This window comes from Desulfoluna sp. CYM3A, assembly GCF_056829965.1.
The window spans coordinates 2739712-2853246 of record NZ_CP186556.1 but is presented as its reverse complement, the minus strand read 5'-3'; the positions used below and the strand labels follow the sequence as shown (position 1 = coordinate 2853246).

Below are 113535 nucleotides of genomic sequence, written 5' to 3'. Positions count from 1 at the left end.
GGGGCGTGCCAGAGCACGACAGCAGAAAACTTTTTGCCATGCTTTTGCTTGAAGGGTTTCAGGCCGGGCTCTCATGGATCACGGTGCTCAAAAAGCGGGCGCATTACATGGAGGTGATGGACGGACTTGCCCCTGAGAAGATCGCTCTCTACGACGAGGCCAAGATCGAAGCGCTCCTGGCCGATCCCGGGATCATTCGGAACAAGCTGAAGGTAAGGGGCGCGGTGAAAAACGCCAAAGCCTTCCTCGCCCTGGAAGAGTCCCCGACTGTTCCGAGCTTCTCTGGGGATTCACCGGCGGCAAGACCCTGGATAACGGCTTTCGAATCATGGCCGATGTGCCTGCCAGCACCCCGGAGTCCGATGCCATGAGCAAAACCCTTAAAAAGCTGGGGTTCACCTTTGTGGGATCCACCATCTGTTACGCCTTTATGCAGGCCGTGGGCATGGTCAACGACCACCTGGTGACCTGCCCCCGATACCGCGAGCTGGGCGGCAAGGTGGGGGCACCTTGAAATCCCATGGCCAATGCATGAATGCAGCCATCATGCGACTGGTTTTACTTTTCGTTCCCAGGCTCCGCCTGGGAATGCTTTTCGGAGGCTCTGCCTCCATGTTGGGTAATGCCAATGCCTGTGCGTGAACCATGTACGGCCTTTGATATCGGCAAGGCGGAGCCTTGCTATGAACACTCCCAGGCAGAGCCTGGGAGCGAAGCAAATAAGTAGGGTATGTGAATGCCCCACATCGTTGATTTCGGGCGCAGCCCGTCAGCACATGCGACGTCCCTGAGGAACGAAGGGAATAGCCTGTTAGCGGGGTGAGTTTCGTTCCCAGGCTCCGCCTGGGAGATGCTTTCGGAGGTGCTCCCCTCCATCCCGCATAAGCCGTCAGTTTTATATCGGGCGAGGTCCGAGCCGAAGGCCAATATGCTTTCGAGGTGTTTTCGCTATTGTGGCCTCGCCACCCTCGCCGCCGAAGGCTTTTTTTCCTCTTTTGTTAACCAACTCCTCCACCCGTTTTACATACCCTTCAATATTGCATTTCCGTTTCAGGCCGGATGCCTTCATGGAGCGCACTTTGCCGAAGCCCGGCTGCTGTGGCCAGGCGCGGTCGTGGAGGCCGAAGGTCCAGCCCACTCCGGCATAGGAGTTGGGGTCTCGTCCGTCCAGAAAGTAGCGGTTGTTGAGGTAGAGGGCTGTTTCAAAGGCTTCTTTGGCATCGTGTGACCATTCCAGTATTTTTTTCCCCCAGTACATTCGCATGTAGTTGTGCATGAACCCGGTGTGGACCATTTCGGCCATGGCTGCGTTCCAGTAGGGGTCGTTGGTCTTGCAGGCCGTGAGTTCCTCTTTTGTATAGAGGTCCTTTTGCATACCCCGGGCGGCAAGGGTTTCCTGCGCCCAGGAAGGGGCTGCGGCCTCGAAGGTGTCGTAGTCGGGTTCGAACCAGGCGTAGTTGATGGCCAGCTCCCGGCGGACGATGAGTTCTTCCAGAAAAACGGCCACGTCCTCGGGACAGGAGGTTCCCCCGTGGCTTGCGGCAAGGGCTGCATCCAGGGGGGAGAGCTGGCCGAAGTGGAGGTAGGGGGAGATCTCGGAGATGGCGTTTTCTTCGGGTTTGTTTCGCAGGGACGCGTAGCGGGGAAGGATCTCCGACACAAAGTGGGCCAGTTTTTTTTGGGCTTCGTCTTCCCCGCCTTTGAATCGGCTGACAGGCGCCACGCTTCGGTCCACGTTGAAATGGTCCGGTACCCCCTTGCTTGGATCGATAGCGCCCTTGGGAAGGAGGGCAGGGGGAAAGGGGACCTTTACAGGCGTGGGGGCGAGCCCCACCAGGTAGCGGTCCAGGAGTCTTTCGATTTTGGGCCGGATGGTGCGGGCGGCGTATTCCCTGTTTGGCGGATGCGCATTCAACCGGCACCACGGCGTCGGACTCCACCTCTACCACCGGGCACGGTGACATGGCGGAAATTTTGATTCTCCAGCTGCGCTGATGCCTGAGGTAGCCACGGTCGCAGACGATGAGGGCTGCGTCACCCGAGAGCCCAAGAGCAACATCGGCCGGAACCCCGGGGAGGATGCAGAACCCGATGTCTCGTGCTTTCAGGTTTTTTTGGGCATCGCAGAGCCCTTCCATCATGAAGTGGTAGTGGCGCCAGGTGGCCTCGGGGTAGCCCTCCATGAGGCCTGTGACCGTGAGCAGGGGAAGGCTCTCGTCGTTGGCCCGTTGCACAGCGTACTCCAGGGCGTGGTTGAACCGGGTTCGCTGGCTCTGCTGCATGAGGTAGAGAACGTAGCGGCCCCTGGTCGGGCGTCGGTTGTTGAGGTGGTGGATACGCGTTGCATCAATAAACGGGTTGGCGGTGATAACCATGGGAACTCCGGTGCGGTGGGGTTGACGGGACAGTCTGTGGCTGAAACATGTGGCCTTCATTTTCTCACAGGCGGCGTCCCGGGACAAGGAGGATGGGGGTGACGTAACCGCCGGAGCAGGGCTCCTGACGTGATGAGTTGCCTTGAAATAAGGGTTTCAAGGCGGTTCACTGTGCGTTAGGTTGGTTTTTGTCCGGGCTTCCGGAAAGGAAAAGATGTGTTTAACAGTGACGATGGATCAGGTGACATGTGATGAAAAAGTTTAAGGCGTGGTGTCGGAATTATTTTGAAGTTGCCATTGTCCTGCTGCTCCCCGGTTTGGGGTATGTGGCGGGACTTTTTCTTTATATCTGGGAGTATGTGATCGAAGGGAGAAAGCCCCACCGGGTGCCGGGCCTTGAAAGGAGGTCCCTGCGATGAGTGATTCACAGCCTTCGTTGCGCATCTGTCTGGTGAGTTACCGGAGCAACCCGTATTGCGGTGGCCAGGGGGTGTACATTCGCCATCTGGCAAGGGCCCTTGCCGATCTGGGACATCGGGTCCACGTTCTTTCCGGGGAGCCTGCTCCCATCCTTGACGAGGACATCGGCCTTACCGTGTTGCCGGGCCTGGATCTCTACAGCCCCGAGACCATGGAGAATGGGGCAGGCTACAGCCAGTTGAAGGATCCCCTCAAGCTTACCGAATGGTGGCTCAACTCCACCCTTGGCTACCCCGAGCCCTTCTCTTTCGGGGTGCGCGCCCGGCGGTTTTTTGAGTCCGAGGGCCACCGGTTCGACATTATCCACGACAACCAGTCCCTCTCCTGGGGGCTTCTTTCGGTGAGCCGGAAGATCCCCACGGTCGCCACCATTCACCATCCCATGACACGGGACCGGGACATCGCCGTGATGAGCACCCGGAATCTGTGGAAGCGGGCACGGGCCATGCGCTGGTACTCGTTTATCGGCATGCAGAAACGGGTGGCGCGAAAGCTCCCTGCCGTCATCACCGTATCCCAGGTATCGAAAACGGATATCGCGGCAGATTTTGGCGTCTCTCCGAGCAAGCTGCACGTCATCCCCATAGGCATCGACACAGCCCGTTTTTATCCTTTGCCGGAGATTCCCAAAGACCCCCGCAGGATCATCGTGACCAACAGCGCGGACAGCCCCTTGAAGGGCCTCTACTATCTGATGCACGCGGTGGCCGCCATGAAGGACGAGGGCGATGTGAAGCTCACGGTTATCGGCAAGCCCAAGGAGGGCGGCATTGTGGAGCGTCTGGTGTCGTCCCTGGGACTTTCCGGGGTGGTGGAGTTCACCGGCCGGGTCTCGGATCAACGGCTGGTGGAAGAGTATGCCCGGGCGTCTGTGGCGGCGGTTCCCTCCCTCTACGAGGGCTTCGGCCTTCCCGTTGGCGAGGCCATGGCCTGCGGCGTGCCCGTGGTCTGCACGGACGGAGGGGCCTTGCCCGAGGTGGCGGGGGATGCGGCGCGCATTGTCCCGGCCGGTGATGTAACGGCCCTGAAGGATGGCTTGAAGGAGCTTTTGGCTGATGGGGATGCGGCCGCAGCCCTTGCTCGCAAAGGGGAGGACAGGGTCCACAGCCGGTTTGTCTGGAGGCGGACGGCCGAAGAGACCGTCGACGTGTATCGCCGGGTGATGAATTCCCACCGCTCCGCCTGACCCGTGAATTGTGCCATGTAAATGGCCTGTTATGCCTTCAGGGGAGCCGGTGATCTCCTGGGGAACTAAGGTGTTCCCTGTTGGCTTATGTAAACCTCAGCATATTTGTATAGTGAAAGCGAACAGTGTTGACACGCTGTGACTATGTTTGTAGGCTATGTCTATTCTGGCGTACGGCTTTGTATCAAGCCCGTGTGTGGGGTTCCCACCGCAGCGCATTCCGTTGTGGTCCCGGACCCGGCAGCACGCAGAGGGCGCTTGCGGATCTTGGATCCCCCGATGCGGGGCCGTGGGAATAGTGTGGCAAAGGTGGTAGACCGTTTTCTTCTTGATGGCGGCTTATTGCGGTCAAACAATGAATACCGGTTCAGTGCCTTGCTGCATACGGCTTGTGAGGGAGAGCGGGAGTGCGTTTGCTCGACGCATCCGTTTGGATATAAATCAGGTTGATCTGCAGGGAGGTATTGTTGTGATTGAGCATAATGGACCGACGTATTACGCACAGATGTCACCAAGGTTGTCGACCATGTCGTTGCGGAGACTCGTTTTTTGATCGAGATAGCCTTCGGCATGCCCATTGCCTTAGGCAAATCCTATCAGATTGCCAACGAAATCTACCGCAGGGCCAAAAGCGATCCGACCATCGAGTTGACGATCATCACGGCCCTTTCCCTTGAGAAGCCCACCTGGTCCAATGATCTGGAGAGGCGCATGCTGCAGCCCCTCCGGGATCGTGTCTGGAAAGATATCCCCGATTTTGATTACATGCTGGACCTCCGAAAAGGGGCTCTGCCCCCCAACGTGAAGATGAAGGAGTTCTACTACAAGGCCGGATCCGTCAAGAACGATCCCATGGCTCAGCAGAATCACTACAGCTCCAACTATACCCACGTGGGTCGCGATATCATGAACGAGGACTGCAACGTTCTCTACTGCCATGCCGTGGCCAAAAAAGAGATCGACGGCAAGGTGTGCTACAGCGACAGCTGCAACGCAGACCTTTCCCTTGATATCAAAAAGTTTATCCCGGAAGCCAAGGCCGCCGGGAAGAAGTTCCTCCACGTGGGGCACGTCAACAACTCGCTGCCCTTCATGTACGGCGACGCCGTGGTGGGAGGAGTGACCCGGCGACCATCATCCTGGATAACCCCGAGTACGAAACCCCGCTTTTCTCCGTGCCCAAGGCGCCGGTGAACACGGCCGACCACATGATCGGCCTCCACGTCAGCTCCCTGGTCAAGGACGGCGGGTCCCTGCAGATCGGCATCGGGTCCCTGGGCGACGCCATTGCCTCGGCCCTGATCATGCGAAACACGGCCAACGCGGATTACAAGAAGGTGCTGGAAGACTTGGGCATCAACGCCAGGTACGGCACCCTCGTGGACCACATCGGGGGGCGGGAGCCTTTTGAAGAGGGCTTGTACGGCACCACGGAAATGCTGGTGGACGCCTTTATCGAGCTGTACAAGGGCGGGGTTATCAAGCGGCGGGTTTACGGGAATCTGGAGATCCAGCGCCTTATCAACGAAGGGGCCCTCTCTGAGACCCTGACCCGGGACTCTGTAAAGGCCCTGCTCTCCCAGGATGCCTTCCAGCCCATCATGAAACAGGCCGACTTTGAGAGCCTCCAGCACTTCGGGGTGTTCAAGCCGGGCCTGACCTGGGACGATTACGCCATTGTCAACGGCGAAGCCCGTTACTCCACGGACTTCCGGGACGGGGCCAACCTGGACGCCATCTTGGACAACTGCATCGGAGAGAGCCTTCTCAACGGCGTCATCGCCCATGGGGGCTTTTTCATCGGGCCCAATCAGTTCTACGACACCTTGCGGAACATGAGCGATGACGAGCGCAAGCTCTTTGAGATGACCGGAGTGGCCGTTCTCAACCAGCTCTACGGTGACGAAAAGCTCCGAACCCTCCAGAGAAAGGACGCACGTTTCGTAAACGCCGGGATGATTGTCTCCGTTGTGGGCAACATCGCCTCCGATGCCCTTGAAAACGGCACCGTCATCAGCGGGGTGGGCGGGCAGTACAACTTTGTCTCCATGGCCCACGCCATTGACGATGCCCGGCTGATCATGATGATCCGCGCGGTGAAGGAGACGGCAAACGGTCCGAAGTCCAACGTGGTCTTCAACTACGGGTACACCACCGTACCCAGGCACCTCAAGGACATCGTGGTGACCGAGTACGGCATCGCCGACCTGCGCGGCAAGGTGGACCACGAGGTGGTGGCGGCCCTCATCAACGTGGCGGACTCCCGGTTCCAGGGCGAGCTGCTTGAAAAAGCGAAAAAGGCCAAAAAACTGCCCCCCGACTACGAGATCCCGGCCGAGTACCGCAACAACTACCCCGAGGTCATCGCCAAGAAACTGCAACCCTTCCGGGCCATGGGCAAGAAGTACTTCGACACCTTCCCCTTCGGGTGCGAGTTCACCAAGGAGGAGCTGGTCCTCGGCCGCTCCCTGAGGGAATTCAAGGCCAAGATGGACAAGCAGAAGATCAAGACCATCATGGGGCTTGCCAAGCAGATGATCTCTTCTGTTCCCGACGAAGCCAAGCCGTACCTTAAGCGGATGCAGCTTGATCGTCCCGGGGACTTCAAAGAGAAGATGACCCAGAAGCTGGTTACCTTTGCCCTGAAGGAGTCCGGTCAGATCTGATCAACCCCTTAGCAAACACGAAATGCAAAACGGCCGTGGACGCGCATGGGCCGTTTATATTTGGGGGTGCCCCTCCTTTTAGTCCAGGGACCGGATAAAGCATCCGCCGCCACCGCCCCCTCCGGATGACGAGGGCGTTGCCTGGGTGGTGAAACCCCAGGTGACCGGTGAATCCAGGGCATTGCCGGCGGCATCCCGCACGTCCGTGGTGAGGGTGAAGGTGTAGGAGGTCTGGTAGGCAAGGGGGGACGCCGGGGTAAAGGAGGCGGTGCGACTGGCCGCATCATAGGTGACGGTCCCAGCAAGGCCCTGGGCGCTGGTAAAGGTTGCCGTGGTGATACTGGCCGGGTCCATGGGCTCGTCAAAGAGGACGGAGACTGTGCTGTTGACGCCGATCCCTGACGTGCCGGACGAGGGATAGGTCTGGGAGACTGTGGGCGGCACCACATCGAAGATGATGTCTATGACCTGGGTGGCTGTGTTGCCGGCGTCGGCGTTATCCGTTGCCTTCACCGTGACGGTGTTGGTGCCCGGGGAGAGGGTGAGGTCAGACGACCAGGACGCGGTTGCGCTGCCCAGGGCGGAACCGCCGACGGCAGGCACCCCGTTAACCGTCACCTGCTGGACGCCGGAGTCGCCCCGTCCGGCGTCCGAAGCGGTGCCGGTGAGGGTGATGGTGTCGGTCCTGACAAAGTCACCTGTGGTGTGGCTGGTGACGGTAAGTAGCGGGGCCACCAGGTCGCCGATGGCTTCGGGCATGGTGAGGGTGAAGGTCGATGTCCCGTCCGCCACGGTGTGGGAGACGGTGTGGCTGAAGGCAGCAATGGATGCTCGCAGTTGAATGGAGCGGCGGGTGGGGTGGATGGCGTTGGTGAGCCCTGAGGCATCGGTGGTGTCAAAGGGTGTCTGGTTCAAATAACTGTCACTTCGGACTTTATCCCCGGCAAGGACCGCGTTGTTGGTGACGTCCCCGTACACCCGCCCCCCCTGGAGGCTGTCTTGTCCGTCCACGGGAGCGGCTGCATCCAGAAGGTCCACCGTGACACCCACAATGGGCTGGCCGATGCTGTTTTCCACCCTCACGGTCAGGGTGCTCCTGGGATACCCGTGGACCATGGCGGCAATATCGTCGAGTTCCAGGCTGCCTTTGTCCCTGAAACCAATGGCCCCTGCCGAGTAGTTCCAGTACATGGTCGCCTCTTCAAAGTTGGCACCGCATCCTTCGGATCCGGCGCTCTGGCATTGGGCTCCGGCGTGGCTGAGCCCAGCGCTGTGACCGCTTTCATGGGCCACCACCGCAGCGGTGTCAATGGTGCCGCCGCTGCCGTCTCCCCAGGTGTACTCCTCCCCATTGAAGGCAATGTCCGATTCAATGGCCCTGTAGGAGCCGCCCACTCCCAGGGTCCAGGTGGTACTGATGGCAAGGATCCCTTCACCGACCCGGCCGTTGCGGGTGGCAAACTGGGGGTCGATGCTGATGAGGTTTGTGCCGTCCCTGGACACGGTCGTGAGGGTTGAGGAGCCCTGGTATACGAAGGCGAAGGTGCTCATCTCAATGGCATTCCACGTGTTGACGCCGGCTTGCAGAGAGGGAATGAGGCCTCCCGGTGTGGTGTTGGAGATGGCATAGCTCATGGTGCCGCCGGACCATCTGCGCAGGTTGCCGTCGCAGCATCTTTCGACGTAGAGCAGTGCCCCGCACCCCTGATTGGTGCTGCCCGTATCCCGAATCCAGCACCAGGCAAAGAGAGGCCCGGGCAAAAGGAGAAGCAACAGGCCGGATAAAAAAAGTTTCGACAGGGTTGATTTCATGCAAAAAAGCCTATGGTTGTCGCGTTTCATCGGCGGGCGGAAGAAGGTCCCGGACACGTTGGAAAAACAGGTCCAGGGCCTCGCCGTTGGGGGGCAGGGGGTTGAGGCTGAGGGCCTTGGTCTCCGCGCTTTGCGTGGTCCTGGCCCGGAATACGGGGCCGGTGACGCTCTGGGAGGCGTCGTCCGGGTCGGTTTCAATGCGGCAGAGGCCGTAGTAGAGCCCGTAGATGGTGTAATCCTCTTCGTGTTGCCGGAGAAAGAGGACCACCTCTTCATCGACATGGAGGTCCGGCACGCCGTGGACCTCCATGCGCATGTCGTCTATCTGGCCGCCCATGGTGCGCACCACAATAGTCTCGGGGCGCTGGGCTGTGGGGTGTTTGAGAAACTCCATGGTCTCAAGGGTCACATCCGTGTAGATGCGGCCCTCGTCCCAGTACGCATGGGTATCCCGAACGACACCCGCCACGATGGTGTCGACCTTTTGCGTCAGTTGGGTCAGGCTGACGGGAATGACTGTTGTTGCGGAAGGGGAGGGGACGGAAAAGAAAAACAACAGGATGGACAAAAACGCTGCATAACGCACAGGAGCCATACAAGCCTCGACAGTGTATCTTACGTTACCATAAACGGTGTGATTGACATCATGTTAATGTACCATATCAGCTCACGCGGGAGAACGGTTCAGTCGCGTTTATCTCAATTTAGGTGTGCCTTGTCAGGGAGCAGGGGGGCTCAAGTCCGGCTCTTATCGACCACACCCAGCTCCCTGAGGAGGTTGAAGAGGGTTACCGTAGCCCGGATGCCGGTTTGTTTGTCGAAGGTTTCATTTTTCCCATGGGTAAGGCGCTGGGGCGACACCCGGCGCTGGGACCGGGTTCCCGGGCCTGCAACCACGGGGAAAAAGCGGTCCCTGAGGGACGGGGCCATGGTGTTGACGATGGTGGAGGCATCCGAGATCCCGGTGTTGTGGTCCAGGGTGATCTCAAGGGGCTGGGGCCCCATGGCCTCCACGGCTCGCTGGAATGTGGATCCCGGCCACCGGTTCCGCATGTCCATGCCCGGGGAGATGGAAAAGTCCTTGAGCTCCCGGTAAGGGATTCCCGTGAGTTGCCTTCGGACGGTGTCCAGACTGTCAAAGGTGCGGTTGCTCAGGACCAGGGTGTGAGACGTGGGTACCGGGGCGTGCCCTCGCTTGATCTCCGTGGGGATGACCCCGAAACTGTCCGGGGCTCCGGCGCAGAGCAGGTCCGAATCCTTGGCGTTAAAGATGATCTCGGTGAGCATGTTCTGGTCCCGGGGTACGGAGCAGACGTGGCCCCCTTTTTGTGTGAGGACCTCGGCCCAGGCGTCCGGGGAGGCTTCGGGATAGATGCAGACAGGGTTCCAGGCAGACGGCACCCAGGATAGGATGCGCCTCAGTTCGGCAAGGGGCCCGGTGACGTCGATGACAAAGTTGCTCCGTTCTGCCGTGTAGAGGCCCAGGCTGGGTGAGACGCCTGCGGTCACCGTGTTTTCAAGGACCAGGAGCAGGGTCTCGTCTTGGCTGACGGGAAGGTTTTTTCCCAGGGCCCTGCCCATGTGGACGGCACTTTTGTGCCCTGCGCCTTCTTCTTTAAAGGTGATGGTGAAGATGAGGTTCTCAAGGCAAAGATGCCCTTTTCCTGCCAGTTCTGCCAGGAAGAGCTGTAAGGCCACCCCGGCCTTACAGTCCGAGACCCCGCGGCCCACGATCTCGTGGTCGTCTTCATAGGGCACAAAGGGAGAGAAGGGGGCGTCCCATTCGGTGTGATCTGCGTCCACGGTGTCCACATGGGCGCTTAGGTACACAAGTTTTTTTTTGAGGTCGATGCTGCCGGGCAGGGCAATGAGATTTTGTCCCTCGTCTTCTATGACGGTGTAATCCGGGAGGGCCGACACAAGGACTTTTTTGCAGTACCCCATGGCTTTTTCCACGTCCCGGGGCCGGGTAAAGACCGACGGAAGGGCCGCCAGGTTGCGAAGATGGGCGAGATAACGGCTCGCATGGGTTGAGACAAAGGCTTCCATGGTGGGCACTCCTTCCGTTGTAACCCGCAATGCGTGGGATTCATGACCCTTTTTGCGGGAAGGTGTTGTGGGCTCGGGATCCTTCCAATATCACAGCGGGGGTTGACTTGGGAAGGCAAGGTTTTTATTCTTGTAGACACGAACCAGGAGAAAGGGGCGCTTCTTGTCCCTTCATCTCCGGCCCTCACCGGGCCCACGGGTTCATGCCTCACCGACCCGACCTTTGTTGTTGATTTACCCGCAGACCGTACGAAAGCGCGAGAGCATCACGGTTGATGATGTTTCCTTGACCATGCCTTGCCCCATGCCCTTGCGCGTGTGCTTTTTTCCACAACCCCTAATAAAAAGGTGCAGACCCATGACACAGACTTCACGGGAAGAGAAGAAGGCAAAGGTGATTGAGGTGTTGAACAAGGCCAGGGCCATGGAACTTCATGCCATCGGCCAATACATGAATCAGCACTATGCCCTGGACGACATGGATTTCGGGGAGCTGGCAGCCCAGATGAAGCTCATCGCCATTGACGAGATGCGCCACGCCGAGATGTTTGCCGAGCGCGTCAAGGAGCTGGGGGGGGAACCCATCACCGAACCTGCCGATGCCGTGGAACGGGGGCAGGAGGTGTCCGTCATCTTTGGGTTTGATACGGAACTGGAAGATGGCACCCTGGCCGATTACAATGAATTCCTTGCGTTGTGCCTGGCCTGTGGAGACAGCCTGAGCGCCAAGATTTTCGATGATATCATCGACGAGGAGCAGGCCCACTACAACTACTTCGACAGCGTGGCCGGTCATATCAAGACCCTGGGGGCCGCCTACCTGGCCCAGAAGGCGGGGACCTCGTCCGCCACCGGGCTCAATACCCAGGGCTTTGTGGCCCGCAAATCCACACCACCTCCCGCCTGATTCGAGGTTTTTTTATTCCCCGGCTTCAGGTTTGCCGAGATCCGGCGATATATGAGACAGGTACCCGGCTGCCGCAGAAAAGGCAGCCCGGTGCCGAGGCCTTTTTCAGGGCCATGGAAGACCCCGGACGCACGGATGCGCCGGGCCGGATTGCGGTGCGAAAGCACCGGGTACACCGTTGAATGACCAGGGAAGGTTATGGGACGAATGGTGATGTCAAAGATACGAGGCGCCGTGTGCGCGCTGATCGTGTTGGGGTTCGCGTGTACGGCGGCCGGGGCCGACGGCGTCAACGGCTACGGTCCCGACGGGCTGAAACCCGATGCCGAGGCCATCGCTGTGGTGGCCAAGGCCGTTGAAGAGGTCTCTTCACGTCTCCTCGACGCCAAGGAGCGCCTTGTGGTGCTTGCCGTGGAAGGCCGGGACACCCGCAGGGTCCACCGGGAGATTGCCCACCTGGAGGAGGTCCTCCTCAACCACAAGCGTGAGTTTTCCGATATGGTCAAGGTGATGGCCGAAGCCGGGGGCGGTGAGATACCGGTCTGGCTCAAGGGCACCATGGCCGTGGTTCTGGAAGAAGAAGGGCTGATTTCCGACCCCGATTTCTCCGTGAAGAAAAAGCGGCGCGCCCTCCACGCCGACCTTGCCTCCCAAATCAAAAAAAGCGATGTGGCCTCTTGGCTCTCTCTGGACAAGACCACCTCCGAACTGGTGGTCCACCTGGATCTGCCCGTGTTTTTTTCCGCCAACGGGAGCCGGGTTTCCGGCGAGTACAGGGACACCCTTCAGCGCGTAGCCACAGTGCTGAAACCCTATCGGCCCGTGGTGGTGGTGACGGGGTTCACAGATGCCGAAGGGGCCAACGCCCGGTTTGCCCTGAGCGCCGAGCGGGCCGCCAATGTGGCCCGGGAGTTCCTGGACGCAGGCATGGCCTCGGATGCCCTTTCCATCCGCACCCGCGAAGAAGAGGCAGGCATGGATCGGGTGGAGGTCTCCTTCAGGATCTCGGACCCGGAAGAGGTGATTCCGGGGTAATTCTCTGGTTGTGCCGATTTCCGTCAAATGGCTTGAAACACGTTGCCGCACATTTTTGTGCGGCTTTTTTTGTACCTGTTCACCATACCTTTGCCTTGGGCGATCCTGTTGGAGCAACGTTTTTGCAGAGCCTTTTTACAACGACGTGACCGGTCGGAGGCGTGTGACCAGATCCACAATGGACAAGTGGCGACAACGTATCCCGTTAGGTCGACGCTTGTGAGCCAGTTCGTACAAACCATGAGTGTTTGTGAAGGGCGAAGCCCGAGGCAAAGGCAATCAGCTTTCGAGGTGTCTCACCTCGCCGCCGGAGGCCTGCTTTATCCACCCACTTAAACCACAGAAGGCACAACGGAATGGTTGCGTTTTTTTGCTGGTCCCGTCGTTGCATTTCCTATCGAGGTTCTCTCTCAAATCCCCTTGACAACCAAAAAAGCCGCGTGGTATTTCTTACCAGACTGAGCGATCGTTCAGGCCCTTAAACTTCGTTTCTTCTTGCGATATTCCTCCTGCGTCCTGTGCGTTTGCCCGAGAGCGCGATTCAACCGGAGACAATTCATACGTAGCCTTTCCTAACCCGGATATTTCACGAGGCGAGTGCACCCATATTTAAGGCATCAGAGCTGCAGATGTAGTGGTTTACCTCAATGCTCTGATAACCACCGGCAATGACCTTTCATTGAATTGATACAGTCGTTTTCTCATGAAATATTCGGGCTAATGCGTCTTTATCATGCAGAGAGGAGACCTCCATGAAGGTGCTTCACGTGGATCACATCGGTGTGGCGGTGCACGGTATCGACGCCGGGCGACGCTTCTGGGAAGAGGTTCTTGGGCTGTCTTTCGACGGCACGGAGACCGTGTCCGAGCAGAAGGTGACCACCGCTTTTTTTCCGGTTGGGGAGAGCGAAGTAGAGCTCCTGGAAGCCATGGAACCGGACAGCCCTGTGGGACGATACCTTGCGAAAAAAGGTGAAGGGGTGCACCACATTGCCTTTCGGGTTGCAGACATCGACGAGGCCCTGGCTGAGCTTAAGGCAAAGGGGATTCGTCTCATTGACGAGACGCCCCGTCTGGGTGCCGGGGGGGCGCGCATTGCCTTTATCCATCCGAAAGAGACCCAAGGGGTGCTGGTGGAGTTGTGTGAAAGATGAAGTAGGAAGGTCAGGTAATAGGAAAAACAGGGGATAGGAAAGGGTACAGGGAATAGGGAATAGGGAATAGGGAATAGGGTCTACTTTGTTTGTGTAGCGTGCAGGTTGATCCGATTGTGGTTTTCTTCGGTGGTTTATCATCCATAAGGAGACTCGTCATGGGCAGTGGCAAAGGGCTTGAGATGTGGCGGACGCTTGCAGAAAAGGAACTTCGGGGCAGGGCCCTTGAGGAGCTGACCCGGGCCATGCCGAAGCCTACCTCCATCAAGCCCCTTTACACGGAAGAAGACCTGAAGGGCCTGGAGTGGGCCGGTGCCATGCCGGGGCTGTCTCCCTATGTACGGGGGCCCAAGGCCACCATGTACGCCGGGCGCCCCTGGACCATTCGCCAGTACGCGGGCTTTTCTACAGCCAAAGAGTCCAACGCTTTTTACCGGCGCAATCTGGCGGCAGGGCAGAAGGGGCTTTCCGTTGCCTTTGACCTTGCCACCCACCGGGGCTACGACTCCGATCATCCCAGGGTGTCCGGGGACGTGGGCAAGGCAGGCGTGGCCGTGGATTCCGTGGAGGACATGAAGGTCCTTTTCGACGGGATTCCCCTGGACGCCATGAGTGTTTCCATGACCATGAACGGCGCGGTACATCGTGGCCGCGGAAGAGCAGGGCGTGCCCCACGACAAACTCACCGGCACCATCCAGAACGACATCTTAAAAGAGTACCTCACCCGCAACACCTACATCTATCCCCCGACCCCATCCATGCGCATCGTTTCGGACATCATCGGGTTTTGCTCCAGGGAGATGCCCCGGTACAACACGGTGAGCATCAGCGGGTATCACATGATGGAGGCAGGGGCTGACTCGGTGCTTCAGTGTGCCTTTACCCTTGCCGACGGACTGGAGTACGTCAAGGCTGCCCTTGACGCGGGCCTGGATGTGGATGCCTTTGCCCCGCGCCTCTCCTTTTTCTTCGGCATCGGCATGAACTTTTTCATGGAGATCGCCATGCTCCGGGCGGCCCGGTTTCTGTGGGCGGAGATCATGGCCCGGTTCAACCCCAAGGATCCCCGGTCTTCCATGCTGCGCACCCACTGCCAGACCTCCGGTTGGAGCCTCACGCGTCAGGATCCCTACACCAATATCATCCGCACCACCCTGGAGTGCATGTCCGCCGTGCTGGGTGGTACTCAGTCCCTTCACACCAACGCCTTTGACGAAGCCGTGGGGCTTCCCACGGAGCTCTCCGCACGGGTGGCGAGGAATACGCAGATCGTGGTGCAGGAGGAGAGCGGGGTGTGTGGCGTGGTGGATCCCCTGGGAGGCTCGTACTACGTGGAGTCCCTGACCCGTGAGATTGTTGACAAGGTGCGTGGGGTCCTGGCCGAGGTGGAGGCCCTGGGCGGCATGGCCCGTGCCATTGAATCGGGCATGCCCAAGATGCGCATTGAGGAGGCCGCTGCCCGGCGTCAGGCGCGCATCGACCAGGGGCTGGATGTCATCGTCGGAGTCAACCGGTATCAGGTGGAGGAGGAAGAGGAGATGGAGGTGCTGGACGTGCCCGCTGCCATCCGGGAGGACCTCGCCGACGAAGCCGGGATGCGGCCGAGGTGGACCGGTGCCTTGCGGCCATCACCCGCTGCGCTGAAGGGGATGGCAACCTTTTGGAGATGGTGATCCCTGCCATGCGCGCCAGGGCCACCGTGGGGGAGGTCTCCGAAGCCATGGAGAAGGTTTTTGGACGCTTTTCCGCCACCACCCGGTGCATCTCCGGTGTCTATGCCGGTGAGATGGGCGACAACGGGACCATGGCGACCCTGCGGAACCGGACAGATGCCTTTGCCGAGCGCAACGGGCGCCGCCCGCGGATCCTTCTCACCAAAATGGGCCAGGACGGCCACGACCGGGGCATCAAAGTCATCGCCACTGCGTATGCCGATTTCGGCTTTGACGTGGACCTCTCCCCCATGTTCCAGACCCCGGAGGAGGCAGCGAAAATGGCCGTGGAAAACGATGTCCACGCCATCGGCGTCTCTTCCCTGGCTGCCGGGCACAACATCCTTGTCCCGGAGCTGATCCGCCACCTTGCCGATCATGACGCCGACGATATCGTCATTTTCGTGGGCGGCATCATCCCTCCGTCGGATTACGATTTTTTATCCACAATGGGCGTCAAAGACGTCTTCGGCCCCGGTACCCGCGTCACCGAATCCGCCAACCGGATTCTCAATGTGCTGATGGAAGAGTCACCAATGTAAAAAAACTGCATGATGCCAAGGGCGCTATGAATGTCCTTGACACACCATATATCAACTGTGAATCTTAGCCCTTAGCCCAGCCTGCCGCCCCAGCCCAGCCCTAGCCTTAGCCTGGGCCTCAGCCCCAGCCCTAGCCTGGGCCTGCCTCCCCTGGCCTCCCCCAGCCCTAGCCCTTAGCCCTTAGCCCTTAGCCCTTAGCCCTTAGCCCTTAGCCCTTAGCCCTTAGCCCTTAGCCCTTAGCCCTTAGCCCTTAGCCCCATTAACCCCTTACTATTCATTATCCCATGTCTTCTTTCTCCCACCCTCCAGATTATCTTATCCAGGGCGTCCTTGCCGGAAAGCGCCGTGTCCTTGCCCGCACCATCACCCTGTTTGAAAGCCGAAATCCTGACCATCTCCGGTTGGCTGCCCAGGTTCTGCAAGGGCTGGCTCCCCATGGGGGCAACGCCCTGCGCCTGGGGATCACCGGCGTGCCGGGTGTGGGGAAATCCACCCTTATCGAGGGGCTCGGACTTCATCTTGTTGAGCGGGGGCACCGGGTGGCCGTGCTGGCCGTGGATCCTTCCAGCCGCGTGAGCCGGGGGAGCATCATGGGGGACAAGACCCGCATGGAGGAGCTGTCGCGACGGACAGACGCCTTTGTGCGCCCCTCTCCTTCGGGCGGGACCCTGGGCGGTGTGGCCGCACGGACCCGGGAGGCCATGGTTGCCTGTGAGGCGGCCGGATTTGACGTCATCCTCGTGGAGACGGTGGGGGTGGGGCAGTCCGAAACAGCCGTCAAAGGCATGGTGGACTTTTTTCTCCTTCTCATGCTGGCAGGGGCCGGTGACGAGCTCCAGGGAATCAAGCGGGGCATCATGGAGCTGGCCGATGTCGTGGCCATCACCAAAGCCGACGGCGAGAACCGGGAACCCGCGGAAAGGGCCCGCAAAGCGTATGAAAACGCCCTGGCCCTGTTCCGTTTTGATCGAGAAGTGCCCGTGCTCACCACCAGCGCCCTGAACGGGGACGGGTTGGCGCCTCTGTTGGACAGTCTTTTTCGATTGTATGACGCAGACAAGGCCACCGGGGCTCTTTTTAACAGGAGAAAAGCGCAGCAGGTGGACTGGTTTTGGGGGCTGGTGGAAGAAGGCCTTTTGGATCGGTTCAGGCATGCCCCAAAGGTGGCTTCCCCTATGGACGAGGCCGTAGCAGGAGTCGAAAAAGGGGAGATTTTTCCCGGCCATGCAGCCCGGAAACTTTTGGATCTATTTGCCGGGGAAAAAAGGTAAGGCAGCTGTGGGGCTATTGGTGGGAGACAGATTTTGGTAAGGGTGGGGGACACCGTTTTTGTGGCATCAACCCCTCCCTGGACTGCGCTGGCAACTGTTATTGTATAAGTGTGTCCCCTTCATCATGACGATGTGGCTCTTCAATTCAATCGTCCCGGATCATGACCGTGAACTCACAAACATCATCACCGTTTCCAATGGATTGTTTGATGAGGACGTCAGCTTTTTTATGTGTAGCGTGTGAGAAAACCCTTTCAATCATGCCCTTGGAGCACAAACACTGAACAGGAGTAAGCTGAATAAATCCCGACCGAACCAATGGACAGCCGCACTCATGGAATGTCCCCGTGATGCAATCACCATGTATGGCCCACTTTCCCCGGAGTTTTTTTGATTCCCTGACAGTGTTCCAGCCAGTGACGAGGTCCTCAAGAGAACCCACAGGGTGATTCAATACGCTTTCACACAAAGCCAGAATGTCAGAGGAACATCCCACACCCGCCTCACGCATAACCATTAAACGGTCTTGTTCGCTGAGTTGATTTATGGCCGTCTGTAAGCTTCCAACCCAACGTCTATTCTTTTCAATCATTTTAAAATTATCCTTCATAATACTGACGTATAAACAACCGGCATCACAACTCAGTATAGCGAGAAACGATCGGACTCTTTCGTGATGCCTGAGAGCGTTTTGGTGCGTACGCCCGGTGTGGAGTGACTTTGTGCGGCGATCCCTATGCTTAATGATGGGATAGCCTCTGGACAAGAAGAATCCAGGCGATCATCGAACGGCTTAACATACGAGCTTTTGCAGTGCAAGGATGGGGCCATTGGCACCCACCGGCAAGGGCTTTGACGTCGTTTGCCGAACGGTTTGGGCGGGCATTCCCTATGGCACTGTAGCTGCTGTGCTTTATGGTGGGTAGTAAGATGCTGAGGCCGTCATTACGTCAGAATAAACAGAGCAGGCATCGACTACGCCGCAACGGTGTGTTGCTCCTTCCTTATTAATACTGTGGTGACCGTCGGGCCGGGAAGGGAGAATACGTGCCAGGACTTTTTGACGGAGCATCTGCCTTGGCGTTTTTGGTTCTTGGCTAATCGAATGTGGTGCATGAAATGTGGGCTGCAAGGGAATATTTGTCGTGTTTCTATGCGTAGGAATGAGATAAATTATTTTGATGGAACTGTCCAATTTTTTTGGGCAAACGGCCGGGACTTTTCTTTCCCCTTTCGTGGATTTGGCGGCGCTTGGTGTCGTTGTTGACGGAAAACAACATTAAAATCCGGACATGAAACGTTGTTTTTATTTGGGCGCGTTTTTTGGAGCTTCCCGAAATCAGGAGGTTTTGTCGTATTTGCCCTTCAAGGCCCGGGAAAAAAGGTTCAGGAAGGGGCTTGCTTTTTTGGAAGATTCTTGAGAGTTCCAATAAGTCACGAGCCTCAGCACCTGCTATTTCAGGTGTTGCTGACAGTGATGGTAACTCTGCACTGTGCTCGTTCCCGGAGCAGTATGACTCGACGTGTTACAGGTTCAGGAAATAGATTTTCAAGACGCATGGACTGTCTTTTGCAAATAATAAAGGCGCTCCATGTTCTTTTTGAAGCCGAGGATTGTCATGGTCCAATGAGAATCCTTCGGTCCTTTGGCGTGTTTAAGGTTTGTTTCCTCTTTTGAAATATTTTCGCAGTCTGTCGTGGAGTAAATGTTATGGAGAAAAGAAAGCTTTTAAGTATCGTTTTGTTTTCGCTTGGAATTGTGGCCATGGCCTCGCTGGTTTACGCTAGTGGGGGAGGGCATGGGGCATCAAGCGGCGAGGTTTTTCCAAGGGCCCTTGACTCTTACGGGGACGCTCATGCCTCTGGAATCTTAGAGATTCTAAAGGACCGAGTGGCCCAGGAACCCTTTAATCTGGTGGCGACTCTCATCTTCCTCTTTGCCATCATTCACACCTTTGTTGCCAACAAGTTTCTCGCCATAGCCCACAAGTGGGAACACGACAGGACAAAAGATTGAGCGCGGCGTCGCGGATAAATATTCCGTGAGCCATGGTGCCGAGCTGTTTCACTTCCTGGGTGAAGTGGAGGCTATTTTCGGCATCTGGGCCATTGCCCTGGCTGTGGCCATTCTCGGGTTCTACGATTGGCACACCCTCCTGAACTACCTCGGTCACAAGGTCAACTTCACGGAGCCCATGTTCGTCGTGGTCATCATGACCCTGGCCTCCACGAGACCTATCCTGAAGTTGGCCGAAGGAGTCATGTGGAAGATCGCCAACCTTGCCGGTGGAACCCTCATCGCCTGGTGGTTCACCATCCTCACCTTCGGTCCCCTGGGTCTTTCATTACCGAGCCTGCCGCTGATGACCATCTCGGCGTTCTGTTGTAAATCTACGATCTGAACCCCAGCGAGAAGTTCAAGTATGCCACCATCGGCCTGCTGTTCGTGAACATCTCCGTGGGCGGCACCCTGACCCATTTTGCGGCGCCTCCTGTCCTCATGGTTGCCAGTCCCTGGGATTGGGGCATGATGCACATGCTGACCCATTTCGGATGGAAAGCCCTGACCGGTATCCTGATTTCCAACGTGGTCTACTTCCTGCTCTTCAAAAAAGAGTTCAACAAGCTGCAGGAAAAATTTGAGCTTACGAGCCTCAAGGAGGAGATCGGTAAAAGATACTTTACCCGTGAAAACCTTGAGCAGGAGTTCAGCGACCTGGAACACATCATCAGCAACAAGCTCGGGTTCACCGATTCCTTCAACGAGGCGTGCAGCCGGATCAAGGAAAGGACCCGAACCCGGCTCCGTGAAGAGCTTGCAGAGCGCATTGAGCGCAGGGGCACCGATCCCGAACTGGTGAGGGAAGCCTTTAACGAGCGCTTTGAAGAGATCAAACGCCGCGAGATGCGAAAGACCATTCCCGGCCTCATGCCCCACAACGAGCGTGCGAACTTCTACGACCCCGAATGGGACAAGCGTGATGATCCCGTCCCCCGTTGGGTGGTTGTTGTCCACGTCCTCTTTATGGTCTGGACCATTCTCAACGCCCATTACCCGGCCCTGTTTATCTGCGCACGCTCTTCTGGGCTTTGAGGTGACCTCGCCCTTCCAGAACCGCATCGACCTGAAGCCCGCGCTTCTTGTTGGTTTCTTCCTCGGCGGCCTGGTTATCCACGGCGGCGTCCAGGGATGGTGGATCGCACCTGTCCTCGGCAACCTGGGTGAACTCACCCTGATGCTTTGCGCCACCGTCCTGACGGCGTTTAACGACAACGCGGCCATTACCTTCCTGAGTACGCTGGTACCCAACTTCACCGACCCGCTTAAGTACGCGGTGGTGGCAGGTGCTGTTGCCGGTGGTGGTATGACCGTTATCGCCAACGCCCCGAACCCCGCGGGCCAGGCCATTTTGAGCATTGAAAATGGCGCTAACCCCGGCAAGCTCGCCATGGCGGCCTTCTTCCCCACGGTTGTGGTGGTCCTCGCCTTCCTGCTTCTGTAGAAGCGGGGGCAAAGGCTTAAAAAGCCGTTCGCATGAAAGACGGGCCCTTTTCGAAGGGCTCGTACATAAAGATATGGAATTAAAAAAAGCGCTTTTCATCTTCGCGGATGAAGCGCTTTTTTTGTTCTTCTGTGAAGTGCAACCTTCTCGGTGCCCAGTAGAGGCGATGTGGCAGCGGCATTTATCGAAATCAGGTGCCGCGCAAGGCACAATGAACAACAAGTGGAATCCAAGGCAAGGGCTGGCTTCCATTGGAAACGAGTGGGTGAGAATTCATTGCCAGGCTACGGTGCGGTTATTTTGGTATAAGCCGCCCGGTACGGGACGCAAGGACGTGGCCGCTTTATTCTGATGCAGGTGCTGTGGGGCCGGGGGGTCCGGCTATGTCGCTATAATATCTGTCTATCGCAAAGCTTTTTAAGGTTTTCATGGATTTTGAAAAGTACAATCATCAGTTCACACCAAATTCGTGCACTCAGTGCTCCAAAGATAATTATACAAATTCCTATCAGCATCATTCCGAAGGTTCCTTGATCATAGGCAGCACTTATTACGGCAATTCCTGCAATAGCAGCAAAGAATAATATTAACCAATAAACAAAGGTGATAATCTTAGGGGTTAGCATTGAATCGAAAAAGAATATATTTCTCATGTGATGACCTCCGTATTCCATTTGGTATAACTCCAAATGTTGTACTGATAAGTCTTTCGGCAGTGCTCTTTTTTCCATTAATATGGGCATTATCTCAGGGAATGGTTTGAGAGTATAACAGGAACTGTTCGCAATTCCTGCTGAGCCTGCAAGTGCTGACAGGAAGGTACTAACAAGAGGCAAGATTTGCGTCTTTTTTTTGTCTGAAATGGATAAAGTGAAGGAGAATAACGAGTTTTAGTCTGGATGGTTCACGAGTCTCATTCTCTCATGTTCAGAGTATCAGAGCTGCAGATGTAGCGGTTTGACTCAATGGGCCGATGACGCCGGAGATGGGGCTCTGCAGTAAATCTTCAAGCTGAGTGGAAGGTAAAACCACAGACGTTTCAATAGATATTGGCATCTTTGCCGTATTTTTCCGATGGGACAACGGGAAACGGTAGGGTGCGCGGACCGCACCGGCTTTTTGGTCCTGATATGGCTGCTTTAAGGCTCCTCTTTATTGCTTGGGAACCATAAGTTCAACATTTCAAAGGGTTGAGTTTGACTTTTCGCGTGGTGCTCTTTGCTATGAGGCCATTTCATTGTCGTCGGGGTCTTTGGGGTAGAAGGTGTATCCACGTCCAGGACTTCGCCTCAAATACTCAAACATTCCAACAGGGACAATTTCTTCTACGTAAATCATTGGAGGGTCATCCCTTTGGTTCAACGTTCTTTGTGTTAGATCAGGGCATTTTTTGATGAGGCCAATGGCACGTGTTTCAGCCTCATTTGCGTTAGTTGCTTTGACCCATCTTGTCGTGTAATAAAGTCGTAATTTCTCCGGTGTCGTTTCCTCAAAGTTGAAAAGGAAATTCGTTCCATTTAAAGAAATTCTGTATCTTTTCATTGTTCTTCCCGTGAGAAGTGCATGTAATTTTGGGACATTTTTTTGAAGGGTTCGGCTCCTGAGGGTCATAAATGGAATATCGATGGGCCGCCTCCAATGACAGAACCACTTACTCGTCATCTCCTTTGCCCTGGGTACTTAACTTTTAAGTCATACGACCAAAGCCTCCAACTTTCAATTCAAAAAACCCGTCTTCCCTCGATAGCAACGTGTCCAACATATGGCCCTCTTTGGCATATTGAAAGCGTGGGGATGGTCATAACGGGGACTGGTTTCGATGGGCTCACGTCAAATACGTCCATGAACCTTTGCAATCAGTTGGCTTCTGATACTGGGAATTCTGCGGGAAGGCTGATCTGTCGGGGTTCGTGAATAAGGCTTGATCCGGAAATTATTCAGTAAATATTGATGAATAACCCCATGATTTAGTGTTAAAAAAAACTATTGCCACGCCATGGGGATGGCATTAGGGTGGGGCGTAATAACTAGTTATTGCGAAGTTTTTGGAATTCATGATGCGACCCGACAGGATGCGCCAACATCCTGCCAGGCCTGACCAAAACAACCTTGATAGGAGGTCGTCATGGCTACACGGTTTTTTACACCACACACATCCCCATTTCAAGTCGTATTTTCCTCTATCCGCGCAACCTTACGCCCCTTTCACCAACGCAACCGTCGTTACAAATGGCCAATGAACAGTGGGTACTAGGTTATAGGTCCTCACAGATTAGGTAATGGGTGATAGGGGATTGGCTATGGGCTAATCATATCCGGCTCGTTTCCTGTGCCTCCCCTATTGCCTGTTTATCGCCATGGCACACTGAGTGCACCGATATTCCACACACAAAAATAAACGGGAGTTCCTCATGAACTCATCGGATAGCCAACCCGGCCGCCGCATGTTTTCAGGGTCGGAAATATCTGAACTCTGCGATGCCATCAAAGACGTACACCGTTTGCTTACATCCGTGGGAGCGTTCTTTTCCGAACTGGAAGATGCCGAAGCCCCGGGGGGAAACGGCCTTCAGATCGATTTTAAGAAATGGGGCCTTCGCACCATCACCGAAGACCTTCTGGATCGGCAATACCAGGCAGTGGATCGGATCGTGTCGTTTTACAGGGCAGAGCAGGAGAGGATGACGGCGAAGGGGAGGGGATAGAGCCCGCAGGGCTCAGGGCATTGCGGAACGGTAGGCGCTATATGCTGGTGTGAGGGGGAGGGACGCGCCTGATGGGCTCGCTCCGTTTTGCCCGTCCTACGAGGTTTGGTGTGTGCGGAATTGTTCGAATATAGGGTGTTGTGAGTTTTTGGGGAGGCGCATCAGAATGTGTTACTGGAAGCAGTGGCCCAGATGCCGTACCGGAGTCCGAAATCTCATAAGACTTGGTTGCCTGTTGGACGAAGTAACCTCCGTGGGAATGGGTCGGAAAAGGCCGTGGCATTTATCGAAAACGTTTGCCACGCAACGCGAAACGAACAACAAGTGGTCTGTAAGACAGGGGCTTGTCACCATTAGGGATGAGTGGCTGAAGATTCATTACCCGACTATACATATTGCTGTACAATGTGTTTTATTGTTTTGTAGATATAAAACTCCAAAAATAGGGGGATTAATCCACTGATTGCGACAATGATTGATTTTTTAAAAAAGGTTAATTTTACGCCTGAGTCGATAAATTTCTCTAAAGTAGAAAAAAATAAATTCCACCCATATAAAAAAACGAGAATAGCTGAAAACACCCCAACGCAAAATAGAACGACCGATTTTGAACTTTGAGATAAAGCAATTATCGTTGCAGACAATGCTGTCCAGCCCACAATATTGAACCAACCACTTATGAGCTCATAATCGAGGATCAACTTTGATTTGGATTGGATACTTGTACAAAAGTGATCAAAAGTGCTTAATATTTTCATAATATTAGTTTTTTATGTTATAAACGCTCACATCATCGGCAGCAAAAAGAAGAGCGAGGAGGGAGCAGCATTTTTTGGTGTCTGAGTGTATGCCTGTTACTACTTATTCCGCAAGCTCCATACACATAACCCCGCCATCAACGCAAAGAACGCTGGATCGGACCAGCCAAAACCGATAAAGACCCCGATTAAACAAGCATATAAAGTAACTGCAACGCCGAGCAAATTTGTCCAGAGTAACCCAGTAACAAGTATTCTTGTAGAGACACCATCTGACTCAGTACGACTAAACAATAGCGCTATAATGGCAATTCCACCAAGGAAGATACTGTTGTGTTGAGACAGAAAACGGGCATATTGATCGTTCACGCTCACACCATACAATGGCCAGAGGGTATCTGGAATAAAGAACAATACGATGGCAAACATAGCGTATATTACGGCGTGAATAACGAGTAGAGACTTCATGCTCATTCTTTTGTCTCCAACGGGGCGTGATTTATTCGTGAAAGGTCTTCTAATATGTCAAAAACATGTTCCGTGATGTCAGTGATGCCAATAGCGTTAAGCCGTTTAATGTGCATTTCCCGATATTTTTCAAGGTACTCTAAATTTTTAAATAGGTAAGTAGAGCCAAAGTGGTTCGTGCCGGTTTCGTGGGTCCATATTTTCCAGATGACGCCAGGCTCTTCAGCAATGCTCTCGGCCAACTTACGGTTACCATCCATAAACTCATCCGTTATTTGTCCATCGTATTTCAAGTGAATATCCCATAGCTTTAAAGTGCTCATTTGACCTCCTTTAAGGCATAACATTTGAGCTAACCGGTTGCCAAAAGTTGCAGAGCGAAGCAGCACCAGCTTGGCAATTCGAGTTTAGAGATTTGTGTACGCCTGGCATGGGTGTAATCTTATGAGGTGACCCGGAAGTTTAACCGGGAAGCCCTTTGTGGCTGAATTCTTCCTATTAAACAATGGTTTAGCATGAGCGCTATCCTAAGGCAAGGGCGGCATCGTGAGGTTCCGTCTGGAGGAGATGAAGCGTAGCGGAATCACGAGCGCCAGCGAGAAAGACCGGAGGGCGTGGTCACTCTACGTCAAACCTATGAGCCGACGAACTGAAACAGCATACAAGGCCAAGTCTCTGGATGAGTCAGCAGAACATGACGAAGTCCAGGATTCAAAGGGATATGGTAAATGCTGCGGTTGTGTAAAGAAAGATTACGTTCTTACACCCCTCAAGGGGGTACTAAACTGAGTCCGGGGAGGCCTGTTCGACTTTGCGGCCGTATGGCAGCGCTGATTGTGGTAACACAGGCAGTGATGGAACAGGAATCAACAGAGGTCATAGTAGGTGTAGGAATACGTCACTGACGGAGTGACGTTTGGAAACGAGCCGCGACGCCCGAGGTAATCGCTGGAGGACTCACCCTGCCGAAGGACCGAACATGAAGAGCAACGGTGCAACCATGTGCTCTGTTGCTACAATAAATCCGACAGGAGGAGTATGGAACAGGCGCGGCGTGGGTTACGTGCCCTTGAAGGGTTAAAAGTGGAAACCGTCATCTTGGTATAAGATTCGCTCTTAACACTTTTTCCTGGCTACGGCCCGGATATCTTTGTGAACCGCCCGGTGCGGACCCGCATGCCGGGTGGTGTGGGGGCTGGGGGAGAAAAACGCCACTGAATTAGCCGATATTTTTAATAAATAATATATTGTAAACTTGGGGAAGAGGACCTTCTTGATGGGCCTTTTTTCTTAACTCGCGTAGATTGTTTGGCTACATAACATCTAAGAGAGGTTGAAGGCGTGGGTATGAGAGTTTCGGCTTTATTATAAGACGCAATAGCGTCATCATCCATGCCCATCCTTTCGCAAGAAACAGCGTATTTGAAACACGCAACAAAGTTGTCCGGAAAATCTTTTAGTGCGGCGGTAGATTGCATGGGCAGAGGCCGGGTCTCCCCATTTTCAATTCTTGCCTCACTTTCTTTAGCCGAATCTTGAGTTCTTGATTCTCCTCTCCACGAAAAGCAAGACGCTTCAAGGAACGAAAATTCAAATTCACCACGACGTTTACCCCAAAAATACGAAACAATATAAAACTGATAAATGACAACAAAGAATATTGGGAAGGACATTGGAGACATCAAGGATATGCCCACCCTAATTGCAAAAATTCCGAGAACAAGTCCAGTTCACATCATGGGTTCCAAGGCGAACGCCACACTTCGCCCGACGGGCGCGGGTACATGACGGTGTTTGATATTTGAAAACTATCGGCCAACGAACAGGGCCGAAAAGCAGCACTTGCGGCCGGTCGGCGTGCAAGTGTTTGTTGGGCTTGCTCCTATATTCATGATATATAAATAATCATTGAATAATTATTATTTACAGCTGATGTTGATGTTGAACAAGTTTCCCAAATCATCATTAAAAATAGGTTCGACAGAGCATTCTCCCCATTCGGTAAATTCGGGATAAATTTCATGGTTGTTAAAACTTAAAGGACTGTACACTCTTCGTATTTGCTCTACAGAAAACCGATTCAACTCTTCAGTGATATCTCGAACTTCTGTAGAATTTACTAGCATAGGTGGATCATACCCCATATTTTCACAAATGGGTTTCCCGCCTAAAACAAACTTTTCTAAAGGTGAATTGCCACCTTCAAATTTACTGTTAACTTAAAAAGTGAATAGCTTGCCAGTACTGATCAACGGATAATTCCTTTGATTTACGAAGTTGGTCGATCATCGGAATATATGACTTCACCACACCAAATTTCACTTGTAATTCGAAATTAAGATCATTTATCAATTCTGAATTAGAGTTAACTTGGTTAAGGTCATTCTGGTATTTTGCATTCTGCCTTATTTGTTGATTCTCTAAATAACGTATGTATTGGTCAAGGGATGTTATGTCAGCTGAGATTGAACCAACTAAGTAGTTAACAAAAAAAGGATACTCCAAAAGGATTGGTACAATTTTTTGAGGAACAGCTTTGAAATGACCATGCATTCCCATGGGTAGATCCTTGTGTTGTAGAGCTGAAAACGCGTGGCTATGCCTACCTAAAAAGCTGATAGGGGTAGCGGGTGAAGTTACGAAAGACTTGGCCAGCTTTTTGGGGTTGGCCATGAGCCAATTGTTATGTTTTTTTAATGCTTTTGTCTACAGAGTGACAACGACCTAAGTACCAACCAAAAAGCCCCGGAGCACCCAGAAATAGAAAAATACCCAATGAAAAATTTGCCACTGCCCCAACAAGCCAGGGCACATAGCTCGAGGGACTCATTTGAATGTCAATATTTGAAGGTGTGAAATAATAAACAGAAAGATTCGTAGAGAGCGTTAAGAAAATCCATGAAGCCACGAGAAATGTAATATAACCCCAAGATACAAAAGAGCACTCGGTATATTAGTATTTCTGTCGAGATAGAGCTAATAGAAAAATATTTTTGTGAAATTGATTCCGTCTTTTTTAGAATTGCGATTCCAAATATTAACATAAAAGCTGGCCCGATAAGGGAACTACACAGTACGATAATGCTATCGAAGACTAACTCGTGACCAAATTGACGATTTATTGTGTTGCCAAAGATCCACAAAGTCTCACTCAAGAGATTGATACCACAAACGATAGCAGCCAAACCAACAGTAACAATTCCTGCGCGAGCCAATATCGCTGCCTTATTTTCCGTATCCATTATTCAGGTTCCTCAATATGGATTAACAATAGAGTGTACTGAAACATAACGCTGAATTAACCGCGCGGGCGACGAGTGCCGACACCGGTAAATGGTTTAAATTTACTGTAAACCGAAGGCGCTCGCCAAAGAGCAGCTGTAAGCCCTTCCGGTGAAATGGCTTGTGTACGCCCGGCATGGGCGTAATCTTATGAGGTGACCCGAAAGTTTAACCGGGAAGTCCTCTGTGCGTGAATCCTGCTGACCAAACAACGGTTTAGCATAAGCACTATCCTAAGACAAGGGCGGCATCGTGAGGTTCCGTCTGGAGGAGATGGAACTACGGAATCACGAGCGTCAGCGAGAATGACCGGGAGGGAAGCGGACCATAAGCCGCAAATCTATGAGCCGACGAACAGAAACAGCATATAAGGCCAAGTCTCTGGATGAGTCAGCACAACATGACGAAGTCCAGGATTCGAAGGGATATGGTAAATGCTGCGGTTGTGTAAAGAAAGATTACGTTCTTACACCCCTCAAGGGGGTACTAAACTGAGTCCGGGAGGCCTGTTCGACTTTGCGGCCGTATGGCAGCGCTGATTGTGGTAACACAGGCAGTGATGGAACAGGAATCAACAGAGGTCATAGTAGGTGTAGGAATACGTCATTGACGGAGTGACGTTTGGAAACGAGCCGGAGACACCCCGAGGTAATCGCTGGAGGACTCACCCTGCCGAAGGACCGAACATGAAGAACAACGGTGCAACCATGTGCTCTGCTTCTACTATGAATTCGACTGGATGATTCTGAAACAGGCTCGGCGTGGGTTACGTGCCTTTGTAGGTCAAAAGGAGAACCGTCAACTTATTACAAGATCAGCTCTTTTAGCTACTCGTTGGCTACTCTCGGATATCTTCGTGAACCGCCCTCCGGGTGGTGTGGGGCTGGGGGAAGAGAAACCCCCGGCTACCAGAGTAGGCGCTAAATTAACGTTGATAAGTCTGAATTTGAATTTTCGTGTTGGGTGGCCAGGGCTTTGTTACTTTGTATGATTCTTGGTACTGGCTCTTCTAATAGTGGCGATTTCATCATTGTTATAAAACCCAATGTGCTTTTTTGGGGGAATTCGAATTGAAGCTCAATACGACCATCTTCATAAAATAGAATAACTTCACTATCATCCTCATCTCTCCAATATGGGACTCCAAAAAGTTTTATAATGTCCTTTTCACTTGAGTCAGTGCTGATAGGAAGGGCAATTCCATTTGCAAGAAATTTCCCATTAAATGCATTCAAAGAAATAAAAACGTAATCAAGTGACCTATGAGAAAGACCGAGTTCAACTCCATTATATTTGTCGTCAAAGACTTCATTCTTATACTTGAATGAATCACAAAAGTGCTCTTTCAAAGTGGGTTGTTCACCTAATGCGGTATTATTGCATTTGAAGTTGATGAGGTCAATAAAGTATTCATTTTCAGTGGGTTTCGTTTGCCTTTTGTTGAACAACCTATCGAAGATTTTCATTAGCTGGTCCTTGTATAGCGAGAAGAATACAATATACGCCTAACGAGTCTATAGAATAACCCCTATTTCAGGAATGCCTCTCTATGCTGATTCTAAAATGAACTTTCATCCGATAGTACAATTCAGTCACCGAAAATACTCATGCTATATCTGAACTTTATGCGACCTCGCTTGGCGGGGCAGGACCATATTTTGCTGCTATCAAGTGCCCATAGATAACTTCTCGAAACAGCATTCTCTTGCTTAACAATGGACGGAGTGACGTTTGGAAACGAGTCGCGAGACACCCCGAGGTAATCGCTGGAGGACTCACCCTGCCGAAGGACCGAACATGAAGACCAACGGCGCAACCATGTGCTCTGTTGCTACAATAAATCCGACAGGAGGAGTATGGAACAGGCGCGGCGTGGGTTACGTGCCCTTGAAGGGTTAAAAGTGGAAACCGTCATCTTGGTATAAGATTCGCTTTTAACACTTTTTCCTGGCTACGGCCCGGATATCTTTGTGAACCGCCCGGTGCGGACCCGCATGCTGGGTGGTGTGGGGGCGGGGGGCTGGGAGAGAGAAACCCCCGGGCTACCCAATTAAGCTAAATTTTGGAAAAAGAAATTTTATTGCTCTCCTCTTGCATGTTTATATGCCTTTTCAGGGATATTTATCAGCTCGACAAATTTTAAACTTTTAATCGAATTTTCGCCCAATTGGCGTGGGACTACTGATAGGGTTGGGTTTACATAATTTATTCCAGATCTAATTCCGCCTTCTATATAATAAATTTCTTGAGGTCTTACAGAAAGTTGCACTGTGGCTTTATCTTCGGTTTCACACCAAAATATATGGGGGCCAGGTTCAGCAATGTAATAAAAAAATGAGCCATTTTGGAGGGCTCCAATTGGCACTGTACTATCATTGATATAGTAATTAGTTGGGCCGCCTATATATCCCTGTGGTCTATAAAAATAAATTAATGCCTTACTTTTACTAATCTGTGGTTGTGAGAACTCAACCTGCTTAAAATCTTGAATGAGTGAAATTTGGTTTACCACAACAACCACTCATGGAAGCTGTTATTGTTAGAATTAATGCTGTAACAAACAGTTTTTTCAAAATTGTTCCTTTTAAATAAACGAGTTTCATGCTTTTTGAGCAAGAGATATGCTACCTAACAAATATACACTATTTATTTGTAAATTAATTTTGATGAAATCACAAATTCAAAAATATTTACTTTAGCTAATAATTTATTTGTGGGATCAATATTTGTATAAATAAATAATCGCCTAACGAGCCTGTAGAATAACCCCTTTTTCAGGAATGCTTCTCCAGGCTGATTTTAAAGTAAAGTTTTCAGCCGACAACACAATTCAGCCAAAGAAAATACTCACGCCATATCTGAACTTTATGTGACCACGCTTGGCGGGGCAGGATTATATTTGCAGCCATCAAGTGCCACTGATGGCTTTTCAAACCGCATCTTCTTGTTCAGCACCAGGCATATCGAGCCAGCTTCCCTATGTTGTGAACCATGGCAAAGAGTTTCCATTGCGTATCGACCTTGCCCCGTCCTCTCAGGGTAAAACGATTCAGCCCGAGGGTGCCTCTGATGTTACCGAAGACCGGTTCAATGGTGCCCATACGTCTGCTGTACCAGAACCTGCCCTTTGGTGTATCAAAGTGTTTAATCATCAAATGAACAAGCGTATTAGTCTGGTGCATGGTATTTGTAAAAACTGTCACATGCCTCTATTAGAGCTTTTCCCGCGAATGCACTTCGACCGAAGTTCACGGCCCTGCAATCCGTCTTTTTTTGCCGCGTATGTTAAATCCTTTAAGGCCTTTCTGGTCTCTGAAGTTGCTGTTTTCGACGTAGAGTTCATTTCCGGCCGGACCAGTGGCTTCTTTTTCAGGGTCGTACACAAACTCGTTGGTTTTAAACTATTTTGCCTTTTTGACAATTTTAGTTTTATCCGTGTGCCTTTTATGCCTGTCGGTCGTGGCAAAATTAGGATCTCGCTTTCAAACAGTTTGTCCGGGATATACGCTTCGGTTTTTTCATCTTCGATCCACTTGAGCCCATCGGATGAATGAAAGCCGTATCCGCCGTTACAATAGTATATTTAAAGTCATTATTCCCCTTCAGCCTGGTTCATCGTCTTACGCGCACCGTCAATCATATCCTTTAAATAAAGATGCTCAGTTGATGAACCATGGGCTTCGGCATGGGTAATAACCTGATGTAGGTCATCCGTAACAGCAATGCCAGTATAGCCCTGAATCACACCATGCGACGTGGACATCTTTGCGCTTTCGTTATCAGTCAGGTTGCTTTGAATGGGCTTGCCTTGGACTCCGATTTTTTCCTTTCCCTCGTCCAACCAAGCCTGAATCTTGTCCGCTTTCTTTTTAAGGCTTTTGACAGCTTTTTTCTCTTTTGCAGTCATATCAGACCCTTCGTCACCACCTTTATCCTGCGCCTGGTGCTTTTTGAGAATCAACTGAATAGATTTTTCAATCATTGCCTTTTAATCAAGAAATCTTCACGGGTTTCGCTACCATCTTTTTGAAGCGTTTGCAAGACTAACTTGCAGCCGTCAATTGCAAACACCTTTTTGCCCATTATCGCTTCCATGGAACAGATGGCGATCACTGGGTCAAAAGCATCGAAATTTGTTTCCATATGAAGAAATGAATTTTGCAATGGTTGTGAAATGGGGCCGGGTATCACCGGCCAGGGCGATAAAAGTCACATGACACTCACAACAAGATGCAATCTTGCGGCTGGAGATAATGCCCAGGGAATAAGCATACAAAATGACTTTTAAAAGGACGGCAGGGTTATAGGTGGGCGACCAGTTTTGTCGTTGCTGTAATGCTTGTCGAATTCACTGAAAGGTCAAGTTCGTTATCCACCAAATGGTCAATGGCATGAACGAACGTGCCGGGAATGAATTGCTCGTCGAACCGGGCGTCAATACGCATCGACTGGGCTTTAAAATAACTTTTGTATCGAGCCATACTCACCTCGCTGATTTATTTAGAAAGAGCATAGCGAGCGTTTAGCTGTAAATACATCTTGATATCTTAAAATTTTACTTATTCTACAGGCTCAACGCCCTGTTAAGGGGTGAGCAACGCAATACTGAGGCCACCGCACACCACCTTTAAACACTTAAGCCAACGCACAGTGAAAATGCCACGCGTTGCGAATTCCTCTTAAACAGTTTGTTATATGTCTGTTCTCAGAGTTGAAAAAGCCAAATTAGATGTCTTCCAATAACACTGCTGTACCCGTGTATATTGATTGCGACACTTGCCACCTTGAGCCTTGTTTTTCATACGTTCCAGTGTTTAGTTGGACATCTACAACGCCATTTGCCCCTAACTGTCGAGCTTCATTTAGGAGACTTAGTAGTGCTTCTTTTTCACTTAGTTCGAACTCCGCAGCACCTGTAGCTTGCGTTTTAGAGATACCACGTACACCGCCAATAACACTTAGAACTTCACGCCCTTCAATCTGAGAGCCAGTAATAAAAACTATGTCCTTTCTAACTTGAATCAATTCCATTTCAATATTAGTTATACTTGTTATTGCTGCTTTTTCGCGCTTTTTGTTCGTAGTAAACATGGAAACAAAAACAAAAACCAAAAAGATAAAAACCGATATGATAATTATAAGACCCACCACAAATTAGCTCCTTTTTTACAACTATGATTATACTAAGGCCACAAACAGCACATTTCAATTTTATTAACAAGTTAATACTACATTCAAACGTTCCTATGATCGAATACAGAGATTTAAAGACATATAACGCCACACTTCACCCGACGGGCGCCGAAGTACGACAGTGTTTGATATTTGAAAAATGCCGGGCAACGTGCAGGCACGAAAAGTTGAACTTGCGCCCGGTCGGCGTGCAAATGTTTGTTAGCGAGGCAATTTTTGCATATAGAGCAGTCCAATGCCCTGTGGTGTTTCTGATTGGGTATAAGTCTTGTAGCCCAATTTTTCATAAAGATGGATGTTTCGACTACTTTTTATTCCGGTAAATAATTTGAAGGTAACTTTTTTATCAGCAATTTGCTCAACTCGTTTCATCAAGGCTGTTCCAACGCCTTGATTCTGAAAATTTGGATCTACAATCAAACGTTCTATTTCAATTGCATTACCATCAATCGTGAAACGTACAGAACCTATTATTTTGCTATCGAATTCGGCTTTTAAAAACACCTTGCTTTCAAACTCATCTTTCAATGATTCCAAAGTTTGGACCAATGGTGGCAACTTGTAATTGTAGTAAATTTTTGCCTGCCCCTCAAATGCGGATTTTTGAATTCTCCAAATTTCAGGAGCATCCCACAACTTTGCCTTTGTAATCGAAATCATATCAATACTTCCATATCCAACTGAACGCTAACATATATTATGGTGCATTATCGCTCAATAAAACGATCAAATGCATCATAAACTGTCGTTAACGTGGATTATTGTGCGTTTGTGCGCATATAATCGTTCAATCTGTCTTATGATACCTTTTTGCGCAATAAAGTTGGTATATCTGTGAAAAAGTGCATTTTCCAGTTTGATTGTCCTATTGGGCTATTTTTTTGCGGTCGCAGTTGAATCAACTCCGAGTGTTCTATCCAAACATGGCAATGCCCGAAATTGACACTACATTTCGATTGATTAACGTTCTTAGTCATACGCCTGAAATCGTGAACATTCAATTTAAAAACGAGTTTTGAGTTTTGATTTTTGTGGTGTGTTGTCGGGGAATATTTGTGTTTGATTGTGACGTTGGGAGAAGGGCGGGGCGTTAGATGGGCACGCTTCGCTTTGCCCATCCTACGTGGGGTGGAGGGGTGTTGGTTGGGGGGGGGAGATGAGTTGCCGACACCCTAAAAAGAAAACAGGCGGACTCTGGGAAAGTCCACCTGTTCTCTAAGGGGGAATGCTGTTGATGAGGGGATTTACTTCGGTATTTAATATAGGTGAAATCAAGGGAAGGGTCTATGAAGTAAAAGACTCAAATTTATGGGGTTTTCTCCTGGGGTACTGGGGTGATGTGAAGGCATTGGGCTTGCGCAGAAAACGAACGGGCTCGTTGCCATAAAAAAACCGCCTTCCGGGTGTGGGGTCACTCGGTGAGGCGGTTTTTTGTTGGGAGCGGGGGCACAGGTCCCGATCTCCCTTAGCCCGGATATCTCATGGGTACAAGCTGTAACTTACTGCTATTGGGGTGCTTCGGGCAATTCGGGTCAGGGCTCGGTGGGCTCGTCCAGGCCCAGGGTGCCGCCGGGGTTCATGATGTTGTTGGGGTCGAAGTGTTTTTTTAAGGCTTTCAGGGTGTCCATCTGGCCCTTGCCCAGGTGTTTTTCCATGAGGGGGGCCATCATACGGCCCACGCCGTGGTGGTGGGAGAGGGTGCCGCCGTTTTCCTCGATGCTTTGGATAATGCCCCGTTGAAAGGTCACGAATTCATCCCGGGTTTCGAATTTGCCGATGAAGATGAAGTAGAGGTTGGTCCCCTGGGGGTAGATGTGGGAGCAGTGGGTCATGCACAGGGTGTCCGGGCGGTTTTTGATAAACTGGCGCACGCCCATGTGGACCTTGTGCAGGTTGTCCCACTTGACGCCGGTCTCCAGGGTGTCGATGACCACACCGTAGTCGTTCAGGTCCTCCCGAAGATACGGGTCGCTGAAGCGGCCGTGCTGCCAGAGCTTGACGGGGTAGCCGGTGAGGCTCATGGCTCCGTTGGCCTTTGCGATACGTCTCACGTTTTTGCAGACGTTTTTGGAGAATCCCTTTTCCCCTTCGGTGTGGCCGAGGAGCAGGCAGCGCTGGCCGGATTTGTAGCCTCGAAACGTCATGAAGGTGTCCAGCGGGGTGCCTTCGATGCCGTGTTGCTTGAGGCCGATATAGGTTTCTTCCGGGTCGGAGATGCGAAACACCGAGGGCATGCCGCATTCGGCCTGGGAGATCTCCCGGGTGGCGTTCACCGCGTCCTGCCAGGTGGGGAAGATGAAGCTGAAGCGTTTGCGGGTCTCGGGGGTGTGGCGGAACACCTTGAGGGTGGCACGCGTCAGGACCCCGTAAGCGCCTTCTCCTCCTTTGAGGATGTCGTTGACCATGGGGCCGGTGGCGGTGCTGGGAAAATCGAGGGTGGTGACCTTGCCCGCAGGGGTGACGCAGGTCTGGCCCAAAACCAGGTCCACGGCGTCGCCGTAGTAGGAGGACTGCTGGCCCGACCCCTTGGCCGCGATCCAGCCGCCCACGGTGGAGAACTCGAAGGATTGGGGAAAGTGGCCGCAGGTGTAGGTGTGGCGGGTGTTGAAGGTGTTGGGGGCGTTGTTGAGGAGCTCTTCCAGGGCCGGGCCCATGATACCGCATTCCACGGTGATGGTCTGGTTGGTCTCGTTGAACTCTACCACCCGGGTCATGTGGGTGGCCATCACCAGGGTGACGCCCCCTTTTTTGGGTGTGAGGCCCAGGGTTACGGAACTGCCGCCGCCGAAGACGTGAAGGGGGATCTTTTTTTCGTGGCAGAGGGCCACGATGCGGGAGATCTCCTCTTCGGTGCGGGGGTGAACGATGAGATCCGCCACTTTTTCGGGGGTTCCATCCCGGAGGGCGTAGATCTCCTCCATGGTTTTTCCGGTGGAGTATTTCACCCGGTCGTAGTCGCTCACAGAAACGTTTTCCTCGCCACTGATGGCGGTGAAGGCCTCCATGGTTTCAGGATCGATGGCAGGGGTGTTTTCACCTAAGGTGACAAGGTCGTCACCGGAGGAGACCGGGGCGGTAAAGGCGTCGTCCGAGAGGCCGAAGGTCTCCTTCAGCATGGCGTACAGTTTGGCGTTGGGGTGCTTGAACCCGTCCGGGGCTCCCCATTTGAAGATGGATCGCCAGCTTCCGGGTTCCGGAGGGGTGGTTCGCCATTGGGGCTCAAAGGATGGCTTTTTTCGTTTCATGGCAGGTCTCCTTGGTGTGTTGATATCTGTGTGCGTGAGCATATTTTTGAAAGAACTTGTTAAAGGCCCATTTTTTTACCCCGGGCAACGATGGGAAAAACAATTCTTTTTCACGGGCGTAGCCCTTACGCAAATGCGGAGGGCGAAGCCAGGGAGCATGTGCAATCCTCTGCTACTCTGGATATCCGGTGATCTCCCGGATCTCCTTGTAGATGGGGTCCAGGCGCGGGTAGATGCGTTTGTAGACCCGTTGGTAGAGTCTTCTGTAAAGGGCGGTGCGGTCGGGGCTCGGTTCGAAGGTGGTGTCGTAGTGCACCATGGCGTCGATGGCCCCCTGGAAGTCTTTGTAGATCCCTAAGCCAACGGCGGTGACGATGGCAGCGCCCAGGCCCGAGGTCTCCGTGGTTTTTCCCCGCACCAGGGGCCGGTTGAAGATATCGGCCGAGATTTGGCAGATCTGGTCGCTCCGGGAGGCACCGCCGGACACGGCAAGGCGTTCCACCGGTATTTTTGTCTTTTTCTCCAGGCGTTCCAGGCCTTCCAGGAGGGCATAACCCAGCCCTTCGATGACCGCTTTGTAGACGTGCTCTTTTTTATGGACATCTCCGAATCCGATCATGGCCCCCTTGGCGTTGGGGTGCTCCAGGCCCGGCCCCCAGTAGGGCTGGACCATGAGGCCCATGGCCCCGGGAGGGGCTTTTTCCAGGAGCCGGTCCATCTCCGCTTCCGGGGCGATGCCTTTGACTTCCGCCTTGGCCACCTCTTTGTGGGCGAACTCATTCTTGAACCAGGTGATCATCCAGTAGCCCCGGAAGATCTCAATTTCAGGGTTCCAATGCCCGGGCACCGGGGCGGGGTAGGCGGGCATGAAGCGCAGCGGCTCGAAGTAGCGCCTGGAGGAGAGCTGCACCGTGGCCGTGGTGCCGAAGCTCAGGCTGGCGGTCTCTTCGGAGAGGACCCCCATGCCCAGGGTCTCGCACCCCTTGTCCGACCCGCAGGCGATGACGGGCAGGCCCTGGGCAAGGCCTGTCGCCGTCGCCGCCTCCGGGGTGATGTGGCCCAACACGTCGCCGGGGGGGACCACCTCGGGCAGCTTTTCCCTTTCCATGGGAAAGAGCAGGGACGAGGGGTCGAAGCGGGAGGCCCAGCAGCTTTTTTTGTAGTTGAAGGGGATGTGACCTATCTGGGAGGCCGAGGAGTCGGCGAACCGTCCGGTGAGACGGTGGTTCAGAAACCCGGAGACCTGGAGGTATTTGTGGGTCTTCTCCCAGATCTCGGGCTGGTTCTGGCGGATCCAGTTGCCCTTGCCTTCCTGTTGCACTTTGGTGAGGATGGAACCGACCCCCACGGCGGATAAAATGGGCCCCACAGGAAAGGGGGGCGTAAAGACCGGAGTTGCTTTTCTCTGGTCCAGCCAGGTAATGGCCGGTCGCAGGGGTGTCCCTTGGGCGTCCACGTTGATCATGGTGGCCCGCTGGGTGGTGACACCCACCCCCTTGACCGCGGCCATGAGGTCGGGTTTGCGGGAACAAAGGGCTTTGCATCCGGCCACAAGGCTCTCCCAGAGGAGTTCCGGGTCCTGCTCGGCCCAGCCGGGCTGCTCGCTGTAGTAAGGGGCGTACTCCACCTGTTCGCTGTCAAGGAGGGTGCCCTCTCCGGAGAAGAGGAGGGTTCTCATGCTCTGGGTGCCGCAGTCAATGGAGAGGATCACAGGGGTCATGGGGGCTCCTTGGGGATCGGCTCGGTCAGGGGCAGGCGTTGCGGCCATACCCTCCGGTCTTTGCCATCGGGGCTGTGCCTGTGGTGCGAACATGGCTGATCAAGGCTATTCCTGTTCACTTTGCGATGGCAATTGTTTTTAATCGGGTATTCAGGCTGTTGTCGTCTTGACACAGAATGACGACTAGTGGTATGACCACTTACCAGATATCGGCTTCATTGCAAAGAAAAAAATGAAGGAGAGCGTGCGATGAACAACAGTGCCGGGCCTTTACGTCCTACAAAGTTTGCAGAACACAAGCTGGTCAGCTCCATCCTCGACGGAACCTACCCGCCGGGCTCCACACTGCCCGCGGAGCGGGCCCTGGCCGGAGAGCTCGGGGTCACCCGCCCGACCTTGCGGGAGACCTTGAAGCAGATGGAGACCGAAGGGTGGATCACCATTGCCCACGGCAAACCGACCCTGGTGAACGATTACCTGAAAACAGGGGGCCTGGGGATCCTCTCCACCCTGACACGCCACAAAGGGTACGTTCCCAGCGCCTTTGTCTCCCATTTCCTTGAGCTGAGGTCCGCCCTCATGCCCCGGATGGCCCTGTTTGCCGTGTGGGAGGAGAGGGACAGCCTTCTGGCCTATCTCAAGGAGGCCGAAGGGATTGACGAGACCTCCGAAGCCTATGTGACCTACGACTGGGGCTTGCACCTGATCCTGGCGGACCTGTCCGGGAATCCGTTTTACCGGATGATTTTAAACGATTTTGGAGAGATGTATCTTCATATGGGAGGCCTCTACTTCGAGGAGGATGCCCACCGCAGGGAGTCGTCGGCGTATTACGAGGCCCTCCTTGAAGCGGTGGAGGCAAAGGATTGCAACGGGGCGTCTGAGGTGGTGCGGCAGACCATGGAACAGGCATCCGCACTCTGGAAGTCCATGATGGGAACGTGACGAGACAGGCCGGGAAGGGGAACCAATGGAACGACAGCAGGAAGAGAACAGGGTGGATTTGATCATTGTCGGTGGCGGCGTCACCGGCGCGGGGGTGTTCCGGGAAGCAGTCCGAAACGGGCTCCGGTGCCTCCTTGTGGAACAGAAAGACTTTGCCTGGGGAACCTCCAGTCGGTCCTCCAAGTTGATTCACGGGGGGCTCCGGTACTTAAAAGAGGCCCAGTTTAAGCTGACCCTGGAGTCGGTAAAGGAGAGGGAGAGACTCCTCACCGAAGCCGAGGGGCTTGTCTCGCCTGTTGATTTTCTCATGCCCCTTTACGAGTCCTCGGGGCCGGGCAGGGCGGCCATGGCAGCAGGGCTTACCGTGTACGACATCATCGCGGGGAAGTTTCGCCACCGGTATCTTCGCAGCAGCAAGGTGCAGGAGCTGGTTCCGGGGATCAACACCGGCAAGCTCAAAGGGGGGTACCTGTTCATGGACGCCCAGGTGGACGACGCCCGGCTGGTGCTTCGGCTCATCGGCGAGGGCACGCGTCAGGGGGGCCGCGCCCTGAACTACACCGAGGCCCAGACCGTCCTGCGGGACGAGAAAGGGGCCGTGCGCGGGGTATCTCTGCGGGACGTGGCCACGGGCAAGGCCTGGGAGGTGGCGGCTCCGGCCGTTGTCAACGCCACCGGGGTCTGGGCCGAGACCCTGCACCCGTCACCGGAGTCCAAGGTTCACCTTCGGCCTCTGCGCGGGAGTCACCTTGTCTTCTCCAGGCAGACCCTCCCCGTGGACCAGGCCATCAGCTTCTTCACCCGTGGACAAGCGGCCGCTCTTTATTATCCCCTGGGAAGGGGTCGTGCTTCTGGGCACAACGGACCTGGACCACGACGGGGACGTGAACTTGGAGCCCTTTATCTCCGATGATGAAGCCGACTACCTGTTGGCCGCTTTAAAGCGCGTGGTCCCCGATGCACAGGTGACGAGGGACGACGCCCTGACCTCCTTTGCCGGGGTGCGGCCGGTACTCAGCCAGGGCCGCAAGGAGGCCTCCCGGGAGTCTCGGGAACACGCCGTGTGGGTGGATCACGGGCTGGTAACGGTGACCGGGGGCAAGCTCACCACCTTCCGCAGGCTGGCCTGGGATACCCTCAAGGCGGCCCAGCCCTTTATCCGGGAAGATCCCCTCACCGGTGAGGGGGACGCGGTCTTTTCCGAACGCAGGGGAACCACCCCGGACGGCCTGGACAAGGAGACGTACAAGCGCCTCTGGAGCCGATACGGCAAAGGGACCCTGGACTTGCTCGCCCTGGACGTTCCCCACGGCCTGGAGCCCATCGCCGACTCGCCCTATATCTGGGCGGAGCTTGCCTACGCGGCCGAGCATGAGGCGGTGTGCCACCTTGACGATCTTCTGCTTCGGCGGGTGCGGATGGGGCTGATCATGAAAAACGGGGGGCTGGACCTCATGGAGACCATCCGGGAGGTGGTTCAACAGCCGTTGAAGTGGGACGATGAGCGCTGGGCGAGGGAGACCGAGGCTTACGAAGCGCTGTGGACCCGTTGCTATAGCCCGCGGCCCGCCGATGCCCGGTGACCGGGCTGCCATCTTTTCCTTAATCTTTTCCCATAGATCGTGTTGTGGCCCCGGTACAGAGACCTGGCCGGGGTACAACACCCCCTCCTCCTTTCCTTTCATTTCAAACGTATTTCAAGTCAATGGGTTGCTGCCTTTGGGGGATTCTGTTACATAAGGGAGGTGCCGGCTGGTTGCGTCAGGCACGGGTTCCAGAGCATATCAAGGCATGACGGCATCGTAGAAAATCAGAGATTTTTTAAGGCGATGCATCCGATGTCGGTCAGTTTCGTGCGATGGGCCAACGAATAAGGGGACAGCGCTGGTTTTGTCGCCTTCAGTGCGACGGTTCGATTACTTCTCCTACACCTCAGTGCGGACACCACCATGAAATCCTTTAAAAGGATCCTTTTTCTTTTTGTTCTTGTTGCTGTCGCCGTCTCTTTTTTCCCTGAGAAGACAGACCACCTTTGGCGAGTGGCAGACCACTGGCTTCGTGCCGTTGCCGAATCCCTCACGTTTTTTGTCTTGTTCATATACAACGACGCCCCGGTTACGGAGGAGGGCATGGCCCTGTTTCTGGTGGCGGCCCTTGTTCTCCTGAGCCTCTGGGCGGTTGTGTCCATCAAGCCGGGGAAAAGGGGCAGAAGGAAAGGGTTTGCCGATAAGGCGGTCTCCGAACCGGGCCACGATGAGGCCGCGGAGATCGAGTATCGTTACGTGGAAGAGGATGTGGTCAAGCATTTTCTGGAGATCTACCGGGCCCAGGTGGGAGCGGGAAACGATGCCCCCTGTCGGTTTGAGCCCGTGGAAGGTCAGCGGGCCGCCTTGGCCCTGGATGCCCCCGCTGGGGGTCCTCAAAGACGGAGAGTGGCATACGCGCAGGCTCACCATCGGCCCTTTGGGCGAGGCCGGGACCCACAGGAGCCACACATGGTTCGTGATCTACGACCGCTACATCGTGGTGAAGATTCCCCCCAAACCCCTCACGGATTTCAACGTCTACATCAAAGAGCTGGTGTACGGCAACTCCCTTGCGGCCCGCCTTGCCCCCACCGAGTGTGTGGTACCCAACGTGTCGGTGATCATGGAGCTTCTGGCCCCGAACCGCACCCCCTCCCTGTCGGTCACCGAGATCGAAAAGGGGCACGTGGGACGCCTCTCCGGGAACACGGCCTTCCAGAAGCACCTCATGATCGGTCCCTCCTTTGCCTTTTTTATGGACCTGTCCCGGTACTATTTCCTGAGCCGGGTGCTGGATGATATCCATATTTCCCGAGCTTCCATAGAGGAAGAGATCGTGGGGCATCCGCACATCTTGTGGGACCTCAATGATTTTGAAGGGCGATACGGCAAGGACCGGGCCTCGGCCTGCGGAAAGATCTCTGCGGTGTTCGACTTTTTCGAGGATGAGGTCAACCGCCTGCTCGTGCAGTTCGGGATCAGCTCCTCCCTGCCGATTTTCAGTGTCCGGTCCTGGTTTATCCAGTTCCTTGCGGGCCGGAACATTCCCACCACGGACCAGAACCTGTCCGCCGCCTTCATGGATGAACTCAACAGCCGGGCCACCCTGGCCATGGCTGAGCACACAGAGCCCATCACCGATTACCGGAAGATGATCCACGGCTACCTGTTCGAGAAGAACACGGTCAAGAGCCGGGCCATGATCGGCAGCATCGTGACGAACCTGCTGGATCTTCTGGCCGGTCTCAACAAGCGCTATATCGCCATCCGGGACATCAAGCCGGACAACCTGCTCATCGCGGGGGACCCGGAAAACTACCCCACCTTTCTCACCAGCCCCACGGAGTTCAAGGTCGGCATCATCGATGTGGAGACCGCCGCCTATCTCTCCATGGGGGAAAAGGGCCGCATTGAGCAGCCCCTTCTGGGGGGGACCCCAAAGTACGCCACCCCGAGCAATCTCTTCGGAAACGATGTGATTCGCGAACACTTTGGCGAGGTGGCCCGGATCCTGAGGCTTCAGGACTGGTATGCCACCGCAGCCCTGATATTCAAGGTTGTGACGGGCAAAGACCTGTTCGAGGAGTCGGCCCAGCTGATCCCCGAGGTGCTCCGGATCCTCACCGTGGCCGATGACGACTCCGGCCCTTCGGTCTACGAATACGTGAGTCGCATCTATTTCAAGAAGGCCCTGGAAGAGTTTGAAGAGAAGATCGCCGAGCATCGGGAGACGCTCTCGGAGTTTCAGGTCATCGTGCTTCGCAAAAACCAGAAGGTCCTCAAAACAGAGATCGACTTCTGCAAGATGGGCCTTGAAGCGCGGGTGGACCAGCTCGTGGAGGCCCAGACCTTTTTTCAAGGGGAGAAGAACACCGATACCCTCAAGCGGGCCAGCAGCGATCAGATTCATCGCCTTATCGCCTCCTGGAAGGCGAAAAACATCACCTCGGAGGCCCACCGCAGCCGGGTGGCCGAAGCGGTTCGATTTCTCAGGTTACTCCACGGGTTCAAGGTCCGTTACGAAGGGATCGCCCGTTTTTCCGATGGATTCAACGAAGAGGGCATGAAGGTATCGGCACAACACCTGATTCATGCCATGTTTCATACCGTCTGTTACTCCATGTACACCCGGGTCTGGGGAGAGCTGAGCGGGGCCGAAGGGTTTGAGGCCAGTCAGGATGTGGCCGACGAAACCCTGGAGCGGACCCTTGACTGCGAGAAAACCGTTCCTGTCGCCTACTGAGTCAACGATATCTCATTATTCAGGAGTTCCATGGTTCGCAAGGTTGTGACAACTGTCCGGCTCCTGGCCGGGCTCCTTGTTATTCTGTTGGGCGCATCCGCCCCGGTGGCGGCAGGATTTCGCCTTGTCTCCTACAATGTTGAAAATCTGTTTGATCTTACCTTGAGCGGCAGCGAATACCCCGACTACACTCCAGGTGCGGCCATGGGCTGGAATGAAGCCACGGCCCGGGTAAAATACGCCAATATCGCGTCGGTGCTGGCCGGTGCAGGGGCCGATGTGGCCGTGCTCTCCGAGGTAGAGTCGCCCAAGGCCCTGGCGCGCCTCCAGCGGGAGCTTTTAAACGCGGGCCACCCCCTGGCCCACGGCGTTGTGGCAACGCATCCCTCCATCGTACGCTGTGCGGTGCTCTCCTGTTTTCCCGTGTCCGAGGTTCGGGACATCATCCCCGGCCAGGCAGAGCTGCGGGTCACCCTGGATGTACTGGGGACACCGGTGGTGGTGTATGCCAACCACTGGAAGTCCAAACAGGGGCCGGAGAGCCAGCGCATGCTCTACGCCCGAGCCCTGGCAGCCGATATCGCCACGTTGCCTTCGGGCACCGACTACATCCTTGCCGGGGATTTTAATGCCCACTACAACGAGTGGCAGCGATTCCCGGAAGAACCCCGCCTCAACGACACCCACGGAAAAACCGGCATCAACCACCTGTTGGGAACCGTTTTTAACGACGCCATGGTCTCGGAAGAGGGCCTGAAAAAAGGGCGGGGGAAGCATTACGACCTCTGGATGGAGCTGTCGCCGGAACACAGGTGGAGCTACATCTACCACGGCAGGAAAGGGAGCCTCGATCATATCCTTCTGCCCGCCGCCCTCTACGATGGCAACGGGATCAGCTATGTGGACGGCTCTTTTCATCGCTACGCCCCGAATCACCTCATGAAAAACGGCGAGATCTTTCGCTGGCAGCGCGGAGACAGAGGCCGGGGCAGGCACCAGGGCCGAGGGTATTCCGATCACCTTCCCGTTTATGCGGAGTTTCGCCTCGGCCCCTTTAGGCCCGTTCACAAGCCCGAGATCATCTCCCGTGAACCTTCCCCAAAACGGCTCCCCACCGACGTCTCGGTGGCGGATCTGTACAATCTGCCCGCCGGTTCGTCCAACTATCGCCTCCGGGGTGTTGTTGTGCTATACAAGGCGGGTTCAAACGCCGTGGTCAAGTCTCCGAAGGGCCGGGCCATCTATCTCTACAAGGCCGGGAAGGCCCTGGAAACGGGGTGGATCGTCGATATGACGGTGACGCGCTTAAAGGATTATTACGGCCTTCGTGAGATTACGTCCCTTACCGACCTGGAGGTGCGGGGCATGGCTGACACAGGGGCCCACCTGCTCACCGTGGACGACGGCGTGAACCTGAGCGACGCCTCCCGGGTCAATGAGGTGGTGGCCGAGGTCTGCGGCCTGTATCATGGCGGCTGGCTTCACTACGGCAAGGGCCGCTCCATTCGCGTGTACACGGTCAAAGGGGTGGCGCGTCCGCCCGACGAGACCTTTGTCTGCCTTTCCGGGGTACGCATCGGCTACCACCGGAGCCCGGAATTGGTGGTGGACAGGGCGGGGCAGGTGAAGCAGGTAAACAGGTAATAGGTTGCAGGTAATAGGCAATAGGCAATAGGGCATTGGGGTTATCGTTTTTTGCGTGAAATAGTGTGCGGGATGGATAGTATGGACGTGAGTCGAGGAAAGAAATGGCAGCATCGTGAAACGGTTTCCGGCGATGCGGTCGAAGCAGGGGCCTGTCTGGCCGCCGCCACCGGGCTCTCCCGGGGGCGGGTGAAACTGGCCATGAAACAGGGAGCTGTCTGGCTGCGCCAGGGGAAAAAGAGGCGTCGCATTCGTCATGCCAAACGCACGGTGCAGCCCGGCCAGACCCTGGAAATTTATTATGACGAGGCCCTCCTCACCGCCACGGCTCCCGAGGCCTGGTGTCTGAAGGACGGGGAGCACTACAGCGTCTGGTTCAAGCCCGCCGGGCTCCTTACCCAGGGAACCCTCTACGGCGATCATTTTTCCCTTGAGAGAAAAGCAGAGCTGCATTTTGCCGGGGTCCGCCATATTCACCCCGTGCATCGGCTCGACCGCGAAACCGCCGGGCTGGTGATCCTTGCCCACGGGAGAAAAAGCGCGGCAGCCCTCTCCTCCCTATTTCGGGAAGGCAGGATCCAGAAAATTTATCGTGCCGAACTCCTCGGGGAGATCAAGGACGCCGGGGAGAGCCGCTTTATTGACGAACCCATCGAAGGCAAAGAGGCCAAAACGGAATTCGTCGTGGAAGGCGTTGACCCCGATGCCGGAACCTCGACGGCCCTTGTTCGCCTGCACACCGGGCGCATGCACCAGATTCGCCGCCATTTCGATATGATCGGTCACCCTGTCATGGGTGATCCCCGCTACGGCAAAGGGAACAAGAACCGTTTCGGTCTTCGCCTGGCCGCCGTACACCTCTCCTTTCTGTGCCCCTTCCTCCAACGACAGGTCGCTTTCACCACGGAAGAGACCCTGCCGGATCCCATATTCAGAACCGCCAATCTGTCGCTGTTTCGTTAAGCCCTGTACTAGTGGACGGCAGGCCCCGGGGGCCTGCCGTGCTCCACCTGTGATGTGCGGTGGCACGGAATATGTATACCAAAAGTGCACGTAGTGTCCCGGGGTTGCCTGGCTTTGTGGGAGACCTGTGAGGTATTCTCCCTTGATATCAGTTGATTAGACCCGTCTGTATGCCTTTCGCGATAAGTTGTGGGCAGCGCATCAATCCGTGAAAACCTTTTTTGTGTCGTGAACGCATTTGTTTCACCTTCATTTTCAATGGTTTGGTTATGGGGGCAGACAGTGGAAATGGTGCTGAAATTTCCCGGATGGACACGACGGTGATTTTTCAGAAAAAGCCCCTTAACAAGCTGTATGTTTGCAGGCATTTATACGAGTCTTGCGAGGCCGCCTGGAATGATAAACTAGCTGTGTCATGCTTATATAAAGGGCCTTTGTCTATGGACTTGAAAGTCAATCAGGAGGTTGTACGAGATGCCATGGTGATCGGCAGTTCGGCAAAGATGGAGCACGTCATGGATATGGTCTGCAGAATTGCTCCTTCCTCACTGCCGGTATTGATCACCGGGCCGACGGGCTGCGGGAAGGAGGTTATCGCGTCCGTGATCCATCATATGCGGGGGGATCCTCGTCTCCCCTTTGTGGACATCAACTGCGCCGCCATACCGGAGACGCTGGTTGAAACCCTGCTGTTCGGCCACGAAAAAGGGATGTTTACAGGGGCGACGGGAAAGCACCAGGGGTATCTCTCCATCACCGGCAGTACGTCCTCGATGAGATCGGGGAACTCCCGCTTCCGCAGCAGGCCAAGCTGCTGCGTGTCATCGAGGCCAGGTCGTATCGGCCACTGGGGGGGGCCGTCAACCTCCCTTTTGAGGGGCGGATCATCGCGGCAACCCACGCGGATCTTGAGACGATGATCAAGCATCGCAGGTTTCGCGAAGATCTGTACTACCGCCTGAATGTCCTGAACCTGGAGGTGCCTTCCCTGCGGGAGCGGCGCCAGGATATCCCCGAACTGGTGAGGTTTTTTCTGCGTCGCGTGGAGCAGAATGTGGACTTTACCGAGGGCGCGCTCCGGGCGATGATGGCCCTGGACTGGCCGGGAAACATCAGGCAGTTGAAGAACACCATTGAAAAGATTTCCCTTCTCTCAGACGAAAAACCCATTACGGAAAAAAGCGTGGCAGCCTTTGCCCATCAGCAGGGGCTTTCCCTGGATGAGACCTTCGACAGCATGGCCGACCAGGTGATTGACCTCACCTGCGAGGACAAGGTGGAACGCATGGAAACCGCCCTGGTGCGCAGAGCCCTTGTGAGGGCCGAGGGGAACAAGAGCCAGGCCGCGCGGTTCCTGGGTGTTCATCGTAAATATATCGAGCGGAAGGTCAAGCTGTGTAACGGCGTCTGATCGCCGGAGACGATCGTCGGTGAATCTAAATGGTTGAACGTATCGCGTGTTTTGTCGCGATGGCAATGCGATGGCCGGAAGTGTCCAGTCCCTTAGTGGGCGATGGACGCATCCGGCCATTTTTTTTGGCATGGGGGGGAAGAAAAATCGTCGAATCGCATCAAATGGTGTTGGCACGAAGGTTGCTACATGGATACTCGTTCTCAGGATTAATCCGAAAAATTAGGGGGTTGTAACGTACGGGGCGGAGCTATGCGCTTCGGCCCGCAACACGGCAACGACCATGAACGGTTCATCTCAGAGGGAGGCTCTCATGTCGGATTTCAGCCAGGCTGTAACGGATGCGGTTTCACAGATCAATTCGCTTGTTGTCGGGTCTTCCCCGGCAATGTCTCTGGCCAGCCAGTACCAGACCCAGGGATTCAACATCGCCATGGCGTCCATGAACGCCGTGAATTCACAACAGCAGTCCTGCATTGTCCACCAAACAGCGACCGTTGAGAATGTCATTAAAATGCTTCGTTCATAACGCACCGCAAAGATGAAAAATGTCAAACAAGATAAAGAGTCTTGCCGATGCAAATAAGGAGATCGCCACCTCCGTCAAGGGGGGGGCATTTGACAAATCGCCTTTATCAAACGGGGCGGGGCAATCCGTTCAGTCGGTATCTCAATCCGTTGCCATTGCCGTGCAGGATGCAGGGGACACCATGCGGAACATCGCCCTTGTTCAATCCACTGCCCTGGGGGTCGCCACCCAGAAGTTCGTCGAAACAAAGGACCCGGAGTACATTCCCGTCATCAAGCAGTGCCAGGCCGTCATGAATGATTCCGTGACGTACTGGGAGACCATCGGGAAAAAAGGGGCCGAGATTCTAGAATCCTACAAGAAAATTTTCTAACCACGGGTCAGGGGGAGCAAGGACATGTCAGATGAGAATGCATTCAAGTTTACTCACCAGGATTTTGGCTCCTTTAAGAAAAACTACAGCTCGTTTCTGAAAAACTACACCTCCTCGTTGAGCGAGATGGTGAAGATGAACAATCAGTTCCTGGAGGACAAAACCAAAGAGATCGACAAGTTGATGAAGATCAACAACGTGATCTTTTCCCAGCCGGACGGTTCCGATGCGGAAGGGGAGGAGGGCGGTCCCGCAGCAAGTCAGGTCAATGCGTTCATGAAGATGTCGTCCCAGACGTCGGAGCAGGTCAATGAACAGTTCAAGCACGCAGACGCCATGCTGAAGAACGCGACAAAGCAGTTGGAATCGTTGACACAGAAAAGCAATGAGATGCTGAAAAAGATGCACCCTGAATTTCAGGCGAATCCGGCCCCGGAGGCACCGGCTTCTTCCGATGACCCGGCCCCGGAGTCATGATGTGGTGTGGCAGGAACAGTAACGCGTTTACCCGATGACTCATTAATCTAAAAAGGAGAAGACAATGGCTCAACTGCAGGAAGTCAGCCCAGCGATCACGGATGCTGTCACGGAATCGAACTTGAGTGTGTTGGGTGAATCCCCAGCCATGGCCCTCGGCAGTCTTTACCAGACCATCGGTAACTCTGTGGCGATGGCTGCTGCCAACGCGGTGTATGCCCAGCAGCAGGCCAACGTCACGTTTCAGGCAGCCACTACCTTGGCCGTGAAAAAATTGATGGAAGATTGATGATGCACTGGGCAAGGGGCCCGGGGTCAGCCCGAAGCCGGCAAGCGTCCCCAAGGGACGGGCTGATCGGATGTCTCTATATCGCATCGTGGGCCCTGGCTCGGTTTTTTACCGGTCCGTGTGGTGGGTGTAAAACGTTCCGTTAACCCTTAAGACGAAAGGAGATGAGAATGCCTCAATTACCAGAGTTGACGCCTGCGGTGACTGATGCGGTGACCCAGAGCAACGTCAGCGTGTTGGGTGAGTCCCCGGCCATGGCCCTGGGCAGCCTGTATCAAACCATCGGCAACTCCGTTGCCATGTCGGCCGCCAACTCGGTGTATGCCCAGCAGCAGGCCAACGTCACGTATCAGACGGCCACGACCATCGGGCTGACCAGGATGCTTAACGGTCAATAATCCGGGCGGTGTAAGCGCAGCCGCCGGTTCCCGTTGCCGGGTCGGTCCACAGCCACCGGTGACGTCGTTACCAGGTTTCATGCCTGACAACCCAAAACCATTAGGAGGTTAACATGCCGCAACTCGCCGAAATCAGCCCTGCCGTAACCGACGCAGTCACCCAGACCAACGTCAAGGTCCTTTCCGAGTCTCCTGCCATGGCCCTTGGCAGCCTGTACCAGACCATCGGCAACTCCGTGGCCATGGCTGCAGCCAACGCCGTGTATGCTCAACAGCAGGCCAACGTGACTTACCAAACGGCAACCACGGTTGCCATCACCAAGCTGGTTAACGGTTAACAAGCAGGACCCAACAGGAGGTAACAAATGGCTCAACTTCCCGAACTTAGCCCCGCCGTCACGGATGCCGTGACCCAGACCAACGTCAAGGTTCTTTCTGAGTCTCCCGCCATGGCCCTTGGCAGCCTGTACCAGACCATCGGCAACTCCGTGGCCATGGCTGCCGCCAACGCGGTTTACGCCCAGCAGCAGGCCAACGTGACCTACCAGACGGCCACCACCGTCAGCCTGGATAAGATGATCAACAGCAAGTAGTGCTCCGCCTCATCGCCTTCTTTAAGGCAAGGGCATCGTTTCACCTCTGTGTGGTATCCGTGGGCCCTGTCGCCGCGTCGGCGAGCGATGCCTCCTTTTAAGGGGGCACCAAGGCAGAATACCAACACCATTAAGACAAGGAGTGCAAGCAAATGGCACAACTTCCCGAACTCAGCCCGGCCGTCACCGATGCCGTGACTCAGACCAACGTGAAGGTTCTTTCCGAAGCACCGGCCATGGCCATGGGCAGCCTTTACCAGACCATCGGCAACTCCGTTGCCATGGCCGCCGCCAACGCGGTTTACGCGCAGCAGCAGGCCAATGTGACGCATCAGACCGCCACCACCGTGGCGATCACCAAGATGATCAATCCCAAGTAAGCACCACTGAAGCGCTGAATTCACCGGCCTTCATCCCGGAGGCCGGTGTTTTCAGTCGCCAACCGATGAGGGGGTTCAATGGCTGAGATGAACAAACCGGGTACCGACGCCGGCAATTCCGATGAGAACAAGGTGGATCCCAAAGTCCTGGATGCCGTCACCAGCACCAACGTAGCCGCCATCGGGGTGGCCTCCGATGAAGCCATGGCTGTTGCCTATGAATCCCTGGCTCACTCCCTGAGCCTGGTGATGCAAAATGCAGGCTCTACGCAGTACGGGATGAAACAGATCGAGGCCGCGGCGGTGGCAAAAACCTGTCAGAAAATTCTTTCTCTAATCAAATAAACGGTGGGCTGCTGAAAAGGACCCTGGGGTCGTAATGTCTGTTCCCTCCACCGCAAACCGAGACCAACAAAGGAAATGACATGACAGACAAACATGTTCACATTGCCGGAGCCAACAAGGAGATCGCCGCGAACCTGCAAGGGGAGAAGAAGAACTTTACCCCTTCTGGACCCCCAGGGGGCGGGCCAGGCTGTCCAGTCCATTGCCCAGTCCATCGCCATTGCGGTGCAGGACTCCGTGGACACCATGCGGAGCATGGCCACCGTTCAATCGGCCACCATCGGTGTGGCCACCCAGAAGTACATCGAAACCAGGGATCACGACTACATTCCCATTACCGAGCACTGCAAGGGCAACCTGAACAACTCCGTTGAGTACTGGGAACGCGTGGGCCTGACCGGCGCCTCCATCTTGAAGTCCTACAAGGAAATTTTCCAGAAATAGGCCCGGAGCGGCCACGGGGCCCGGACACGTCGTGCCCGCCGGGTTTGTCGGATATTTTTTGACGCCACACAGACGAGGACCAACCATGCAGACAGTCGGAAATTTCAATTCCCAGTTCGGGCGGGAGTTGCCCACGGAGCGGTATCTGGAGGCGATCACGGAACTGGCGAAAACGGACGAGAGGTACGTGTTTACCTGCTACCTGGGGCTGGTGCAGCGGGTTCTGGAGAATGTGACCGGAACCCTGGACACCCTTGATGAAGAGGGGGATGCCGAGGCGCAGGTTGAAGAGGTGTGCCTGACCCCGGGCCTGAACCTGGCCCGGATGATGGTGATCCACTGCGTGGCCCTGGGGGCGTTGATTCGCCTGTTTACGACCACACGCAGCGCGGATGACGACAGCCAGAGGATCTTTGACTCCTTCGACGACCTTGTGGTGGTGCCGGGGGCCACGGGGCCCGTGAAAAAAACGGGGATCGTGTCGAACCTGAAGCGCTACTTCAACGAGGCCAAGTTCGAGGCCAGTCACCTGACGAAAAGGCGCATTGTCCTCACCGAGAGCATCAACGCCTATTGCCTGAGGAACATCAAAAAGGCCCTGCATGTGGGAACGAGCATCACGGCCGCGGATGCGGGCATGGCCATCGAGCACCTGCCCGAAGAGGTGATATTCAAGGCCTTCAGTCTCCAGTTCGGTGTGGATGTGGGGCCGGAGAACGTGGATACCCTGGAGCACCTGGAAGGGTTTGTCAAAACCAACGGACGCCAGGTGTACGACAACTACTGGAAGCCCCGGGGCATTGAAGGGGACCGGTATTACGCGGAAGCCTTTGCTCCGGTGGAGGGGTTCATCACCGGCCTTGCCAGGGGGCCCTTTGCCAAAATGATGCAGGTGGTCTGGTACGCAACCCACAGGTTCGGCAACGGGGACTCTCCGGCAACGCAGGTGCGTTTTTTGCTGAAAGTGCCTGATGTCCGGCCCGAGGGAAGCGGCTCCACGTCCAAGGACCTTGTGGATATTCTCTCCCTGTATGATCAGTGGGTTGCCTCCGGGGAAGGCCTTCAGCCAAGGCTGGTGGGGGTGGATCTCACGGGGCCCGAGGACGATGCCGTGGACGTGGAAGCGGTGAAATCCTTTTTCAATGAGCTGCACAACAGGGTTTTTATCGAACGGGACGATCTGCTGGTTGTGCACGTGGCCATGGACACCCTTCGCCTCTCCCGGGACGAACTCATGGAGACCAACCCCTGGGCGGGCAAATGGGAGGATATCAAGAACCCCTTCAAACGGTTGCACGGGTATGTGAGCAATGAACTCCTGATGAATTACGGCAAAATCAAGCGGCTGGCCCTGGAGCTGGAGGAGGCCAGACTGATCCGGTTCTGCTACAGCGGTCTGGAGGGGCGCATCGGGGAGCGGGACCCGGCCTTTGCCGCCCCTGCCATGGTGCTGAAAAAAGAGAGCTTCGAGGCTGTCAAGGGGCGCAAGCTCACCGTGCTGTATCGGGTGGTGTCGGCTTATCTTGCCAGTATCTTCAACTTCAAAAACGCCAAGCTCAGGCTCGGCTCCCTCACCCAGGTTGACGATGAGGTCCTGGACCTCATGGCCGGCACCGAGAATATCTACGTGGATCTTCGTCCCGGATGGACCATCCGGGAGGCGATTCAGAATCTCAATATCACCCCCCGGCAGCTGACCATCGCCAAGGAGCTGCTTCTGGTGGAGAGCGGCGTCGGCGCAGGGCGTGACGGCCGAAAGCGCGGCGGGGACCTTGTGGTCATCGAAAAAGCGGTGGAGATCCATACCCGGGAAAAGGGGGGCACGGAGCCTCCGAAGCAGACGATTCTTGCCCACTCGCCCATGGGCCATATCGTCGAGACGATTCCGTCGCAGTTTGTCCTGGGCGACGGCGGGGGAGGCACCGAGCGCATCGGCATCGCCAAGGAGTACGAGCTGTACAACGACCTGGTGGGCCTGCCCCGCCTGCTGGATGAAAACGTCAGACGATATGCCGATTTTGCCCTGAACACCCGGTTTGAGAAGGGCGACAACAGCCTGGCGGCACCGGAACCGGTGAAAAGCGGTGAGCCTGAACCGCCCGCGGCATTGCCCGCGGCCGCCGCTCTTCCTTCCGATGAGCCCCGTCGTTCCGGCGAGGGGGAAGACCCTCTGGATGACGACCTGCTGCTGGGCCATCTGTTTTATGACGATTATTAGTCGGGCCACGGCTCGGCACCTGATGGGGGGGGCGCGGGCGGGTGGGCCCGCAGCAGACGAGTCGACCCGCCACGGGTAGGCCCTGTGCCGGGATCCCTGTCTGCGGGAGTGCATGGACTGGGTCGACCGGTGGCATCTCCACCGGTCCCCGGGGGCGTTGGAGGTCCTGACCCTTTTGTGTGAATGGTTTCCGGGGCACCACAGCTGGCATCGGTCCCTCAAGGAGGTCGTCCGGGGACAGGCCCCTTTTCACCGGGTCGGGGCCCCGCAGGTCCGCTGTGCCTCCGATGCCCTGCAGCTCCTGCTTTCGGAGACCTTCACCACCGTGGAGGAGGGATATGCCCTGAGGCGGTGGGTGGATCGTCTGCTGACAAAGCCACCGGGCAGGCTCCGCGAATTTTTCTCTTCCCTGGGGGTGCACAGCACCGGAGGGCGCAGGCTGGTATGCGTGATGTCCGAGCGCCAGCTGGAGAAGATGGTGAAACGGCTCGCCCCCGGCCCCGCGGACCGGATCCTTGACCTGGTGGCGGAGCTGGTCTCCGACCTCCAGGGATTCCGCAAAGTGCCCGGGGCCCAGGGGCGATTCTGGGTACTTGACGACGCACATCATCAGGTGGCCCGTATCTCAACGCAAGGTTGGGACCCCTGGGGGCGCGAGGCAAGGGTTTCCTGCCCGTATCGTTCCTTTTTTGAGGCCGATTACCGTCAGGACCCGTTGCTGCTGGTCTGGTCGGCGGTGTTGGGGGATCTCGCAGGTGAGGACCGGCGGTACGGCTGACCCGGAGGGTGGGCAAGGCGAGCAGAAAACCGTGAACTGTATTTCTGCGCAACGGTAACCGACGTTAACACCAGCAGGGAGGATCACCATGAAGATTTTGAAGCAAGGGGATGGCTTTGCCCGTCAATCCCAGGAGTTGCGGCCGGATGTGAAAGTGTTGCAGCAGGCTTTGGTCAAGGCCGGGTACCCTGTGACCGCCGACGGCCTGTTCGGCAAGGGCACCGAAGACGCCTTGAAGCGGTTTCAGGCGGACCGGGGGCTTCCCGTCACCGGTGTGACGGATGCGGCAACCTGGAAGGCCCTTGGGGAGGACGGGGGTGTGTTGCGGGGCTTTCGGGGGGACGCGGCATGGGTCCATGCCCGGGAAGGCTATGCCGGGAAAGCCTACTGGCCCGGCGGCGAGTCAGGCGTGACTCTGGACCCGGGCATCGACCTCGGGTATGCCGACCTGGCCCTGGTGGAAAAGCTCTACGGAAAGCTGTTTTCCAGAGAGCAGCTCAACGCCGTCAAAGCCGTGGCCGGGATCAAGGGCGAGGCGGCCAAGAAGTCCCTGGCGGCAGACCCCGTGCTCCAGGGCATCCGGGTGACCCGGGAGCAGTCCGACGTCATCTTCCCCTATGCGGCCGACCCGTATTGGAAAAAGATCGCCGGCCGATTCGAGACCCTGGCCGATAAGGACACCTTCCCCCCTGTCCAGACGGTGATGCTCTCCCTGGCCTACAACAGGGGGCCTTATAACAAAGGCCTGGAGGTGTTGCGACAGCCCATCAGGGAGAAAAACTGGGCAAAGGTGGCCGATGTGGTGGGGGCCATGCAACAGGACCATCCCTTAGAGGGGATCCGGAAGCGCAGGCGCATGGAAGCGGAGTTGATTCGGTCCCACCTGAAATAGGTGGCGGTGCCCCGGTGTGATTTCGGATCATGACGGATTGATCGCGTTTTACCCTGTCGGGAGAACGGGGGGCATGTCGCCTGCAGCAATGTGGGGGGCCCATGGCGTTCGAGGGCGCGCCATGCCCCGTTCTCCCGTCCATTTTTAAGGCTTCCGTGGACTGAGATTTTCATTTTTTGGGACGTTTACGGCTTCTGCGCTGGCCGGGTTTTCCGGGGCCGAGGCGCTGACCATCGCCACAGCGGCGCAGTTTGTGGACGACTGCACCGAGAGCGTCACCCACAAGCCTCCCCCGCTTCACAGGTGCCCCAGGCAGGTGTGGGTGCTCTCCAGGGGCGGGTATGTCTTTACCCCCATCATCACGGCGGTGGAGGATATCACGGCCTGGGCCGGGGCCTTTGAAGCCGATGAAACCCGCCAGATCTGGATGCCTTTTCATTACCTGCCGGGCAATACCCCCAGCAACCTTGACCCGGTGACGGTGCGCAGGGGCAGGGCGGGGGAGTCCCTGGACTGCCTGTGCCGCCCCGGAAGCGAAGCGGCCCGGGAGCTTGTGAACTTTGCCGTGGCCCGGTACGGCGAGCTTGCGGCCGTGGACCGGCGCCTTGCCCTGATGCTGGTGGGGATCTGCATGCATGTGCTTGCAGACACCTATGCCCACCAGGATTTTGCCGGGAGCGCCTCCTCGGAGCTCAACGCCCCGAGCCAGGGCATCTGGCGAAACACCGGCTCTTTCACCAACAAGGGGCGCTGGAAAGGGCGGCGCTGGATCCCTCGTGGGAAGAGCTACAGGGAGATCGCCTGGCCCTGGCGGGTGGCACAGGTCCCGGACTCCCCTTTAACCGCCTATTCCGATGTCCCCACAGATGCCACCCGCCTGGGGCACTGCCACATGGGTCACCTTCCGGACATCTCCTCCATCGCCTATGAGTTCTATCCCTGCTGGGCCGACGGCCTGACCGACACCAACCGGAACAATCCCGAGATATTCCTGACCTGCTTTATGGAGATGGTGCGCGCCCTCCGCGCCGTGCGGGATGGAGAGCGGTTTGCTTTCCTCGCCTCCGAGGCCGAGGCGGATGAGGCCTATGACCGGGACGCCTCGTTTTTAAAGCGGGTGAAAAAGGTCATCAGCCCGTCGGACCATGATCCGTGTGACCGTGATCTCTACGGTACAGGAATGAACCTGGCCTCGGACATCTGGTTCCGGGCGTCGGAAGAGCGGTGGGGGCGGCTGGTGTCTGAAGCGATAGAGCCGAATGTCCGTGTGGATATGGCGGTGTATGACGCCACTCGGGATGCCTGGGCGGATCAGGTCAAGAGTGCAGGCGGAAGGGAAATGGCCGTCCGTGAGTTTACGGAGCTGCCCTTTGTCAAATGGAACTGCGCGGCCAAGGCAGTGTTTGCCCACCTGTTTCAACGGCTCCAGACCCCGGGTAACAGGATGAAGGTGCTGCCCTTTGACAAGACCTCGGCCTGCATGCCGTCTCAGTTTCATCTCCTTGACGCACTGCTGAATTTGGGTTCCCAGGGAAGCAGAGGCGGTGACGCACCATTCAGTAACCAGAGGTGGCGATTAGTGAGGAACCGTGCCCTCCAAAGGGCCACCACCCCCTTTGAAATCGAGACCCTGTTTTTCTGTTGAACACCCATGAATCCGTATCTCAACCGCAAGGGAGCTTCCATGAGGTCATCACTTCTGAGCCATGCCTTACTCTTCTTCATTCTCGGCGGGTGTGTTTCTGCTTTTCTCGGGGTTTACGGGGTGTTGACCTACGGAAGCCTGCTGGGCTTCTTTTTGGCAGCAGCGGTTGTGCGTCAACGATTCTGCGGTGTTTGAGAAGGGGAGAGCATGCTTCACCATGCCATGCAGCACATCACGGCCTCACTGAACCGGTACTTAAAGGGACGCTTTGACCTGCCCCAGGATGTGGCGGTCATGTCCGGTATCCTGGATCAGGACGGAGCCGTTGAAACCCAGATCCACAACAAGCTGGTGGTGAGCCTGGTCAACCTTGAGAAGGAGCAGGTCCCTGCGGCTTTTATCCGTCATGGATCCGAGGAGACGGGGCTGACGAGCATCGGCTTTCCGCCCATTCACCTCAACGCCTATCTCCTTGTCTCCGCCTATTTTCCCGGCAGCAATTATGCCGAAGCCTTGAAGTTCATCTCTTATGCGGCCCTTTTTTTCCAGGGGAACCCTGTCTTTACCCGGGAAAATTCACCGGATCTGGAAGGTGACATCGAAAAGATCGTCATGGATATCGAAAACCTCAACTTGCGGGACCTGAGCAGTTTGTGGTCGGTGGTGAGCGGCAGGTACCTGCCCTCCATTGTCTATAAAATGCGCATCATCACCCTGGACTCCAGAGGCATCGGCAAGCAGGTGACCGAATTGTCCGGTACGGACCCGTCGGTGAGGAGGTCCCCGTGAAGACACTGTTTCTCCTTGAGGGGGAACACGCCTATTTCGGAACGGGGGGCGGGGCCGGGGTGTGCTTTGTCCCCACCAGGAGCAGCCGGTACATCGCGGACAAGGCGGGGCTTCGGTTTTTTCCCCGGGAGAGCGGGCTCCGGATCTGCTTTGACCCCAGGGACCTTCCCAAGCTCAACGCCTACACCGAAGACACGGTGGAGCCTTTGGTGCTGACGATCCTGGTGCGCCCCGCCGGGGACGATTTCTGGAACTACACGGAATTTCCCGAGGTGCCCCAAGGATGGTTTCTCATGGGCGCCAACACCGATGGTGATCTCGATCCTTTACTGTTTACCCGGAGCCCGGCGTCACCGGAGTCCCTTGTGGGTGGGGACGCCTTGACGGCGGACGGCACCTGTTCGGGGGCGGAGCTGGCAACCACGCCGGCTGGCCTGGTGCGCCTGGCCTGCCGGGGTGAAAAAGGGCGGGACGCACTTCAAGGCGCCCTGGAGGGAACCCCTCAGGCGTGCCGGTTTGTTTTCAAGAATCGAAAGACCTTCTGGCGTTACTTCATTCCCTGTGACGGAAACCCGGAGGACCTGCGTATCGACGATCGCAGCGGGAGCGTTTCCTTCGGCCTGGCAGGGGGCTTAAGGACGCGGGGGCATCCGTACTACGCCCGTTTTGTGTCGGATCGTCCCCTCGGGCTTCACCGAAAAGGGGAGGCCCGGTTTCAACTGACGTGCACCGGGGGCGGTCGGGCCCGGACCCTTGTGAAGGCGTTGCCCAATGCCCCGTCGGATCCTCTGCATTGTATGGCCTTGGACAGCGGAAAGGTGTATGTTTCGGATATTTTCGTCAATAACTACGTCTACGGGAGGTGAACATGGGTCAAATGAAGACACCGGGTGTCTACATTGTCGAAAAAAGTGCGTTTCCAAATTCGGTGGTGGAAGTGGCAACGGCCGTACCGGCCTTTATCGGCCATACGGAGATGGCGGTGAACGGTGGGAAATCCCTTGCCGGAAAGGCGTGGCGCATTACCTCCATGGCGGAGTTCCACAGCTTTTTCGGCGGGGGGCCTTCCCCCAAGTTCACCCTGGCAGAGGCTGCGGGGGGCGGTGGCGAGGCGGCAACACCCCCTGAAGGCGGGGAAGGGGCTGCAGCGGCTCCGGCCGAGGGGGGCGCGGCACCGGCCGCACCGGCGGAATCGGATTTCACCTTCAAGGACAAGGCCTACACCCTGGAGCAGTCCGAGGGACGTTACATCCTCTACGACTCCATGCGCCTCTTTTTCCAGAACGGCGGCGGGCCCTGCTACATCGTCTCCGTGGGGGACTACAAGGCGCCCGTTGAGGCGGATCGTTTTAAAAAGGGCATCGAAGAGCTCATCAAGGAGCAGGAGCCCACCATGGTGGTGGTGCCCGAGGCGGTGCTTCTTGAGGCAGCCGACTGCACCGGCGTCCAGCAGGCGGCCCTTCAGCACTGCGGCGGCAAGATGCGGAACCGCGTGGCCATCCTCGATGTGTACGACGGTTTCAAGGACCGTCAGGACCCTTCCGGCGACTGCGTCGACAACTTCCGAAACGCCCTGGGCATCAACTACCTTGATTTTGCGGCGGCCTACTACCCCTGGGTGGACACCTCCATCGTTCAGGACAAGGAGCTGAACTACGAGAGCATCGGCAACACGGACATGGTCAAGACGCTGATCTCCGACGAACTCGGCCTGGGGGAAGACGCAGGGGACGACCCCAAGAAGGCCCAGCTCAAAGAGACTCTTGAGAAGATGACGGACACCTCCCTGCCCGAGGATGAAAAAGAGCTTCTCAACAAAACCCTGGTGCAGGTCAGCCCCCTGTTCAAGACCATCTGCAAGGAACTCAAGGCCAAGCTGAACCGCCTGCCCCCTTCGGCGGCCATGGCCGGGGTCTACACCATGGTGGACAATGCCAGGGGCGTCTGGAAAGCCCCGGCCAACGTGAGCCTCAGCGCGGTGGTTGCCCCGTCCGTCAACATCACCCACGACGATCAGGAAGACCTCAACGTTCCCACCAGCGGCAAGTCCATCAACGCCATCCGCTCCTTTATCGGCGAGGGCGTCCTTTGCTGGGGGGCCAGGACCCTGGACGGCAACAGCCTGGACTGGCGCTACATCAACGTGCGCCGAACCATGATCATGCTGGAAGAGTCCATCCGACTGGCCAGCAAGGCCTATGTGTTCGAGCCCAACGACGCCAACACCTGGGTGACGGTCAAGAGCATGATCGCCAACTTCCTGACCGGCATCTGGAAACGCGGCGGCCTGGCCGGTGCCGTGCCTTCGGACGCCTTCAGCGTCCATGTGGGGCTGGGGGAGACCATGACGCCGGAAGACATCCTTGAGGGGATCCTTCGCGTGACGGTCCTTGTGGCTGTCTCCCGACCCGCGGAGTTCATCGAGATCACCTTCCAGCAGCAGATGCAAAAGTCTTGACAGGGCTCTGCGATGCTGTAAGACAGCTTATCCAGCTGTGATGACAACAATCCTTAAAGGAGGAATGATGCCATGAGTGATGACGGTTCCGCACAATCGACCACTGTCTGGCCGATGCCGAAATTTCATTTTGAGGTGAAATGGGACTCGGAGGTGATGTCGTTTCAGGAGGTTTCCGGCCTGGATATTGAGGCTCAACCCATTGAATACCGCCACGGGGACAGTCCGGAGTTCTCCACCATCAAGATGCCCGGAATCAAGAAGAGCGGCAACGTGACCATGAAAAAGGGTGTCTTCAAGTCCGACAACAAGTTCTGGGACTGGTTCAACCAGATCAAGATGAACACCATCAAACGGGTTCCGGTGACCATCAGCCTTCTGGATGAGACCGGGGCCCCCACCATGGTCTGGACCCTGGCCAACGCCTGGCCCACCAAGATCCAGGCCACGGACATGAAGTCCGACGGCAATGAAGTGGCCATTGAGTCCATTGAGATTGCCCATGAGGGGCTGGTGATCGCCAACGCGTAATCGCCTCAGTCAGACACTATAGGGAGTCCGTACCATGGTAGCCATACCGGATGCAGGCCTCATGTCCGCTGCCCTTGGCGCAATGCTCGGTGGGTCCCTGCCGGCGGCATTTCACTTCCGGGTGGTCTTCTCGGCCACCCAGGGAACCACAGACACCTCGTTTCAGGAGGTGTCCGGCATCGGCTCGGAGATGGAGCTCGAAGAGGTGGTGGAAGGGGGAGAGAACCGCTACGTCCACAGGCTTCCCAAGGGGGTCAGGCACCCCAGGCTCGTTCTGAAACGGGGGGTGGCCGACGCCTCCTCCCCGTTGGTGGTCTGGTGCAAGTCCGTGTTCGAGTCGGGGTGCCGATGCTGCCGGTCCACCTCCCCCATTCTGGTCTTTCTGCTGGACGAGAACCGGCTCCCTGCCCGGGGGTGGTTCTTTGCCAACGCCTACCCGGTGAACTGGAAGATGGACCCCTTCAATGCCACCGGCAACGAGGTGGCCATCGAAGAGATTGAGCTGAGTTACAACCACATGTTTCGCATTGTCTGACAAAGGAGGCTTTCATGGCGGTTGAGATTCGCGAGATGGTGGTGCGGACCACCATCTCCTCAAGCCCTGCGAAAGAGCCGCGCGAGTCCCTTTCCTGCAGCGGCATGGAGCAGGTGAAGCGGGAGGTGGTGGCCGTTTGCATGGAGCGGCTCGCCGACTACCTTGCCAGGCAGAAGGAGCGATAGATGACGGCATCGGGGCTCAAGAAAAAGCTGAAGCTTACCACGGTTGCCGTGAGCAAGGGCAAGCTGGGGGCCGAGGGCGACAGCTTTGAGGTGATGATCAACCCGGCCGGTTTCTCAAGGACCCTGGGGATCTGCTTCAGCGAGGATCAGGCCCAGGGCGCCATCGGCAGCGAGCAGAAGTTTACCCGGGTCAGCCCGGACAAACTCTCCTTCGACATTGTCCTGGACGGCACCGGGGTGGTGGAGGTTCCCGAGGGAGGGGACGGGGCCGACGACGTCAAGACCCAGGTGAAGAACCTGCGGACCGTGGTGAGCCGCTACGAGGGCAGCATCCACGATGTCAACGTGGTGAAGATCCTCTGGGGCACCACCCTGTTTTACGGTCGCCTGGATACCCTGGAACTCGAATACACCCTCTTCAAACCCGACGGGGACCCTTTGCGCGCCAAGGTAAAGATGAGCTTTACCGAGTTTCTCAGCAAAGAGGAGGAGGTGAAGAAAAAGGCCAACGAATCCCCGGACATGACCCACCTTATCGAGGTGATGGCCTTTGACACCCTGCCGGCCCTGTGCCGCAAAATCTACGGTGACGATGCGTACTACCCGGATGTGGCCCGCATCAACAACCTGGTCAATTTCAGGCGGATCGAACCCGGAACCCGCCTTCGGTTTCCCCCCTTGAGGTAACCTGTGCCCGACTCCCCGAAAAAAGAGGCCGACGGTGTCTTAAAGCTGGTGGTGAAGAGCGGCGGCAACGAGGTGGATGAAAAGAAGTGCCGGGTGATCTCAGCCATCGTGGACAAGAAGATCAACCGAATCCCCTGGGCCCAGCTGGTGCTCATCGACGGCGACATGAGCGACAAGACCTTTGAGGTGAGCAGCGATGCTGCTTTTAAGCCCGGCGCCGAGATCACCCTGGAGGTGGGCTACGGCAAGACGGCGGTGCCGGTGTTCAAGGGCGTGGTGATCACCCACGGCATCAACATCCACGAGGGGGGCTCCCACCTGGTGGTGGAGTGCCGGGACAAGGCCGTGGCCCTGTGCACCCTGAGGAAAAACACCAACCACACGGACAGCTCGGACAGCGATATCCTTTCTAAAATGATCAAGGCCTGCTCGGGCCTTTCCGCGGACGTGGCATCCACCCGCCCCGTGCATCCCCGTATGGTGCAGTACCAGGCCACGGACTGGGATTTTATGCTCACCCGTGCAGACGCCAACGGGCTTCTGGTGACGGTGGAGGACGCAAAGGTCTCGGTGAAGCCTCCCAAGACCGACGGAGAGGCGGTGCTCAAGGTCACCTGGGGGGACGATCTGGTCCGGTTCCGTGCGGAGATGGACGCCCGCCAGCAGGTGGCGGCATCCCGGGGCGTCTCCTGGGACCCCAAGACCCTTGCCATTGCGGAAAAGACCGGCTCCAAACCCTCACTCCAGGCCCAGGGGAACGTCACCATGGATCAGCTCGCCAAGGTGGTGAAGGCCGACAAGGCGGTGCTGCGAAGCGCCGTGCCCATGGAGGGGGATTCCCTCAAGGCCTGGGCCGACGCCAGGATGCTGAAGGCGGGCATGGCACGCATCCGGGGGACCATGCGGTTCCAGGGCAGCGCCAAGGTTTCTCCCGGTGACCTGGTGGACGTGGAAGGGGTGGGGGACCGGTTTAACGGCAAGGTCTTCGTGGCAACGGTCCATCACGACATCTCCCAGGGGGACTGGTACACCGACGTGGAGTTCGGCCTGTCCCCGGAGTGGTTTTCAGAACGGGAGGACATCTCCCCGCCCAAGGCGTCGGGGCAGCTCCCCGGGGTGGACGGGATTCAGGTGGGGCTGGTGACCAAGCTCGACGCGGACCCGGCCAAAGAGACCCGCATCCAGGTCTCCCTGCCCGTCATGGAGAACAGCACCCAGGGGATCTGGGCCCGGCTGTCCACCCTGTACGGCACCAACGGCGCCGGCACCTTTTTTATCCCGGAAGTGGGGGACGAGGTGGTGCTGGGCTTTTTCAACTCAGATCCCCGCCACCCTGTGATCCTCGGGTCCCTTCAGGGCAGCCGCCACAAGATGCCGAACCAGCCCGAAGCCAAGAACAACACCAAGGCCATCGTCACCCGGGAGAAGATGAAGATCACCTTTGACGAGGAGAAGAAGGTGATCACCGTGGAGACCCCGGGGGGCAACAAGATGACCATCAGCGACGACGCCAAGGGCATCACCCTGGAAGACCAGAACAAAAACACCCTGACCTTGAACGACAAGGGCATCACCCTGGACAGCCCCAAGGACATCAAGGTCACGGCCAAAGGCAAGATCACCCTGGATGCCATGGGCGCGGCAAGTGTTACCTCCAAATCGGACGTCAAGCTCAAAGGGATGAACGTCAACGCCGCCGCCGACGTTGGGCTGGTGGCCAAGGGAAACGCCAGCGCCGAGCTCTCGGCCTCGGGCCAGACCACGGTGAAGGGCGCCATGGTGATGATCAACTGATGCCTCCTGCAGCCCGCCTTACAGACATGCACACCTGTCCCATGCAGACCCCTGCCTTCCCCTCGCCCATCCCCCACGTGGGCGGTCCCGTGACAGGACCCGGAGTTCCCACCGTCCTCATCGGCAAGATGCCCGCCTCGGTGCTGGGGGACACCTGCGTTTGCGTCGGCCCCCCGGACGCGGTGGCCAAAGGCTCGGCCACGGTGCTGATCGGCGGACGGCCCGCGGCCCGGGTGGGCGATACCACGGCCCACGGCGGCACCATCGCCATGGGCTGCCTGACGGTGATGATCGGAGGATAACCCATGGACGATACATCCCTGTTTCTCGGCTCGGGCTGGAGCTTTCCTCCCTCCTTTACGGGAAAAGGGCGCCAGGCCAGCATGGCCCAGGGAGAGACGGACATCAGGGAGAGCCTCCGCCTGCTTCTCTCAACGGTCCCCGGAGAGCGGGTGATGCAGCCGGAGTACGGGTGTAGCCTCTCCTCCATGGTGTTCGAGACCTTTGACCGGAGCACCCTCACCGATGTGGAGGACCGGGTGAAACGGGCGATCCTGTTCTTTGAGCCCCGCATCATCGTGGAGCGGGTGATGGTGGACCTCTCCAGGGAGCCGGAAGGCTACCTCTCCATTGTGGTTTCTTATCGCGTGCGTGCCACCAACAACCGCAGCAACATCGTCTATCCTTTCTACTTCCTCGAAGGAACCAACCTGTAGATGACCCCTGTCATTCACCGACAGTGCCATCCCCTCACCGACACCGACGGCACCGGGCGAGACGATCGCCTGAAAGGGCTGCCCGCTCCGTCGGATCTGGCCGTGGACGGCATGGACCTGACGCGTCGCCTGGCCCTTGCCGCCGCGTTTTCCGGCCAGGTGGCCTTCATCGGCGACACGAACCTTCCGGCCGGAAGCTGGAAAGGGCTCTTCACCTCCGATGCCACCATGCTGTTGTCCCTCATCGCCTGCTCGCCCCTGGAAGACGCCGAAAAGAAGATGCGGCGGTACAGGGGGCGTCACCGGGGTGAGGCGGCCTGGGATATGGGACGGGTGATCTACCGTGTGGCCCGGTTGCTCAACGACTGGTACCAGGCCCTTTCCGCATGCGACGGCCGTGAACCTTCGGAGCTGGGCAGGACCCTCTCCGAGCTGATCCGAAGCAGCCTGAGGGATGCCCTGGCCACCCTGTGCCTTGCCGGCGAAGCCCTTGAGCAGGAGCTTGCCGACAAGCGCCCCTTTGTAAGCCCTTCGACCTTTCACACCGTGTGGGCTCTTACAGAGCGCATGGCAACCCTGGCAGCGGCTGAGGAGACCGGCAGGGGGGTGCACGCGGACCTGTTTTCGCCCTTTTACAACGCGGCCCTTCACATCCGGGAGAAGGCCCGGCAGCTTGTACCCCGCACCCTTTCCGACGGGGACCACGATCCGTCTGCCGGGCTCTTCATCGCCTTTCTCACGCTGTACCAGAGGGCCGCGGACCGCATCAACGAGATGCCCGGACGCCACAGGGACCTCTATTACGATGGCATCCTCGGCTTTTCCAAGAAGGCGGGGCGCTCGGACAGCCTTTACCTGGCCCTGTTCCCCGACGGGTCGCGACCGGTGGTCCCCGTTCCGTCGGATACCCTGTTTTTCGGGGGAAAAGAGAGCCTGGGCCATGATGTGGGCTGTCGGACGGCCCGCCCGCTCTCCGTCCATCAGGGGAGGGTGGCCAGGGTGGAGACCCTCTTTTTCGAGCGGCACCCGCTGATTACCCCGGAGTGTGACCTGGGCCTGGTGAGCTCCGTGCACCAGGCCGCACGGGCGTTGGAGGATCCCGCCGAAGAGGACGCTTCCGGTGACGGCTCCGGGTGGAGCCTTTTCGGTGCCCATCACTGCGAGGGGGAGGATGGAAAGGAAGCGACCCTCGGGTTTGCCGTGGCCTCCCCGCTGCTCCTTCTTGCCGAGGGCCGTCGCCACATCGAGATGACGGTTCACACCCATGCCCTGGATGGCGAGACGTCCGACCTTTTCGAGCGAACCTTAAAGACCCTGGAGAAGAGCCGCAAAGAGGGGGTCACAGGGGCTCTGCGCCTTCTCTTCGGTAACGCTTTTCACCTCTATATCTCGGCTGAAGGGGGCTGGTTTTCGGTGTCCGACTGCACCTTGTCCGTGTCGCTGTCCGGGCCGGGGCCGGTCCTCACCTTCCAGATGGAGCTGGAACCCCGGGATCCTGCCGTGGTGCCCTGCACCGGTGAGGACGGACCCGCCGGAGACATGAGCCTGGGCGAACCCGGGGTTCCCGTGCTCCGGGCCGTGTTGAACCCCAAGGCCCATGTGAATCCGTACACCCTTTTGTCCCGGCTGAAGCTGACGCGTATCGGCCTCGGGGTGAAGGTGACCGGTGCCCGGAACCTGAGCCTGGCCAACAACCTGGGGATGCTGGACGTCAACACCCCCTTTGCCCCCTTCGGGCCCTTGCCCAGGTGCGGATCGTTTCTGGTCCTCGGTCATCGGGAGTCTGCGGGAAAAGAGATGACAAAGCTTGCCGTGGAGTTCGCCTGGTCGGACCTTCCCACCCTGTCCGGTGGGTTTGCCGAATACTACCGGACCTACGGGCGGCCCGTGGACAACGGCTCCTTCAAGGTGACCCTGGCGGTCCTCAAACAGGGGCAATGGGTGGAAGAGAGCGGGCATCCCGGGTACCGCCTGTTGACAATACAGGCCGGGGAGAAACCGGCGGCAATGGGCAGGCTGGTCTGTACCAGCGAAAAGCTTCTGGATGCCGTGCCTGATGAAGAGGGGGCCTTTGTCTTCGGTCCGGGCGTGCGCAACGGTTTTTTCAGGTTCCAGCTTTCTGCCCCGGAGATGGGCTTCGGGCACGGGATCTATCCGCAGCTTCTCACGCGTGGCCTGATGCAAGAGTCCAGGACCAAGGGAAAGCTGGCCGTGGACCTGCCCAACGCCCCTTACACGCCCATGGTCTCGGGGGTGAGTCTCTCCTACGACGCCGTGGAGACCCTGGACCTCTCCTGCGGTCAGGGTTCCGGACGCTTCTATCACCTCTACCCTTCGGGTTATGACCGGCTGGACGACCGCGAAGAGGGGGAGGAGATTCCCCTGATTCCCCATGCCGACGGGGACGGCCAGCTTATCAGAATAGCGGCAACGCCTTTCCGGCATGGTGAACCTTCTCTTCTGTCTGGAGGGAGACGGCCTCCACTCTTTTCACCTCCCCCTGCCCGAGACCCGATGGGCTTACCTTGAGGCGGACCGCTGGCAGGCACTCCCCGAACGCTCCGTGCTCCTGGACAGCACCCGGGGCTTCCTCACCTCAGGCCTGGTGGTTCTGGATCTGCCGCCCGAAGGGATCCCCAAAGAACACACGGTGATGCCCACCGGTCTCTTCTGGCTGAGGGCCGTGCCCACGGTGCCGTCCGGGGACCCGGCCACCCTCCAGCGGGTCATGGGTTCCCTGAGCCGCTGCCGGACCGTGGTGCTCAACGGTGTTCCGGCCCGCCTGGAACATGACACCGCAGCCGATGCCACCGTGCCCTGCGGAAGCCCTTTTCGGCCTGCCGCGCCCCTGGCCGGGGTGGGGACGGTGCGTCAGTTCATGGACTCCTTCGGGGGGAAGGGAGAAGAGACCGCCGAAGAGCGCATGGCCCGCATCGGTGAGCGGTTGCGCCACAAAGGGCGGGCCGTGACGCCCTGGGATGTGGAGCGGATTCTTTTGGAGCGGGAACCCGGTATCCGAAAGATCAAGTGCTTCCCCGGCATGAGCCTTGAGCGCAGGCACCATCCGGGCCGGGTGCTGGTGGCGGTGCTGCCCGACCGGCAGGGAAGGGACAGCGGCCCCCCGCTCTTCACCATTCTGGAGCTGGGGCGCATGGCCGCAAGCCTCCGGGGCCTGCTTCCGGCCCATGCCGAGGTGGATGTGATCAACCCCGTCTATGAGAGGATCCAGGTGCGGTGCACCCTTGTCCTGAAAGAGGGGCAGGGGGACGCCCTGAAACGTGTCCATCGGTCCGTCAGCGATTTTCTTTCGCCCTGGGTGCCGGAGGTGGGGTATCCGGCCCGTTTCGGCTGGTGCGTCCGCGAGGTGGAGGTGGAAGCCCACATCGCCGCTCACCCGGACGTGGTGTCCGTCACCGATTTTTCCATGCTGCACCTGACCCGGTCCCCGGAAGAGGGCCACGCCATGATCGATACGGTGATCATGGAAGACAAGCAGGCCGATGAGGTGGCCCAGCGCCCCTGTGAGGGCATCGCCGATGAGGAGGTCTCCATCACCCGAAAGGAGATTGGCCCCAAAAACCCCTGGAGCATCGCGGTCCCGGCGGACGCACACTATTTTCAGACCATTCCCGAGCCCCGCCCCATTGCCCCCCAGCGCACAGGCATCGGGGAGCTCGAAGTGGGGCGGACATTCATTGTTTGACAAAGGGAGCGAACCTTAATGGCCCAGCAGAACCGCAACACCCTGAAAAAGTACTTTAAGAAGGGCGCCCTGCCGACGGAGAAGCAGTTTGCGGACTTGATCGATTCGGTGATCAACATCATCGATGACGGCTTTGAGAAGTCCGCGGAGCACGGCCTGAAGATCGCCGCCATCGGGGAGCGGGAGAAGCTGATCAGCTTTTTCCGGAAGATGGAGATGGTCTGCCCGGACTGGTCCATGGGGATCCATCCGGATACGGGGCGCTTTCACCTGCGCAACGGGGAGAACAAGAGCCTTTTGACCCTGACCCCCGAGGGAAAGGTGGGCCTCGGGTGCGACGACCCCCGGTCCGACCTCGACCTCCACGGTACCTTTGCCCTGGAAGGGTGCACAGGCCGCTTTCGCAACGGGGTGATCCCGGCGGATGGTCGCTGGCACACCCTGGTGAGCGGGCTTGACGGGTGCCAGGCCTTTGAGGTCATGGCCGGGGCCGGGAAAAAGAGGGAAGGGCGCTATTCACTGGTGCACGCCGTGGCCCTGAACACCTTCAGGGGGCGGGGAAAGGTCGTTATGCACCAGGCCTACTTCGATGCCCGGCGCAACCGCATCCTGATTCGCTGGCGCGGGAAACGCCACGACTATCGCCTTGAGATGCGTACGTGCCGGGCCTATGGGGGTGATGCCGCCGTTCGGTACGGCCTCACGCGCCTCTGGGACGATCCGTTTATGGACACCTGCGTGCTGCCGTCCGATGAAGGGCAGGTGTGACATGGGCACCCTGGTCCTGAAAAAACGGGACTTCAGCCGGGACGACACCAGCTTTGAACGCCTTCGGGCAGAAGGACTCCGCCTGGTTCAGGAGCTCTGCAGCGAGGTGTGGACGGATTACAACCTCCACGATCCCGGGGTCACCATGCTGGAGCACCTCTGCTACGGCATCACCGACCTGGTCCATCGCACGGGGTTTCCCGCCGCAGACTATTTTACCGGAGAAGAGGGATTTGTTCCCGAGGCCGTGGGCATGTTCCGGCCCGAGGCGATTCTGCCCTGCGGGCCGGTTACGGGCGAGGATGTGGAAAAGCATCTTTTCGACCGGTTGGACGGGGTGGAGAATGTCTGGGCCGAAGCCCTGCCCGCCGGGCTGTGGCGGCTCCTTTTGCGGGCGGCCCCCGGGGTGGACGCCTCTGCCCTGGCCGCAGAAGCGCGGGAAGCCTACCATGAGGTTCGCAACCTGGGGGAGGATCTTCAGGAGGTGGTGGTTCTCACCGAAGATCCCTACGCCCTGGAGGCGGAGATGGAGCTGGACGGCTCCCGGCCTCCCTCCACGGTCATGGCCGAGGTCTACCACGTCTGCAACGGGCTCCTGGCCCCGGGGTTGCGGCCGGAGTCTCACCTGGCGGTGCTGGAGGATGGGATGGAGCCCGCCGACATATTCCATGGCCCCCTGACCCGTCACGGGATCCTGTCGCGGCGCGGGCGCTCCCAGGTGGCGGAGAGAGTGGCCGTCACCGAGGTGATCGGCGCGGTCCGCAAGGTCAAAGGGGTGGTGTCGGTGAAAAAACTCTGTTTCTTCAAAGGGGGGCTTCGTCACTTTGTCTGCATCCAGCGCGCGAGCCAGGGGTGCGTGCTCTCCCTTGACATTCCCGAGCGGGCCTCTGAAAACCGGGTGACGTTTTACCTCGACGGAAAGGGCCTTGCCGTGGACATCGATCAATTCAAGGGGCTCTATTCTGCCCTGGAGTACGGGGGCCGACGGCCCGCACCCCATGATCCTGCTTCCCTGTACACCCTGCCTGCGGCCACGTTTCGGAATTTCGGTGACTACACCTCCATCCAGGACCATTTCCCCAATGTCTACGGGATCAACGCCTTTGGCGTGCCCCCCACCTATTCTGCAGAGAGGAAGGCCGCCGCCCGGCAGCTTAAAGGGTACCTGGCCCTGATGGAGCAGTTCCTGGCCGACGGCATGGCCACCCTGGACGCTCTACTGCTCGGTATTCCTCTTCCCGGAACCCCGGGTGAGGCAGACCCGGTTCGGGGCGTTTCTGGGCCCCGACCACATCAGCGGCATGGACGAGCTCCGTACCAAAAAGGACCCGGAGGCTTCCCATACAGCCCTTTTGAGAAAACACGACGATTTTCACCGGCGCCGCAACGGGTTCCTCTCCCACCTCCTGGCCCTGTACGGGGAGACCGTGGATGCCGAGCCCCTTCGTCGGGACGGCAGTTACTTCAGCGACACCGCCCTTGAGGAGTCCCTGATCCAGGTGCGCATCGCCCTGTTGAAGCGGCTTCCCGAGATCTCTGCCCACAGGTTCCGGGGGGCGTGCCTGACCACCCCTCCGGAAGGGCATCGGAACATCCCCCCGTTTCAAATGAAATGCGAGATCCTGCTGGGGTTTTACCACCACAAAAGCGACTTAGTTGTCTCCCTGTAGGCTGTCACCCGGGACAGCCTCCAACTTGTGTCCGATGACGACTACCTGAGTCGGTATGGCGGGGCCCTTGCCACGGATCCGGAGGCCGAAGATCCCGGGCAGATGGTGCCGGTCTCCCCCACACCCAGGGATCCCCGGCTCACCTGCGGGGCCGTGCGCGAACTCCTGGCGTCCGTGGAGCCCTTGGCCACCACCCCACTTCGATTCCCCTCCTCGGGGGCGGGGGCGCCTGGAGAGTTATCGGCTGATTCACCTCTCCGAGTGCGACGATGTGCAGATCGCCTTTAACGCGGGGGGCTCCTGGGTATACCTGGGCAGCACCCGGACCATCTGGCGGGCCACCCACCTGGTGCACCTGCTGCGCCGTTACCTCATGTACCTCAACATGGCCACCGAAGGGATGCATGTGGTGGAGCACATCCTCCTCAGGCCCCGGCCACCGGACACGGCCCCGGATATCCCCGCAGACGAGTTTTACCCCCACCGTATCAGCATCCTGTTCCCGGACTGGAGTGACCGGTTTGCAAACCCGGTCTTCCGCGAGACCGCCATGGAAATGGTGGCCGGTCAGCTTCCGGCCCACCTGCTGCCCTCCTTTCTCTTTCTCTCCTTTGACGAGATGCTCCACTTCGAAACCCTTCGGACCCGCTGGCAGGAAGCCCTGGCACGCGGGGACGAGAGTCTTCAGGACGAGTTGGCCGAGGAACTGAGGACGTTTCTGGAACGAGCCTGATACCCTGCCGCCTGCAAAAAAGAAACCAAAGGAAGACACATGGAAATTATTGTGCTGCTGGCCCATGGCGAGGCCTCGGACGGTTGTTTTTCGCATCCGAAGATACGGGTCATTGCCAGGGCGGGAGGTCCGCTGTGCGGAAGCGAAGTCCGGGACTACCTCCGCGGGGCCTCCGCTCCGGAGTGCGCCACGTGTTCTTCGGGTGCTTTTTCCGGGATCAGCGACGCAGAGTGCAGCCGGGACCTCGGGGTGATCCCCGGGGCCGGACCCGGGTTCGTGGACAGCGGCAGGCGAAGCGGCGGCGCCCTGTCGGGAAACCGGGTGTTTGTGCTGCGGGGGACAACGGTGTCGTTCCATGAGATCGCTGAGTTTGCCCAACCCTATCGGAAGGTGATCCTGCTGCCCTGCAGCCGGGAACCGAGTCACATGACTTCATGACAACGGAGGAGAATCATGCCTGCAAACTGTTTGGCCTACGCCTGCGGCAGGGAAGAGATCCCCATGGCCGTCGAGCATTGCCCGGGATGGGAAGTGTGGTGCAAAAACAACGAGAAAAAAAAGGCCCTGACCTGGGGCTACCTGGCCTGTGCCGTTGTGTACCTGGCCACGGTGACCGGGGGGCGGCCCGATAAAAAGAACGTGTTCCGAAGCAAAGAGACCATCAACGGATACGGCCTGGACCTTCTCAGGATCCTTACGGGAAAGAACGACGGGCAATACCTCAGCGCCCGGGGTCGGATCCCGGAGGAGGGGGACCTGCTCATCTGCGGAACCCCGGCGGACCCTCACTACGTGCGGTACGCCGACGGGACCTTTACCGGGCAACCGGCGGCTGCGGATATCCAGTTCGAGGCAGTGGTCACCGGGGAGACCCTGATGCAGTACACGGACATCGCCGGGGGAAGACGGAATTACGGGATACGGGGGACCTTTCGATGAACGGCTGATGTTTGGGACAGGTAACAGCGGCGGTTTTGCCCCGGTCGTGTGCCGGGCGGCACCCGCCTCGTATACATTCGGTGCCGCAACGGCACACAAACAGAACCCATCTGGGGAGGACAACAACGCATGAAACGGATGAAGGTTGCAACCAAACGTGAGATCGACAGTGAAATCACCGGTCAGCTCCTGAAAATCGATGCCATCCGAGGGGAGCTGATGGCCTATGCCAACCGGTTCATGGAAAAGTACCACACCGACAACCGCCCGCTGCTCGATGCCCTTCCCCTCCATGAGCTCTGTTCCCTGAGCGTCAAGGGCGGCCTGGGCCTGAGCAACCTCAAGGCCCAGATCAGCCCCAACCCTCCGGACACCCTGGTCTGGGATGGGTACGCCGGGGATTGCGACCTGAACCTTATCGTGAAGCACGACAAGATCCCCAAGGGCAAAACCGTGGGAGAGGTGATGGCCGCCGTGGCCCAGCGCATCAAGATCCTTCTGGTGGAGAGCATCGAAGACACCCGGTACAGCACCCTCCTTGAACATCTGCCCCATGGCGCCCTGGGTGGGGACAAGCTCTATCGGTGCTCCCAGCTGGAGGCCCTGGCAAAGCTCATCGATTTTGCTTCAAAGAAACTGGACATGCCCCTTCAGGTCCCTGTGGAGATGGCAGGGGCCAAGACCATCGTCAACGTGTTCAAGGACCTTATCCCTGTTCTCACCGCCGTGGGCGGTGCCAACCTGAAAAGGGTGTTTGATCTGATCACCACGGCCGATTCCAAGGACTGGCTGGTGTACTGCACCGATACGGTGTTTTTCGTCTCTGACCTCAACCGGGTGAACTCTGCCTGGAACGATGTGGACCACAGCTTTTTCCCCTACGCCCCGGGCCGCATAGATGCCCTGGGCCATGAGGTCTCGGAGCTGGCCATCGAGCAGCAGAAGGCGCGCCAGAAAGAGGCGGAGGGCCATCAGCCCTACGGCGTGTTCAAGGTCATCACCTCGGATTTCAGGTACAGCCGCAGGGACATCTCCGAAGAGCCTGTCTCCGATGACGAGGACACCCTCTTTGAACCTGAGGAGAGCTACAACCTCTCCATGTACGCCAACAACCTCATCGATGACTTTACCCTGATCCGGACGGCTTTGAAATTTCTCGGATACTCCGTGGAGTACCGGGACGTGCCGGAAAACTCTCCCGAGGCGGAAAAGCTCGATGTGCGGAACGGCGCGGCCAAGTGCGAGTTCGTGGATGTGGCCGTGCCCCATATCACCTCCCCGGAATGGTATTTTTGCCAGGACCGTACCTACTACCACCAGATCCCCGATCCCGTGCCCGACGGGCAGTGGGGCTTCAAGGTCTGTGATTTTGACTACCAGTTGGAGGAGAATGTCAACCTCATCATCGAGAACTCCTGCGGTCTCAGCCACAGCGCCCACAAGCTGGGCAAGCGCATCGCCCGCATGAAAGAGACCTGGGTGCATTGCGACCATGTGCAGGTGTTTCCCAGGAAGCACGGCGGGCCCAGCCCTGCCAGCATCAGGGATCCCTTTGACGCCCCCAAGGCCCTTGTGGACTCTTTTTGCCGGGATTATGAGTTGCTCTACTCCATCCATACGCTTCCGGACTGGCTCTACGACGGGATGTTCCTTTCCCTCAAAGAGTTAAAGGACAAGGCGGATGACGGGTCGGCGGAGGATGTGGTGGGGGCTGCGAAAAAACTCGGTGAAACCGGCATCTTTGAAATGATGTGCATGGCCGATGTGGTGGACGGTCCGGCCATCGCAGAGCTCAGGGCCTTGCTGGAAGACGGGCATATCAAGGTCAACTGGGTGGTGGCCGCCTACCTCCTTCTCAAGGCGAGCCGGGTGTCCGACGTGATCTGGTTTCCCACCTTCGGGATTATCCAGGTGGAAAATCCCGAACAGGTCCAGAAGGCCCTTGCCGTAACGAACAACAGCAATGTTCCCATGGCTGCGGGGGATTTGATCAAGGTGGACTGGGATGCCAGGCCCGGGGTGCCGCCCCTGACCTACTTTACCCTTCTGGCCCAGGACATCATGGGGCCTTCCCCCGATCACCCCACGCCCTTTTTCGGCTCCGGCCTGGATGCCTCCCGCCGTGCGATTTATCGCGAAATCCGGTTCCGGCTTCGACGTGCCAACAACCAGATGCTGCGCATTGCCTACGGACGCATGCTCAACGCCCTGATGCGGGGTGCCGCAGAGAGCTTCTCCCTGGAAAAATAGTCGATTTCTCATATACCAACTCGAACAGGTGAAAGGATGGACCCATGGATACCTTGCACATGGTGTGGATCGGAGACCCGGTTCAACATGAAAAAAATGCCCTGATGTTGCTGACTTCAATCGTCAACGACCCCGGCCTCGCCGCGGACAAGTCCCTGAAGATCAAATTCTGGTGCAACGGGGACAAGGTCGAGGACTTGACCCAGATGGTCAGGAAACTGGAGGCAGCCGGTGAAGAAAAGAAAGCCCTTCAACCGACCGAGGTGGTGAATGTCGATACCATCCTGGAAGGCGATATGAAAAACGGATTCCGTTTGACCTATGAGAATTTCGACGGCCAGGTCTTTGTGGAAAAAGAGGGGGCCGTCAAGGAGGCGGCGATGGGCGTCAAGCGGGTGTACGACAAGCTTAAAACCGTGGCGCCGGTGTCGGCGAAGGACCTCATCGCCCAGTACATCATGTGGCGGGAAGGTGGGCTTTTTCTGGACACGACCATGGAACTGGCCGACGGAAAGGCGCTTCTTGCGACCCTGAGCCATGGGGAGAGCTTGAGCACCGTGCCTGTTTTACTCGATGTTTCCCAGGATTATCCTGATTTTCTTCAGGCCAAGATGGATACCGATAAGGAAGACCAGGGGATTGCCCATGAGTGGAGCTGGATGAATATTGAGCTCTACAGCTCTGACATTGGGCGTTACGTTCATGAGTACATAAATAATCTCGAGTGCTGGGCGTTGCGTGCAACCGTGTCAAACCGTCGGATTTTTTCCGCGACGCTGGGGCGTCTTCTCAGGTTTTGGGAGACTGTCTATTTTCTTGATCCTCCGGTGAAAGGGACGGAAGAGGAGGTGGAGGACTTAAAACAAGCCATGGCGGCCGGAAAGGGCAATGAAACCCGTGCCACGATGATCGGGGGATCCATTATCTACAGCCTGTACGAGGGCATGAAAAATGCCACAAAAAAGGGATTTGATATTGAGCGCGGGCTCCCTTACTGGGTGGAGGACTACTGCTGGACCGGGAAAAAGGAGTCGGGAAAGGTGACCATCGATGCCCTGGGCGTCACCAAATGCTACCAGGGCAGCTGGCGGTAGCAAACGTGAATTGAAACGTTTCATAACATGGAGGAAACACCATGCCTACGAGTATTCCCTATGATCCGTCCCTTGTGTTGGGCAACATCGTCAAACCCGAAAAAATAAAGGCCCTTGAGCACATTGCCACCCTTCAGAAACCCGTGGACGATGCTCAGCGGGAGCTCAATGCCCTCATCCTTGCAAAGCGAAGCATGGACATGACGATCCAGGAAATGATGAACATGAACGTGGATGCCAAGGACCTGGATAAAGTGGCCAAGGAGGTCGAATCCCTGAAAACCTCCATGGCCAATGCGGCCGTGGACCTGGCCAAAAAAACCATCGACGCCCAGAACAACATTAAATCTGCACGGGACAGCCAGAAGGAAGACAAGATAAGCGCCAGCGTTGAAAGTCCCATTGATTACAACAAGTCCGCCATCAAGCAGATGCCCCTGTCGTCGGACTCCATGATCATGGATGCCCAGTATTTTCGATTTGAGTCCAACAAGCAGAGCTCGGACGCCCATTCGAGTTCCATCGCCACCTACGTTTCGGCCCAGACGTCAGGTTTTCTTGAGCCCTCCTACGGAGCCTCCGTGGGGTCGTCGGCCAAGAGTGCCATGGAGAGCCAGCATGCCAACCACAAGCTCGAAGGCACCCTGGTGATTACCGCCAATTGCACCCACAAGATCTGCGATATCTTCGCCCCCTTTGTCCTGGACCCGGAAAAGGGGATCCGAGCATGGAATGTCTACTGCCCGGACCGGAAAATCAATACCGACGACAGCACCTCCATGGACCAGGCCATTGAGGGCAAGGATGCCGACACAGCGGGGATGCAGCTTCTCTCCGGTGCCTCCTACGGGTCGAGCTTTGTGGGCCTGGTTCATCTGCTCAAGGACGAGAAGAGCGACTCCTCCCAGTCGGCAAGTTCCCTGGCCGAGTCCCTCAGCACCTCCATCAGCGAAAACCTGTGTCTCTCCAACTACAGCGGGAAGTTCGGCCTGGATTCCTCCTTTGCCGACAGCGTCAAGAGCCTTTTGAGCACCTCCAACCTCCAGACCCATGCCAGCGTCATCACCATGGGTCTGATTCCCTCCATTGTTTCCAACAAGATCGAGACTTCGGTTCAGAACCTGAAGCCGGATCCCAAGGAGGTGATGTCCCAGCTCGCCGCCATCCAGGGCGCCAGTGATTCGGAGGTGAACACCATGGGCTCTGCCGCAGACAAGGCCAAGGCCGGTGAGAGCTTTATGCAGTTGAACAATTCCTATGTCAAAAACGTGGTCTCCAGCCTCGGGGCTTACGACGACAAGAACAACAAGGTCATCGACACCAACTCCCTCATGACGGCCTTTGAGGACTACGTGAAAAAAGCCATCGCAGGCAAATGCGGCGTTCCCATCAACTTTTTCCTGAAGCCCATCACCTCCCGGCAGCTGGCCGAGGCCTGGCTCAACAAGTTCTACCCGGGACAGTTCATCGGGGAGAGCTCCGGTGACGACCAGTCCAAAGGCCCGGCCAAGAAGTAACAGATCCGTCAAGGAGTACATCATATGTTTGTTTTGAAAAGCAGCGATGGGCAGCACACCCGGCTTGGGACGTCCACAGGCAACCGGCGGGATAACCCGGACGGAAGCTTTTGGGTCTCCGGCTGGGGCCCGATGACCCAGGGCCGTGTCGGTGTGGGCGGTTTCTATTTTTTGAGCGAGTCAGACGCCGCGAAGTTCATGTCCGTGAAGGTGACACAGATCGGCGGACGGGGCATTGGCGGTATCTGCTTTGAACACACCGGGTAAGGGCAGAACGAGACGCTGATCGAAGACACCTGGTCAGCCATGAGATGAAAAGACCTTGGAGGGCAATGCAATGAAAACATGGATTGTGTTTCTGGTTTGCCTCTGGTTGCCCCTGGGGGCATCGGCTCGGATGATCTCCTTTGACCAGCATGTCTGCGACACCTCCACGGTGTCCTGCTCCTTTATCATCGAAGATGCCGATCATGTCAGGCTGACCATATGGTGGGGCACCGGAAAAGGCCAGTATACCACTTCGTATCTCTGCAAGAAAAAGGTCGGTTCATGGAAGGAGCTAACCTGGCCAAAGGATTCGCCCTTTACGTGGGCACCACGGATCACATCAACATCAACGAGATCCTACCGAAACTGGGCCTGCCCGATTTCACGGAAGACAATTGAGCGCTCAGCCCGGTTTTTTTCATGAAAGGTGGTTTATCTTTATTTAACCCAAGGAGCCATTATGGTGACATTTATTTCATCGGAAGGCACGCAATGGTACGTCAAGATGACGCTGGTCTCGGAGGAGAAAACAAGGACCCTTAACCTTGACTGCTCGGACAATGTCGCCTTTGATACCCGGTCCGGCGGGTCCGTGGACGGGGCGTGGAGCGAGGTGGCGGTCTTCGGGCACAGCCTGCGTTTTGCAAAGGAGGGAAAAACCTTCACCATCTCGGCCAACATCACGGACGGCAAGGCTTTCACCGTGTGCGGAGAGACCGTGGGCACGCCCGAGGCATCGTCCGGGGAGTCGGATCAGCCCCATGAAGGGGACAGCGTCGAGGCGGTAGAGATCTCTGATGAGGAAAAGGGCGAGCCCCTTGCGTTTCATCCCATCGAATCCTGGTTCACACCCAGCGTCTGGGACGAGCTCTTTCCCCATGCTAACCATCAGTGCTTTGAAGGTGTCAAACCCTACAGCTATGCGTCCTTTGTGAAAAACGTTCGTTATTTTCCGGGGTTTGCCTCAGGCGAGGAAAAAGAGCAGAAAAAAGAACTCGCTGCCCTTTTCGGCATGGCCCTCCAGGAGGTGGGGGGCAAGTCCCGTTCGTCGACGACCATTGTCCTTTAAGGGGCTGACACAGACAAAAGCCTATGGCTTTTCCGAAGCCTCCTGGACCAACGAGCCCAGCCACAAGTGGAACCTTGCCTTCTCCAGCGAGCAGGGTCACGAACGAAGCCGGGTTTACGATACCGGTTACCCCCTGAAACCCAACCAGAAGTACTTCTCCGGAGCAGGAATCCTCCAGCTCAGCTATCCCGTCAACTACGCCCGCTTCAGCCAGTTTTACTACGGAGACAAGGAGGTCCTCCTCAACGACTCGGACCGGGTGAGGAAAGACCCCGACCTGGTGGTGGCCTCAGCCCTGTTCTACTGGATGGCCCAGGCCGGAACCCGTCCCTCCTGCCACTGCTGCTTTACCGGCAACCCGGTTAACGACACGGACAAAGCCTGCTACGAGCGCATCACCAACCTGGGCTACAAAAAGGGCCTGGCCATGGCCATCGCTGCGGTGAACGGCATCGAGTGTGCCATCCCCGCCGATTACCGGGTGGGCACCCGGGTGAACGGTTATTTTGAATACGGCAAAGCCTTTGGCCTTACGGAGGACGAATTGCTGGAGGATTGCTTTGTGGAGACGGCGGAGATGGCGGGGAACCTTCATACCGCCGGGATTTCCTGATGCCCTGCAATCATTGACAAGGGAAATACCATGAACCAGAAAACATGTTTCAGGCCGTCTGTTGTGTGGTGCCTCATTTTGTTCATCAACGTACTCATCCTGGCGGGAATCGGGTGGGCTGCCTTCGGGAACACCGGGGTGAACGACCCCACGGAGACCACGGGCCGGATCATCGCAGAGCTGCAGAAAGTCAGGGTAAAGGCAGAGGCCGACCCGGGCGGGGCATGGGACCTGACCCACGGGGAGTACAGCAAGCTGTTGACCTCCATGATCGATGAGGCCACCAAGGCCTCGCGGGATCAGCAGTCCTTTGCCGCCCACTCCTTTCACATTGTCCTGGGGGCCATCCTCGGCTTTCTTTCGGCGTCGGCTACCATGGTTTTCCAGGGAACAGGGGAGAAGCCCCATGAGGATTCCCCTCCGTCCGGGGCGGACGAGGCCGATGAAGGGACATAACGGCCTTGTGACCATGGGGCGCGGCGTTTTGAGCGCAGGGCTCATTGGATGGGGAGGGCAGACATCCTCGGAATCGGTGTGCTGACGAAGGAGGCCATCATGAAGGTCCGGAGGGCGTATTTCAAAGCTTGTGACGACATTCCGGATATCCGGAACCTGCAAGGCGACTTCAAACCCATCGATGAATATGGGTTCGAAACCTATCTGGACCTGTGGTCCGAGCGATTTTTCGGCAAGGATCGGTTTGATTTTGCCGTGTGGGGGGCTTACGAAGAAAATAGGTGGAACTACACCGCCTATCACAGAGACGGGTTCAGGCTCAGGGCTTCCCAGACCAAGGGGGATATTGAGTTTACCCACCGGGTCACCGGCGGCTCCCACGGCAACGTGCCGTTCCAGGCATACCGGGATACCTTTCTGGGGGGGGCCATGTTCAAGGAAAACCGGCCCATCCTGACGGATATCGCCAATCCGCTTTTTTCCGTTGTGGATCACAACAGCGCCCATCATATGGCCTACATCCTTGCCAACAAGGGCTTTCGAGGCCACGAGGACAAGGCGTGGCGCCGGGTGGTCATTAACTTCGACAATCACAAGGACTATGAAGCCTTCAACCCGGATGCAGACTCCATCTGCTGCCAGAACTGGGGCCAGGCCTTGCGACCGCGCCCGGACGACAAGACCCTTCATCGGGATCATCCCGTGTCCCGGTACGTGGTCCTGGGCCTGGGCAGCACCATCGCCAACGTGGTCTCCTGGGGGCTCGGCGGCATTCGGTATCAGGAGAAGGTGGATCTTTCCCAGAAGATTTTGCTGGACAACGCCCTGCGCAAAAGCCTGGACTTAGGGGAGCCCCTGGAAAATTACCTGTTCCATGTCACCGTGGACCGCGATTTCATGAAAGGCAGTTACACCCCCTATGGCGACGGCCCCCATTATCCGCATGAAGGCCGCAACATGGTGCTTCAATGCCTTCATTTTCTCAAGCAGCGCGGGGCCACACTCGGCGGGTTCGACGTCACCGGACTTCCCTGTGGCTCCAGCGTCTGGTTCAACACCATCGTTCCTGTTATCTACGCGCGGTGGGTCGCCGACAACCCCATGTCTGAATCGTTTATGAGGGAACACCGCATTCCCGTGGAATATGTTGCCAAGGTCCACCGGATTTGCGACCGGTTGAGTCTTCCCCGTCGCCCCCTGGACGAAGATCCCAAAGCCCGGGTGCTGATGAAAATTCAGACAGCCCTGGCCTTTGATCAGCTGTGCGACGACGTCCGATGCTTTTACGATGCGATTCTGGCCTATTGATGCCGTTTCTTTAATCAACCAAATTAAGGAGAACACCATGATTGTCGAGCAGAAGAGTGAAAACAGTGTGAATGCCTTCGGGGTGTCCTGGGGACACTACTCAGAAAACCAGATGCCGGTGACGGTATCCTTGGGCACGGACAGCCTGGGGAGCTGCTTTGCCTTTATCCGCGTGGACGAAGCACAAATGCTAAGAGTGATCTTCGCCCATGTCTCCAGCGACGGAGAGACAGATACCCTCTTGAACAGGAATTTTGCCGTCTCAGGCCTTCTGACCCCCGCTAACAAGGAGATCCAGTACCTCTACGTGAAGGGCAAGGAGCCCAATGACAACACGGAGCGGCGGATTAAAAGCCTTAAAGACAAGTACGGCGGTGCCGTCTACCAGAAAGTGGACTATGCCGGAGTGGCCCTGTCTCCCTTCAAAAAGGCGGACGGCAAGATTGTGATCACCCACTGCAAATCCATTACGGCAAGCAACAACAACACCTATGTCACCAACACGGAAACCGCCAAATTATGGGCGGGCACCCATGGGCTTGAGTCCATGTAAGTGGCTGGTGGTGAATGGCCAGGAGTGAATAGTGAGTAGAACCGTCTGAACCGCAGCGAATTTACGATACCCCGCAGGGCGCGCCGTGCGCACCGCCATAGCAACATCCCACACCACATCCCACTGAATCCTCTCCAGCCTGTAGGGTGCACTTCGTGCACCAGATTGCTCCCGCCTCAGAACCGTTGTCGCGATGTCGATCATGCAACGAATCACCATCCATGCCCCCTGACTTTTCCTAAACCCAAAAATGGAGGTAACAACCATGCCGATGTGTGGTGCAAGACCCGCTTACCCTTTCGACGACATTTTACCCGGTGCTGTCGGCCAGAACGCAAGGCACCATCTTATCCCTTGGGGCCAGGTGTGTGCGGTGGGGCGGGATTACATCATCAATGAGCAGGCCAGAATCCAGGCTGTTTTTGACCACTATGATGCCGCCAGCCTACAGGCGGCAAACCTGGGGGGATGGGGAGGGACCGGGCAGGCAAAGGTTCTTGCCGGTGGCGACGGGCTGATCAACCAGATCCTTGTACGAAATGGCGAAGCCTTGGAAGAGTTTGCCGGTTTGTTGTCATGGCTGCCCGGAAACCTTGTGGTTGGTCCCACCGCCAGGCCCCTGCACCCGGATCCCGGTGAGGCATTTGATGATTTTGCCTGTGAAAGGAGAAGCGCTACCGATGGTGAGTATGCCGACCTGAGGGCGGAGTGGGAAAATGCGGACGATCAAAGAAAATTAGAATTGATCGAAGCCCTGGCGGGAAAAGCCATGCTCAATGACAGCGCCAATGCCGGACTGTGGTGATTCCAATCCATGTACTTTTTAGTAAACCCCACAAAAGGAGATTCCCATGACAACCTGCACGATATGCCTGAAAAAATTCCAGAAGGGCGACAACATCAGAACCCATGACTCCGACGCCACCGGGGAGACAGTGGCCCATCCGTTCCACGAAGAGTGCCTTCGGGAGTGGTATAAGACCCGGGACACATGCCCCATATGCCGGGATCGCATCGATTGGGATGACTGGATCATCGTGGAGATATGACGGGGATTCAACGAAAAAAGAACGTACCTGGCGGTCTGCGCTGGCTTATTCGGTGGGGAGAACGCAACCGCCAGTCTTGATGTGGGCCGGTGTGGAATGTTTCGTCTATTTATCTCTCTTCCTGTGACCAAAAATTGCTTTCATTGCCATGTAGGATGGGCAAAGCGGAGCGTGCCCATCTTTTATCTGAACCACCCCACCGGCAATTTTCATGCGCTACATATGGGCACTCGATTCGTGAAATATTCGAGCTGTCAGAAGTAAAATGCAAGGACGACAAATCGTTTTCGTGACGTCTACCAAGAAGGAGACGAGATATGAATATCGATTTTCATTACTACGCAACATACACCGCCGCACGCATTGCCGGTTACAGCTTTTCAGAAGCCCAGACCATCGCCCACGCCGCACAGTATGTGGACGAGTCCGACCGTTCGTTGTTGCAGAATGAGGCCGGACAACCCCATATCGGTGATTTTGAGATGGTTCCCACCGTGCAGACCAATGAGGAGATCGTCAAATACAATACCATTGCCTGGTCGGGTACTCACCTGGACGAAACCATGAGCGTCTGGATTCCCTTTCACTTTCTACCCGGCAACTACGGGCATGACCACACGGTTGGGTATACCGGGCCCATGGAGGATCACGGTTGGACCAACCACTGGGTGTTCAACCGGGAGTCGGAGCAGAAGTTTAAGCTGATATGCTTGCCCAACAGCCTTCTCCTTGGAGAGATGATCAACAATGTGGTGGAGGCACACGCCGACAATCTGCAGATGCTCGGCCTGCGTATGCATATTTTGTGCGACACCTGGGCCCATTGTTATTATGCGGGTATTCCTGCCTGGTTCATGAACAATGCAGGTGAAACGGTGATAAGCATCGCTCCCGACGGATCCGAGCAGGAGGTTGCCTGGAAACGTGTCTGGCCTCTGGGGGATCTGTTCAACCCGGAGATCGCCACCCCGGCTCTCCCGGCGTACAACTCCTACGCCTATCTCGGCCACGGGCGCATGGGGCACCTGCCGGACTATCCCTACATGGCGTACCGTTACCAGCCCCAATGGTCCGGGCAACCCATCATCAAGGACAATCGCGACTTTTTTATGCAGGCGTTCAAGCAGATGGTCCAAGCCATGACCAGCGTTCGCAACCGCACCCCCTTTACTGTGGAGACCTACGCCCCGTTGGACAATGCCACCGAACAGGTGATACGCGAGATTCTGGACACCCGTGAGCCCGATCAGTGTGAGGCCTGGAGAAAAAATATCGGTCGCATCCTTGTGGACGGGCAGGCGCTGGATGTACCTGAAACGTTCGAGCGCATGCAGTGGTTGAATGAATACCTCGCCAGCAGCGACAAAGCCGGTACGTCCTATTACCGGTTCAATCGGGCGGCTGTGGACCATCTGGGACTGGTCCATGGCCATCTGGAGAGCCAGGGGCTTTTCTTTCTGTCCGGCGACGAGGGGCCCAACACCGTCAGCATGCGGTTTCGCAACCGGGACGGCGCCTGCATCGGCAAGATGTCCGAAAGCGCCTATGGCATCGGCAGTTCCCAGTACTATCCACGCATGAGCAACATGGGCCTGACCCACAAGATGATCAAACCGGACGGTGGCCCGCTTCGCTCCGGGGCGGTGACGGAGATCAAAACCACCGAAGATGCTGTCGGTGAATACGCCTTCCTGGGAGCCTGGGAGACGCCGGCCCTCTACTATTACACCAAGGATTATTCGGTCAACAAACAGCGCTGGATCATCGAAAAGAGCGACCTCAGCGAGGACGACGTGATCCGACCGGGTGATCGGGTATACGTCAAGAATCAAAATTTTACCGACAAACCCTACCTGGCCGCCTATCAGCATGGCGACGGCTATCAGTACCTGACCACCATCGCCACCCAGGTGGAGTGGGACCTGGAAGAGGGCCCCATGCCCGGCGGGGTACCCGTCCAATACCGCACCAGCGATGTGACCCTGCAAGGTGGCAACGGCCAGTTCATCGGCGCCATGCAAGAGGAATCACTCTTTCCATCCACCCAGTATTTCCCCAAAATGCGCACAGCCGCCATCACCGTCTCGCTTATCCATGCCGACAACGAAGACTCACGGTATGTAGCCCGGCATGGTGAATCCATCAAGATCAAAACCAACGAATCAGCAACCGGTAATTACTGTTTTCTCGGCGCCTGGGCCACCCCGTCCCTTTACTACTACACCAAAGACTACGACACCTCCAAACAGGGCTGGACCCTGGAGAAGATCAATCTGGAAGATGGTGAAGAGATCCGGGCCGGTGACCGGGTGCGGATCAAAAATCATCACTACACCGACAAAGCTTACCTCGCCTGGCACCGGACCGCAGGTGACAACTACCTGACGACCATCGCTGACGGCAATAGTGACGAGGCGATATGGGTTGTGGGTGTCGAGGATGCCGTTTGAGAGCAAAATTTTATGGGATTGGGTAGGGCTATTTATTTTATATGTGGAGGCTTTCCCCTTTTTCCAATGGAACCTGGCAACGGTCGAATGTTAGCTAAGGAACAGGTCATCCTATAACACAATACAACACAAAAAAAGATGAGGAGGAGTAAACATGGCAGTGACGTATGAAGACTTTAGTGTGTCAGAGCGGGTGAAACTTGTGAACGCCGTCACCAAGGCATTGGAATTGTCGGATAAAGCATGGAAAGACAACATCAAAGATAAAAAATGGGACCAGGCTTTAACTCCAGCCTATGCCAAGTGGTTCGGGGCAGTAGCAGAAAGATGCGTTTACCAAGGTATGGACGGTCGTAAATATTGTTAATTACGCGCTTCATTCCCAAAAGATAACTTGGAAGAGGGTGTCCGGAGACCCCAATAATTATGGCGCAGCACTCAGGCCTCCCGGAGGCTGGAGTATTCAGAGTGTCAAACAGATCATTGACTCAGGGTATACTGTTAAAATTGGCGATGCTTTTTTTAACGGCAATACGGATGAACAGTACAATACAATTATTCATGAAGTATCCCATATTGTGGCAGATACGGAGGATAGAAAAATCCCGATACCAATGTCGTGGCCTACGGCACGGTGAAGTGCACCACCCCTAAGACAGATCACCCGAATAAAGCCGTTACGAATGCCGACAACTACGGGTATTTTCACCTTGAATTTAAGTAGTAGAGAGTTGTTTTGAGATTCAAAGGAGGGGTTACTCCAACCCCTTCGACCAAAATATGGATGAGAAAACCGCAAAATCAGGCAACGCTTACCTCCATTGATTTGGGAACAGGGTGTGCTGTCAATTTAATTAATCATGGAGGCTAAAATGGCTAAACTTTTTTTGTATGACGATGCTTCAACAACAAGAGATACGTTAAGAGTCATGGAAAGGAAAGGGTATACATGCACAGCATTAACTGAAGATCCAGATGTTTTTTGGAATTCGATGACGGATTTAGAAGAAAATAGCAGCTTCGTATTGCTGAGTCATGGAGATAAAGATGGCCCTTTGGCTGTGGCAGGTACTGTAGGAGACGACATTGACCTTGATCGGTTTGCTGATATTATTTCGGATAATAATTTAACATTATATCTGCTCTCCTGCCATCTGGACTCGATCCCTGTGGGACGACCTTAAATGGTAAAAATCTCAGTTTTGTTGCGCCTAAAGGAACTGCTGTATTCCAAACAGTTGGTGATGAAGTAATAACCGTATTGTCCAAAGATGATCAAACATACCCCGGATGGACTGGTCCGCTTAGTCCGAATAGGGCAAGCAAAGCGCTTTCTCTTCCATAATGCATTGTGAGAAGTGAGATGGGGTCGCGTGTTGACATTGGACAAGTTACCTATGATAGTCTTCCACTGGCATTTCAGAATCTTCATGAACGGCAATTATGACGGCATTTCTCTTAATGACAAATCAAATCCGTATCACCCAATCCAATCAATTAACACACAGACTGTTATTCTCTAATCCCGCCGATGCAGCAATATCCTGTTGGGTGCGCTCTGCGCACCAACAGCCGAGCATGAACCGAATGGACCACATTTTGAGATGGCGATTGCGGGGTAATGGTTGAGAGAGGCCGTTGGTCTGCGTGATGACTGATGGTACCGGGGACCGTACCCTATGATTTCGCTTGGGGATTTTGACTTTGAAGACTTTTGTCTACATTTTGTTAAACATCAAGACGCGACCTATCTTCACAGGTTTTTTTGGTTTTGGTCCTGTGGATTAGGTCTCTTGATTACTCTGTTTACTTACGTACGGCTCAAGGGAGATGTGAGTTATACTCTAAAGGGACGACAGCATGGGGGCACGAATGTCTCCTGCTCAAATGGTCGGGACAAGGAGGGCAAGTGGGGGGATGAGAGTGACGTCCGCGGCCTCTTCTTCAAATGGGGAGTTCAAGGTTCAGAAGAACCCGTCAATCCACTTTACCTATTCAATACAAAGTTTCCTTTAACGGTAATATGTATGAGTCAGAAGATGAGTTTCGTCTGTTTCGGGATTTGAAATGGGACGAGAATGAAGACAACGGTCACTCAGGTCAGACAGCCAGAGGGGTCCAGATTGCTGAGTTAAAGGCACTTCTTAAAGAGTTGACAGCAAGTACTGAAACGTACAGACTTTGGAAATGATCACGTGGCGCAGAACGATCCCATTACCCAATGAAGGGGACCTTCTGGTCTGAGCGGTTCTCGGGAGCAGGATCTGGCATTACTGGGAGAGTTGAGCAAATAGGCTGGGATGTTAAGGGGCTCATTGGGGGCAGGAATTTCAGAGCATGAAAGCAGGGGACTATATTTTTACGACCGGCAACACCAACCATACGAATAACAGGGCGCCTGATCTGGGGGGCGGAAAAAAATCAATTTCAATCAAGGCGTCGATGGGGAACACACGAAGTATATCGTAAATCCGACGCCCTTTTCCGCTCACTCCCATGCCGAGATTATCCTGTTGGCACGGTTTATTCGTCAGGTTCTTTCAAAAGGATTTACCCAGCGCCACCTCTCCTTAGCCGGACGTCGTCTTCCCTGCGGTCATTGTCAGCAGGTCATCAATCGGTTCCTTGTTGCTAATCAGGGTGAGATGACTCTGGATTATGTAAAGGCACAGCAGTTGGGGACTCTGGATATCGATAATAACCAGGTCAAAGATCCACAGAATTATTCCAATGCATTGCAACATATTGAAGGTGACGTTACCACTGCGGCTATCTCAAGCGGCTTATGAAGATAAGGATTTCTGGTACATTTGCATGAAGGCGTGGTTGAGCCGTATGATCGAATCCGTGATTCCCTATGCTACCCGGCAGGTGGGGTGACTGGGCATTCAAAGGGGAAAGCGTAGCCTCTCCGCTTCTGAGAAGGTGAGCGTAAGGGTTGGCGTTCTTACATTAGACAAATCGCCTAAGTGAATTTTACTGCCTTAAGGGGATTCTTCCATAAACGGTGAAAATGAAGGCATTTTTGTTGACGATAAACCAAACTTATATCACCTATCCCTATCGATAACATGCCCATAGTTTGTCTTATACAGATCGAATCAGTAGCCTTTTGTAGGGTGCGCTCTGCGCACTACTGACCCTCCATGAGTCGTTTTTACCACATGTTGATATGGCGGTTGTGCAGAAATGGTCGAGGTAAAGAGCTGGGCGGTTTGCGTTGGCTTTAGAGGCGCGCGTCATGATGATTTTGCTTGAGATGTGATTCATGTTGAAGACTCTTCGTCTTGTTTTTGTTAGATGCCAAGGCACGACCTCTATTTATTGGGGCAGCTTTACCAAGGGGGGGGATGCGTATGAAAAGAGCGGTATACAAAAGTCCGGGGAGCAGTGTGCAGCCGGTGGCCCAGCGAAAGCTGATCACCTTCAAAACACCCAAGGCGCCCCTTTCGACGGACACGGAACATTATAAATGACGCCAAGGCCCTCAACACGGCAACGAGACCGCCTATCAGAACACTTGAAGCGGCTCAGTGATTCGGTAAAACCCGTAGGGGCGGTGGCCCTTAACCAGGCGAACTTTCCCGGGTGCAGCAATGGCAACTTCGCCAACTTGGATAACGGACGGCTGGGGCGATAGAGCTGAAGCGACGGCCACCGGCTATGTCATCGAAGATCAAGTCACCGCTGCAAAGCCCGCTGCGGCAACCTCCCAGGTTGTTTCCGGGAGCGCGCGGCCCGATTTTGTCATCACCCACGGAGCCATAAGGGTATCGTCGACATCACATCCTCTAAGCAGACCGGCCATGTCCTAAACAAGACGTTCCCCAAGTCCTCTTTCTGTTATATCTCCGAGGCACTCTTATCCCTCCTTCGATTTTACAAAGCTCGGCGGTGTGATGCCTGCTATGGCAGGGGCCGCGGCGACCCTTGCCAAAAATGCGCAGAAGGTCAATGCCAACAATGATGTCCGCAGCAAGCTGAGCCAGATCAAACGCTCCCTCGATAATTACAAGACGGGCATTATGCAGGACGACGATGACTTCGCGGCCAAGGCAAAGCTCGTCGTCAAGGGGATCAACGAACTTCCAACCGGGCGTGGTCGGTAAGCGAGGTGGGCAGGGTCAACAGGCGCATCGCCAAGGTGAACGCATTGCTGGGAGACGATTTCAAGGTCAAGGATCTCAGCTTCATAATCAAGAGTGCACGCGCAAACTATCTGCTGACGGGCAACCCCTTGTGGGCCTGACGGCGGAAGCCAGGAGGCGATGATGTACAGGGTACAAGAGAAGGACGATCAGGAGAGTAAGCCTGCTTCAGCGCAGCGAAAAGAGGGCTTGGCCATAGCGGACCGGCGGCGTCCGCCCCGAAGTGCGGAGATGTTGGCGATGGCAGGGGAGCCGGTGGCCCAGCGGCGGGTGGTTTTGACGGCCGACAACCCCCGGAAGACCGACACGGTGGAGTACAACTCAATTGCCTTTGGTCGCCAAGTTGCGGAGATTTCAGGAATTCAAAAACGCCGACTTCAGCAACCTTGGAGGTGGTGAAACTATTGCCTTTGTGGGGCACGGCAAGCCGGGGCACTCCGACTGCACGGACGGCAGATCGCCGACAAGCTGACGATCGCTCCACAGAGGATGTGGACAGGAGGCCATAACATAGTTTTCACTTCCTGCTACGCGGGGAGCAAGGAGAGCCCCGGTGGGAATTACGCTGCCGTGGACAAATCGGTGATGACCGAGGTCGCCCAGTCCATCAAGAAGGCGTGGCCCGGTGCGGCCTTTACCGTCCGGGGCGCCCAGGGGCCGAGCGTGAAGAAAACCGAGGGGGCTGGGGAGGCGTGGGCTGTGATCAACGACACCCATATCGGGTTGGCGGGTAAACTCCAAACGATGCTTGAGGGGTTTTACGGCATCAACGTGACGGCGCTGGTGGCAAAGCAGCCCGGGGAGTCAGAGTTTGATACAGCCGACCGGGTAGCCGCCGACGCAGATAACGCTGATTTCTTTAACGACTTCATTGCCCTGATCAACCGCAACTGGGCCAAGGTGAGCGCAGGATTTAAGGCTGGCTACGCAGCATTTGCGATGGTACCGGATGTGAGGGCGTATGTGGATGCGGTCGCCGGAGGAGGGGGGAGGATATCACCAACCCCATGGCGGAGATCGCCATGGAAGCGGGGCACCGTGTCGGTGTGATGAACGCGGCGGGGGCCTTGCGGCGGGATAACGCCAGGCACTCCAAGATCCGGGACCTGGCCCGGACGCAACGCTCACCGTTCTCGATGAAAACAGGGCAGGCAACCGATTTAAGCGCAAGCTCCTCACAAAATCCCACCACTGGGTTCGCACCGATGACGGGCAGGAGGGGTGGGTCCGGGCAGGGCGCTGTGGATGTAACGCGGTAGGAGATAGTCGCCTTCAGGTGATCTGTTATCGGCAAGTGGTGTAGAGGAAACAACAGGCTATGGATACATCTCAGTATATGAAAAATTGTCTAACTAAACTTTCTGCGGACGTTTATATAGTCCTAATCAATACTAATAAAAAAGACTTTTCTCTTAACGATAAATTGAACCCGTATCAATCAACCCAATCACCTAACATACGAACTGTTTTCCTCTAATCCCACCGATGCAGCCAGATCCTTCAGGACGAGTTCTGCGCACTATTGCTTGTGAATCAAATGATGTGGAGACATATTGAGATGACGACTGCAGGGAAATGTTTGAAGTCAGGCGGCCTGCGTGGGTTTGGCGGCCGGATTGTCAATACGGGACAGACATTCATTGTTCTTGGAATGAAAAATATTGATGAGAAACCGGAAAATTAGTCAACGTTGCCCCCATCGCTTTGGTTTTGTCAAATGTCAAGACGCGATCCCTTCTCAACCCCTTCGCACTCTCATAAAATCCATTGGGGGAGCTGTTGTTGTTATAGGCAATGAAGGGGAACCCTATAGCAATCTTCGAAAAAAAAATAAAAGGTTTGAAATATGTATGTACAAGAAAATAAAACGAAAGAGAATAAAAGTAGGGCGGTCGCTAATTCTGTTGGTCAGAATAAAAGATATCACATGCCAGTGATTGAGTGGTGGGTAGTAGAAGTGCATCAGTAATAAAACAAAAACAGGGTGAGCAAATAAGACTACAAGAATTAGCTAAAAACAGCCCACAAAACCAGCAACCAACTCAATTCCAAAAATCTGTACATCAACATACAGGCAATCAGAAAACCTTTTCCCTCTTGGAAACTGGACCTGGAATTGCCGATAAAAAAGAGCAGTTCGCTAATAAGGTAAGTCTTGTAACCACTGCCCCCATTCAAATGATGCCTTTAGAGGAGTTTCATGAGAAAGTAAAAGAGCGGTACGGAGAGCATTATGGGGATTTCCTGATCCACTTCAGAAAGTCATCATGACGTCATGGTGGATTTACAGCAGAGGGGGAGATGTACAAAGGAGACTGGAAGCTGTACGTTCAAGACGAAGCTTTCGGCGACAAATACCTGTCATATGCTTTCGAGTCTTTCGAAGGGCATAGAGCGGCAATGAACGAAGAGAAGTATAAGGGACGTTACGATGGGGAGATCCAAGGTGATGAGGAGCCCATTAAAGATAAGATTAAAATTTCGACAAATACTATAAAACCAGAAGAGATAGAATTCCAAAGGTTTGAAGTCAAAGCCTTTATTTCCAAGGGCGTTGGGGCGATTGGATCTTCCCATTGAACAACAAGCCAATATACTGGAAATAAACCAGGGCTACCTGGGAGATTGCTGGCTGGTCGCCACCATAGGGGCTATTGCTATCAAATCCCCTAGGACCTAATGAAAACCATAACCGAAATAAAGGCAGGAAACCCATCCACCAGCAGGACTTTCTCTGTCAGGGTATACACAAAGTCCAATAAAGCACCAAGGCAAGTATTGGTGAATAGCGCTTTGCCTAGGAGGAAAGGTAAGTTAATCTATGGCAACAAGGGGAAGCAAGTAGGTGATGACTTTTCTTTATACCTACCCCTAATCGAAAAAGCCCTTGCCAGTACAGCAGCTGGTTATGGCGGATCGGGCACCGGCTGGCTCCAAAAGATGCCATGACAAAACTCACGGGCAAAACGCCTGTAGAGATCTCCATCATGAATCTAAAGGACGATGAAAAACGTAAAATGGTGCTCGATCAAAGGGCTGCTCCTATGACAATAAGTGGCCTTCGTATCACTAAGGAAACTGAAAAGCAGAGCAACATGATATGATTGTGCTCGCCACCGACGGATTCAACTTCACCATATTTGACCAAAGCTCATCTGCGAAGAATAAAGTAGTAAAAACCAATCTTGGTGAAATGACGAAGATAGAAGAATCCATCTATGGTGACGTCACAAAAGAGGCAGAAGTAGATCATGATCGATACCAATACAAATTCGGAAAGGTCTCGTTCGTTCCCAGTGAAACACGTCCGCACTACTATGCCAGGAGACAGACATTATCCAGGACTTTTTACGCGAACAGGAACTATATGTAATCAACAGGTTAACTGCTTATCCGGCAGCTGAAGAGTTGCTAAAACGTTTATACGCGCTTGAAAGTAAGATCGAATCATTCTCTGAAACCATGAATCTACGTTTTGGCGTACTTGAAGAAAAACTGAAGAAGCTTGAACAGCTGATCCACAAAAAGTAGTAACCTCTGCTTAGAAGCGTTCATTAGCTCGCTCTTCGTAGCGTGATCTTGACCATAGCATTACCGTTGAGCCTGTAGAATAAGTAAAATTTTAAGATATCAAGCTATATTTACAGCTTAATATTCACTATGCTCTCTTCAAATAAATCAGCGAGGTGAGTATGGCTCGATACAAAAGTTATTCTTAAGCCCAGTCGATGTTTATTCCAGTCCGGTTCGACGAGCAAATCATTCCCGGCACGTTCGTTCATGCCTATAACCCTGCCGTCCTTTTAACAGTCATTTTGGGGCCGCCTGACATTCCTGGGCATTATCTCCAGCCGCAAGATTGCATCTTGTTGTGAGTGTCATGTGACTTTTATCGCCCTGGCCGGTGATACCCGGCCCCATTTCACAACCATTGCAAAATTCATTTCTTCATATGGGCAAGAGATTTCGGTTCTTTTGACCCGAGTGATTGCCATCTGTTCCATGGAAGGGCTAATCGGGAAAAAGATGTTTGCCATTGACGGCTGTAAGCTCAGCTCGAATGCTTCAAAAGAGTGGAGCGGAACCCGTGAGGATTTCGACCGCAAAAAGGCAAAGATCGAAAAATCTATTCAGTTGATTCTCAAAAAGCACCAGGCGCAGGATAAAGGTGGTGACGAAGGGTCTGATATGACTGCAAAAGAGAAAAAAGCTGTCAAAAGCCTTAAAAAGAAAGCGGACAAGATTCAGGCTTGGTTGGACGAGGGAAAGGAAAAAATCGGAGTCCAAGGCAAGCCCATTCAAAGCAACCTGACTGATAACGAAAGCGCAAAGATGTCCACGTCGCATGGTGTGATTCAGGGCTATACTGGCATTGCTGTTACGGATGACCTACATCAGGTTATTACCCATGCCGAAGCCCATGGTTCATCAACTGAGCATCTTTATTTAAAGGATATGATTGACGGTGCGCGTAAGACGATGAACCAGGCTGAAGGGGATAACGATTCTCTCAAGGATACCATTGTAACGGCGGATACCGGTTTTCATTCATCCGATGGGCTCAAGTGGATCGAAGATGAAAAAACCGAAGCGTATATCCCGGACAACCAGTTTCGAAAGCGAGATCCCAATTTTACCACAGCAGACAGGCATACAAGACCACGGATAAACGGAAAACCGTCAAAAAGGCAAAATATTTTAAAGCCAGCGAGTTTGTGTACGACCCGGAAAAGAAGAAGCTTATCTGTCCGGCCGGAAATGAATTCTACGTCGAAAACAGCGACTTCAAAGACCAGAAAGGTCTGAAAAAGGAATCACATACGCGGCAAAAAAGACGGATTGCAGAGCCTGTGAACTTCGGTCCAAGTGCATTCGCGGGAAAAAAGTCGAGCATAGGCATGTGACCGTTTACAAATACCATGCGCCAGACGGATACGCCTGTCAGTCGCATGATTAAACACTTTGATACACCAAAGGGCAAGTTCTGGTACGGCGTATGGGCACCATAGAACCAGTCTTCGCCAACATTAGCGGAGTACACTGGGGTTGAATCGGTTTACCCTGAGAGGGCGGGCCAAGGTCGATACGCAATGGAAACTCTTTGCCATCGTTCACGACATGGGAAGTTGGCTCGATATGCTTGGTGTTGAGCAAGAGCATGCTGTTTAGAAGCTATCTGTGGGTACTTGATGGCAGCAAAATATGGTCCTACCCCGCCAAGCGGCGTCACATAATGTTCTGATATGGCGTGAGTATTTTCGTTCGCTAAATTGTGTTGTCGGCTGAAAACTTTACTTTAAAATCAGCCTGGAGAGACATTCCTGAAAATGGGGTTATTTTACAGGCTCGTTGGACGAAGACTTTGGCAACGCCTTGAAGCATCACTTGAACTTACAGTGATTCGACGAAGCCCATAACAAAATCTAAAAGCCATTAAAAACGTCTTTTAGCCCAATTGCTCAAGAAAGCCGCTACGCGGCAAATCATTCCTCATCCTTCATAGCAAGCTCATAGAACCCGAAACGCAACCATTTTATTTTAAAAAAGATACATCGTAGCCTGCCGAAGAACACATTGATAATGGGTCGCATCTTGACATGTGACACCCATCCTTCAAACCGCCCTCACACCAAAAAACCATTTTTACATCCTCACTCACTACCATCCACCCACTTTATTCCTTCATAAGGTCATGCCTCCAAAACCATCAAACCACATCAGAAATATCCAGGTCGTCCTCCTGACTCTTTCCCTTCTCTTTTCGGGCGTAATGATTGGCACTAACGGGCCGACAAGGCGGCGTGTGTTCGGGAGACGCTTGATATGGCCAGGGCGAAGGGCTGGGAAGGTCCATCGGGCGTAGGGCTTTTGACGGTGCGGATGCCGCACCCTACAGCTCGTATAGCTGTATATAGCATTCCATACTGCAATACTCTATTTTGACGATATTTTTATACTTTGGGGGCAAGAGCATGTATGCATACGCAGATGACGCCAGGGAACCAGTCAAAATGGCATGTGCCGATTCTACTTCAGGGCAAAGGAAGCTGGAAGACGAGTCTTTGCCGGCTCGTAATGGCATTGTGTCGCAAAGACAACGAGGTGGGCTGGGCGGAAGGGCGCTACGTCCTCGCGGGTCGTTCAGAGGGTGATAATCGGCTACTCGATAACAAGGCTCGGGCACAAACAGCTTCGAAAAGAATTACGGGACGTACACCACCTCACTGATCGGGAAATTGACTATGTGATGATGCTTCATGAACAAAAAAGACGGTATAAGATTGAAACAGCGGTTGAAAAAGCCAGGAAAAAGAAGTTTCCAGAAGATGCTTCAGTGGATGGGGATGATGCTGACAGCATGAGTTACCTTGCATTGTTGAACCTCTTGGCAGGGGATAAAGATCCAAAAGACATGACGTTGGAAGAGATCCACACCGAACTGGTCGATGATGAAGAGTATATTCCCGGGGATCCGTTCAAGAGTTTCTTTACCGAAAAGACAACCGGAAGTTCAAAGGCCATCGGGTTTCGTAAACGAAGGTTTGATAAAGCAAAGGGGCCGAGGGACAAAATGCTGACGCCCAAAGAACATTTCAATTTTCAGACATATACTTTCGGCCTTATCCAAACAACAAAGATTAATCATCTGTATCGCTCCTTGGATCAAAAGGCTTTGAAAAAACTGAAAGCAAAGTATGGCGAAGAGAACTTTCTTGACATCAGCACCTACACACCTCAGTTCTCACGAGGGTTTATCGCGGGGGGGATACATTCAAACAAGACATTTCAGATACATGAACAGTTGAAAAAGAACAGTGCCTTTCTTGGCCGGGCCAAAGAGACGAAAAAGAACCCGGATTCAACGGCTGTTCTCGGGCGAGAGATGCTCAGCTTGTTTGAAGCCGGGTATAAGCCGAAAAACAAAGGCGGTGAGTTTTTCATGGAACCGCCGAGAACCGAAAAAACCGGTGAACCGATCATACCAAATTACAAGGACATGTTGCGGGATCGTGAGACGCTTCCGTCAAAAGTCGATCCGATGACCAAAGCGAAAAGACAGAAAATTGAAGATGACTACACGAAGAGTTTGAGCCTCAGTATGCCCGAGGATAAGTTGCCTGTATTCACCAATCGTGATGTTGAGCCGGACGAAGAGCTTAAAGGGAAGCACGCCTGGGATATGGTGGGTTCCATGGCAAAAATTTGGGACATGGACACACCCAACCCCTCCATCGATTACAAAGGTAAGACCCTCTTTGCGACAGCCCCTGAAAAGAAAAAGAAAGACACGACATCCCTTTCCAGCATTTTTGCCAGCCTCCCAAAAAGCAAGAAGTGATGTCACCGGGCTGACCTCAACTCTGTGATGCATACCTAACTATATATTTGATCAAAAATGGCATTCACAAACAACTGAATGTGATTCAAGTCGATTGTTGAGTCGCATTTGGTCGCTTTCCAAGTGCAAAATGTAATTCACCGTTTTCTCCTCGATTTTCTCATCCACCAGACTAACCCCCACCCCATGAGGCCCCCCATCAAAACATTCCGCTGCATGATCCTTTCGACCCTGTTCGTGGCCGCTTTTGCCCCCTGTCTTCTGTTTGCAGGCGGCAGGGGCGATCTTCACATTGCCGTGGTCTGTCCTTTGTCCGGCAGGAATGCGTCCAATGGCAAGGCGGTGATCCAGGGGGTGCGTCTCTATGTGGATGCGGTGAACAGGGGAGGCGGGGTGGATGGGCAGAAGATCGTTCTGGATGTCTACGACGACGAGGATGACGCGGACACGGCGGCAAAAATGGCCCGTGACATTGCCGGGGCAGATCGGGCGTTGGCTGTTATCGGGCATGAGAGCAGCACCTGCTCCATCATGGGCGGGGAAGTCTACTTGCAGCATCGGATTCCGGCCATATCGCCCACCTCCACGGATGTGCGGGTGACCCGGAGGAACCCCTGGTATTTCCGCATGACCTTTAACAACGAGTTTCAGGGGCGGTTTCTGGCCAATTACATGCGCAAGGTGTTTCGCCAGGGGCACGTGAGCGTCATCCACGAGGACCTGGCCTACGGGGCCAATCTTGCCGAGGTGTTTGTGGGGGCGGCCAGCAACCTGGGCATGACGGTGCCCTATGTGTGGCGATATGACGTCAAGGACAAGGGCCTGGACCAGCGCCTGGAAGAGATTGTCGATGAGCTTGACCGGGCCGGGGAAAAGGCCGGGGCGGTGTTCATCGCCCTGCACCCTCCGGAGGGGTTCAAGCTGATTACCCTGCTCAGGGACCGGGGCATCGAAAACCGCATTGTGTTTGCGGCCGGGCTCTCGTCTCCGAAGTTTCTTCAATTGTTCAGCCGGTATCCAAAGGAGATGGAGCACCCCGGCTACTACACCGACGGCATGTACGCGGCAAGCGGGGTGATCTTTGACACGGCGGATGAAAAAGACCAGGCCTTTATGGAGGCCTACCGCAGGGCCTACGGAGAGGAGCCCAACCGACGGGCGGCGTTTTCCTATGACGCGGCAAAGGTGGTTCACAGGGCCCTTTTAGAGGCGGGAATCTCCGGGGACCTGGAAGAACTGGCCGTGGACCGGCATCGCATCCGGCAGTGGCTGGCATCCCGGGACTCTTCCTTCAAGGCGATCTCCGGGGTGACGGGGCGGACCTATTTCAACGCAGACGGCGATCCGTCCAAGCCCATCACCATGGGCATGTTCAAGAACAGGCGGTTGGTCTCTGCTCCGGTCCAGCTCCAGGAGGTGCCGTCCCTGAGCGAAATCCCCAATGTGCGGGAGGCCCTTGCCCAGGAACGGGTGATCCGCGTGGGGGGGCGGTACTTCTACAAAACCAACGTGGTGTACACCGGGGTGCAGATCAACAAGATCAGTGAGATCGACATCCGGTCCCAGACCTACCTGGCGGATGTGTACATCTGGTTTCGCTACCACGGAAACATTGAGCCCCAGGAGATTGAGTTCCTCTATGCTGCCGATGCTGTGAGCATGGGACCCCTTGTGTCGGAAAAGCGCACGGAGCGGATGACCTATCGCAAGTACAAGGCCACGGGCCGTTTTATGATGGACTCCTATTCGGATCGGCGCATGTACGGAGAGCATGTGCTCAATATCGGCTTCCGGCACCGAACCATGCCCCGGTGCAACCTCGTCTATGTCACGGACCTTCTCGGCATGGAGCCGCCGGAGACCCTTCGGACGAAGATGGAGACGTCCCGGGTTCTGGGACCTTCCGAGGACTGGGCCGTGAGCGGGATCTACTTTTCCCAGGGGGTGTCGAAAAAAGAATCCCTGGGCCATCCCGACCACCTGGAGAGCCAGTCCGGGGTGGTGGACTATTCCAAGTTCAAGATCGGGGTACGCATCAAGAAAAGGGAGCTGCGCCTGCGCCGGAACCTTCCGCCGGCGGCCGTGAACTATCTGTTCGGCGGCTCTGTAATCGTGTTGCTGTGCGGGTTTTTGCCCGGGATCAAGCGGGAGTCTTTTCTTCTGATAAAGGCCGCCACCGTGGCAATTCTGCTGGTCTCCACCGAGGTGATGCTCCTGCAGTGGTTCCTGGAGCGCCACCAGACCCACCACCTCCAGCCCGTGATCCGCATGTTCGACATCTTGTGGTGGGGTGTTCCGGCATTTTTCCTGATCCGGTGCATCGAGCGCTACATCTGGACACCCCTGGAGCAGAAGACCAACCGCAGCATTCCCAACCTCGTCAGGAGATTTGTGAAGATTTTCATCTGGATGCTGGTGTGCTTCGGGATCCTCGCCTTTGTCTTTGACCGGAAGATCACCAGCCTCCTGGCCACCTCGGGGGTTATCACCATGATCATCGGCCTGGCCATCCAGGTGAACATCGCCAACATTTTTTCCGGCATCGCCATCAACCTGGAGAGGCCCTTTCAGATCGGGGACTGGATCAAGATCAACGACCTTGGCGAGGGCAAGGTCTCGGACATCACGTGGCGGACCACCCGGATCTGGACGTCGGACAACAATATGGTGAACATCCCCAACAGCATGGCCTCCGAGGCTGTCATCGTCAATTACAACCGACCGGACGAGGCCTTCAAGATCGACATCGACGTCCATCTGGACGTGGTGCATCCCCCGGAGCAGGTGGAAGACATTTTGCGGGAGGCCATGCTCTCGGTCACCGGGGTGCGGCGGGCCGAGGTGCTGTTCCGGTTCCATGAGTGGGGCTGCATCTACACCGGGTCGGTGTTTGTCCGGGACTACGGTCAGATCCAGGGGTTTCAGCACGCCGTGACCAAGAAAATCTGGATGGCCCTTACCCGGGCGGGCATTGAGCCCGTGGGGTTGCGTTATGCCCCCTGGGTGGGCCAGGAGCCTTCTTCGGAATCATGATCTTACTATTCCATGAAACAGACGAGAAAAAGGGAGAACGCCATGGGGGAACAGTCCCGTTCCGATGACCTGGGAGCCTTTCCGTCCCTTTCCAAGACCCTTCTGGGGGATGCCATCCTGGGGCGCGCCCCGGCAGGCGATCTGGCCCACATGCTGATGCACGTGGTGGAGCGTCACATCGACAAAGGGGAGGTGCTTTTCAGGGAGGGAGATGCCGCGGACACGGTGTCTGTCTGCGTTCGGCACGGCGCCTTTACCCTCTCCGGGGAAGGGGACGGCAGGGTCTGCCTGTGGCGCCGGGCACCATCGGCCCCTGGTGGATACCTCGGCCAGGAGGCGGTGCTGGGGGCCCGGACATACAGCGTTACGGCCGTTGCCGTGGAGCCTGCATCCGTCATCGAGGTGCCCACCCTGGATATCCGGCAACTGGCCGATGCCCACCCGGAGATCAAGAACCTGTTTTTTGATTCGTATGTGAAGCTGGCATCCTGCGAGGCATGCGAGGCTTATGCATCCACGGGCGAAGACCGGGAGACCGAAGAGACAGCGGCTTTTCCGGTGAGGGAGACGGTGGGGTGGGGCGTCACCCTGCTGGTGGCCCTGGGGTGCTGGCTGGCAGCCTCCGTTCTCGGACTGGAAAAGAACACGGGGTTTTATCTGGCCATCATCGCCTCGGCCGTCGTCCTGTGGGTGTTCCAGCTCGTGCCCGCCTTTGCGCCGCCGCTTTTTGTGGTGATCATGGTGATCCTCCTGGATATCGTGCCGCCGGAGGTGGCGGTTTCCGGGTTTGCATCGGGGAGTTTTTTCATGCTCCTCAGCGTCTTTGGGGTGGGGGCGGTGATGGTGGCCTCGGGCCTGACCTTTCGCCTCTCCCTCATGGTCCTCAGCCTGGTGCCTGCTTCCTCGTTCTGGTACAGCATCTGCCTCTTTTTGAGCGGGTTGTTCCTGACACCCGTGGTGCCGTCCCAGGGCGCGCGCATGGCCATTGTCTCCCCGTTTCTGGTGGACCTCATGGGAGCGTCAAATCCCTCGGAAAAAGACGTTCTCGGGGCGCATTTCGTCAACAGCACCCTGGGGGGCATCGGGCTGATGGCCTCGGTGTTCCTCACGGGCAAGCCGGCCAACCTCATTGTCCTTGGTCTCTTCGATTACCAGACCCAGTTTGCTTTTCAATGGATGAACTGGCTGGTTGCCGCTTCGTTCTCCGGGGGGCTCATGCTGATCCTGTTTTTCGGTGCGTCCTGGGTGGTGTTCAGAGAGTCCCGGGGGTTCAGGATTCCCAGGTTCATTGTTGCCGAGCAGCTCAAGGTGCTGGGCCCCCTGTCCCCCTTGGAGCGCACCGCCGTTATGTCCATGGCCGTGCTTATCCTGGGGATCCTGCTTTCGTCGGTGCACAAGGTGGAGATTCCCTGGGTGGCCCTTTCCATCTTCACCGTGCTGATCCTCTTCGGCGGGGTGGGGAAACGGGAGATCCGGTCCCACATCGACTGGTCCACCCTGCTTTTTGTGGGGGCCATCATCGCCTGGCTGCCCGTGATGTCCCTCACCGGCCTGGACACCCTGGTGGCCGACTACCTTGGCTGGCTCGGGGAGTATATGCGTAGCAGCCTGCCCATGTTCATCGGGCTCCTGTGCCTGCTCATCGTGCTGGTGCGTCTCTTTCTGCCCGAGCCCATCACCGTGATTCTGTTCGTGACGGCCCTGTTCCCCCTGGCCGATGTGGCCGGGGTCTCCCCCTGGGTGGTGGGGTTCATTATCCTGACCATGGCCGAGGCCTACCTTTTCTCTTACCAGTGCGGCTACTTTATCCAGCTTAAGGACATCTTAGGTCTTAAAGGGCTGGAGGGGCACTACGACGAGGGGCGGATCATCCGCTTTAACATCCTCATGATCCTGGGGCGCGTGCTGGCCATCTACGCGTCCCTTCCTTTCTGGAGGTATCTGGACATCATATGAAACCCAAGACAAAGGTATCGGTATGGGTCAGGGCAGGGGTCGTCATGTTGGCTGCGGCCCTTATTGTCTCCCAGAAAGCCCAGAAACCAAGGATCCTGATTCTCCACAGCTACCACACAGACTACCCGTGGGTGGTTCAGATCAACGAGGGGATCCGGCGCGTGTTCGACGGCCACCACGACATTGCCCTTCGTTATCACTACATGGATTTAAAGAACCATATGGATGAGGATTTCAAGCGTACCGCCGCTTCCACGGCCCATCGCACCATCCGCAAATGGAAACCGGATGTCATTGTTATTTCCGATGACCTCGGGCAGCAGCTGGTGGGGCAGCGCTACGTCAACGACAGCACCATTCAGATTGTCTTTTGCGGGGTCAACGGGGAGACCCGAGTCTACGGGTACGAGGGCGCGGGCAACGTCACCGGCATTCTGGAACGCAAACCCCTTTCGGCCATTCGGGAGACCCTGATGATGGTGGCCCGGGCCAAGGGGTTCCGGCCGGAAAAGTCCGGGGGCGATCACCCCCGGGTGGTGTTTGTCTGCGATGCCTCGGACTCGGTGACCGCCGAACTGGCCGAACTTAACGCCTTTGACTGGTCGCCCCTTGCGTGGTGCCCCCCGATGAGGGTGAGCCGGTTCGGGGAGTGGAAACGGGCGGTGAGGGAGGCCAACGGCTATGCGGACATGATCCTGGTGAGCGATTACCGGGAATTTCGTCTGCCGTCGGGAGAAAAAGAGCCTGTCCCCCCTTCGGAGATCATGGGGTCAGCATCCACGAGAAGAATTCGGGGATTCCTATCCTGGGGATGTCCCTGGTCAATGTGGCCGACGGGGGGATGATTTCGGTTTTTACCTCGGGTTACGAGCAGGGGGAGGTGGCAGGCGGCATGGCCCTTGCCATCGCAAGGGGGGAAAGGGCCGGTGACATGGAGGTGCAGCGGACCCGGCAGTTTCTTATCTCCGTGAAAAAATCGGCCATGGAACAGCGCGATCTTCCCATCCCCACCATTTACGAGTCCTTTGCCCGGGCCACGGACAACTACTATGACTGAAAACGGCGGCAAGCCCGTTATCCTCATCACCACCTCCACCTTCGGGATCCACGATCCCGCTCCCCTGAAGCGGTTGAAACGTGCCGGCTTCAAGGCGGTGCTCAATCCCTTTGGCAGGCGTCTCACCGAAGGGGAGGTCGCCGGTCTTATCCGGGAGAGCGCCCCCGTGGCCCTCATCGCCGGTGTAGAGCCCCTGACGGCGAAGGTGCTCACGAACGCTCCGGGTCTCAAGGTCATCGCCCGCTGCGGCGTGGGCCTGGACTCCGTGGATCTGGAGGCGGCTGCCCGGCTTGGGATTGTCGTGTTTACCACACCGGATGGCCCGGCGGACTCGGTGGCCGAGCTCACCCTGGGGGCGATGCTATGCCTTTTGCGGGGCCTTCATCGCTCGGATGCAGGCATTCGCTCCGGCACGTGGGCTCGCCCCATGGGAGGACTCCTGGCCGGGAAAACCGTGGGGATCATCGGTTTCGGCCGGGTGGGGTACCGGGTTGCAGGTTTTTTGAGTCCCTTTGGGTGCCGGGTGCCGGTGTGTGATGCCCGCCCACTGACGTCCCTTCCTTCCGGGTGCCGTCAGGTGGGCTTGGCGGAGCTGCTTAAGGCTTCGGATATCGTAACACTCCATCTTCCCTTTCAGCCCGGAGAGCCGTTACCTGATGAATGAAGAGCGGCTGCAGGCCATGAAAAAAGGGGCCTTTCTTATTAATACCTCCCGGGGTGGGCTGGTGGATGAGGAGGCCCTTTTCCGTGCCCTGGATTCCGGGCATCTTGCCGGAGCGGCCCTGGATACCTTTGAGGAAGAGCCCTATGCCGGACCCCTCGTGGGGATGGAGACGGTGCTTCTTACCGCCCATATCGGTTCCTACGCCCGGGAGGGCCGGGTGAGGATGGAGGCTCGGGCCGTGGACGGGGTCCTCGAATGTCTGGGGGGCTCTTAAAAGGAGAGTGTCATGGCATGGCAGGGTGTTTTCTTCGATTTTGACGGGGTCATTCTGGACTCGGTACCGGTGAAGACCGAGGCCTTTGCCCGGATGTTCCGGGACTTCGGCCCGGAGGTGCAAAGGGCCGTGGTGGCCCATCACCTGGCCAACGGCGGTGTCTCCCGGTTCGTGAAGTTCAGGCACTATTACGAGGAGCTGCTTCATCTGCCCGTGGACGACGACGTCCTTGACCGGCTGAGCAGGGAATTCTCCGGGATGGTGAGTCGTGGTCTGCTCACCGCCCCCCTGATCCCGGGGACCCTGGACAGCCTGGCCCTTCTCCATGGCGCAGGGATTCCAGCCTTTGTTGTTTCCGGTGCCCCCCGTGATGAGGTGAGGGAGCTTCTGCGGGCCCGGGGCCTGGCCCCATGGTTCACGGAAGTCCACGGGTTTCCCGATTCGAAGCCAGACCTCCTCAACCGCCTCCAGGCCCGTCATGGCCTTGAACCCCATGCCTGCCTCATGGTGGGGGATGCCATGGCCGATTACCGCGCCGCAAAGGCAACCGGCACCCGTTTTCTGGGCATCGTGCCCCAGGGCCAGGCCTCTCCCTTTCCCCCGGGCACGCCGGTTTCGTCGGTTGTCTCCATCCCTGAGAGGCCATCAGGCCACCTTTGATAAAACGTGATGAAAAGGAGTCTGCCACCATGGAAAAAACGGTTGTGTTCGGCGGTTCAGGGTTCATCGGAAGCCATGTGGCCGATGAGCTGAGCGCAAAGGGGTACGGGGTTGTGGTTTTTGACCGGAAGGCGTCCCTCTTTTTGAAGGAGAACCAGGCCATGGTGACCGGGAACCTCCTGGACCGGGAGGCTGTGGCAAGAGCCGTCGAAGGAGCCACAGCCGTGTTTCATTTTGCGGGCCTTGCGGACATTGCGGAGTCGGCAAAGCGCCCCTGGGAGACCCTGGAGACCAATGTCATGGGCACCTGTGCCATCCTGGAGGCCTGTGCCGATGCCGGGGTGGCCCACATCGTGTTTGCCAGCACCATGTATGTCTACAACGAACTGGGGAGCTTTTACCGGGTCTCCAAGCAGGCGTGTGAAAAGCTCATCGAAGAGTACGCCAGGGCCTTTGGCCTGGGGTATACCATGCGCATCGGCACCCCTTACGGCCCCGGCGGCCGTTCAACTCCATCGGGGCCATGATGCGACAGGCATGCGGTGAAAAGAAGCTTACCTGCTACGGAGCCCCGGACGAGGTCCGGGAGTATATCCATGTGTTCGACCTGGCCGAGGCCTGTGTCGGGTGCCTGGAGAAGGGCGCCGAAAACCGGCATGTCATCATGACGGGTAGCGAGGCCGTGCGCCTAGATCACCTGACCCAGATGATCCGTGAGATTTTGGGCAAGGACGTGGCCGTTGAATACCGGCCGAGGAAAACCTCCGGGCACTACCGGTTGACCCCTTATGCTTACAAACCGGAGAGGGCGGTGAAGCTGAGCCCCGCACATCACCATGACCTGGGCCAGGGGCTGCTGGAGATGTGTTACGAACTCGGCTGCAACACATGGGAGGACAAGGGGTGATGCCTATGGACGGATGGTGCCGACGGCGCTGTGCTGTGGGGCCGTGGCTCAGGCGGGCCAGGATGGTCGGGGTGATGTGTGCCGTGCTGATGGTGCCCGCGTACCCCGTGGGCGTTGCGTTTGCTGGCAGCTCAGCCGGGATCACCCCCGTAGACGGGTGTGGGTGCCCTCCGGATACCCATGATTACAAGGGAACCTACGGATTGTTCGACATGCAGGGTGGCAAGGCCCTTGACGTGGACCTCCAGGGGTGGAGCCGTATCGGGCTTTCTGACGGCGCGGTTCCCAGTGTGTTCGGCTATCTGGGCAGGGACGGCAGCGACCTCCGGGAGATGACCCTCGCGGTGCGGGCCTACGGTACCGGGGTGGACCTCATCATTGACCTGGGGATCAGGCGCGAAGGGGATCCACAGGCCGATGGCGGCGAAGCCGTGGCCGAAAAAGCCGACCAAGGGAAAGAGGAGGCCGGTGAGAAGGGGAAAGCACCCCAGGAAAAAACGGGTGAGGGAGAAAACGGTGGCAAGGGTTCTCAAAACGTTCCGTCCTGGGTCAAGGAGGGGGAGGGGGCCTGGGTGGAGGAGGCCAACGCTTTTTCCATCATCAACCTCGCCGAGGAGATAGACGCCTATGTCCAGGGGGCGGAGGCAGACGGGGTGCTTCTGCGGTTTCCCATGGCCTACATCGGGGACTATTTCAATGTGACGGCAACCGACACCAAAGAAAAGGCCGAAGAGCGTCATATGCTTCCCCGGCAGCGGGTCATGAACCTCATCTACAAATTGAAGAAGATGGAGTCCTTCAAGGATGGCGGCGCGCGCATCAACCTGTGTTTGACCCACTGCGATGATGCCAGGGAGGACAGCGTCCTCTACAGCTATCTGGAAAAGCTGCTGGCTGAGGTGGACGTGATCCTGCTGGACGTGGTGGTGCTCATGAAGAACATGACCACGCCGAAGCTCAACGAGGCCCTCTGGCAATACTATTCGCCCCTGGTCTCGCTGAAGGACGGGGACAGGTCCAAGGTGTACCATGTGATGTCCTTCGACTGGTACAAGGCGCATCGGAAAAAAGAGGGGTACGAGCCCATGGAGCTGGCCCGGACCCTGGGGTTCGGCGGGCTGGCCATGGACCTCACCGACGAGACGGCCACCGTGTTCCTTGCCTACAACCGGGCACGGCTTGAAGACCAGGGGGACTTTTTTGCGGAGATCGTCTGGAAATCAGGCCTGGGCAATGCCCTTTGTTCCAAGCGCTACCTTATCAAGGGCGCCGCGTGGGCCCTGGGGCTGGGGATGGTCGTTGTGGCCCTTCTTTCCTGCTGGTCCTGGCCCGTGTGCAATTTTATCGAGCGGTTTTACGGTTGGGCCATCGGCACAGGTTTTCTCTTTGCCGGGCTGGTATGGCTCTACGAGGCCGTGAACCCCACGGAGAACAACTGGACCAATGAGACGGCGGCGGTCATCATAGCCACGGCCTGTGCGGTTTTTGTGCTGATCTGGTTGAGAAACCGGCAGCGAGCCCAGTTTCCCTGAGGCAGGTGTGATGACCCCGATCTTCAAAGTACGCAGAGCCCGTTTTGAGGTGGCCTAGGCACAGGGAGAAGCTGCGGGCCATGGAACATGTCCTGGTGCCCCTTTTGCGGCAGAGGGTGATGCCCGTCTTTGAATCTGTGCTGGAGCGCTTTGACTGGCCCGAAGGGGACGTAGTGATTCCCGGGATTGTGCTGGACCTGGGGGAGGTGACGGCAACTGAGGCGGCGGAACTCATTCCCAAGCACTTTGAGGCCCGGTTGATACGCCAGCTCACCTCGCATCTGAAGACGCTCAAGGTGCATCACCCCGGGGCGAGAAAGGGGCTTCCGATGCCCAGGCACAAAGGCCGGAACCGCAGCCGCCAACCCGGCGTACCAAGGGGGACGGCCGAGAGGCGGCGTTCAGGCGGGTGCTCAAGCAGGTGCTGGTTCTGGGGCGGGGTGGCCGGAACCTGTCGCGCATGGTGGAGCTGTGGCCGGAGTTCCCCTGGGTGGTGAGGCACCTCTTTTTCTATTACGCCCACGAGAGAAACGTTCCTCGTCATGCAGCCCTTTATCTGGGCAGGGACCGGCTGAGGCAGAGCGCCATGCAGCTCTCCCCGGAACACGGGGGCTTTGTGGGAGGATTTGTGGCAAAGACCGCTGAAAACAGGCTCCTTCTCAAGCATACAGCCCCGGTCTCCGGCGATGCGGACGGGTTTGAGCGGCTCCTGTGGGAGTTTACCCTTGGGTATCTCCTTGTGGAGGGCAAGGCCCGGTTTGAGCGGAGGCAATACGTCTCCCACCTGATCTCCCGCATCGCGTCCCATGAAAATGTGGATGCCAGAAGGCTTCTCCGTGCCTTTCAGGCTGTCTTTCTCCAGGTACCGGGGGCTGCGGGGCAGGAGATGCGGGAGATACTGGGAAGCCTGGCCCGGGATTCGGCCGCTGAAGAGAAGAAACACAGGGGTTCCGCCCAAAAAGGGCAAAAGCATGGGCCGCTGTGGGAACATGGGTCGCTGGAGCGGGTGCTCATTGGCAAGGGCACCCCTGCTGAGATCGAGGCCGTGATACGCTCCCCTGGCCGGGGGCGATGTCCCCAAGAGGTGCGCCGCCTGGTGCTCAATGAGGGCCGCCGGGCCGATGTTCGGTCCGCCATGGTCAAGGCCCTCTCCCATGAGCAGCTTGAATCCCTGGTGGCCGCTTTGGGCCCAGAAGAGGCTGCTGCCGGGCGTTTTGTCAACCGCTGCATTTCCCGGGGTACCACCTTTGAAAAGCGGACCCCGGAGGTTACGGGCCGAGAGGCATTTTCCCACCAGCTCTGGGAGCTGAGCCTCGCCTTTCTCCTGGTGGAGCGAAAGAGCCGGTTCAACTTCAAGCGGTATCTCCAACGCCTCATTTCGGGCATGGCCTCCCGGTACAACATGGCCTACGGAACCCTTCTCTCGGTTTTCAGGGATGTCTACGCCACGGGCGGGGGCAAGCGGGAGCAGGACGATCTGGCCCTGCTGGATGAGTTGTGGATGGAGGAGCATCAGCGAAAAGCCCCTGCAACAAAAGAAGAGGGCCGGGTAACGGACGGGACAGGTGGGGCGCCCCTTGTTCCCGGGGATGGCAACACCACGTCGGCTTCTGAAAAGCCCCCTGCAGAGACCGGAGCGGCGGTTGAACGTCCTGATGCCGTGGCGGCAGGGCAGGGACCATCGGCCGACGGACCAGGCCTAAGTGATCCAGCCACGATTCACCCGGCGCTGGTGCGGTTGCTGCGGCTTCTTGACAGCGATGTGCCCCCCACCCCCGGGGAGAAGGAGTTGTGTGCCCGGGAGATTCGGGCCGCCCTCGCCCGCAACGGGGCCCCTTTCGGAAAACCCCTTGCGGAGAGGCTGAGATCCCTGCGCGCGGCCAGGCGCCTGGCAGAGGTCCTGCCTGCCCGGGACGGGGCCCGGGTCCTTGGGGTGCTCGCTCCGTCGTGGGGCCTGGGTGTGCATGGGGTCCTGGATGCCGTGATACGCGCCATCGGAGCGTCAGGCAGGAACTCCGGGCTGGGAGTCTGGGCCCTTCGTATCCGTGCCTGGGCCTTTCAACTGGCCGCGGCCCCTTCCCATGGTCCCATGACGCCGACCCTGTTTCTGCGAAGTCTCCTGGCCTGGATGGGGCGTCACGGCAGCCCGCAATTGGCCGGAACACTCCTTGGCCTGCTGCCCGCCGCAGTGGGAAAAGGTCCCGGAGGAGAAGCGGCGGCAGCAGCTGTCCATGGGGTTCTCTACGGCGGTCGGGCCGGAAACGCCAAGGAGGCGACGGTCACAGCACCGGCACCGGCCGCTCCAGAAGAAAAAGCCCGGCACAGAAAAACGTCCGCTCAGCCCATGGCCCCGGATGCATCCCCGCCCCCTGCAAAGCAGCCATGGGATACGGAGGTGGCCGAAGGCGAGGTCTGCCGGGTGGCGAGTGCAGGCCTTGTGATCCTTTCTCCGTATCTTCCCTCCCTGTTTTCACGCCTCGGTTACCTCGAACACGGGCGGTTTTCAGACCCCGTCCAGGCAGACAGGGCCGCCTTGCTCCTTCATTACCTCTCCCACAACGCCCTGGAGACACCGGAGTATCCCCTGGTGCTCAACCGCCTTCTCTGCGGCACGGCCTCGGAAGGCCGCATTCTTGATCCCATGGTCCTCTCCGAGGGAGAGACGGGCCTGGCCGACCAGCTGCTCCGTGCCGTCATTGCTCACTGGACAGCGTTGAAAAACACTTCCCCCCAGGGCCTTCGAGAGTCCTTTCTCGTTCGTTCGGGGGATTTGATACTCAAAGAGGGGGCCTGGCATCTCACCGTTGAACCCAGGGCCTGGGATGTGCTTTTGGACCGGCTTCCCTGGGGGATCTCCCCCATTAAACACCCCTGGATGAAACAGGTTCTTTACGTGAATTGGAGGTAACAGATCATGAAAGATTTTGTCCAACGCAGCGAAAAAGAGGGGGCATCGCCCCTTACCGTCGCGTCCGAAAACCGGGCCCCCGAAGCCTGCCACACCCCCGATGCGGTGCAGCGGCGGTGCGGGGCCATCGTGGCACAGGCCAGGAACACCACCGGCCTGCCGGACAGGGTCAAAGAGGGGATGCAGCGCTCCTTTAACACCGATTTTTCCGATATCACCGTGCATCCCTCCTCATCCAAAGCCCCGGCCCTGGGCGCCCAGGCCTTTACCCAGGGCCATGACGTCCATTTTGCCCCGGGCCAGTTCAGGCCGGACACCACCTCGGGACGCGAACTCATCGGCCACGAACTGGCCCATGTGGTGCAGCAGCGGGAAGGTCGGGTCTCTCCCACCTGCGAGGTCTCGGGCATGCCGGTGAATGACAACCCGGGCCTGGAAGCTGAAGCCGATGCCATGGGTAAACGGGCTTCTGGATCGGTTTAAAGCCGCGGCAAGGGGCTAAAGCCCTGTGACCCCAGGTTCGCAAATGCTTCGGGGCTTCGTCCCCTTCACATTTGCTGATGAGCTGCACCTGTGAGGGTAATGTTTTGCTTGTTGGGAATGAGCCTCAGAGGCTCTGCCTCCATGTGCGATGTTAGCGGAACCTGCGTGGTGTGCCAGCCATGGAACGATTAAGCTCACCGGCAAGGCGGAGCCTTGCGTGTGACACTCCCAGGCAGAGCCTGGGAGCGAGACAGCCAATTGTGATTGAGGGCACGATACCAAGCCCGCGCCGCTTGTTCGTTCCCATGCTTCGCTTGGGAATGCGTCCCGCAGGCTTTTTTTGCAGTCTCTCCACATTGCCCATTGATGCCACGTGATAGACACCCCTTCCTATGCCCCCTTTTCCAAACGAGTCATCTTCTCCAGCCCCAGAATCCTTCACCCGCGCCCTTGAGCAGGAGCTCGCCTGGTTCGAGCAGGTCCTGGAGACCCGGATTGCCCTGTACTTCGGCCATGAGTGCCGGGTGCGGGGCATCGAGGCCCATGTGCCGCCGGATCTTTCCGGGGATCCGTCCCCCTTTGCCGAGGTGGTACTCGGGCTGGAACTGGATGCCCGGGAGCGGCTGGTGCTTGTGCTGGCCCTTGCGCCCCACATCCGTCCCCAGGTCCTCGACACCTTTTTTATCCAGAACAAGACCATTGACAGGGGGTTCACCGAGTTTGGAGGGGTGACGGGAAACCGCCACGGCGGGTTTTTACCCACGGGAGAAACCGCGGCCTTTATCGTGGCCGGGGGCGACCTTTCGGCCCGGATGGACCTGCTGTCCCTCTTTGGTGAGGGGCACTCCTTTGCCCGGAACGGGGTGCTGGCCCTGGAGGGCCGGGAAGCTGGGGAGCCTTTGTGGAGTCGGTCCCTGCAGGTGAGTGAGGCCTTTCTGCATCGGATTACCTCCGGGGGCGTCCATCGGCCCGAGTACGGTGCCGGGTTTCCGGCAAGGCGGCTCACCACGCCCCTGACCTGGGACGACCTTGTCCTGTCTGCCGAGGTGATGGAAGAGATCGACCATATCGTGGGGTGGGGGCGCTTCGGGGATGAAATCATGGAGTCCTGGGGACTCTCCCGGGTGCTGAAACCCGGGTACCGAGCCTTGTTCCACGGGCCCCCGGGCACGGGAAAGACCCTGACCGCTTCCCTCATCGGTGAGGCCTGCGGGGTGGATGTCTACCGCATCGACCTGTCCATGATGATCTCCAAGTACATCGGGGAAACGGAGAAGAACCTGGCCGGGGTGTTCGATCAGGCCGAGCACCGTAACTGGATTCTCTTTTTTGACGAAGCCGACGCCCTTTTCGGCAAGCGCACCCAGGCCAGCAGCTCCAACGACCGCCACGCCAATCAGGAGACAGCTTACCTTCTCCAGCGAATCGAGGACTTTCCCGGGGTCGTGATCCTGGCCACCAACATGAAGGCCAATCTGGATGAGGCCTTTTTCAGGCGGTTTCAATCGGCGATCTATTTTCCCGTCCCCGATGCGGAGCAGCGGCAGAAGATCTGGACCCGGGCCCTGCACGGGGTGTCCCGCCTGAGCGATGACGTGGACGTGGCCACCATGGCCGAAGCCCACGCCCTCACCGGCGGTTCCATTGTCAACGTGATTCGTTTCGGCGCGATCCAGGCCCTGCGTGAGGGCCGGCAACGTGTGGGACGGCGGGATTTTGAAAAGGGGATACGAAAGGAACTCCTTAAAGAAGGAAAGACCGGATAACGGGAGGTGACCATGACGGAATCGGACAAGATTGAACGGGTTTCGGAGTTGTTCAACCGCCTTCAGGACGGGCTCACGGAAATGCAGAGCCTGTCCGTGGACAAGACGAGCTTCACGGCGGAGGAGAAGCAGGTGGTTTTGGAGGTCCTCTTTACCCGGGACGCCATCCACGATGCCTACAGCACCTTTGACGTGAACGACGAGGAGGCCGCCGCGTGGTTTATCCGGGCGGACGGAAGGATCAAGGCCCTGGACCGCTGGCTTCTGAAGAACGCGACGCTTGTGAACAAAGTGATCCAGCTGGACCGGTGGCGGGAGCAGTGCGGGCCGGACAACGACGCCTGGTGGTGGCACATGACGCCGGAAGCTTCTGCCTGGGATCGTTTTGACTGGGTGTGGAATTTTGCCACCATGCTGGTCATCGGCCTGGGCGCCAGTCACGTGGTGACCATTGTAAAAGCCCTCTCCGTGGGGGACCTGACCGTGGCCTCCACTTTTTCCACCATCGCCCAGGTAGGGGGGCTTGCCGCCATCAGCCAGGGGACCCTCACCGCTTCGGGGCGAGACCGGGTAAAAACCATCCTAGAAAGCCTGCGGGTGCCGACCCAGTTCCAGAGCGAGGTGGTGCTCGTGGTGGCAGTCATTCTTCTGGTGGGCGTGATGAGTACCAGCTCTTATTTGAAAAATCATTACGATGAGACGGGGCGCCGCGCCTACGACGCCGGAGATTTGAACAATGCAGAGACCTTCTTTATGAGGGGACTGCAGCTCGATCCCCAGGAGGCCTCCTTTGAGTCGGAGCTGGGAAAGATCTATGAATCCATCGGCATGCAGGAGAGTGCCGGGGATCACTACTACCAGAGCGTACGCGCCGGAGACCTGGCCGGGATCAACAATCTCGGTCGCCTGCTCATCAACCGTATGAACCCCATCACCCAGGCCAGGGACCCGCGCCTGGCCCAGTCCTTTCTCATGCTGGGGCTCCAGAGGGTGGAGGCCCTGGAGCCGCGGAACCTCGATCTGGAGTATCAGTTCAACCGAAATCTCGGGTGGGCCCTTTTGGAGACACAGGACTACGAGGTGGCGAAAACGTACCTGAGAAAGGCCATCGCCCTGGACGAGCGGATCAAGGACGACCAGATCGGCGCGGGCATGGCCTATTGCTTTCTGGCCCATGTTCTGGAAAAAGCGCCGGACCCTCCCGGGCCGGATGGCATGGCCGAAACCGCCGAGGATTTCTGGAACCACTGCGTGGAGTGCGCACGGCCCGAGACGGTGTTGGAGTATCGGTGGCTCATGAAGACCGGCAACGCGCATCGGGCGTTTTTCGTGGACACCAGCAAGATCATCTCCGGCCTGGACCGCAACGCCAACCAACAGAGGGCGGTGTTCGATACCTACATGAGTGACCAACTTTCGGCAGTGGCCTCTGAACCGTCGGGGACGATTCAGAAACGGTAACCGTTACGGCCTGTTGAGAAAGTCTCCCAGTTTGGCGTAGACGGCGTCGCACTCTTCACGGACCAGGTCTTCCATGTTCATGAAGGTGTGGATCATGTCGTGGAAATGGTGGCGCTCGGCCTTCACTCCCGCCTCTTCCACCTTGCGGATATAGGCCGCACCCTGGTGAATACATCAGAATTCGGCGGTGAACACAAGGGTCTCCGGGAGTCTGGTCGTGGTTTTCATGTAGAGGGGGGACGCTTCCCGTCGGTTCTCTGCGTGCTGGAAGTAGTTGTCGAAATACCAGCGGACTTTTGCTGTTTCCAACAGGTACCCTACGGCGTTTTCCTCCATGGAGGCGCTGTCCATTGTGTAGTCGAGGCTGGGGTAGATCATGGCCTGGCGCTTGATGTCCGTCCCTGCATCATGCTGGGCCAGGTGGGCGACGGTGGCGCATAGCGCACCACCACCGCTGTCGCCCGAAATGGAGAGCCGGGGGGTAAACAGGATTTCCCGGCTCTTCAACACATTCCACACCCCTTTGATGGTGTTGAACGCATCGTTGACGGCAGCG

The 113535-nt window shown here is 56.4% G+C and carries 121 protein-coding genes and 3 pseudogenes (2 of these 124 cut by a window edge); 98 read left to right on the top strand and 26 right to left on the bottom strand.

The genetic code is table 11. The features are described 5' to 3' along the window. Nucleotides 1-371, top strand: partial view of a DNA-3-methyladenine glycosylase I gene (locus tag ACOYW1_RS14540; protein ID WP_482423356.1) — the 3' portion only. 67 nt of this gene lie to the left of the window's left edge; 371 of the gene's 438 nt are visible here — the last part of the coding sequence; its start codon lies beyond the left edge, outside the window; its stop codon occupies nt 369-371. Continuing rightward, nucleotides 329-514: a DNA-3-methyladenine glycosylase I gene (locus ACOYW1_RS14535; protein WP_482423355.1), complete on the top strand. Its 186-nt coding sequence runs from the start codon at nt 329-331 to the stop codon at nt 512-514. Before ACOYW1_RS14540 ends, ACOYW1_RS14535 begins: the two co-directional genes overlap by 43 nt. A gap of 381 nt (nt 515-895) precedes the next feature. On the opposite strand, the gene ACOYW1_RS14530 is transcribed toward ACOYW1_RS14535, so the two are convergent. After that, nucleotides 896-1915 (bottom strand): hypothetical protein, encoded by a 1020-nt coding sequence (locus ACOYW1_RS14530; protein ID WP_482423354.1) that lies wholly within the window; start codon nt 1913-1915, stop codon nt 896-898. A 34-nt stretch (nt 1916-1949) separates the two neighbouring features. Further along, nucleotides 1950-2282, bottom strand: a pseudogene (locus ACOYW1_RS14525) (deoxyribodipyrimidine photo-lyase); the annotation flags it as partial. Nucleotides 2283-2626: 344 nt separating this feature from the next. Here ACOYW1_RS14525 and ACOYW1_RS14520 point away from each other — a divergent pair. The 4 genes from ACOYW1_RS14520 (at nt 2627) to ACOYW1_RS14505 (ending at nt 6707) form a co-directional block, all read left to right on the top strand. After that, on the top strand, nt 2627-2794 hold the full coding sequence (locus ACOYW1_RS14520; RefSeq protein WP_482423353.1) for a hypothetical protein: 168 nt from the start codon (nt 2627-2629) through the stop codon (nt 2792-2794). Beyond that, nucleotides 2791-4041, top strand: coding sequence for a glycosyltransferase family 4 protein (locus ACOYW1_RS14515; protein ID WP_482423352.1), 1251 nt, complete (start codon nt 2791-2793; stop codon nt 4039-4041). Before ACOYW1_RS14520 ends, ACOYW1_RS14515 begins: the two co-directional genes overlap by 4 nt. A 549-nt stretch (nt 4042-4590) precedes the next feature. Continuing rightward, the gene (locus ACOYW1_RS14510; protein ID WP_482423351.1) at nt 4591-5235 is read left to right on the top strand and encodes a hypothetical protein; all 645 of its coding nucleotides are present in this window, start codon (nt 4591-4593) and stop codon (nt 5233-5235) included. Continuing rightward, nucleotides 5232-6707 (top strand): acetyl-CoA hydrolase/transferase C-terminal domain-containing protein, encoded by a 1476-nt coding sequence (locus tag ACOYW1_RS14505; RefSeq protein WP_482423350.1) that lies wholly within the window; start codon nt 5232-5234, stop codon nt 6705-6707. Before ACOYW1_RS14510 ends, ACOYW1_RS14505 begins: the two co-directional genes overlap by 4 nt. Nucleotides 6708-6785: 78 nt before the next feature. Here ACOYW1_RS14505 and ACOYW1_RS14500 read toward each other — a convergent pair whose 3' ends face one another. From ACOYW1_RS14500 to ACOYW1_RS14490, 3 genes are all read right to left on the bottom strand, one after another. Further along, nucleotides 6786-8519 carry an Ig-like domain-containing protein gene (locus tag ACOYW1_RS14500; RefSeq protein ID WP_482423349.1) on the bottom strand — a complete coding sequence of 578 codons (1734 nt, stop codon included), beginning with the start codon at nt 8517-8519 and terminating at the stop codon, nt 6786-6788. A gap of 10 nt (nt 8520-8529) precedes the next feature. Next, nucleotides 8530-9114: a hypothetical protein gene (locus ACOYW1_RS14495; protein WP_482423348.1), complete on the bottom strand. Its 585-nt coding sequence runs from the start codon at nt 9112-9114 to the stop codon at nt 8530-8532. A 140-nt stretch (nt 9115-9254) separates the two neighbouring features. Further along, a complete protein-coding gene (locus ACOYW1_RS14490) occupies nt 9255-10568 on the bottom strand; it encodes a M20/M25/M40 family metallo-hydrolase (RefSeq protein ID WP_482423347.1) in 1314 nt (437 codons plus the stop codon). Nucleotides 10569-10926: 358 nt separating this feature from the next. Here ACOYW1_RS14490 and ACOYW1_RS14485 point away from each other — a divergent pair, with 358 nt between their 5' ends. The 6 genes and pseudogenes from ACOYW1_RS14485 to meaB all read left to right on the top strand — a co-directional run bounded on the left by ACOYW1_RS14485 (nt 10927) and on the right by meaB (nt 17190). Then, nucleotides 10927-11475, top strand: coding sequence for a bacterioferritin (locus tag ACOYW1_RS14485; protein WP_482415910.1), 549 nt, complete (start codon nt 10927-10929; stop codon nt 11473-11475). A gap of 213 nt (nt 11476-11688) precedes the next feature. Continuing rightward, on the top strand, nt 11689-12510 hold the full coding sequence (locus tag ACOYW1_RS14480; protein WP_482423346.1) for an OmpA/MotB family protein: 822 nt from the start codon (nt 11689-11691) through the stop codon (nt 12508-12510). A 752-nt stretch (nt 12511-13262) separates the two neighbouring features. After that, the gene (gene mce, locus ACOYW1_RS14475; protein WP_482423345.1) at nt 13263-13664 is read left to right on the top strand and encodes a methylmalonyl-CoA epimerase; all 402 of its coding nucleotides are present in this window, start codon (nt 13263-13265) and stop codon (nt 13662-13664) included. A 158-nt stretch (nt 13665-13822) separates the two neighbouring features. After that, a pseudogene (locus ACOYW1_RS14470) lies at nt 13823-15338 on the top strand (methylmalonyl-CoA mutase family protein). Beyond that, nucleotides 15272-15919, top strand: a complete 648-nt coding sequence (locus tag ACOYW1_RS14465) for a methylmalonyl-CoA mutase family protein (RefSeq protein ID WP_482423344.1) — start codon at nt 15272-15274, stop codon at nt 15917-15919. The pseudogene ACOYW1_RS14470 and the gene ACOYW1_RS14465 overlap by 67 nt, the downstream one beginning before the upstream one ends. A 284-nt stretch (nt 15920-16203) precedes the next feature. Then, complete coding sequence (gene meaB, locus ACOYW1_RS14460; protein ID WP_482423343.1) at nt 16204-17190, top strand: methylmalonyl Co-A mutase-associated GTPase MeaB; 987 nt, start codon at nt 16204-16206, stop codon at nt 17188-17190. 145 nt (nt 17191-17335) lie between these two features. Here the strand turns inward: meaB and ACOYW1_RS14455 are convergent, their stop codons facing one another. Next, nucleotides 17336-17782 (bottom strand): hypothetical protein, encoded by a 447-nt coding sequence (locus tag ACOYW1_RS14455; RefSeq protein WP_482423342.1) that lies wholly within the window; start codon nt 17780-17782, stop codon nt 17336-17338. 1119 nt (nt 17783-18901) lie between these two features. Here ACOYW1_RS14455 and ACOYW1_RS14450 point away from each other — a divergent pair. From ACOYW1_RS14450 to ACOYW1_RS14435, 4 genes are read left to right on the top strand one after another with little or no spacing between them, the layout of a single operon-like run. After that, nucleotides 18902-19207 (top strand): hypothetical protein, encoded by a 306-nt coding sequence (locus ACOYW1_RS14450; protein WP_482423341.1) that lies wholly within the window; start codon nt 18902-18904, stop codon nt 19205-19207. Between the two features lie 25 nt (nt 19208-19232). After that, nucleotides 19233-19592 carry a putative Na+/H+ antiporter gene (locus ACOYW1_RS14445; RefSeq protein ID WP_482423340.1) on the top strand — a complete coding sequence of 120 codons (360 nt, stop codon included), beginning with the start codon at nt 19233-19235 and terminating at the stop codon, nt 19590-19592. A 44-nt stretch (nt 19593-19636) separates the two neighbouring features. Further along, on the top strand, nt 19637-20284 hold the full coding sequence (locus ACOYW1_RS14440) for a putative Na+/H+ antiporter (protein WP_482423339.1): 648 nt from the start codon (nt 19637-19639) through the stop codon (nt 20282-20284). A gap of 1 nt (nt 20285) precedes the next feature. Beyond that, nucleotides 20286-20693 carry a putative Na+/H+ antiporter gene (locus ACOYW1_RS14435; RefSeq protein WP_482423338.1) on the top strand — a complete coding sequence of 136 codons (408 nt, stop codon included), beginning with the start codon at nt 20286-20288 and terminating at the stop codon, nt 20691-20693. Between the two features lie 389 nt (nt 20694-21082). Here ACOYW1_RS14435 and ACOYW1_RS14430 read toward each other — a convergent pair whose 3' ends face one another. Both ACOYW1_RS14430 and ACOYW1_RS14425 read right to left on the bottom strand, forming a co-directional pair. Beyond that, entirely contained in the window at nt 21083-21529 is a 447-nt protein-coding gene (locus tag ACOYW1_RS14430; RefSeq protein ID WP_482423337.1) for a DUF4282 domain-containing protein, read from the bottom strand. A 385-nt stretch (nt 21530-21914) separates the two neighbouring features. Then, nucleotides 21915-22235, bottom strand: coding sequence for a hypothetical protein (locus tag ACOYW1_RS14425; RefSeq protein ID WP_482423336.1), 321 nt, complete (start codon nt 22233-22235; stop codon nt 21915-21917). 869 nt (nt 22236-23104) lie between these two features. On the opposite strand from ACOYW1_RS14425, the gene ACOYW1_RS14420 reads away from it, so the two are divergent. After that, a complete protein-coding gene (locus tag ACOYW1_RS14420; protein WP_482423335.1) occupies nt 23105-23398 on the top strand; it encodes a hypothetical protein in 294 nt (97 codons plus the stop codon). Between the two features lie 857 nt (nt 23399-24255). Here the strand turns inward: ACOYW1_RS14420 and ACOYW1_RS14415 are convergent. The 7 genes and pseudogenes from ACOYW1_RS14415 to ACOYW1_RS14385 all read right to left on the bottom strand — a co-directional run bounded on the left by ACOYW1_RS14415 (nt 24256) and on the right by ACOYW1_RS14385 (nt 30418). After that, complete coding sequence (locus ACOYW1_RS14415) at nt 24256-24630, bottom strand: hypothetical protein (RefSeq protein ID WP_482423334.1); 375 nt, start codon at nt 24628-24630, stop codon at nt 24256-24258. Then, on the bottom strand, nt 24627-24947 hold the full coding sequence (locus ACOYW1_RS14410) for a monooxygenase (RefSeq protein WP_482415920.1): 321 nt from the start codon (nt 24945-24947) through the stop codon (nt 24627-24629). The genes ACOYW1_RS14415 and ACOYW1_RS14410 overlap by 4 nt, the downstream gene beginning before the upstream one ends. 909 nt (nt 24948-25856) lie before the next feature. Continuing rightward, nucleotides 25857-26309 carry a hypothetical protein gene (locus ACOYW1_RS14405; protein ID WP_482423333.1) on the bottom strand — a complete coding sequence of 151 codons (453 nt, stop codon included), beginning with the start codon at nt 26307-26309 and terminating at the stop codon, nt 25857-25859. A 234-nt stretch (nt 26310-26543) separates the two neighbouring features. After that, nucleotides 26544-26810: pseudogene (locus ACOYW1_RS14400) on the bottom strand (DUF1877 family protein); the annotation flags it as partial. 28 nt (nt 26811-26838) lie between these two features. Further along, nucleotides 26839-27183 carry a hypothetical protein gene (locus tag ACOYW1_RS14395; RefSeq protein ID WP_482423332.1) on the bottom strand — a complete coding sequence of 115 codons (345 nt, stop codon included), beginning with the start codon at nt 27181-27183 and terminating at the stop codon, nt 26839-26841. Between the two features lie 1643 nt (nt 27184-28826). Beyond that, nucleotides 28827-29372 (bottom strand): hypothetical protein, encoded by a 546-nt coding sequence (locus ACOYW1_RS14390; RefSeq protein WP_482423331.1) that lies wholly within the window; start codon nt 29370-29372, stop codon nt 28827-28829. A gap of 611 nt (nt 29373-29983) precedes the next feature. Beyond that, entirely contained in the window at nt 29984-30418 is a 435-nt protein-coding gene (locus tag ACOYW1_RS14385; protein WP_482423330.1) for a hypothetical protein, read from the bottom strand. A 367-nt stretch (nt 30419-30785) separates the two neighbouring features. Between ACOYW1_RS14385 and ACOYW1_RS14380 the strand changes: the two genes are divergently transcribed. Continuing rightward, the gene (locus ACOYW1_RS14380) at nt 30786-31460 is read left to right on the top strand and encodes a hypothetical protein (RefSeq protein WP_482423329.1); all 675 of its coding nucleotides are present in this window, start codon (nt 30786-30788) and stop codon (nt 31458-31460) included. A 38-nt stretch (nt 31461-31498) separates the two neighbouring features. Here the strand turns inward: ACOYW1_RS14380 and ACOYW1_RS14375 are convergent, their stop codons facing one another. The 7 genes from ACOYW1_RS14375 to ACOYW1_RS14345 form a co-directional block, all read right to left on the bottom strand. Then, nucleotides 31499-31888 (bottom strand): hypothetical protein, encoded by a 390-nt coding sequence (locus tag ACOYW1_RS14375; RefSeq protein WP_482423328.1) that lies wholly within the window; start codon nt 31886-31888, stop codon nt 31499-31501. After that, the gene (locus ACOYW1_RS14370; protein WP_482423327.1) at nt 31885-32049 is read right to left on the bottom strand and encodes a hypothetical protein; all 165 of its coding nucleotides are present in this window, start codon (nt 32047-32049) and stop codon (nt 31885-31887) included. The genes ACOYW1_RS14375 and ACOYW1_RS14370 overlap by 4 nt, the downstream gene beginning before the upstream one ends. After that, entirely contained in the window at nt 32024-32254 is a 231-nt protein-coding gene (locus ACOYW1_RS14365) for a transposase (protein ID WP_482423726.1), read from the bottom strand. Before ACOYW1_RS14365 ends, ACOYW1_RS14370 begins: the two co-directional genes overlap by 26 nt. 377 nt (nt 32255-32631) lie before the next feature. Further along, nucleotides 32632-33057 (bottom strand): heavy metal-binding domain-containing protein, encoded by a 426-nt coding sequence (locus ACOYW1_RS14360; RefSeq protein ID WP_482423326.1) that lies wholly within the window; start codon nt 33055-33057, stop codon nt 32632-32634. Between the two features lie 243 nt (nt 33058-33300). After that, on the bottom strand, nt 33301-33759 hold the full coding sequence (locus ACOYW1_RS14355; protein ID WP_482423325.1) for a GNAT family N-acetyltransferase: 459 nt from the start codon (nt 33757-33759) through the stop codon (nt 33301-33303). A gap of 872 nt (nt 33760-34631) precedes the next feature. Then, nucleotides 34632-36344 (bottom strand): FAD-binding oxidoreductase, encoded by a 1713-nt coding sequence (locus ACOYW1_RS14350; RefSeq protein ID WP_482423324.1) that lies wholly within the window; start codon nt 36342-36344, stop codon nt 34632-34634. Between the two features lie 172 nt (nt 36345-36516). Next, nucleotides 36517-38064 carry an FGGY-family carbohydrate kinase gene (locus tag ACOYW1_RS14345; RefSeq protein WP_482423323.1) on the bottom strand — a complete coding sequence of 516 codons (1548 nt, stop codon included), beginning with the start codon at nt 38062-38064 and terminating at the stop codon, nt 36517-36519. Between the two features lie 249 nt (nt 38065-38313). Here ACOYW1_RS14345 and ACOYW1_RS14340 point away from each other — a divergent pair, with 249 nt between their 5' ends. From ACOYW1_RS14340 to ACOYW1_RS14330, 3 genes are read left to right on the top strand one after another with little or no spacing between them, the layout of a single operon-like run. After that, the gene (locus ACOYW1_RS14340) at nt 38314-39009 is read left to right on the top strand and encodes a GntR family transcriptional regulator (RefSeq protein WP_482423322.1); all 696 of its coding nucleotides are present in this window, start codon (nt 38314-38316) and stop codon (nt 39007-39009) included. 25 nt (nt 39010-39034) lie between these two features. Further along, nucleotides 39035-39922, top strand: coding sequence for an FAD-dependent oxidoreductase (locus ACOYW1_RS14335; RefSeq protein ID WP_482423321.1), 888 nt, complete (start codon nt 39035-39037; stop codon nt 39920-39922). Next, nucleotides 39855-40592, top strand: a complete 738-nt coding sequence (locus ACOYW1_RS14330) for a glycerol-3-phosphate dehydrogenase C-terminal domain-containing protein (RefSeq protein ID WP_482423320.1) — start codon at nt 39855-39857, stop codon at nt 40590-40592. Before ACOYW1_RS14335 ends, ACOYW1_RS14330 begins: the two co-directional genes overlap by 68 nt. Before the next feature lie 342 nt (nt 40593-40934). On the opposite strand, the gene ACOYW1_RS14325 is transcribed toward ACOYW1_RS14330, so the two are convergent. Continuing rightward, nucleotides 40935-41315: a hypothetical protein gene (locus ACOYW1_RS14325; RefSeq protein WP_482423319.1), complete on the bottom strand. Its 381-nt coding sequence runs from the start codon at nt 41313-41315 to the stop codon at nt 40935-40937. A 40-nt stretch (nt 41316-41355) separates the two neighbouring features. Here ACOYW1_RS14325 and ACOYW1_RS14320 point away from each other — a divergent pair, with 40 nt between their 5' ends. The 55 genes from ACOYW1_RS14320 to ACOYW1_RS14050 all read left to right on the top strand — a co-directional run bounded on the left by ACOYW1_RS14320 (nt 41356) and on the right by ACOYW1_RS14050 (nt 89040). Beyond that, nucleotides 41356-43278, top strand: coding sequence for a protein kinase family protein (locus ACOYW1_RS14320; protein ID WP_482423318.1), 1923 nt, complete (start codon nt 41356-41358; stop codon nt 43276-43278). A gap of 30 nt (nt 43279-43308) precedes the next feature. Beyond that, nucleotides 43309-44922: an endonuclease/exonuclease/phosphatase family protein gene (locus ACOYW1_RS14315; protein ID WP_482423317.1), complete on the top strand. Its 1614-nt coding sequence runs from the start codon at nt 43309-43311 to the stop codon at nt 44920-44922. Between the two features lie 81 nt (nt 44923-45003). After that, complete coding sequence (locus ACOYW1_RS14310) at nt 45004-45885, top strand: RluA family pseudouridine synthase (protein ID WP_482415935.1); 882 nt, start codon at nt 45004-45006, stop codon at nt 45883-45885. A gap of 479 nt (nt 45886-46364) precedes the next feature. Beyond that, complete coding sequence (locus ACOYW1_RS14305) at nt 46365-46805, top strand: sigma 54-interacting transcriptional regulator (protein ID WP_482423316.1); 441 nt, start codon at nt 46365-46367, stop codon at nt 46803-46805. Then, nucleotides 46697-47296, top strand: coding sequence for an AAA-type ATPase lid domain-containing protein (locus tag ACOYW1_RS14300; RefSeq protein WP_482423725.1), 600 nt, complete (start codon nt 46697-46699; stop codon nt 47294-47296). The genes ACOYW1_RS14305 and ACOYW1_RS14300 overlap by 109 nt, the downstream gene beginning before the upstream one ends. A gap of 313 nt (nt 47297-47609) precedes the next feature. Next, nucleotides 47610-47825 (top strand): RebB family R body protein, encoded by a 216-nt coding sequence (locus tag ACOYW1_RS14295; protein WP_180141848.1) that lies wholly within the window; start codon nt 47610-47612, stop codon nt 47823-47825. A 19-nt stretch (nt 47826-47844) separates the two neighbouring features. Next, entirely contained in the window at nt 47845-48198 is a 354-nt protein-coding gene (locus ACOYW1_RS14290; RefSeq protein WP_482415937.1) for a hypothetical protein, read from the top strand. A 24-nt stretch (nt 48199-48222) separates the two neighbouring features. Then, nucleotides 48223-48675 (top strand): hypothetical protein, encoded by a 453-nt coding sequence (locus ACOYW1_RS14285; RefSeq protein WP_482415938.1) that lies wholly within the window; start codon nt 48223-48225, stop codon nt 48673-48675. 64 nt (nt 48676-48739) lie between these two features. Continuing rightward, a complete protein-coding gene (locus ACOYW1_RS14280; protein WP_482415939.1) occupies nt 48740-48964 on the top strand; it encodes a RebB family R body protein in 225 nt (74 codons plus the stop codon). 170 nt (nt 48965-49134) lie between these two features. After that, a complete protein-coding gene (locus ACOYW1_RS14275) occupies nt 49135-49362 on the top strand; it encodes a RebB family R body protein (RefSeq protein ID WP_180141840.1) in 228 nt (75 codons plus the stop codon). Nucleotides 49363-49475: 113 nt separating this feature from the next. Further along, nucleotides 49476-49700 (top strand): RebB family R body protein, encoded by a 225-nt coding sequence (locus ACOYW1_RS14270; RefSeq protein ID WP_180141838.1) that lies wholly within the window; start codon nt 49476-49478, stop codon nt 49698-49700. Nucleotides 49701-49727: 27 nt separating this feature from the next. Continuing rightward, on the top strand, nt 49728-49955 hold the full coding sequence (locus tag ACOYW1_RS14265) for a RebB family R body protein (RefSeq protein WP_092210099.1): 228 nt from the start codon (nt 49728-49730) through the stop codon (nt 49953-49955). 152 nt (nt 49956-50107) lie between these two features. Then, nucleotides 50108-50335, top strand: a complete 228-nt coding sequence (locus tag ACOYW1_RS14260; protein ID WP_092210098.1) for a RebB family R body protein — start codon at nt 50108-50110, stop codon at nt 50333-50335. Nucleotides 50336-50413: 78 nt separating this feature from the next. Next, nucleotides 50414-50680, top strand: a complete 267-nt coding sequence (locus ACOYW1_RS14255) for a RebB family R body protein (RefSeq protein ID WP_218951047.1) — start codon at nt 50414-50416, stop codon at nt 50678-50680. 93 nt (nt 50681-50773) lie between these two features. Continuing rightward, nucleotides 50774-51124 (top strand): hypothetical protein, encoded by a 351-nt coding sequence (locus tag ACOYW1_RS14250; RefSeq protein WP_482423315.1) that lies wholly within the window; start codon nt 50774-50776, stop codon nt 51122-51124. Between the two features lie 85 nt (nt 51125-51209). Continuing rightward, nucleotides 51210-53342: a hypothetical protein gene (locus tag ACOYW1_RS14245; protein ID WP_482423314.1), complete on the top strand. Its 2133-nt coding sequence runs from the start codon at nt 51210-51212 to the stop codon at nt 53340-53342. Nucleotides 53343-53454: 112 nt separating this feature from the next. Further along, on the top strand, nt 53455-54120 hold the full coding sequence (locus ACOYW1_RS14240) for a hypothetical protein (protein ID WP_482423313.1): 666 nt from the start codon (nt 53455-53457) through the stop codon (nt 54118-54120). An 88-nt stretch (nt 54121-54208) separates the two neighbouring features. Beyond that, nucleotides 54209-55012, top strand: a complete 804-nt coding sequence (locus tag ACOYW1_RS14235) for a peptidoglycan-binding protein (RefSeq protein ID WP_482423312.1) — start codon at nt 54209-54211, stop codon at nt 55010-55012. Nucleotides 55013-55172: 160 nt separating this feature from the next. Next, a complete protein-coding gene (locus ACOYW1_RS14230; RefSeq protein WP_482423724.1) occupies nt 55173-56657 on the top strand; it encodes a DUF6765 family protein in 1485 nt (494 codons plus the stop codon). A 207-nt stretch (nt 56658-56864) separates the two neighbouring features. Further along, complete coding sequence (locus ACOYW1_RS14225) at nt 56865-57446, top strand: Pvc16 family protein (protein WP_482415945.1); 582 nt, start codon at nt 56865-56867, stop codon at nt 57444-57446. Further along, nucleotides 57443-58312: a hypothetical protein gene (locus ACOYW1_RS14220; protein ID WP_482423311.1), complete on the top strand. Its 870-nt coding sequence runs from the start codon at nt 57443-57445 to the stop codon at nt 58310-58312. The genes ACOYW1_RS14225 and ACOYW1_RS14220 overlap by 4 nt, the downstream gene beginning before the upstream one ends. A gap of 2 nt (nt 58313-58314) precedes the next feature. After that, nucleotides 58315-59904, top strand: coding sequence for a phage tail sheath family protein (locus ACOYW1_RS14215; protein ID WP_482415947.1), 1590 nt, complete (start codon nt 58315-58317; stop codon nt 59902-59904). A 72-nt stretch (nt 59905-59976) separates the two neighbouring features. Then, nucleotides 59977-60435 (top strand): phage tail protein, encoded by a 459-nt coding sequence (locus ACOYW1_RS14210; RefSeq protein WP_092210079.1) that lies wholly within the window; start codon nt 59977-59979, stop codon nt 60433-60435. A 34-nt stretch (nt 60436-60469) separates the two neighbouring features. Next, the gene (locus tag ACOYW1_RS14205) at nt 60470-60970 is read left to right on the top strand and encodes a phage tail protein (protein WP_482423310.1); all 501 of its coding nucleotides are present in this window, start codon (nt 60470-60472) and stop codon (nt 60968-60970) included. A gap of 14 nt (nt 60971-60984) precedes the next feature. Beyond that, nucleotides 60985-61155, top strand: a complete 171-nt coding sequence (locus tag ACOYW1_RS14200; protein WP_180141817.1) for a DUF5908 family protein — start codon at nt 60985-60987, stop codon at nt 61153-61155. Then, entirely contained in the window at nt 61156-61842 is a 687-nt protein-coding gene (locus ACOYW1_RS14195) for a CIS tube protein (RefSeq protein WP_482415949.1), read from the top strand. A 3-nt stretch (nt 61843-61845) separates the two neighbouring features. Continuing rightward, on the top strand, nt 61846-63636 hold the full coding sequence (vgrG, locus tag ACOYW1_RS14190) for a type VI secretion system tip protein VgrG (protein WP_482423309.1): 1791 nt from the start codon (nt 61846-61848) through the stop codon (nt 63634-63636). Next, nucleotides 63636-63938, top strand: a complete 303-nt coding sequence (locus tag ACOYW1_RS14185; protein WP_180141811.1) for a PAAR domain-containing protein — start codon at nt 63636-63638, stop codon at nt 63936-63938. Before vgrG ends, ACOYW1_RS14185 begins: the two co-directional genes overlap by 1 nt. A 3-nt stretch (nt 63939-63941) precedes the next feature. Beyond that, nucleotides 63942-64352: a GPW/gp25 family protein gene (locus tag ACOYW1_RS14180; RefSeq protein WP_482415951.1), complete on the top strand. Its 411-nt coding sequence runs from the start codon at nt 63942-63944 to the stop codon at nt 64350-64352. Beyond that, entirely contained in the window at nt 64353-66881 is a 2529-nt protein-coding gene (locus ACOYW1_RS14175; RefSeq protein ID WP_482423308.1) for a hypothetical protein, read from the top strand. Then, the gene (locus tag ACOYW1_RS14170) at nt 66796-68055 is read left to right on the top strand and encodes a hypothetical protein (protein WP_482423307.1); all 1260 of its coding nucleotides are present in this window, start codon (nt 66796-66798) and stop codon (nt 68053-68055) included. The genes ACOYW1_RS14175 and ACOYW1_RS14170 overlap by 86 nt, the downstream gene beginning before the upstream one ends. Before the next feature lie 18 nt (nt 68056-68073). Next, nucleotides 68074-68823, top strand: coding sequence for a hypothetical protein (locus tag ACOYW1_RS14165; protein ID WP_482423306.1), 750 nt, complete (start codon nt 68074-68076; stop codon nt 68821-68823). Between the two features lies 1 nt (nt 68824). Beyond that, complete coding sequence (locus ACOYW1_RS14160; RefSeq protein WP_482423305.1) at nt 68825-70306, top strand: hypothetical protein; 1482 nt, start codon at nt 68825-68827, stop codon at nt 70304-70306. Next, nucleotides 70251-70493, top strand: a complete 243-nt coding sequence (locus ACOYW1_RS14155) for a hypothetical protein (RefSeq protein ID WP_482423304.1) — start codon at nt 70251-70253, stop codon at nt 70491-70493. The genes ACOYW1_RS14160 and ACOYW1_RS14155 overlap by 56 nt, the downstream gene beginning before the upstream one ends. A 27-nt stretch (nt 70494-70520) precedes the next feature. Continuing rightward, nucleotides 70521-70781 (top strand): hypothetical protein, encoded by a 261-nt coding sequence (locus tag ACOYW1_RS14150; RefSeq protein ID WP_482423303.1) that lies wholly within the window; start codon nt 70521-70523, stop codon nt 70779-70781. Further along, on the top strand, nt 70765-71226 hold the full coding sequence (locus ACOYW1_RS14145; RefSeq protein ID WP_482423302.1) for a hypothetical protein: 462 nt from the start codon (nt 70765-70767) through the stop codon (nt 71224-71226). Before ACOYW1_RS14150 ends, ACOYW1_RS14145 begins: the two co-directional genes overlap by 17 nt. A 39-nt stretch (nt 71227-71265) precedes the next feature. After that, on the top strand, nt 71266-71664 hold the full coding sequence (locus ACOYW1_RS14140; RefSeq protein WP_482415955.1) for a hypothetical protein: 399 nt from the start codon (nt 71266-71268) through the stop codon (nt 71662-71664). A 15-nt stretch (nt 71665-71679) separates the two neighbouring features. Next, complete coding sequence (locus ACOYW1_RS14135) at nt 71680-72165, top strand: hypothetical protein (RefSeq protein ID WP_482415956.1); 486 nt, start codon at nt 71680-71682, stop codon at nt 72163-72165. 129 nt (nt 72166-72294) lie between these two features. After that, nucleotides 72295-74415 (top strand): hypothetical protein, encoded by a 2121-nt coding sequence (locus ACOYW1_RS14130; protein WP_482423301.1) that lies wholly within the window; start codon nt 72295-72297, stop codon nt 74413-74415. A gap of 44 nt (nt 74416-74459) precedes the next feature. Further along, the gene (locus tag ACOYW1_RS14125) at nt 74460-75509 is read left to right on the top strand and encodes a hypothetical protein (RefSeq protein WP_482423300.1); all 1050 of its coding nucleotides are present in this window, start codon (nt 74460-74462) and stop codon (nt 75507-75509) included. A gap of 41 nt (nt 75510-75550) precedes the next feature. Continuing rightward, nucleotides 75551-77026: a hypothetical protein gene (locus tag ACOYW1_RS14120; RefSeq protein WP_482423299.1), complete on the top strand. Its 1476-nt coding sequence runs from the start codon at nt 75551-75553 to the stop codon at nt 77024-77026. Nucleotides 77027-77050: 24 nt separating this feature from the next. Further along, entirely contained in the window at nt 77051-77293 is a 243-nt protein-coding gene (locus tag ACOYW1_RS14115) for a hypothetical protein (protein ID WP_482415960.1), read from the top strand. Nucleotides 77294-77753: 460 nt separating this feature from the next. Then, nucleotides 77754-78362, top strand: coding sequence for a glycoside hydrolase family 19 protein (locus ACOYW1_RS14110; RefSeq protein ID WP_482423298.1), 609 nt, complete (start codon nt 77754-77756; stop codon nt 78360-78362). Then, nucleotides 78352-78975 carry a chitinase gene (locus ACOYW1_RS14105; RefSeq protein WP_482423297.1) on the top strand — a complete coding sequence of 208 codons (624 nt, stop codon included), beginning with the start codon at nt 78352-78354 and terminating at the stop codon, nt 78973-78975. Before ACOYW1_RS14110 ends, ACOYW1_RS14105 begins: the two co-directional genes overlap by 11 nt. Nucleotides 78976-79005: 30 nt before the next feature. Beyond that, nucleotides 79006-79431, top strand: a complete 426-nt coding sequence (locus ACOYW1_RS14100; RefSeq protein WP_482423296.1) for a hypothetical protein — start codon at nt 79006-79008, stop codon at nt 79429-79431. 99 nt (nt 79432-79530) lie between these two features. Further along, on the top strand, nt 79531-80739 hold the full coding sequence (locus tag ACOYW1_RS14095) for a hypothetical protein (RefSeq protein WP_482423295.1): 1209 nt from the start codon (nt 79531-79533) through the stop codon (nt 80737-80739). 37 nt (nt 80740-80776) lie between these two features. Beyond that, entirely contained in the window at nt 80777-81292 is a 516-nt protein-coding gene (locus ACOYW1_RS14090; protein WP_482423294.1) for a hypothetical protein, read from the top strand. Between the two features lie 265 nt (nt 81293-81557). Further along, nucleotides 81558-82097, top strand: a complete 540-nt coding sequence (locus ACOYW1_RS14085) for a hypothetical protein (protein WP_482423293.1) — start codon at nt 81558-81560, stop codon at nt 82095-82097. A 46-nt stretch (nt 82098-82143) separates the two neighbouring features. Continuing rightward, on the top strand, nt 82144-82341 hold the full coding sequence (locus ACOYW1_RS14080; protein WP_180141788.1) for an RING finger domain-containing protein: 198 nt from the start codon (nt 82144-82146) through the stop codon (nt 82339-82341). A gap of 317 nt (nt 82342-82658) precedes the next feature. Next, the gene (locus ACOYW1_RS14075) at nt 82659-84791 is read left to right on the top strand and encodes a DUF6765 family protein (protein WP_482423292.1); all 2133 of its coding nucleotides are present in this window, start codon (nt 82659-82661) and stop codon (nt 84789-84791) included. 154 nt (nt 84792-84945) lie between these two features. Next, the gene (locus tag ACOYW1_RS14070; protein WP_482423291.1) at nt 84946-85158 is read left to right on the top strand and encodes a hypothetical protein; all 213 of its coding nucleotides are present in this window, start codon (nt 84946-84948) and stop codon (nt 85156-85158) included. A gap of 505 nt (nt 85159-85663) precedes the next feature. Then, nucleotides 85664-85975, top strand: a complete 312-nt coding sequence (locus tag ACOYW1_RS14065; RefSeq protein ID WP_482423290.1) for a hypothetical protein — start codon at nt 85664-85666, stop codon at nt 85973-85975. A gap of 1329 nt (nt 85976-87304) precedes the next feature. Continuing rightward, complete coding sequence (locus ACOYW1_RS14060) at nt 87305-87580, top strand: hypothetical protein (RefSeq protein ID WP_482423289.1); 276 nt, start codon at nt 87305-87307, stop codon at nt 87578-87580. A 1110-nt stretch (nt 87581-88690) separates the two neighbouring features. After that, nucleotides 88691-88900, top strand: a complete 210-nt coding sequence (locus ACOYW1_RS14055; RefSeq protein ID WP_482423288.1) for a hypothetical protein — start codon at nt 88691-88693, stop codon at nt 88898-88900. Nucleotides 88901-88905: 5 nt separating this feature from the next. Then, a complete protein-coding gene (locus tag ACOYW1_RS14050) occupies nt 88906-89040 on the top strand; it encodes a hypothetical protein (protein ID WP_482423287.1) in 135 nt (44 codons plus the stop codon). 48 nt (nt 89041-89088) lie between these two features. On the opposite strand, the gene ACOYW1_RS14045 is transcribed toward ACOYW1_RS14050, so the two are convergent. Continuing rightward, complete coding sequence (locus ACOYW1_RS14045; RefSeq protein ID WP_482423286.1) at nt 89089-89259, bottom strand: hypothetical protein; 171 nt, start codon at nt 89257-89259, stop codon at nt 89089-89091. 250 nt (nt 89260-89509) lie between these two features. Between ACOYW1_RS14045 and ACOYW1_RS14040 the strand changes: the two genes are divergently transcribed. From ACOYW1_RS14040 to ACOYW1_RS13935, 22 genes are all read left to right on the top strand, one after another. Then, nucleotides 89510-89989 (top strand): hypothetical protein, encoded by a 480-nt coding sequence (locus tag ACOYW1_RS14040; protein ID WP_482423285.1) that lies wholly within the window; start codon nt 89510-89512, stop codon nt 89987-89989. 894 nt (nt 89990-90883) lie between these two features. Continuing rightward, nucleotides 90884-91210: a hypothetical protein gene (locus ACOYW1_RS14035; RefSeq protein WP_482423284.1), complete on the top strand. Its 327-nt coding sequence runs from the start codon at nt 90884-90886 to the stop codon at nt 91208-91210. A gap of 30 nt (nt 91211-91240) precedes the next feature. Then, nucleotides 91241-91519, top strand: a complete 279-nt coding sequence (locus ACOYW1_RS14030) for a hypothetical protein (RefSeq protein WP_482423901.1) — start codon at nt 91241-91243, stop codon at nt 91517-91519. Beyond that, on the top strand, nt 91464-91619 hold the full coding sequence (locus ACOYW1_RS14025; protein ID WP_482423283.1) for a C2 family cysteine protease: 156 nt from the start codon (nt 91464-91466) through the stop codon (nt 91617-91619). Before ACOYW1_RS14030 ends, ACOYW1_RS14025 begins: the two co-directional genes overlap by 56 nt. Then, the gene (locus tag ACOYW1_RS14020; RefSeq protein ID WP_482423282.1) at nt 91619-91888 is read left to right on the top strand and encodes a hypothetical protein; all 270 of its coding nucleotides are present in this window, start codon (nt 91619-91621) and stop codon (nt 91886-91888) included. Before ACOYW1_RS14025 ends, ACOYW1_RS14020 begins: the two co-directional genes overlap by 1 nt. Before the next feature lie 933 nt (nt 91889-92821). Beyond that, entirely contained in the window at nt 92822-93745 is a 924-nt protein-coding gene (locus ACOYW1_RS14015) for a transposase (protein ID WP_482423281.1), read from the top strand. A 1438-nt stretch (nt 93746-95183) separates the two neighbouring features. Then, on the top strand, nt 95184-96278 hold the full coding sequence (locus ACOYW1_RS14010) for a hypothetical protein (protein WP_482423280.1): 1095 nt from the start codon (nt 95184-95186) through the stop codon (nt 96276-96278). A 123-nt stretch (nt 96279-96401) separates the two neighbouring features. Further along, entirely contained in the window at nt 96402-99311 is a 2910-nt protein-coding gene (locus ACOYW1_RS14005) for an ABC transporter substrate-binding protein (RefSeq protein WP_482423279.1), read from the top strand. 42 nt (nt 99312-99353) lie between these two features. Further along, nucleotides 99354-101267 carry an SLC13 family permease gene (locus tag ACOYW1_RS14000; RefSeq protein WP_482423278.1) on the top strand — a complete coding sequence of 638 codons (1914 nt, stop codon included), beginning with the start codon at nt 99354-99356 and terminating at the stop codon, nt 101265-101267. Beyond that, complete coding sequence (locus ACOYW1_RS13995; RefSeq protein WP_482423277.1) at nt 101264-102112, top strand: hypothetical protein; 849 nt, start codon at nt 101264-101266, stop codon at nt 102110-102112. The genes ACOYW1_RS14000 and ACOYW1_RS13995 overlap by 4 nt, the downstream gene beginning before the upstream one ends. Next, nucleotides 102079-102324 carry an ABC transporter substrate binding protein gene (locus ACOYW1_RS13990; protein ID WP_482423276.1) on the top strand — a complete coding sequence of 82 codons (246 nt, stop codon included), beginning with the start codon at nt 102079-102081 and terminating at the stop codon, nt 102322-102324. The genes ACOYW1_RS13995 and ACOYW1_RS13990 overlap by 34 nt, the downstream gene beginning before the upstream one ends. Further along, nucleotides 102317-102988 (top strand): NAD(P)-dependent oxidoreductase, encoded by a 672-nt coding sequence (locus ACOYW1_RS13985; RefSeq protein ID WP_482423275.1) that lies wholly within the window; start codon nt 102317-102319, stop codon nt 102986-102988. Before ACOYW1_RS13990 ends, ACOYW1_RS13985 begins: the two co-directional genes overlap by 8 nt. Further along, nucleotides 102981-103262: an NAD(P)-dependent oxidoreductase gene (locus ACOYW1_RS13980; protein ID WP_482423274.1), complete on the top strand. Its 282-nt coding sequence runs from the start codon at nt 102981-102983 to the stop codon at nt 103260-103262. The genes ACOYW1_RS13985 and ACOYW1_RS13980 overlap by 8 nt, the downstream gene beginning before the upstream one ends. Before the next feature lie 12 nt (nt 103263-103274). Next, nucleotides 103275-103922 (top strand): HAD family hydrolase, encoded by a 648-nt coding sequence (locus ACOYW1_RS13975; RefSeq protein WP_482423273.1) that lies wholly within the window; start codon nt 103275-103277, stop codon nt 103920-103922. A gap of 29 nt (nt 103923-103951) precedes the next feature. Beyond that, entirely contained in the window at nt 103952-104449 is a 498-nt protein-coding gene (locus ACOYW1_RS13970) for an NAD-dependent epimerase/dehydratase family protein (RefSeq protein WP_482423272.1), read from the top strand. Further along, nucleotides 104446-104829 (top strand): NAD-dependent epimerase/dehydratase family protein, encoded by a 384-nt coding sequence (locus ACOYW1_RS13965; RefSeq protein ID WP_482423271.1) that lies wholly within the window; start codon nt 104446-104448, stop codon nt 104827-104829. Before ACOYW1_RS13970 ends, ACOYW1_RS13965 begins: the two co-directional genes overlap by 4 nt. Further along, on the top strand, nt 104829-106361 hold the full coding sequence (locus ACOYW1_RS13960) for a hypothetical protein (protein WP_482423270.1): 1533 nt from the start codon (nt 104829-104831) through the stop codon (nt 106359-106361). Before ACOYW1_RS13965 ends, ACOYW1_RS13960 begins: the two co-directional genes overlap by 1 nt. A gap of 80 nt (nt 106362-106441) precedes the next feature. Next, on the top strand, nt 106442-106858 hold the full coding sequence (locus ACOYW1_RS13955) for a hypothetical protein (RefSeq protein ID WP_482423269.1): 417 nt from the start codon (nt 106442-106444) through the stop codon (nt 106856-106858). Then, nucleotides 106771-109269, top strand: coding sequence for a contractile injection system tape measure protein (locus ACOYW1_RS13950; RefSeq protein WP_482423268.1), 2499 nt, complete (start codon nt 106771-106773; stop codon nt 109267-109269). The genes ACOYW1_RS13955 and ACOYW1_RS13950 overlap by 88 nt, the downstream gene beginning before the upstream one ends. 6 nt (nt 109270-109275) lie before the next feature. Then, the gene (locus ACOYW1_RS13945) at nt 109276-109752 is read left to right on the top strand and encodes an eCIS core domain-containing protein (protein ID WP_482423267.1); all 477 of its coding nucleotides are present in this window, start codon (nt 109276-109278) and stop codon (nt 109750-109752) included. Between the two features lie 392 nt (nt 109753-110144). After that, nucleotides 110145-111518, top strand: coding sequence for an ATP-binding protein (locus tag ACOYW1_RS13940; RefSeq protein WP_482423266.1), 1374 nt, complete (start codon nt 110145-110147; stop codon nt 111516-111518). A gap of 12 nt (nt 111519-111530) precedes the next feature. After that, nucleotides 111531-112979 (top strand): hypothetical protein, encoded by a 1449-nt coding sequence (locus tag ACOYW1_RS13935; protein ID WP_482423265.1) that lies wholly within the window; start codon nt 111531-111533, stop codon nt 112977-112979. Between the two features lie 3 nt (nt 112980-112982). Here ACOYW1_RS13935 and ACOYW1_RS13930 read toward each other — a convergent pair whose 3' ends face one another. Beyond that, nucleotides 112983-113120, bottom strand: a complete 138-nt coding sequence (locus ACOYW1_RS13930; RefSeq protein WP_482423264.1) for a hypothetical protein — start codon at nt 113118-113120, stop codon at nt 112983-112985. Between the two features lie 33 nt (nt 113121-113153). After that, nucleotides 113154-113535, bottom strand: the end of a protein-coding gene (locus ACOYW1_RS13925; RefSeq protein ID WP_482423263.1) for an alpha/beta hydrolase fold domain-containing protein. It continues 383 nt past the right edge of the window; 382 of the gene's 765 nt are visible here — the last part of the coding sequence; the start codon falls outside the window, past its right edge; the stop codon is at nt 113154-113156.

Bases quoted from the DNA above. Each gene is read 5' to 3' on its own strand.
- ACOYW1_RS14535 (WP_482423355.1), top strand. From the start codon at position 329: ATGGCCGATGTGCCTGCCAGCACCCCGGAGTCCGATGCCATGAGCAAA.
- ACOYW1_RS14520 (WP_482423353.1), top strand. From the start codon at position 2,627: ATGAAAAAGTTTAAGGCGTGGTGTCGGAATTATTTTGAAGTTGCCATT.
- ACOYW1_RS14515 (WP_482423352.1), top strand. From the start codon at position 2,791: ATGAGTGATTCACAGCCTTCGTTGCGCATCTGTCTGGTGAGTTACCGG.
- ACOYW1_RS14500 (WP_482423349.1), bottom strand. From the start codon at position 8,519: ATGAAATCAACCCTGTCGAAACTTTTTTTATCCGGCCTGTTGCTTCTC.
- ACOYW1_RS14495 (WP_482423348.1), bottom strand. From the start codon at position 9,114: ATGGCTCCTGTGCGTTATGCAGCGTTTTTGTCCATCCTGTTGTTTTTC.
- ACOYW1_RS14490 (WP_482423347.1), bottom strand. From the start codon at position 10,568: ATGGAAGCCTTTGTCTCAACCCATGCGAGCCGTTATCTCGCCCATCTT.
- ACOYW1_RS14485 (WP_482415910.1), top strand. From the start codon at position 10,927: ATGACACAGACTTCACGGGAAGAGAAGAAGGCAAAGGTGATTGAGGTG.
- ACOYW1_RS14480 (WP_482423346.1), top strand. From the start codon at position 11,689: ATGTCAAAGATACGAGGCGCCGTGTGCGCGCTGATCGTGTTGGGGTTC.
- mce (WP_482423345.1), top strand. From the start codon at position 13,263: ATGAAGGTGCTTCACGTGGATCACATCGGTGTGGCGGTGCACGGTATC.
- meaB (WP_482423343.1), top strand. From the start codon at position 16,204: ATGTCTTCTTTCTCCCACCCTCCAGATTATCTTATCCAGGGCGTCCTT.
- ACOYW1_RS14455 (WP_482423342.1), bottom strand. From the start codon at position 17,782: ATGATTGAAAAGAATAGACGTTGGGTTGGAAGCTTACAGACGGCCATA.
- ACOYW1_RS14450 (WP_482423341.1), top strand. From the start codon at position 18,902: ATGGAGAAAAGAAAGCTTTTAAGTATCGTTTTGTTTTCGCTTGGAATT.
- ACOYW1_RS14425 (WP_482423336.1), bottom strand. From the start codon at position 22,235: ATGAAAAGATACAGAATTTCTTTAAATGGAACGAATTTCCTTTTCAAC.
- ACOYW1_RS14420 (WP_482423335.1), top strand. From the start codon at position 23,105: ATGAACTCATCGGATAGCCAACCCGGCCGCCGCATGTTTTCAGGGTCG.
- ACOYW1_RS14415 (WP_482423334.1), bottom strand. From the start codon at position 24,630: ATGAGCATGAAGTCTCTACTCGTTATTCACGCCGTAATATACGCTATG.
- ACOYW1_RS14410 (WP_482415920.1), bottom strand. From the start codon at position 24,947: ATGAGCACTTTAAAGCTATGGGATATTCACTTGAAATACGATGGACAA.
- ACOYW1_RS14395 (WP_482423332.1), bottom strand. From the start codon at position 27,183: ATGGGAATGCATGGTCATTTCAAAGCTGTTCCTCAAAAAATTGTACCA.
- ACOYW1_RS14390 (WP_482423331.1), bottom strand. From the start codon at position 29,372: ATGAAAATCTTCGATAGGTTGTTCAACAAAAGGCAAACGAAACCCACT.
- ACOYW1_RS14375 (WP_482423328.1), bottom strand. From the start codon at position 31,888: ATGATTGAAAAATCTATTCAGTTGATTCTCAAAAAGCACCAGGCGCAG.
- ACOYW1_RS14370 (WP_482423327.1), bottom strand. From the start codon at position 32,049: ATGGAAACAAATTTCGATGCTTTTGACCCAGTGATCGCCATCTGTTCC.
- ACOYW1_RS14355 (WP_482423325.1), bottom strand. From the start codon at position 33,759: ATGATTTCGATTACAAAGGCAAAGTTGTGGGATGCTCCTGAAATTTGG.
- ACOYW1_RS14350 (WP_482423324.1), bottom strand. From the start codon at position 36,344: ATGAAACGAAAAAAGCCATCCTTTGAGCCCCAATGGCGAACCACCCCT.
- ACOYW1_RS14345 (WP_482423323.1), bottom strand. From the start codon at position 38,064: ATGACCCCTGTGATCCTCTCCATTGACTGCGGCACCCAGAGCATGAGA.
- ACOYW1_RS14340 (WP_482423322.1), top strand. From the start codon at position 38,314: ATGAACAACAGTGCCGGGCCTTTACGTCCTACAAAGTTTGCAGAACAC.
- ACOYW1_RS14335 (WP_482423321.1), top strand. From the start codon at position 39,035: ATGGAACGACAGCAGGAAGAGAACAGGGTGGATTTGATCATTGTCGGT.
- ACOYW1_RS14325 (WP_482423319.1), bottom strand. From the start codon at position 41,315: ATGCTTGACCACATCCTCTTCCACGTAACGATACTCGATCTCCGCGGC.
- ACOYW1_RS14320 (WP_482423318.1), top strand. From the start codon at position 41,356: ATGCCCCCTGTCGGTTTGAGCCCGTGGAAGGTCAGCGGGCCGCCTTGG.
- ACOYW1_RS14315 (WP_482423317.1), top strand. From the start codon at position 43,309: ATGGTTCGCAAGGTTGTGACAACTGTCCGGCTCCTGGCCGGGCTCCTT.
- ACOYW1_RS14310 (WP_482415935.1), top strand. From the start codon at position 45,004: ATGGACGTGAGTCGAGGAAAGAAATGGCAGCATCGTGAAACGGTTTCC.
- ACOYW1_RS14305 (WP_482423316.1), top strand. From the start codon at position 46,365: ATGGTGATCGGCAGTTCGGCAAAGATGGAGCACGTCATGGATATGGTC.
- ACOYW1_RS14295 (WP_180141848.1), top strand. From the start codon at position 47,610: ATGTCGGATTTCAGCCAGGCTGTAACGGATGCGGTTTCACAGATCAAT.
- ACOYW1_RS14290 (WP_482415937.1), top strand. From the start codon at position 47,845: ATGTCAAACAAGATAAAGAGTCTTGCCGATGCAAATAAGGAGATCGCC.
- ACOYW1_RS14285 (WP_482415938.1), top strand. From the start codon at position 48,223: ATGTCAGATGAGAATGCATTCAAGTTTACTCACCAGGATTTTGGCTCC.
- ACOYW1_RS14280 (WP_482415939.1), top strand. From the start codon at position 48,740: ATGGCTCAACTGCAGGAAGTCAGCCCAGCGATCACGGATGCTGTCACG.
- ACOYW1_RS14275 (WP_180141840.1), top strand. From the start codon at position 49,135: ATGCCTCAATTACCAGAGTTGACGCCTGCGGTGACTGATGCGGTGACC.
- ACOYW1_RS14270 (WP_180141838.1), top strand. From the start codon at position 49,476: ATGCCGCAACTCGCCGAAATCAGCCCTGCCGTAACCGACGCAGTCACC.
- ACOYW1_RS14265 (WP_092210099.1), top strand. From the start codon at position 49,728: ATGGCTCAACTTCCCGAACTTAGCCCCGCCGTCACGGATGCCGTGACC.
- ACOYW1_RS14260 (WP_092210098.1), top strand. From the start codon at position 50,108: ATGGCACAACTTCCCGAACTCAGCCCGGCCGTCACCGATGCCGTGACT.
- ACOYW1_RS14255 (WP_218951047.1), top strand. From the start codon at position 50,414: ATGGCTGAGATGAACAAACCGGGTACCGACGCCGGCAATTCCGATGAG.
- ACOYW1_RS14250 (WP_482423315.1), top strand. From the start codon at position 50,774: ATGTTCACATTGCCGGAGCCAACAAGGAGATCGCCGCGAACCTGCAAG.
- ACOYW1_RS14245 (WP_482423314.1), top strand. From the start codon at position 51,210: ATGCAGACAGTCGGAAATTTCAATTCCCAGTTCGGGCGGGAGTTGCCC.
- ACOYW1_RS14240 (WP_482423313.1), top strand. From the start codon at position 53,455: ATGGACTGGGTCGACCGGTGGCATCTCCACCGGTCCCCGGGGGCGTTG.
- ACOYW1_RS14235 (WP_482423312.1), top strand. From the start codon at position 54,209: ATGAAGATTTTGAAGCAAGGGGATGGCTTTGCCCGTCAATCCCAGGAG.
- ACOYW1_RS14225 (WP_482415945.1), top strand. From the start codon at position 56,865: ATGCTTCACCATGCCATGCAGCACATCACGGCCTCACTGAACCGGTAC.
- ACOYW1_RS14215 (WP_482415947.1), top strand. From the start codon at position 58,315: ATGGGTCAAATGAAGACACCGGGTGTCTACATTGTCGAAAAAAGTGCG.
- ACOYW1_RS14210 (WP_092210079.1), top strand. From the start codon at position 59,977: ATGAGTGATGACGGTTCCGCACAATCGACCACTGTCTGGCCGATGCCG.
- ACOYW1_RS14205 (WP_482423310.1), top strand. From the start codon at position 60,470: ATGGTAGCCATACCGGATGCAGGCCTCATGTCCGCTGCCCTTGGCGCA.
- ACOYW1_RS14200 (WP_180141817.1), top strand. From the start codon at position 60,985: ATGGCGGTTGAGATTCGCGAGATGGTGGTGCGGACCACCATCTCCTCA.
- ACOYW1_RS14195 (WP_482415949.1), top strand. From the start codon at position 61,156: ATGACGGCATCGGGGCTCAAGAAAAAGCTGAAGCTTACCACGGTTGCC.
- ACOYW1_RS14185 (WP_180141811.1), top strand. From the start codon at position 63,636: ATGCCTCCTGCAGCCCGCCTTACAGACATGCACACCTGTCCCATGCAG.
- ACOYW1_RS14180 (WP_482415951.1), top strand. From the start codon at position 63,942: ATGGACGATACATCCCTGTTTCTCGGCTCGGGCTGGAGCTTTCCTCCC.
- ACOYW1_RS14175 (WP_482423308.1), top strand. From the start codon at position 64,353: ATGACCCCTGTCATTCACCGACAGTGCCATCCCCTCACCGACACCGAC.
- ACOYW1_RS14170 (WP_482423307.1), top strand. From the start codon at position 66,796: ATGGTGAACCTTCTCTTCTGTCTGGAGGGAGACGGCCTCCACTCTTTT.
- ACOYW1_RS14165 (WP_482423306.1), top strand. From the start codon at position 68,074: ATGGCCCAGCAGAACCGCAACACCCTGAAAAAGTACTTTAAGAAGGGC.
- ACOYW1_RS14160 (WP_482423305.1), top strand. From the start codon at position 68,825: ATGGGCACCCTGGTCCTGAAAAAACGGGACTTCAGCCGGGACGACACC.
- ACOYW1_RS14140 (WP_482415955.1), top strand. From the start codon at position 71,266: ATGGAAATTATTGTGCTGCTGGCCCATGGCGAGGCCTCGGACGGTTGT.
- ACOYW1_RS14135 (WP_482415956.1), top strand. From the start codon at position 71,680: ATGCCTGCAAACTGTTTGGCCTACGCCTGCGGCAGGGAAGAGATCCCC.
- ACOYW1_RS14130 (WP_482423301.1), top strand. From the start codon at position 72,295: ATGAAACGGATGAAGGTTGCAACCAAACGTGAGATCGACAGTGAAATC.
- ACOYW1_RS14125 (WP_482423300.1), top strand. From the start codon at position 74,460: ATGGATACCTTGCACATGGTGTGGATCGGAGACCCGGTTCAACATGAA.
- ACOYW1_RS14120 (WP_482423299.1), top strand. From the start codon at position 75,551: ATGCCTACGAGTATTCCCTATGATCCGTCCCTTGTGTTGGGCAACATC.
- ACOYW1_RS14115 (WP_482415960.1), top strand. From the start codon at position 77,051: ATGTTTGTTTTGAAAAGCAGCGATGGGCAGCACACCCGGCTTGGGACG.
- ACOYW1_RS14110 (WP_482423298.1), top strand. From the start codon at position 77,754: ATGGTGACATTTATTTCATCGGAAGGCACGCAATGGTACGTCAAGATG.
- ACOYW1_RS14100 (WP_482423296.1), top strand. From the start codon at position 79,006: ATGAACCAGAAAACATGTTTCAGGCCGTCTGTTGTGTGGTGCCTCATT.
- ACOYW1_RS14095 (WP_482423295.1), top strand. From the start codon at position 79,531: ATGAAGGTCCGGAGGGCGTATTTCAAAGCTTGTGACGACATTCCGGAT.
- ACOYW1_RS14090 (WP_482423294.1), top strand. From the start codon at position 80,777: ATGATTGTCGAGCAGAAGAGTGAAAACAGTGTGAATGCCTTCGGGGTG.
- ACOYW1_RS14085 (WP_482423293.1), top strand. From the start codon at position 81,558: ATGCCGATGTGTGGTGCAAGACCCGCTTACCCTTTCGACGACATTTTA.
- ACOYW1_RS14080 (WP_180141788.1), top strand. From the start codon at position 82,144: ATGACAACCTGCACGATATGCCTGAAAAAATTCCAGAAGGGCGACAAC.
- ACOYW1_RS14075 (WP_482423292.1), top strand. From the start codon at position 82,659: ATGAATATCGATTTTCATTACTACGCAACATACACCGCCGCACGCATT.
- ACOYW1_RS14070 (WP_482423291.1), top strand. From the start codon at position 84,946: ATGGCAGTGACGTATGAAGACTTTAGTGTGTCAGAGCGGGTGAAACTT.
- ACOYW1_RS14065 (WP_482423290.1), top strand. From the start codon at position 85,664: ATGGCTAAACTTTTTTTGTATGACGATGCTTCAACAACAAGAGATACG.
- ACOYW1_RS14055 (WP_482423288.1), top strand. From the start codon at position 88,691: ATGCCTGCTATGGCAGGGGCCGCGGCGACCCTTGCCAAAAATGCGCAG.
- ACOYW1_RS14030 (WP_482423901.1), top strand. From the start codon at position 91,241: ATGTACAAAGGAGACTGGAAGCTGTACGTTCAAGACGAAGCTTTCGGC.
- ACOYW1_RS14020 (WP_482423282.1), top strand. From the start codon at position 91,619: ATGAAAACCATAACCGAAATAAAGGCAGGAAACCCATCCACCAGCAGG.
- ACOYW1_RS14000 (WP_482423278.1), top strand. From the start codon at position 99,354: ATGGGGGAACAGTCCCGTTCCGATGACCTGGGAGCCTTTCCGTCCCTT.
- ACOYW1_RS13995 (WP_482423277.1), top strand. From the start codon at position 101,264: ATGAAACCCAAGACAAAGGTATCGGTATGGGTCAGGGCAGGGGTCGTC.
- ACOYW1_RS13990 (WP_482423276.1), top strand. From the start codon at position 102,079: ATGTCCCTGGTCAATGTGGCCGACGGGGGGATGATTTCGGTTTTTACC.
- ACOYW1_RS13985 (WP_482423275.1), top strand. From the start codon at position 102,317: ATGACTGAAAACGGCGGCAAGCCCGTTATCCTCATCACCACCTCCACC.
- ACOYW1_RS13980 (WP_482423274.1), top strand. From the start codon at position 102,981: ATGAATGAAGAGCGGCTGCAGGCCATGAAAAAAGGGGCCTTTCTTATT.
- ACOYW1_RS13975 (WP_482423273.1), top strand. From the start codon at position 103,275: ATGGCATGGCAGGGTGTTTTCTTCGATTTTGACGGGGTCATTCTGGAC.
- ACOYW1_RS13970 (WP_482423272.1), top strand. From the start codon at position 103,952: ATGGAAAAAACGGTTGTGTTCGGCGGTTCAGGGTTCATCGGAAGCCAT.
- ACOYW1_RS13965 (WP_482423271.1), top strand. From the start codon at position 104,446: ATGATGCGACAGGCATGCGGTGAAAAGAAGCTTACCTGCTACGGAGCC.
- ACOYW1_RS13960 (WP_482423270.1), top strand. From the start codon at position 104,829: ATGCCTATGGACGGATGGTGCCGACGGCGCTGTGCTGTGGGGCCGTGG.
- ACOYW1_RS13955 (WP_482423269.1), top strand. From the start codon at position 106,442: ATGGAACATGTCCTGGTGCCCCTTTTGCGGCAGAGGGTGATGCCCGTC.
- ACOYW1_RS13945 (WP_482423267.1), top strand. From the start codon at position 109,276: ATGAAAGATTTTGTCCAACGCAGCGAAAAAGAGGGGGCATCGCCCCTT.
- ACOYW1_RS13940 (WP_482423266.1), top strand. From the start codon at position 110,145: ATGCCCCCTTTTCCAAACGAGTCATCTTCTCCAGCCCCAGAATCCTTC.
- ACOYW1_RS13935 (WP_482423265.1), top strand. From the start codon at position 111,531: ATGACGGAATCGGACAAGATTGAACGGGTTTCGGAGTTGTTCAACCGC.